A 115343-nucleotide genomic window follows, 5' to 3' on the forward strand; every position below is an offset into this window, starting at 1 on the left:
CGATCAGCTCACCGACGAGGAAGACATCCTGTCCTACCTGCCCATGGCGTGGGTGGGCGACTGCCTGTTCTCGCTGGCGCAAGCCATGGTGGCCGGCTTCACCGTCAACTGCCCCGAATCGGGCGACACGGTCATGATCGACATGCGCGAAATCGGCCCCACCTGCTACTTTGCGCCGCCGCGCGTGTTCGAGAACATGCTCACCAGCGTGATGATACGCATGGAAGACGCCAGCAGCATCAAGCGCCACATGTTCAGCCATTTCATGGACGTGGCTAAGCGCTGCGGCGCGCAGATTTTGGATGGCAAGCCAGTCTCGCTGGCGGACCGCCTCAGCTACAAGCTGGGCGAGCTGCTCGTCTACGGCCCCCTGAAAAACGTGCTGGGACTGTCGCGCGTGCGCGTCGCCTACACGGCCGGCGCCGCCATCGGCCCCGACCTGTTCCGCTTCTACCGCTCCATCGGCGTCAACCTCAAGCAATTGTACGGTTCCACCGAAACCTGCGCCTATGTATGCCTGCAACCGGACGGCAATATCAAGTTCGACAGCGTCGGCTTGCCGGCGCCGGGCGTGGAAGTCAAGCTGGCGGCCAATGGCGAAGTGCTGGTGAAGTCGCCCGCCACCATGAGCGGCTACTTCAAGCGGCCCGACGCCACCGCCGAAGTGATCGACGACGACGGCTACTTTCATACGGGCGATGCGGGCGTGTTCGACGGCGAAGGCCACCTGAAAATCATCGACCGCGCGGCCGACGTCGGCAAGATGAATTGCGGCGCCATGTTCGCGCCCAACTACATCGAAAACAAGCTCAAGTTCTTCCCCTTCATCAAGGAAGTGGTGGCCTTCGGCCATGCGCGCGACCAGGTGTGCGCCTTCATCAACATCGACATCGAAGCGGTGGGCAACTGGTCCGAACGGCGCGGCATCGCCTACTCCGGCTACACCGACCTGGCGGCGCGCGCCGAGACCTATGGCCTGATCCGCGACTGCATCGAGCAAGTCAACGCGGAACTGGCAGCCGATCCCTTGATGGACCGCACGCAAGTGCACCGCTTCCTCGTGCTGCACAAGGAACTCGACCCGGACGACGACGAGCTGACACGCACGCGCAAGGTACGCCGCAAATTCATCGCCGAAAAGTACGCGGTGCTCATTTCCGCCCTGTATGAGGGCAAGGCAACGCAATACATCGAGACCCAGGTGAAATTCGAGGATGGCCGCCTTGGCTCGACCAGCGCCGACCTGCAGATCTGGGACAGCAAAACGTACCGGCCCCAGGGCCTGGCCGCATGATGGAGCACAGCACGATGCAAATGAATGAACCCGACGCCCATTTCGGCACGGCCCGCAAAACGGGTCCCGTGATCCTCGACCTGAAGAACATCTCGCTATCGTTCGGCGGCGTGAAAGCCCTGACCGACATCTCGTTCGACGTCAAACAGCATGAAATCCGCGCCATCATCGGCCCGAACGGCGCGGGCAAAAGCTCGATGCTCAACGTGATCAATGGCGTGTACCGCCCGCAGCAGGGAGAAATCATCTACCGGGGCGAACACCGGCGCGGCATGGACTGCTACCAGGCTGCCAAGTCCGGCATCGCGCGCACCTTCCAGAACATCGCCCTGTTCAAGGGCATGACGGTGCTGGATAACATCATGACGGGGCGCAACCTGAAGATGAAGTCGAATTTTCTGCTGCAAGCCCTGTACTGGGGCCCGGCGCGGCGCGAGGAAATCGAGCACCGCAAGAAGGCCGAGGAAATCATCGACTTCCTGGAAATCCAGGCCATCCGCAAGACGCCCGTGGGGCGCCTGCCCTACGGCCTGCAAAAACGGGTGGAGCTGGGCCGCGCCCTCGTGGCGGAACCGGAAATTCTGCTGCTGGACGAACCGATGGCCGGCATGAACGTGGAAGAAAAGCAGGACATGTGCCGCTTCATCCTCGACGTCAACGACCAGCTGGGCACGACCATCGTGCTGATCGAGCATGACATGGGCGTGGTGATGGATATCTCCGACCGGGTGGTGGTGCTCGACTACGGCAAGAAGATCGGCGACGGCACGCCCGACGAGGTGCGCAGCAACCAGGATGTCATCAACGCGTATTTGGGTGTCGCGCACTAGCGCCGGACAAGGAATAACAATGAATATCAATTTTTTCTTTGAAGTGCTGATCGGCGGCCTGCTGTCGGGCGTCATGTATGCGCTGGTGGCGATCGGTTTTGTATTGATCTACAAGGCATCGGGCGTGTTCAATTTTGCGCAGGGCGCAATGGTGTTTTTCGCCGCCCTCACCTGCGTGGGCATCATGGACAAGTTCGGCCTGTCACTGTGGCTGGCCATCCCGCTGACGATGCTCACCATGATCGTGCTGGGCATGGCGATCGAACGGGTGGTCTTGCGGCCCCTCGTCAACCAGCCCGAAATCACGCTGTTCATGGCCACCATCGGCCTGACCTTTTTCATCGAAGGCCTGGCGCAGCTGATGTGGGGCTCGCAAGTGCACAAGCTGGACCTGCCCATCGAAGACGTGCCGATGCAATTCCTGATGGACCGCTTCGACATCAACATCTCGCAGTTCGACCTGATGGCGGCCGGCATCTGCGCGCTGCTGGTGATCTGCCTGGCCTTGCTGTTCTCGAAAACCAAGGTGGGCCGCGCCCTGCGCGCCGTCGCCGACGACCACCAGGCGGCACTGGCGGTCGGCATCCCGCTGCAGCGCATCTGGGCCGTGGTGTGGGGCGTGGCGGGCCTGGTGGCCATGGTGGCCGGCTTGCTGTGGGGCGCGCGCAACGGCGTGCAATTCGCCCTCACCTTCATCGCCCTGAAAGCGCTGCCCGTGCTGATCCTCGGCGGCTTTACGTCGGTGCCGGGCGCCATCGTCGGTGGCCTGATCATCGGCGCGTCGGAAAAGCTGGCCGAAGTCTATCTGGGCCCCATGGTGGGCGGCGGCATCGAAGGCTGGTTCCCGTACGTGCTGGCCCTGCTGTTCCTGCTGGTGCGTCCGGAAGGGCTGTTCGGCGAAAAGATCATCCGGCGTATCTGACGCCGCACCGCCGCCACATGATGCATACGACGCACCCATCACAAAGGACACGCCATGATTTACCGTGAAGCAGGACAATTCAAGACCAGCTACCAGGCTGACAACCAGATTTTCCCGATCAGGCAAGACCGCCTGGCACTGACGGCCACGCTCCTCGTCGCCGTCTTCCTCCTGCCGTATTTCGCCTCGCCCTACATGCTGTCGGCGATCCTGATCCCCTTCTTGATCTTCGCCCTGGCGGCACTGGGCCTGAACATCCTGACCGGTTACGCGGGCCAGCTGTCGCTGGGCACGGCCGCCTTCATGGCCGTCGGCGCGTTCGCCTCGTATAACTTCATGGCCCGCCTGCCGGGATTGCCGCTGCTCGTGTCGTTCATCCTCGGCGGCCTGTGCGCGGCCATGGTGGGCATCGCCTTCGGTCTGCCGTCACTGCGCATCCGCGGCTTTTACCTGGCCGCCTCCACCCTGGCGACGCAGTTTTTTGTCGTCTGGTGCCTGACCAAGATCCCGTATCTCACCAACTACAGCTCCTCGGGCGTGATCACGGTGCAGAAGATGACCATCCTCGGCTACCAGTTCGATACGCCGCAAAGCAAATACCTGCTGGTGCTGGCCATCGTGTCCGGCATGGCGCTGCTGGCCAAGAACATGATCCGCTCGAACGTGGGCCGCTCGTGGATGGCCGTGCGCGACATGGACATGGCGGCCGAGGTGATCGGTTTCAGATTGATGCGCACCAAGCTGCTGGCGTTTGCCGTCAGCTCGTTCTACTGCGGCGTGGCCGGCGCGCTGTATGCATACGCCTACCTGGGCACGGTGGAGCCGGAAGCGTACAACCTGGACCTGTCCTTCCGCATCCTGTTCATGATCATCATCGGCGGCGTCGGTTCGATCCTCGGTTCCTTCCTCGGCGCGGCCTTCATCGTGCTGCTGCCCGTCTTCCTGAACACCATCGCGCATGGCCTGGCATTGCCGACCAGCGTGGCCTCGAACCTGGAACTGATGGTGTTCGGCGCGCTGATCATCTTCTTCCTGATCGTCGAGCCGCACGGCCTGGCCAGGCTGTGGCAGATCGCGAAGGAAAAGTTGAGACTCTGGCCCTTCCCCCATTAAGTTTTTGCAGTCGATGTCGGTTCACTTGAATACCAAATAAAACAAGAGGAGACACACAATGAAACACATCAAATCGCTCATGCTGGCCGCCGCCATCGCCAGTGCCGCACTCACCATGGCCGGCAGCGCGCAGGCGCAGGACAAGGAGCAGTACATCGCCCTGCCATCCTACCGCGTGGGTCCCTACGCGGCCGGCGGCTCCGGTTTCTACGGCGGCATCATCGACTACTTCAACCTGGTCAACCAGGCCGGCGGCGTCAATGGCGTCAAGATCAGCTGGGAAGAATGCGAAACCGAATACAACCCCTCGCGCGGCGTGGAATGCTATGAACGCCTGAAAACCAAGCAGGGCGGCGCCACTCTGGTGGAAACCCTGTCCACGGGCGTCGCCTACGGCATCCTCGACCGCGTGGCGCAAGACAAGATCCCCATGACGATGATCGGCTACGGCCGCTCGGACGCCGCCAACGGCAAAGTCTTCCCCTACGTGTATCCGCTGATCTCCAGCTACTGGAGCCAGGCCGCCGCCATGATCAAGTACCTGGGCGACAAGGATGGCGGCATGGACAAGCTGAAGGGCAAAAAAATCGTCCACCTGTACCACGATTCGGCCTTCGGCAAGGAGCCGCTGCCCGTGCTCGAAGCGCTGTCGAAACAGTACGGCTTCGAACTGGTGAAAATTCCCGTCGCGCCGCCGGGCAGCGAACAGCAATCGCAATGGCTGCAAATCCGCCAGGCCAAGCCGGACCACGTGATCCTGTGGGGCTGGGGCGTCATGAACTCGGTCGCCATCAAAACGGCGCAGCGCAATGGCTTCCCGCGCGACAAAATGCTGGGCGTCTGGTGGGCCGGCTCCGAGGAAGACACGATTCCATCGGGCGACGCAGCCAAGGGTTACACGGCGATGACGTTCAATACGCCGGGCAACTACCCCGTGCTCGACGACATCCGCAAGAAACTCTACGCGTCCGGCAAGGGCAACCTGTCCGACCAGTCGCGCATCGGCTCCGTCTACCACATGCGCGGCGTGACGGCCGGCATCCTGTGGGTGGAAGCGATCCGCACGGCGCAGGAAAAATTCGGCAAGGGCAAACCGATCACGGGCGAACAGATGCGCTGGGGCCTGGAAAACCTGAACGTCGACGATGCGCGCCAAAAAGCAGTGGGCGCGCTGGGCATGTTCCCTACTGTGAAGACCAGCTGCGACGACCATGAAGGCTCGGGCGCCGTGAAGGTGCAGCAGTGGGATGGCAAGAAGTGGACCGCCATCACGCCGAAGTGGATCGTCGGCGACAAGGCCCTGGTGCGCAAGCTGGTCGAGGAATCCTCTGGCAAGTACGCGGAAGAGAAAAAGATCACGCCGGCGTGCATGAAGTAATGCCGTAGGCGAGAGGAACCGGACCGGCCAACGCCGGTCCCGTGTTGAACATTTTAAAGAAGCAGCCATGACCCACACTGCCACGCAAGCCCCGATCCAGGCGGAAACGCCGACGCCCTACCTGTCGGTGAACAATATCGAAGTCATCTACGACCACGTGATCCTGGTCCTGAAGGGCGTGTCGCTGCAAGTGCCGCAAGGCAAGATCGTGGCGCTGCTGGGCGCCAACGGCGCCGGCAAGTCGACCACCCTGAAAACCATCTCGACCCTGCTGCGCGGCGAACGGGGCGACGTCACCAAAGGTGAAGTCCAGTTCAAGGGCGAGCGCGTGGACCAGTTGACGCCGAATGAACTGGTGAAGCGGGGCCTGTCGCAAGTGATGGAGGGACGCCACTGTTTCGGCCACCTCACCATCGAAGAAAACCTGCTGACGGGCGCCTACACGCGCAGCCTGTCGCGCGGCGAGCTGAAAGACGCGCTGGACAAGGTGTATCACTACTTTCCGCGCCTGAAAACCCGGCGCAGCAGCCAGGCCGGTTACACCTCGGGCGGCGAACAGCAGATGTGCGCCATCGGCCGTGCGCTGATGGCCAAGCCGTCGATGATTTTACTGGATGAGCCGTCGATGGGCATCGCGCCGCAGATCGTCGAAGAGATCTTCGGCATCGTCAAGGACCTGAACCTCAAGGAAAACGTGTCTTTCCTGCTGGCCGAGCAGAACACCAACGTGGCGCTGCGCTACGCCGACTTCGGCTACATCCTGGAAAACGGCCGCGTCGTGATGGAAGGGCAAGCGCAGGAACTGGCCAGCAACGAAGACGTCAAAGAGTTTTACCTGGGCGTGTCCAGCGCCGGGCGCAAGAGCTTCCGCGACATGAAGTTCTACCGCCGCCGCAAGCGCTGGCTGGCCTGACGCAGGAGGCAAAGCATGGACCTGGAACGGGCGAAGCAAGTGTGCCGCGGCTTTCCCGGCGCGACGCAAGACATCAAATGGACGAACGTGCTGGCGTTTTGCGTCGGCGGCCGGATGTTCGCGCTGTGCGGCGCGGAAGCGCACAGCACGCGCGGCATGAGCTTCAAGGTCGATGCGGAACGCTTCCTGGAATTGACGGACCGCCCCGGCATCCGCCCGGCGCCGTACCTGGCACGGGCCAAGTGGGTGCATATCGCCAGCCCCGATGCGCTCGACGACGGGGAAATGGCGGCCCTGCTGCACCGCTCATACAGCCTGATTGTTGCCAGGTTGACGAAAAAACTGCAACGTGACATTGGAGAATCCGCAACATGACCGATACGCTCGACAGTCTGGAAGCACGCGCCCCCGAAGAGCGCGAACGCGAATTGATGGCCGGCCTGCCGCAGCTGATCGCGCGCGCACAACAGGCGCCGGGCTGGGCCCGCATCCTCGATGGCGTCAATGCAGCCGACATCACCAGCCGCGCCGCGCTGGCGCAGCTGCCCGTGACGCGCAAGTCCGACCTCAAGCAATTGCAGCACACGCAACTGCCGTTCGGCGGCTTGAACACGACGCCAAAGAACGCCCTGTCGCGCGTGTTCGTCTCGCCCGGCCCCATCTTCGATCCCGAAGGCCGCGGCCCCGACTGGTGGCGCTTCGCGCGCCCCATGTACGCAGCCGGCGTGCGCGCCGGCGGCTTGCTGCAGAACTGCTTTTCGTATCACTTCACGCCGGCCGCCTTCATGGTCGAAGGCGGCGCCGCGCGCATCGGCTGCACCGTCATCCCGGCCGGCATCGGCCAGACGGAAATGCAGGTGCAGGCGATGGTCGACCTGAAGCCCGACACGTATATCGGCACGCCGTCATTCCTGAAACTGATCATCGAGAAGGCGCGCGAAATGGGCGCCGACATCAGCAGCGTCACCAAGGCCGTGATGGGTGCGGAAGCCTTGCCCGAGTCCCTGCGCAGCTGGTTTGCGGAGAACGGCGTGCCGCACGTGTTCCAGACCTATGCCTCGGCCGACATCGGCAGCATCGCCTATGAAACGGCCAGCAATGGCAAGCTCAATCCCGGCATGGTCGTTGACGAAAACGTGCTGCTGGAAATCGTCCATCCGGGCAGCGGCATTCCCGTCGCGCCGGGCGAAGTAGGCGAAGTGGTCGTCACCGTCTTCAATGCCGACTACCCGCTGATCCGCTTCGCCACGGGAGACTTGTCCGCCGTGCTGACGAACGCGCCGGAGTCGCCGTGCGGCCGCACGAATACGCGCATCAAGGGCTGGATGGGGCGCGCGGATCAAACCACCAAGGTGCGCGCCATGTTCGTGCATCCGTCGCAGGTGCACGAGATCGCGCGCCGCCATCCGCAGATCAAAAAAGCGCGGCTGGTGGTATCGGGACGCATGGCCAACGACGAGATGACTTTGCATTGCGAAGTCGACGATCCGCTCGACACCAGCGGCACCGAAGCCATCATCGGCTCGATCCGCGAACTGACCAAGCTGCGCGGCAACGTAGTGCTGGTGGCCGTGGGCAGCCTGGCGCAAGATGGGAAAATCATCGACGACATGCGCGATTACAAATAAGGCCGATTTGCGGGATAATACCGGCATTGACCATCAGCCCCATTCATCGCCATGCAAGAGTCCATGCAAGAATTTCATCACAACCGTGCCCGTGACCTGATCAAGAACGCGGAACTGCTGTTCGACCAAGACGCCGTGCAGGCGTCGATCACGCGCATGGCCGATGTGCTCAACACGCGCTTCAACGCCGAGGATTCGAAAGAGTTCCCGCTGGTGCTGGGCGTGATGGGCGGCGCCGTCGTCTTTACGGGCAACCTGCTGCCGCAACTGAGCTTTCCGCTCGAATTCGACTACATCCACGTGAGCCGCTACGGCGACGACGACAAGGGCGGCGAAGTGGTGTGGAAAGTCATCCCCCGCTCGAATGTAGCGGGCCGCACCGTCATCGTGCTCGACGATATTCTCGACGAAGGCGAAACCCTGGCACACGTCAAGCAGCGCCTGCTGGACATGGGCGCCTCGGAAGTGATCCTGGCCGTGTTTGCCGACAAGGCCATCGGCAAGAAGAAGCCGGTTCAAGCCGACATCGTCGGCCTGGTGATCCCGAACCGCTTCGTCGTCGGCTTCGGCATGGATGCCTATGGCTACTGGCGCAACCTGCCGGGCTTGTGGGCCATCAAGCCCGAGGATTTGAAGCAGGAATAAGGATGGCTTGGATGACGCGGCATGCCGCGTCATCCCGCAGCAGCAGAGTTACAGCTTCAACCGCGCGCGCGCCGCATCGTATTCGGCTTTCAGGCGCGCCACCATCTCTTCCACGCTCGGCACGTCATCCATCAAGCCCACGCCCTGACCCGCGCCCCAGATGTCACGCCAGGCCTTGGCGCTGCCCGAGCCGAAATTCATCGCGCTCTTGTCCGCTTCGGGCAAGGCTTCCGGATCGAGTCCGGCCGCTTCGATCGATTTTTTCAGGTAATTGCCGTGCACGCCCGTAAACAGGTTCGTGTAGACGATGTCCGCCGCGCTGGAATCGACGATGGCGTCGCGGTAGCCGTCGCTGACGTTCGATTCCTTGGTCGCCAGCCAGCGCGAACCGATGTAGGCAAAGTCTGCGCCCATCGCTTGCGCGGCCAGCACGGCGTCGCCCGTGGCGATGGAACCGGACAGCGCCAGCGGACCGTCGAAGAATTTGCGCACCTCGCCCACCAGCGCGAACGGCGACAGGGTGCCCGCATGGCCGCCAGCGCCGCTGGCGACCAGAATCAAGCCATCGACACCCGCCTCCAGCGCCTTTTTCGCGTGACGGATCGAAATCACGTCATGCAGCACGATGCCACCATAGCTGTGGATGGCGTCGAGCATTTCCTTGGGCGGCGCACGCAGCGAGGAAATGATGATGGGGATCTGGTGTTTCACGCACACTTCCACGTCGTGCGCGAGGCGGTCGTTCGACTGGTGCACGATCTGGTTGACAGCGATCGGCCCGACTTTCTTGTCCGGGTTGGCGGCCTGGAAGGCGGCCAGTTCGGCCTGCAAGTCCGTCAGCCACGTGTCGAGCAATTCGGCGGGACGCGCATTCAGGGCCGGGAAGGAACCGACGATGCCGGCCTTGCACTGCGCCGCGACGAGGGCCGGGCCGCTGGCGATGAACATCGGCGAGGCGATAACGGGTAAGGAGAGGTTTTGCAACGCAACAGGCAATGCCATGGCGGACTCGCTGGAAAGTTGATCGGACGTAAAAAACACTGAACGTTGATTATAGTGCAGAAAAAGTACGATCGTGCTGAATTTATCGCACCGACGATTCAACCCTCGTTGAGCAAGTACTCACCCTCGACGCGCGCCGCTACGGCCCTCACCAGCTGCGACACGGCCCACTCGGCCAGCGCGGCCGCCTCCTGGCGCAGAAAGCGCCGGTTGGCTTCTTCGAAGATGGGCATGCCGCGCAGCAGAGCAGGTATCTCGGCGAGGGCGATGCGCTGGCGTTCCAGCAGCAGGAATTTCAGCAGCACCTTCACGGCGTTCTGCGCATTGCGCACGGGATCGGACGCCAGGTAATCGAGGCGCGAATACGCGCGCTGCAGGGCGCCGGCGGCATCCGTGAATGGCCGCCCGTGGCCTGGGATCACCACGCGCACGTCCAGGCTGGCGATCAGGTCCAGGGTGGCGCGCGCTTCCAGAAAGCCGGAGCCGCCATCGAGTTCCGGAAAGATCACGCCGAAGCCGTTTTCCCACAGAGCGTCGGCGGAAATCAGGATGCCCTCCTGGGCGCAGTAAAAAATCAGCGAGTGCGGGTCGTGGCCCGGTGCGCCCAGCGCCTGCCAGCGCATGTCGGCCAGGGTGAAGGTGTCGCCGGGCGAGACGGTGGCGTCAAAGCCGAAGCGCGGGCATTGCTGGCCCGTGGCCTGGAAGCTGAGGGCATCGATATCCCAGGCGCGCACCTTGTCCGCTTCCGATACGGGAATGGCCGTATGGCAGCCGTATTCGGCTTGCAGCAGCGCGTTGCCGCCGCAATGGTCGGAGTGCAGATGCGTATTGAACAAGCGGTCCAGCGGCCGGCCCGCCAGGCTGTGGCGCAGCAGGGCCAGGGTTTGCGGCGCATGCGTGACATAGCCGCTGTCGATCAGGGCCGTGTCGTCCCTGCCCTGGAACAGGATGTTATTCGACGACAGCCAGCCGCGTTCGAACACCTGAATGGAATCGGGGAACAGCGCTGGCGATCGCGGCATGGGCTTCCTCAGTAATCGGGCTCGAAGTCGAGCAGGGATTCGCGGCCCGGCAATTCGGCCCACACGGCGCGCTTGAAGTCGTCGTCGGCCTTGCTCCAGGCGATGATCTCGTCGAGCGTGCGCAGGCAGCCTTCGCACAAGCCGCTGCCGCGGTTCATCTTGCACAGGCTGACGCAGGGCGACGGTACCGGCGACGGCAAGGGGAGCGGAACGGCTGGCGGAGTATCGACCATCATGGAGCGGCATCGGTAAACGTGAAGGCTTTCATTATGCCGCGAAACCACGCCGGCGAGTCGGCGGCATCGCCCTGCAATGACACTGTCAACATATTTTCCGACGAAAAAATAATCAAAAATATATTATTTGAAAATTTATTTTGCGGCCCATCTCACTCTGCGGGAGCCCATCCTACAGCGTGATCAGCCCAGATCCTGCTTGACTTGAGATATTTCAGAACTATACTACCATCCATACAGATGGCAATTGGATGCCACGTGGAGTTTTTGGAGAGATATGGCCAAGCAAGACAGCAAGCCCAAAATTGGGGAATCCGAGAAAATCACGATCAACCTCGGCTTGATCGACCTGGGGCAGATCGATTTGCTGGTCCAGGAGGGATTTTATTCCAACCGCACGGATCTGATCCGTACGGCCATACGCAATCAACTCAATACGCACGCCGACGTGGTGAAACAAACCGTCGCCCGCAAAAGCCTGGTATTGGGCATGCAGCATTATTCGCGCGCCGACCTGGAAGCGATCCAGGCAGCCGGCCAGCGCCTGCAGATACAGGTGCTGGGACTGGCCAGCATCGCCAGCGACGTCTCCGTGGAACTGGCACTTGCCACCATCGAGTCGGTCTTCGTATTAGGTGCCCTGCACGCCAGCACCGTCGTCAAGACGGCGCTCGCAGGGCGAATTCACTAGCGTATTGGTTCGCGGCGATGACCCGGCCGATGCGCGGCACCGTTAAGGATGGTCATGAAACTACCTCTCAACATGTTGGCGCAGATGCGCGCCGCAACCCGCAATCTGTTGGGCAGCGGTCCCGCCGCCGCCACCGAAGCCATTCAGCAGGCGCTGTCCGCCGCCGGCCTGGCGCCGCAGGCGGCGTCCACACAGCAGCAGCCGATGCGCGATATCAATCAGCCACCTGCGCCACCACCGGCGCAACCATCTGCGGCAACGCAACCGCAAGCTGACGCCGCGCCCCCCACACCCGCGCAGGCGGCGCAGGACTTCGCGCAGGATTTCATGGCGCGCCTGGGCGTGCCGGCAGGCCTGGGCCAGCACAGCTTCGACATGCCCAGCTTCGAGCTGCCAAACTTCCACCCGTCCGGCTTCAACGCGCCGGCCGCCACGCCAGCGGAGGTACCCGCCGGCGCGCAATTCATCGACGGCGTGTACCGCAACCATGCGGGCACGCGTTCGTACAAGCTGTATATCCCCAGCAGCTATCATGGCCAAGCCATGCCGCTGATCGTGATGCTGCACGGCTGCACGCAAAATCCCGACGATTTCGCCGCCGGCACGCAAATGAATGCGCTGGCAGAAGAAAAGGAGTGTTTTGTCGTCTACCCGGCGCAGACGCAGGGCGCCAACAGTTCGCGTTGCTGGAATTGGTTCAACGCCATCGACCAGCAGCGCGACCAGGGCGAACCGTCGCTGATCGCCGGCATCGCCCGGCAAGTCATCGACGACTACCCGGTCAACGAGCGCGAAGTGTTTGTCGCCGGCCTGTCGGCGGGTGGCGCCATGGCCGTCATCGTCGGCACCCTGTACCCCGACCTGTTTGCCGCTGTCGGCGTGCATTCGGGTCTGCCCTTCGCTTCGGCGCAGGACTTGCCGTCGGCGCTGGCCGCCATGAAGGGCGGCGCCATGCCCAATGCCCAGCGCAAGGCGCCGGCGGGCGGCGTGCCCATCATCGTTTTCCACGGCGACCGCGACACCACCGTCAACCCGCGCAATGGCGATGAACTGATCGCCCAGGGCGTGCGCAGCCAGGCGGGCGGCAAGGCGGCCAAAGCCGCTTCCGTCGATGGCAGCGTGCCGAATGGCCACCGCTACACGCGCACCACGCACAGCCAGGCCGATGGCTCGCCGCTGGGCGAACACTGGGTCATCCACGGCGCCGGCCATGCCTGGTCCGGCGGCAGCGATAACGGCAGTTACACGGACGGCAAAGGGCCGGACGCCAGCCGAGAGATGCTGCGCTTCTTCAAGACCGTCAGCTGATGTTTTCGGCGAACGGCGCGATCTGCCGCTGCTTGTCGGCGATCTCGCACACGCCGTCGGCATAGCGGTTGGAGATGGCGATGAACTGGTCCTGGATCTGCAGGAAGGCGTCGACGATCTCGGCGTCGAAATGCGAACCGCGCCCCTCGACGATGATCTGCACGGCCTGCGCATGGTCCATACCCTGCTTGTAGATACGCCGGCTGATCAGGGCGTCATACACGTCGGCCAGCGCCATCAGGCGCGCTGAAATCGGGATGGCTTCGCCAGCCAGGCCTTGCGGGTAGCCGCTGCCATCCCATTTTTCATGGTGGCTGTAGGCGATCTCCTTCGCGTACTTGAGGAAATCGACTTCGATGCCCAGCTCGTGCTCGGCCGCCAGGATGGCGTCGCGCCCGAGCGTGGTATGCGTCTTCATGATGGCCATTTCGTGCGGCTCGAAACGTCCCGGCTTGAGCAGGATATGGTCGGGAATGCCCACCTTGCCGATATCGTGCAGCGGCGCCGTCTTGAACAGCAGTTCGATATTCTTGTCCGTCAAAAAATCGCGGAAACGCGGCAGGCCGCGCACTTTCTCGGCCAGCGCTTTCAGATAGTGCGAGGTGCGGCGGATATGGTTGCCCGTCTCGCTGTCGCGCGTTTCGGCCAGCGAGGCCATGGCGTGGATGGTGACGTCCTGCAGCGCCGCCACCTCCTGCACGCGGCGCTCCACCTCCGTTTCCAGGTACTGGTTCTGGTCGCGCAAGAAATCCTGCATCTGCTTCATCGCCAGCTGCGTCCTGATGCGCGCCAGCACGATGGGCGCCGAAATCGGCTTGGTGATGTAGTCGACGGCGCCCAGCGCCAGACCCAGCTGCTCGTCGGCCACTTCGCTCATGGCAGTGACAAAAATCACGGGGATGCCGGCCGTGGCGGGATCGGCCTTCAGCGCGCGGCACACATCGTAGCCGCTCATGCCCGGCATCATGATGTCGAGCAGGATCAGGTCGGGCTGGTCGCTGCCGGCGGCGATCTTCAGGGCGCGTTCGCCATTGACGGCGATCTTGGTGCGGTAATCGTCTTCCAGCACCGCGCGCAGCAGGTCGATATTGTCTGGTGTGTCGTCGACCACCAGAATGGTTGGCTTGCTTGCCGGCGCTCTCATGCCCGTCCTTCGCTCTGCATAGTTATCCTTGTCACAGTGTCAGCTCCAGCGCATCGGCTACCTCGCCCAGCTGCGCCAGCGCACCTTCGAAATCGTATTGTCCCAGCATGCGCTTCAACTGGCGCGCGTGTTCCGCCTGCCCGGCCGCGACCAGCACGGGGCCGATGCCGTCCAGGTGCTTGACGGCCTGCGCATCGTCCTGCAGCAGCAGCTGCGACAATTCGCGCAAGCCCGCTTGCAGGTGCGCCCGGTCCACCGCCGCCACTGGCGCCACCGCCGCGCCGCCCGCCTCGGCCACATGGCCGCGCGACTGCATGGCCAGCACGATCTTCGGCACCAACTCGTCGAGCGCCAGGGTGCAGGCGGCCAGCGCCTGCGGCAAGCCGTCGTGCGAACCCAGGCTGAGCAAGTGCTCGACCCGCGCGGCGCTGTCGGCCAGGCCGCCGGCGCCGATATTGCCGGCCAGGCCCTTCAGGGTATGCGCTTCGCGGATCGCCGTCTCGAGCTGGTTGTTCTCGATGGCGGCAACGATGCGCTGCATGGCGTCGAACTGGGTTTCCACAAAACGGTCCAGCAATTTTCGCATCAAAACGGCATTGCCGCCCACGCGACGCATGGCTTCCGCCATTTTCAGACCGGCGATCACGGGCAACTCCGCTTCCGGCTGCGCCACCACCGCCGTCATTGCCTGCGGCGTGGCTGGAGCGATCCAGCGTGCCAGGGTACCGAACAACTGCGCCACGTCGATCGGCTTGGCGATGAAATCGTTCATGCCGGCATCCAGGCATTTTTCCTTGTCGCCCACCATGGCATTGGCCGTCATGGCGATCACGGGCAAATTCGAATAACGGGGATCCTGGCGCAGCTTGCGCGTCGCCTGGTAACCATCCATCACCGGCATCTGGCAATCCATCAGCACGCCGTCATAGGCGTTTTCCTCGATCTTCGCCAGCGCGATGGCGCCATTGCCCGCGATGTCGACGCGGATGCCGGCGTCGTTGAGAATATGCTGCGCCACTTCCTGGTTGACTTCATTATCCTCCACCAGCAGCAGCCAGGCGCCGCGCAAGGCACGTTCGTCGTCGCGGTAGCTGCTCTGGCGCTGCGTCTTGCGGCTCTGCCCCGTCACGCCGCCAAACACGAACGATATCTGGTCGAGCAGGGTCGAGGCGCTGACCGGCTTGTTCAATACGCCGTCGAACGGCAAGTCCCGCTGGCGCGCCGCCTCCAGCAGCGCTTCGCGATGGAAGGCCGTGACCATGATGCAGGCCGGCGTCGCATCGATGCCGGCGGCATCGGCGCGGATGCCGGCCAGGGTATCGAGGCCGTTCATGCCCGGCATTTTCCAGTCCATCAGCACCAGTCCGTACCCTCGTCCCTCGGCGCGCGCCTGCGCCACGGCGCCGATGGCCAGCACGCCGCCAGACACGGCACGCGCTTCGAAGCCCAGCGCCGTCAGCATGCTGACGAAGATTTCACGCGCGCTGGGGTTGTCATCGACCACCAGCACGCGCAGGCCCTGGAATTGCTGCTGATGCTGCAGTTGCGACAGGCTGTCGCGCGGCACGGCGGCCAGGCCGAAACGGGCCGTGAAGAAGAAGGTGCTGCCCACGCCCGCTTCGCTGACCAGGTCGATCTCGCCTTCCATCATTTCCACCAGGCGCTTGCTGATGGTCAGCCCCAGGCCCGTGCCGCCATGGTGGCGCGTGGTGGAGGTGTCGGCCTGGGTAAAGGCCTGGAACAATTTGCTGCGCTGGGGCGGCGTGAGGCCGATGCCCGTGTCGCGCACATCGACGCGCAAGACAGCCGCATGTTCTTCCAGCTGCTGCAGGCGGATGCTGACGACGATCTCGCCCTTATCCGTAAACTTGATCGCGTTGTTGGTCAGGTTGATCAGCACCTGGCCCAGGCGCAGCGGGTCGCCCTGCAAGGCGTTCGGCACATTGGGGGCGATGTCGAACAGCAGTTCGAGCCCCTTGTCCTGGGCGCGCATCACGGACAGGTCGGCGATCTGTGCCAGCACGTCCTCGAGGAAGAAATCGACTTTTTCAAAGGCCATCTTGCCCGCCTCGATCTTCGAGAAATCGAGGATGTCGTCGATGATGGCCAACAGGTTCTTCGAAGCCGATTCCACCTTCTCCAGGTAATTGCGCTGGGTCGACGTGAGGTCCGTCTGCAGCGCCAGGTGGGTCATGCCAATGATGCCGTTCATCGGCGTGCGGATCTCGTGCGACATATTGGCCAGGAAGTCCGACTTCATCTTGGTCGCATCCTCGGCCACTTCGACGGCGTGGCGCAGGTCCTGCTCGACGGCCAAGCTGGTGCTCATGTCCTTGAGCGCCTGCAGCAACTCACCCGTCTCGTCGCGCGACGTCACTTCGATGACGGAACTGAGGTCGCCATTGGCCACGCGCGTGGCGATCGCCACCGCCTCGCCCAGCGGACGCGTAATCGAGCGCGCCGACCAGGCAAAGGCGAGACCGGTCAGCAGGGCTGCCAGGCCGATGCCGCCCATCAGCAGCAGCGAGGTATCGATGTCGTTGCGTATCCGGGCCGCGCTGTCGCGGATCAGTTGCTGCTGCAAGTCATCGAGCTGGCTCACGTACAGCAGCACTTTTTCCAGCACCGGCAAGGTCTGCGTCTGCATGGCCTGCTCGGCGCGGGCATCCTCGCCGCGTTCGACCAGTTCGAACATCGTCTTGAGCGACACATAGTAGTCGGCGCGCGCCAGGTGCATCTGCTCCAGCAGGCGCCGCTCCTCGGGCCGCGCATCGAGACCGTCGAGGATGCGCACCTGCTCATCGATGCCCTGCTTGATCGCCTCCAGGCGCGCCTGGTTCGCCTGGCGCAGCGCCGGCTCGTGCTGGCTCGGCAGGTTGCCGATGCGCGTGGCCGCCTCGCGCGCCAGTCCGTGGATCTTGCTGGTGGCCTTGGCGGCGACCCAGTCGCGCTGCAGGATATCGTCGGTCTCGGCGCGGATAGCATAGATGCGGCTCCCCGCCAAGACGATGACGACCAGCATCAGCACGATCAAAATGGCATAACCGGCATTGATGCGCACGCCGATGCGGATATCCCTGAAGCGCATAACTTTCCTGTAAGAAATTCTTAAAAATCGAAGTCTGAACGTATTCCCCTACAAAATGCAAGGTCTTTTGCAAAGGAAAAAGCGCGCCGATGCGCTTATCTGGCCGGCGTTGCTGCCGGAGGGGTCAAGGCGGCGATGCGCTCTTGCAGGCAGGCGGGGCACCAGCAGCCCACGGCGGTGCTGCCGGGCACGGGAACGGCCGGCGGCAGGGCCACGCACCAGCAGGGTTCCTTGGCGTCCGGATCAAGCTGGCCGCACTGGAAGGTGGCGCCGCACAGGCTGCATACGCTCATGGCTGTGTTTGAATTGGCAAGTATGTGTCCTGCCGCGCCAGGATACGACGCAGATGTAACGGGCAGTAAAAGGGCTGGCTGGGGGGCATATCGGGCCAGACTATAGGATCATCAGGGAAAATACAACAAGATCGCCCTATAATGCCTCCAAGATTTTCTTCTTCCCTGTAAAATCCCACAAATCTATTTTCCGGACTCGCCATGAATCAACTAGCTAACTTGAACCTGGACATGAATGACGACTTGACGGCGGTGTCGCCACAAATCAAGGCGCAGATTCTGGCCGAGGCCCTGCCCTACATCCGCAATTTCCATGGCAAGACCATCGTCATCAAGTACGGTGGCAATGCCATGACGGACGAACGCCTGAAGCACGGCTTCGCGCGCGACGTCATCCTGCTCAAGCTGGTCGGCATGAACCCGGTCGTGGTGCACGGCGGCGGACCGCAGATCGACAACGCGCTGAAAAAAATCGGCAAGCAAGGCACCTTCGTGCAAGGCATGCGCATCACCGATGAAGAAACCATGGAAGTGGTGGAGTGGGTGCTGGGCGGCGAAGTGCAGCAGGATATCGTCATGCTGATCAACCATTACGGCGGTCAGGCTGTGGGCCTGACGGGCAAGGATGGCGGCTTGATCCGCGCGCGCAAGATGCAGATGCCGGACCGCGAACATCCGGGCGAATTCCTCGACATCGGCTTCGTCGGCGAGATCGACGCGATCAACCCGGCCGTCGTCAAGGCGCTGCAGGACGACGCCTTCATTCCCATCATCTCGCCGATCGGTTTCGGCCAGGATGGCCAGGCCTACAACATCAACGCCGACGTGGTAGCCGGCAAGATCGCGGAAATCCTGAAAGCGGAAAAGCTGATCATGATGACCAATATCGCCGGCGTCCAGGACAAGCAGGGCAACCTGGTGACCGACCTGTCGGCGCGTGAAATCGACGAGATGTTCGCCGACGGCACGATCTCGGGCGGCATGCTGCCGAAGATCTCGTCCGCGCTCGACGCCGCCAAGTCCGGCGTGAACACGGTGCACATCATCGACGGCCGCATCGAACACTCATTATTGCTGGAAGTGTTGACCGAGCAAGCTTTTGGTACTATGATCCGTTCGCACTAAAAAAATCGCAACGCATCACAGCGAGTAGTTTGGCGGCGCAGATCACCTGGCGCCGCTTTTAATTTGCCCTTGTAGCTCAGTGGTAGAGCACTCCCTTGGTAAGGGAGAGGCCACGTGTTCGATCCACGTCAAGGGCACCAACTATATCTCCCCGCAGCTGAAAAAATGTCCATGGCGGCGTTGTACTGCCTCGCCGTACATGCGTACTGTCTTCGTCAGTACGCCTTGCCCTGAACACTTTTCCATCTGCTCTGCCGCCGTTGGGTGCGCGGCTAAGCCACCAGTTCAATACATCCGCTCGACCTTCAAGCCCTTCTGACGCAATAAATCCGGAACGCTTTTCGTTCCCACCAGATGCAGCACGCCGATGGCGGCCAGGCTGTGTTTTTCGCGCGCCAGCAACCTGGCGATGCCGTCAGCCAGGGCGGGGTTGCGGCCATCCAGCAACACCTTTTGCACGAACTGGGCGGCGAACGACGGGTCTGTCGCTGCCTTGGCGGCCAACCTGTCGAAGGCGGCCGCGTCGGCCGTGCGCCAGGCGTTGGCGATCTCGCGCGCTTCCTGGCTTTGTTCCTGGTCCTCGATCGACGCCACGCCGTCTTCCAGGAAACGGCACTGGTCGGCCGGCGACATGGCGCCGAACAGCGCCATCTGGCCTTCCATCGACTCGAGTTCCACCACGGGAATCTTGCGCGCCTTGGCCTGCTGCGACAGATAATTGTCGACGGCCAGGTCGGAGCGGTAGCCGAGCGTGGAAAACTCGCCGATGGCCAGCATGCTGGCCAGCATCCACGGCTTCATCGGCGCCACCGACTCGGCTGGAATGCCGTATTTTTGCAACAGCGGCGCCAGGCGCGGCGCCAGGGTCTGGCGGCAATCAAACGGCACTTGGCTGCCCGGCGCCTCCATGCCGTACTTCAGCACGGCGCCCAGGGCGGCGCGCGGGTCGGCGCCGGGATCGATCTCCAGCGCCAGCGCCCCGGCGCCTTCCAAGGCCTGCGTCACCGTCGGCTCGAGCGGATAAAAATCGGGCGCGCCGACGTGGATGGTACCGAACAGATACAGGGTATGGCTGGCGTCCTGCACCTTGAACAGGGCGCCCCGGTTTTGCGTCACGGGCGGCGCGTCGGCAAAGGCCGCCGGCAACGGCAGCAAGAATAATCCGCAAAACATCACTATAATCTGGCGTCGCATGGTTTTCCTGATTGTTGAATTTTTCATCTTGCTTATCATCTTGCCTAAAGACTCCTGTGCCTGTGTCCCATCTTAACCGCTCGTCGCCGGTCTGGCTGTTTGACCTCGACAACACGCTGCACAATGCCTCGCACGCCATCTTCCCCACCATCACGGCCAATATGAACACGTATATTGCCCGCGTGCTGGGCGACGGCGTGACGCCGGCCGACGACGCCATCGTCAATGCGGCGCGCGCGGCCTACTGGCGCCGCTATGGCGCCACCTTGCTGGGCATGGTCAAGCACCATCAGGTACAGGCAGCGCATTTTTTGCACGAGACGCATGCATTCGACGATTTGCGCGCCATGATACGCGCCGAGCGGGGGTTGGGGGCTTTACTCAAACGCCTGCCTGGCCGTAAAATTTTACTCACCAACGCGCCGCTGCGCTATTCGAGCGACGTGATGCGCCACCTGGGCTTGCGCCAGCATTTTTCGCAGCATATCGCCATCGAGGCGATGCATGTGCACCGCCAGCTGCGGCCCAAGCCATCGACCCTGATGCTGCGCAAACTGATGCGCAAGCACCAGATCCGCCCTGGCCGCTGCATCCTGGTGGAAGACACCCTGGCCAACCTGAAGGGTGCGAAAAAACTGGGCCTGCGCACGGCATGGGTCACGCAATACCTGAAAATGGCGGATCCGATCGGCGTGGCGAAGTTGCCCAAGGCGTTAAATCGCCCCGCTTACGTCGATGTCAAAGTAAAATCTGTCCGGCATTTGGCACGCCGCCTTCACCGTCTGCGTTGAAGGGAACTCCTGGGCTTCCGGTTGACGCCGGAAGCTGCACCGCTAGCGGCGGTGACGGACCTCCCCATCAAGGCAGCATTTTTTTTAACGACAAGAGAAAATATGGCAAGCACACCGCCGGGCCAACGCAGGCTACAAATTCTTCAGGCCCTCGCCGCAATGCTGGAGCAGCCGAAAGGCGAAAAGATCACCACTGCCGCACTGGCGGCCAGACTGGCCGTGTCGGAAGCGGCCCTGTACCGCCATTTCGCCAGCAAGGCGCAAATGTTCGAAGGGCTGATCGAATTCATCGAGTCGAGCGTTTTCGGCCTGATCAACCAGATCGCGGAAAAGCACAGCGACGGCATGACGCAAACGCGCGACATCGTCGGCATGCTGCTCAATTTCGCCATCAGCAATCCGGGCATGACGCGCGTATTGATCGGCGATGCGCTGGTCAATGAGGACGAGCGCCTGCAAGTGCGCATGAACCAGTTCTACGACCGCGTGGAACTGGCGCTCAAGCAGGCCTTGCGCGTGGCCGCCGCCGAAGGCCATGGCAAGGAAAGCGAAGTGGCGGCGCGCGCCACCCTGATCGTCGGCTTCGTCATCGGACGCTGGCACCGCTACGCCAAGAGCGGCTTCAAAATCAATCCCTCCCAGGAAGCGGCGCTGCAAATCGCCATGCTGCTAGGGTAAGTCACCGCCGCGGCTGTCCCCATGCATACCGACTGTTTCGCCCTGCTCGACGACGCCAGCACCCCAGGCGCCGGTTCGCGCCTGTACACGGGCCTGGCGGCGGTCTTGCAATGCACCGAGGGGCAGGCCTGGCCCGAGTTGCTGGAAGGCCTGCAAGACGCCTTACATCGCGGCCAGTACGCCGTCAGCGTGTGCAGCTACGAGCTGGGGGCGCATTTGCTGGCCATGCCGCCGCGCGCGGCAGGCGTCAACGCGCCGCCGCTGGCGCAAGTGCTTGTCTTCGACCATTGCACGCAGCTTTCACAGGACGAGGTGGCGCAGTGGCTGGACGCGCGTGTCCACGCCGACGCAGCGCCGGCAGGCGTGGCCGATATCCGCGCGAATGTGGATCAAGCCGAATTCACGCGCGCGCTTGACCGCATCCACGACTACATCGTGGCTGGCGACACCTACCAGGTCAACTACACGTATCGCTTGCGCTTCGACGCCTTCGGCTCGCCCCTGGCCCTGTATGCGCGGCTGCGCGCGCGTCAGCCCGTACCCTACGGCGCGCTGGTGATGCTGCCCGATGGCGGTGCCCTGCTGTCGCTGTCGCCGGAACTGTTCGTGCGCCATGCGCAAGGCGAGCTGATGGCGCGCCCCATGAAAGGCACGGCGCCGGCCGCCCCTGCCGACCAAACGGCAGAAAACGCGCGCCGCGCCAGCGCCCTGGCCAATGACCCGAAGAACCGCGCGGAAAACCTGATGATCGTCGACCTGCTGCGCAACGACATCGGCCGCATCGCCGTCACCGGCTCCGTCAAGGTCCCGGCCCTGTTCGAGGTGACGCGCTACAGCAGCGTGCTGCAAATGACCTCCACCGTGCAGGCGCGCCTGCGCGACGACGCCAGCCTGGCCGACATCTTCCAGGCCTTGTACCCGTGCGGCTCGATCACGGGCGCGCCGAAACGCCGCACCATGGAAATCATCGCCGAGCTGGAGCCGGCGCCGCGCGGCATCTATACGGGCGCCATCGGCTGGTTCGATCCTCCCGCCTCCAGCGCTACCCACGCGGTGGGCGACTTTTGCATGTCCGTGCCGATCCGCACCCTGGCCTTGCAGCCGGCTGGCCCTGACGGCATCCGGCGCGGCGAGATGGGCGTGGGTGCCGGCATCGTCCTGGACAGCGACCCGCACGAGGAATTTGCGGAGTGCCAGCTCAAGGCCCGCTTCCTGACGGGGCTGACCAACGACTTCGAACTGTTCGAGACCTTGCACGCCAGCCGCACCGGCGGCTGTCACCAGCAAGAGCGCCACCTGGCGCGCCTGGCCGCCTCCTGCGCCTATTTCGGTTTTGCCTGGAGTGACAGTGCCGCGCAGGCCGCGCTGCAGGCGGCCTGCGCGGCGCGCCCCGACGATGCCCCCTTCCGCCTGCGCCTGGCGCTGCGCCAGGATGGCCAGTGCACGACGCAAAGCGGTACACTCACCGCCCTGCCGGATACGGTAACCATCTTCCTGGCACCCGACGCCACGACTGCCGGCGACCTGTTCCTGCGTCACAAGAGCAGCGTGCGCGCACGCTACGACGCGGCCTGGCGCGCGGCCGAGGCGCGAGGCAGCTTCGACATGCTGTTCTTTAACGAACGGGGCGAACTGACGGAAGGCGGGCGCAGCAATGTCTTCGTCCGCCTCGATGGCCGCTGGCATACGCCGCCCCTGTCCTGCGGCCTGCTGCCCGGCGTGCAACGCGCCGCCATGCTGGCCGATCCCGCCTGGGACGCGCAGGAAACCATCATCACGCGGGCCATGCTGGCGCAGGCCGAAGCGATTGTCGTGTGCAATGCGTTGCGCGGGGCGATACCGGCGCAGCTGGTTACCTGATATCTACCTGCATCTCGTAACCACCATAAATCATCCGCTTGCCATCGAACGGCAGCTTGGCCGGATCCATCATCTCGGCCAGGCGCGGGTCTTTCATGACCTTGTCGTTGATTTCATCGCGCTTGGCGCGCGACGCATACACGATCCAGGAAAACACCACCACTTCGCCATCCTGCAAGTCCACCGCTTGCGGGAACGACGTCAGCTTGCCTGGCTTGACGTCGTCGCCCACGCATTCGCGAAATTCCAGCGCGCCGTACTCGCGCCAGATGGCGCCGCAACTGCGCGACATGGCCAGGTAGGCTTCGAGCTTGGCTTTCGGTACGGGCACCACAAATCCATCGACATACGCCATGATGTTCTCCTTGGTTGTGACAAACGCGAACAACCAGCTTAGGACAATGATGGCAAGACGACAAGCGCGGCATTAAAAAAAAGCAGGCGATCAAGCCTGCTTGCGTGTCGGCAACTTACAGCGCCAGCGCTTTTTCCACCGCGCCCACCAGTTTCTTGTCGTCCGGCGTCACCTTGCTGGGGAAGCTTTCCACCACTTTACCGTGACGGTCGATCAGGTATTTGTGGAAGTTCCAGGCCGGGGTCTTGCCCGTCTGCTTGATCAAGTCCACATACAGCGGATTCGGCGTGGGGCCGGAGACCACCGATTTGGCGAACATGGGAAACTTCACGCCATAGGTGTTGTAGCAGAAATCGGCGATTTCCTTGCTGTTGCCCGGCTCCTGCTTGCCGAAATCGTTCGACGGGAAGCCCAGCACCACCAGGCCCTTGCTGCCGTACTTGGCGTACAGCGCCTCGAGCCCTTCATATTGATTAGTAAAACCACAATAACTGGCCGTATTGACCACCAGCACCACCTTGCCCGCGTACTGGCACAGGTTTTGCGGCGCTTCATCCTGCAGGCGGTTGAAGGTCTGCTTGAGAATCGCGGGGCAGGCGGCCGGCGCGACGGCAGCTGTAGCGGTTTCGGCGGCATGGGCCGGCATGGCCAGACTGGCGCCGGCGGCAAGGGTGGTGAGCGCAAACAGCTGGGCAAGGGTCTTGGACATGAAGGGCACCATGGTTGAACGGAAAAAACCATTCTATGTCAAACGCCGCGCGCGCGCATGAGGGCCACAAGAACAGCAATTTCTTGAGCAACATCAACGATAGTGCAGTACTTGCCCATCGCACAGTTTTTTTACCTATGCTCGGCCTTCCTATCCCATTTCTTGCCTTGTGGAGTCGCCATGCCCTTCCCGCACCTGACCGCATTACCCACCGCCCTGCTGGCCGCCAGCCTGCTCACCCTGGCGCCAGGCGACACGCTCGCCGCCACGGCCGCCAAAGCCGCCAAACCCGCCACGGCCAGGGACGCCCCCGCCCTGCCCGGCTACCAGGCTGACCTGAGCCAGACCACCGTGTCCGGCCTGTCCTCGGGCGGCTTCATGGCGGCGCAGTTTGCCGTCGCCTACTCGGCCACGGTGGCCGGCGCCGGCATCATCGCGGGCGGCCCGTATTTCTGCTCGGGCCAGCCAGGCCGCTTCCCCTACATTCCCTACCTGACGAATGCCCTGACCACCTGCATGAATCCGGGCAGCGCGCAGGTGGCGCCGCCTGTCGCCAGCGAATTGCTGCGCGCGGCGAACGACTTCGCGCGCGCCCGCCTCATCGACGACACGGCCAACCTGAAACGCCAGCGCGTGTATCTGTTCAGCGGAACGAAAGACCAGACCGTGACGCGGCCGGTAGTGGAACAGGTGGGGAAATTCTATGCGCTGGCGGGCACGCCGGCCGAGCAGATCCGCTTCGTCGACAATGTCGGTGCAGGCCATGCCATCATCACGGACAACAACCAGGACAAGGCTTGCGACGTAACGGCGTCGCCCTTCATCAATGACTGCGACTTCGTGCAGGCGCGCGACATCCTGCAGCACCTGTATCCGGACCTGCAGCCGTCGTCGACCACCCTGACGGGCAAGTTGATATCATTCAATCAACGCAGCTTCATCCAGAGCGCGTACTCCAGCATGAACAATACGGGCTACGCCTACATCCCGAAAGCCTGCGACAGCGAAAGCTGCCGCGTGCACGTGGTCTTCCACGGCTGTTTGCAAACGACGCAAGCCATCGGCGACCGTTTCTATACCAGCACCGGCTACAACCAGGTGGCGGACGCCAACAAGATCATCGTGCTGTATCCGCAGGCCGAACCGAGCCCCGTCTACCCGTACAACCCGAAAGGCTGCTGGGATTTCTGGGGCTACACCAGCCTCAATCCGATCGACCCGGACTTCTACCGCAAGAGCGGCACGCAGATGGAAGCGGTCAAGGGCATGCTGGACCGCCTCGCCGCGCGCCGCGGCTCACGCTAGGCGACCTTAAATACCGCCCATGCAGATGTACTTGATGACCAGATAGTCCTCGATACCGTAGGTCGACCCTTCACGGCCCAGGCCCGATTGCTTGACGCCGCCGAAGGGGGCGATCTCGTTCGAGATCAAGCCCGTATTGACGCCGACCATGCCCGTTTCCAGGCCTTCGGCCACGCGCCAGATGCGGCCGATGTCGCGCGAATAGAAGTAGGCAGCCAGGCCGAATTCCGTGTTGTTGGCCAGGGCAATCACTTCATCGTCCGTCTTGAAGCGGAACAGGGGCGCCAGCGGGCCGAAGGTTTCCTCCGTGGCCACGCGCATGTCGTTCGTCACGTCGGCGATGATGGTCGGTTCGAAGAAGCCGTTGCCCAGCGCGTGGCGCTTGCCGCCAGCGAGCAGGCGGCCGCCCTTGCCCAGCGCGTCGGCCACGTGTTCTTCCACCTTGGCGACGGCCTTGGCGTCGATCAGCGGACCTTGCGTGACGCCCGCCTCGATGCCATTGCCCACCTTCAGCTTGGCCACGGCGGCCACCAGTTTGTCGGCAAACGCGTCATACACGCTGTCCTGCACATACAGACGGTTGGCGCACACGCAGGTCTGGCCGGCGTTGCGGTATTTCGAGGCGATGGCGCCTTCCACGGCCGCATCCAGGTCCGCGTCGTCGAAGACGATGAACGGCGCATTGCCACCCAGTTCCAGCGACAGTTTCTTGATCGTTGGTGCGCACTGTTCCGCCAGCAGGCGGCCCACCTGGGTCGAACCCGTAAACGTCAGCTTGCGCACGATCGGGTTCGACGTCATTTCGCCACCGATGTCTTTCGGCGCGCCCGTGACGATGCTGAACACGCCCGCAGGCACGCCAGCGCGCTCGGCCAGCACTGCCAGCGCCAGCGCGGAAAACGGCGTGGCTTCTGCCGGTTTCAGGACCATCGGGCAGCCGGCGGCCAGGGCCGGGCCGACTTTACGGGTGATCATGGCGGCGGGGAAGTTCCACGGCGTGATGGCGGCGCATACGCCGATCGGCTCCTTGGTGATGACCAGGCGGCGGTCCGGCCACGGCGACTGCAGGGTATCGCCCGCAACGCGCTTGCCTTCTTCGGCAAACCACTCGATGAACGAGGCGCCGAACTGCACTTCGCCCTTCGCTTCCGGCAAGGGCTTGCCCTGCTCGGTAGTCATGATCAGCGCCAGGTCGTCGGCGTTTTCCAGGATCAGGTCATGCCAGCGGCGCAGCACGGCCGCGCGCTCCTTGGCCGTCTTCTTGCGCCAGGCAGGCCAGGCGGCATTGGCCGCCTCGATGGCGCAGCGCGTCTCGGCGGCGCCCATCAGGGGCACCGTGCCGATATGCTCGCCCGTGGCGGGATTGCTCACATTAATCGTCTGGCCACCATCGGCATCGACCCAGGCTCCATTCACGTAAGCCTGGTGACGCAACAAGGTAGGATCTTTCAACTGCAGCATATGCATCTCCGGTCTGGTTTGAATTATCGACGAGGGATACTATGCCACAGCGCGGCAGATTTCGCAGGCGCGGCGCTGAACTGCCCCGAGCTCTACTCGACCTTGAAAGACGACAGTTTCGGGTCCGGCGCCGGGTATTCCAGCTTCATGCCCTGCAGGGTTTCCAGCAGCAGGGACGCCACCACCAGGTTGCGCTGCGTCTTGGAATTCGATGGCACCACGTACCACGGCGCGTGGTCGGCATCCGTCTCGCGGATCGCCGTTTCATAGGCGCGCTGGTAGCCATCCCACTTCTTGCGCTGGGCGATATCGTTGGGATCGAACTTCCACTGGCGGTCGGGATCATCGAGCCGCTCCTGCAGCCGTCCCCGTTGCTCGTCCTTCGAGATATGCAGGAAGACTTTCAGGATGACGGTGCCCGTTTCGCTCAGCATGCGCTCGAAATCGCGGATCTGCGCATAGCGGCGCTGGCATTCTGCCTTGTCGATCATGTCCTGCACGCGCGTGATCAGCACATCCTCGTAATGGCTGCGGTTGAAGATGGCGATCTCGCCTTTCACGGGCACATGCTGGTGCACGCGCCACAGGTAATCGTGCGCCAGTTCGATATCGGTGGGTCCCTTGAACGCCACGGCGCGAATGCCCATCGGGTTGATATTGCTGAAGATGGCCTTGACCGTGCCATCCTTGCCCGACGTATCCATGCCCTGCAAGACCAGCAGCACCTTCTTTTTGTGCTGCGCGTACAGCATGCTCTGGCACTCGGCGATCTGCGCCGTCAGGGCCACGGTTTCCTCGCGGTCCAGGGCCTTGCACTGGGCCGGCGTCAGCTTCTTGTTCGCCGCCTTGGTGGCGGCGCCCAGCAGGCGCTTGCCGGCGAAATCCTCGTTCAGGTCGAAGTCCTTCCCGGCACGAAACTGCGTGCGCGCCTTCATGCCGCCACCGCCAGCTTACGGTGCTCGATTTTTGTGCAATGGTCCATCACCACATCCAGGCCCGCCGCCCGCGCCAGTTGCGCCGCCTGCTCGTTGATGACGTCAAGTTGCAGCCACAGGCAGCCGGCCTTGACGGCAATGGCTTCCTCGGCGATGGGCAGAATATCTTCTGACTTGCGGAAGCAGTCGACGATGTCGATGCGCGCCGGCGCGACAGTCGCCGCGGCCTGCGTCAGGGTGGCGTAAGCGCGCTGCCCCAGCACATCGCGTCCGGCGAGGGCCGGATTGACGGGCAACACGCGATAGCCATGCCGCAGCAGGTAATCTGCCACTTCATGGCTGGCGCGTTCGGGCTTATCGGACATGCCGACGATGGCGATGATGCGGCTGTCTTGCAGGATGCGGGCGATGTTGGACATATTCTGGTCTATGAGGCGTGCGACATTGCCCCCTTAGCGTAGCAGATTCCCGTCCCGGTGGGAGCTAGCCAGAAGACTTAGCCGTCCGCACGGCCGCCATCTTCGCCACGAAGGCCTGCGCGCGCGCCGTCACGGCCGCGTAGTCTCCCGTGGCGCCCGGACCACTCAGACTGCTGCCGATGCCTACGGCCACGGCGCCGCTGGCAAACCATGCATGCAGGTTCTCCACCGTCACGCCGCCCGTCGGCATCAACGGCGCTTGCGGCAGGGGCGCGCGCAGGGCCTTGATGTAGGCGGGACCGAACATCTCGGCAGGGAAGACCTTGACGATGTCGGCGCCCGCCTGCAGGGCCGTGACTATCTCCGTCGGCGTCATCGCCCCCGGCATAGACAGCACCTGGTAGCGCTGACACAGCGTGATGGTCTCCACGTTCACGCCAGGCGAGATGATGAACTGGGCGCCGGCCAGGATGGCGGCGCGTGCCGTCTCCGTATCGAGCACCGTGCCCGCGCCCAGCAGCACGTCATGGCCATGGCGTTCGCGCAGGGTGCGCAGCACGCCCAGGGTATCGGGCGTGGTGAACGCCACTTCCAGCGCCGTGATGCCGCCGGCAATGCACGCCTCGGCGATCTGCACGGCCGCCTGCGCCGAAGAGGCGCGCACGATGCCGACCATGCCCCGTTCGAGGATGCCCTCGAAAACCGTGTGCTTCTGCATTTGCTCTCTCCTGTCAGGCCGGCAGGGCGCCAAAGCGCACTTCCGGCAAACCGCGCACACCCACCTGACGCGCATGAAACAATCCCCCGGCCAGCGGTTCGCTCGCCAGCTGGGCCGGGCTCAAGCTCTCCTGCGCCGTCGTGACGAACAATTCGTCGTAGTGTGGCCCGCCCAGGCTCACGCAGCTGGGCTGCGACACGGGCAAGGCTATCGCGCGCTCGACGCTGCCGTCCGGCGCGAAGCGCAAGACCCTGCCTGCTCCCCATTGCGCGCTCCACAGGTAGTCATCCGCATCGATGGTGGCGCCATCGGCGGCGCCGGGGCCCGGATCGAGCACGGCAAACACGCGCACCCGGCTGGCGTCGCCCCCCAGATAATCGTCCCAGCGGTAGATCGCCTTCTTCATCGAGTCGCAGAAGTACATGGCCGTGCCATCGACGCTGAAGCAGATGCTGTTCGAGATGGCGATCTGCGGCAGCGGCAGGCGCTCCAGGGTCAGGTCCAGGTTGAGGCGATAGAAGCTGGCGACGGCATCGCGGCACGGGCGCTCATCGAGCGTGCCGAAGACAAAGCGTCCCTGGCGGTCACAGCGGCCATCGTTCAGGCGCGTCATGGGCAGGTTCCCCTCCACCGTGTGCAAGGGCGTGACGGCCCCGCTGCGCGCGTCAAACCAGGCCAGGCGCGAAGCCAGTCCCAGCAGCAGCACGTCGTCGCAGTCCGTCAGCGCGAAGCACGCCAGGCGCTCCGGCATGGCCCACGTCTGGCGCTCGCCCGTGGCCAGCACCAGCGCATGCAGCTGGCAGCCTTCGATATTCGTCCAGAAAACGCGGCCGCTGCGTTCGCACCAGCGCACGCCCTCGCCGAGAAAATTCTGCGCATCGACCAGTAATTGGGCCTGTGTCCCCATCATTTTTCCTTTAACTATGTATAACGCATGATAAAACCGTCGCGAGCGGAAGTCAGTTGTGCCCGAGACGCGCAACTGTGCTTGAGCACAGTGAGCATCGAGGCCGCAAATGACGACGCGCAGCAGGTTTGATCGTGCGCTATCAATGTGATTCGCGCGGAACCGCCGAGCCTCGGCAACCGACGAGGAAGTCGAGGTCCGCGCCTTCATCGGCCTGCGTCACGTGCTTGATGTACATCGACTGGTAGCCGCCCTTCATGGCCGGTGGCGGCGCGCTCCATTCCGCCCGCCGGCGCACCAGCTCGGCCTCGTCGACGTCCAGGTGCAGGCGCCGTCCCGCCACGTCGAGTTCAATCATATCGCCATCGCGCACCAGGGCCAGCGGCCCGCCCACGGCCGCTTCCGGCGCCACGTGCAACACCACCGTGCCGTAGGCCGTGCCGCTCATGCGCGCATCCGAGATGCGTACCATGTCGCGCACGCCCTGCTCCAGCAGTTTCTTCGGCAATCCCATATTGCCCACCTCAGCCATGCCAGGATAGCCCTGCGGGCCGCAATTTTGCAGCACCATCACGCAGCTGGCATCGATATCGAGCGCCGGATCGTCGACGCGCCTTTTATAATGCTCGATGCTGTTGAAGACGACGGCGCGGCCACGGTGCTGCATCAGTTCCGGCGAAGCGGCGGACGGCTTGATGACGGCGCCGCGCGGGGCCAGGTTGCCATGCAGGACGGCGATGCCGCCCTCGTCCTTGAATGGCTGCGCCAGCGGCGTGATCACCTCGGGATTGAAATTTTCCGCTTCGGCCACGTTGACGGCCATGCTGGCGCCAGTGACGGTGAGCGCCTCGCCATGCAATTTGCCCAGCAAGTCGCGGATGATCACGGGCAAGCCGCCCGCATAATAAAAATCTTCCATCAGGTACTGGCCCGACGGCATCAGGTTCAGCAGGCAGGGAATGTCGCGCCCCAGGCGGTCCCAGTCGCCCAGGCGCATGTCCACGCCGATGCGCCCGGCGATGGCCAGCAGGTGGATCACGGCATTGGTCGAGCCGCCGATGGCGCCGTTGACCATGATGGCGTTTTCAAACGCTTCGCGCGTGAGGATCTGCGACAGTTTCAGGTCTTCATGCACCATGTCGACGATGCGCCGGCCCGTCAGCTGCGCCTGCAACTTGCGGCGCGCATCGACGGCGGGAATGGCCGCGTTGCCGGGCAGGGTCACGCCCAGCGCTTCGACCATGCTGGCCATGGTGGAAGCCGTGCCCATGGACATGCAGTGGCCGGCGGAGCGCGACATGCACGATTCGGCCTGCTGGAATTCGTTTGAGGTCATGCGCCCGGCGCGCACGTCTTCGGAAAACTTCCACACGTCGGTGCCGGAGCCGATCGGTTTGCCGCGGTAGTTGCCGTTCAGCATGGGGCCGCCAGACAGCACGATGGTCGGCAAATCCACGCTGGCCGCGCCCATCAGCAGGGCCGGAGTGGTCTTGTCGCAGCCCGTCAGCAGCACCACGCCGTCGATCGGGTTGGCGCGAATCGATTCCTCGACATCCATGCTGGCCAGGTTACGGAACAACATGGCCGTCGGGCGCAGGTTCGTCTCGCCCAGCGACATCACGGGGAATTCGACGGGAAAACCGCCCGCTTCAAGCACGCCGCGCTTGACCATCTCGGCCAGGTCGCGGAAATGGCCATTGCAGGGGGTCAGTTCGGACCAGGTATTACAGATGCCGATGACGGGACGGCCATCGAAGGCGTCGCTGGGATAGCCCTGGTTCTTCATCCAGCTGCGGTGAATGAAACTGTCCTTGTCGTCGCCGCCAAACCACGCTTGCGAACGCAAGGGACGCTTGTTCTTGTTGTCACTCATACTGTCTCCTGCGGGGAAATCAAGCCGCGCGCGGCGGCGATCAGCAGCGCACCGTGACCAGCCAGATTGGCTTGCTGCTGGTCGTCGACGATGATGCGCTTGCCATAAAAAAATCCGTGTTCTTCGATCAGCAGCCCGAGCGCCTGGCGCAGCATGGGCTTGCCGGTAATGACGAGCGGGGTATCGGGCCGCATCTGGATGGCGGTGCTGTTGCGCAGCGCCAGCAAATCGCCACTGAGGACGGCACCCATCAGGAAATTGGCCCGCTCGTTGCATTCGACGGAGCTGAACTGGCCCAAGGTGCGCACGCTGAAGCAGGCGCGCGCCAGCCCCGTTTTTTGCGCCGCCGCCGCGCCGGCCAGCAGCATTTTCGGCACCAGGGTCTGCGCAAAACCGCCATCGACCGATTGCTTGATCAGGGTGTGCTGCGTGATCGCCTGCAGCAGTTCGCCCGCGATGGTGGTGCTGCAGCCGAGGATGCGGCGCTGCTCGTCCACGCTGATCAGTTTGGTATGCGAGCCGGGCATGATCAAGGTTGCAGCGCCCCGCAACTGCAGGCGCTCGAGCAGCGCGACGACTTCCGTCTCTTCGCCGCGCATCATGTCCATCGCCTCGACGTTATGCAGGCCGACGGCGCCATGCTGGTTGCGCACGCCGGGAATCAGCCACAGGGGCTGCGCCAGCACGTCGGGCAATTCCACCGCCTGCATGCCTTGCGCCAGCTGCGCCAGGCCGGCAGGCGCCGGCAAATGCGGTACCTCCCGCACGCCCATGGGCGAAGTGATCATGCCAGACGCCAGCGCCAGGTCTACCTCGGATGGCGCGATGCCGGCACTGGCCAGTACGCTGGCGATGGTGTCGCGCAGCGCCTGTTTCAGCGCGCCGTTATGGCCATCGATGGCGGTATTGCGCACGCCCGTTTCCAGCTGCGCCTGGGCGACGACGGCGCCCGCGCGCCACAGCAAGGTACGCGTATTGGTAGTGCCGGCATCGATGGTGAGTATGTTCATGGGCAGGTTCGCAGCGTCGGTCAGGACAAAAATAAATGAGGGAAAAACTACCCCATGGTAGAACTGCCCCGCATATCTGACCAATCACTTATTTGACATCATTGATACCGGTTCGGATATGTCAAACGCATCGATATCCTGCACGCCCAAACGGTAGGCAAGGTTGAAGCACCTCGCCTGTCCCGGCTGCAGTTGCACGTCCTGCGCCAGCAGGGAAAAACAGCGCGCGTCGGAATACAGATGGCAGCTGTCCTGGGTGCTGGAAAAACGCAAGACCCGGCCCGACGCGGGGTCGGCAACCCGCGCTGCCTCGCGCAGCTGGCCGCTGCCCGTCCAGTAAAAGTCATGCCGGAATCCCGGCAAGTGGGCCAGCGCGGGCCAGGCCAGGCGCGAAGCGAGCGGCGCCGGCTGGCGGAAGTCGAAGGCGCTGCCCGCCACATCGTGCGGAGAACCGCCCGTGCCACCGCCAGGCCAATAGCGGTCCGCAGCCAGGCGCAGCACATGGTCGCCCACGCTGGCATGGTTGCCCTGTAGATTGAAACGGGGTGCGGCAAGCGCAAAACGGGAAACGGTATCGGATGTGGCGACACAGTCGAGGTGCAGGCTGCCGTCGTCATCAAACCGGTAGCTCAGGCGCACCGACAGGCCGTCTTGCGCCAGCTGCAACTGCAAGTGGCCGTCGTCGGGCGATGCGCACTGCCAGCCCGTGGAGGATCGCGCCGCTGGGGGCGCCGCGCCCAGCACATCGGCCAGACGGCCATAACGGTCAGGCGCCCACCAGGCCCGCACGCTGGCATCGTGCGTATCGATGGCCACGCGCATGCCGCGCGCGTTGCGCAGCAGATGCATCATGGCGCCTGCCCGGGGGCTGGCGGCGGCCGGCTGCGCTGCTGGAATTCGCGCGGCGTGCAACCGAGTTCGCGCTTGAAGACGGCATGCATGTACTGCACCGTGGTAAAACCGCAACGCACGGCCACCTCGGCCACCTGCCCCGGCCCGCGCGCGAGCAGGGTCTTGGCCGCATCGAGCTTGAAATGCAAGATTTCATCGTGCACGCTGCGCCCCAGCTCGTGGCGGAAGTGCGCTTCGAGCGAAGAGCGCGACACGCCCACGTAATCGGCCACCTGCTCCGTCTTGATACCCTGGCAGGCGTACTGGCGAATGAAGTGGCGCGCCTGCATCACCTGCGGATGCTGGAAGGGCTGGTGGCGCGTGGAAGCGAGCACGTTCAGGCCGGCCGGCGGCACCAGGATGCGCGTGCCGGACAAGCGCGCGCCGTTGAGCATCTGGTGCAGCAGATGCGCCGCCGTGCGGCCCATTTCCTCCGTGCCCTGGATCACGGAACTCAAGGGAATGCGCGTGAGCATGCGCGCCAGCGGGTCGTTGTCGATGCCGATCAGGGCGACCTGCTCCGGCACGGCGATGCCAGCGTGCATGCAGGCTTGCAGCAGCTGGCGCGCGCGTGCGTCGCTGACGGCGATGATGCCGACGGGTTTTTCCAGGCTATTGAGCCAGGCGATCTGCTGCTCCACCGCTTCGTCCCATGACGGCGCGCTGGTGGCGACGCCCCGGTACACGTCGGCATGCATGTGGTCGCGCTCCATCAAGGTGCAAAACGCCGTTTCGCGCTCCTGCGCCCAGCGGTTGACATCGGCCTCGGGCAGGCTGAAACAGGCAAAGCGGCTCAATCCCGCTTCCACCAGGTGTTCATAGGCCAGCTTGACGATCTTGAAATTATCCGTCGCCACGTACGGGATGCCGGCCGGGTAATCCTCGGCGCGCGCATACGAGCCGCCCACGGCCACCACGGGTAGGCGGCTGTGCGCCAGCGCCGCGCAGACGGCGGGATCGTCGAAATCGGCGATGATGCCGTCGCCCTGCCAGCGTTCGATGCCCGGCAGGCGGCAACGAAAATCCTCTTCCAGGAACAGGTCCCACGACACGCGCGTGGTGTTCAGGTAGGCGGCGATGCCCGCGATGATGTCGCGGTCATAGATTTTATTCCCGTTAAACAGCAGCGCGATCCGGTGCGCGGTCGGCATCTTCATGGTGTCTCCTCCCGTGCCAGATCGTTTCACGGCTAGCGGCGTCCGGCACGCGTGCTGACATCGACCCACACGGCGAGGGTGAGGATACTGCCTTTTACGATCATCTGCCAGTAGGTGTCCACGTCCAGCATGGACATGCCGTTATCCAGGCTGGCCATCACCAGCGCGCCAATCAGGGCGCCGTACACGGTGCCCGAACCGCCGCGCATCGAAGTGCCGCCGATGAAGCAGGCGGCGATGGCATCGAGTTCGCTGAAGGTGCCGGCCGACGGCGAACCGGCCGCCAAGCGGCCCGTGTTGATCAGACCCGCCAGCGCGCACATCAGGCCCATGATGCCGAAGATCCACAGCTTGACGGCTTTCACATTGATGCCGGACAGGCGCGTCGCTTCCATATTGCTGCCGACAGCGTAGATGCGGCGGCCGAATACGGTCTGGCTGGTGATGTAGCTGAACAGCCCCAGCAAGGCCAGCAGCAACAGCACGGGCAGCGGAATGCCTTCATAACCGTTCAGGGTTTGCACGAAGGCGTACAGCACGGCACCGATGACGGCCAGGCGCAAGCCGTCGGCCCAGGGCGCCGTCTGCGGCAAGCCATGCTGCGCGCGGCTGGCGCGCGCGCGCCACGTCAGGAAAGCGGCCAGCAGGAACAGGCCGATGCCCAGTACGATGCCGGGCACCGCGGGCAGGTAGCCCTGCCCCAGGTAGACCATCGGCTCGGAGACGGGCGCGATCGTGATGCCGCCTGTGATGCCCAGCAGGATGCCGCGGTACGCCAGCATGCCGCCCAGGCCGACGATGAAGGACGGGATGCCCCGGTACGCCGTCAGGTAGCCGTTGAGGAGGCCGATCACCAGGCCGCAGCCGAGTACCGCAGCCAGGTTCAAGGCCAGGGGCCAGTGCTGCGTCACGTCCAGCACGGCGGCGATGCCGCCGAGTAGCCCCAGCAGGGAGCCGATCGACAGGTCGATCTCGCCAGCGATAATCACCAGCACCATGCCGCAGGCGAGGATGCCGGTGACGGACATCTGGCGCAGCAGGTTCGACAGGTTGCGCGGCGTAAGGAAACTGCCCTCCGTCTTCCACGAAAAGAAGGCCCAGATCAGCGCCACGGCGATCAGCAGGGCCAGCATCTTGTATTGGGTGAACAGCTGTTTGATACTGTGCGGTTTCATGCTGCGGGTTCCTTGTTTGCGGTGTTGGCGGCGGGTGCCGGGCGCTGGTCCAGCGCCGCCGCCAGCACGGTTTCCTGGCTCAGGCCATCGTTGATAAAGTCGCCGCGCAGGCGGCCTTCGCCCATCACCAGCACGCGGTCGGACACGCCCAGCACTTCGGCCAGTTCCGACGAGACCATGATGATGGCCACTCCCCGGTCGGCCAGCGCCAGCATCAATTTGTAGATTTCATATTTGGCGCCCACGTCCACGCCGCGCGTGGGCTCGTCGAGAATCAGGACGCGCGGGCGCGTCAGCAGCATCTTGGCCAGCACGGCCTTTTGCTGGTTGCCGCCCGACAGGCTCGTAATGGGCAGCGACGGGCTGGCCGCCTTCAGCTCCAGCCGGGCGATCTCGCCGCGCACGGCCGTCAATTCCACCTCGCCATCGATGCGCGTGGCGCGCGCGAACTGCTCCAGAACGGCCAGGGTGATGTTCTGCCCCACGTCGAGGTCGGGCACGATGCCGTGATGCTTGCGGTCTTCCGGCACCATGGCCAGGCCCATGGCGATGGCCTTTTGCGGCGAGCGGGTATCGATTCTCCGGCCATCGAGCCACACTTCGGCCTCGCACGGCCCCTGATAGGCGCCAAACAGGGCCGAGACGAGTTCCGTGCGCCCCGCCCCCACCAGACCGGCGATGCCGAGGATTTCGCCCTTGCGCAGGGTAAATGACACATCGTCGACGCGCTTGCGCTGCGGGTTGTCGGCGTCGATGCAAGTCACATGGCGCGCCTCGAACAGCACCTCGCCAATGGCCGGCGGCTGCGCGCGCTGCGGATACAGCTGGCTCATTTCGCGGCCCACCATCTGCGCGATGATGCGCTCGACGTTCATCTGCGCCATCGGCGTGGTGGCGATATGCCTGCCGTCGCGGATGACGACGATGGTGTCGCAGATGGCCGCCACTTCATCGAGCTTGTGCGAAATGTAGATGCAGGTGACGCCCTTGGCCTTCAAGGCGCGCAGGATATCGAGCAACACGGCAATTTCCGACGCCGTCAGCGACGATGACGGCTCGTCGAGAATCAGCAGGCGCGCATTCTTGTTGAGCGCCTTGGCGATTTCCACCAGTTGCTGGTGGCCGCCGCCGTAATTCATCACGGGCTGCGCCACGTTCAATTCGGGAATTTTCAGTTCGCGCAGCAGCTCGTCGGCGCGCTTGTACATGGCCGCATAATGCATGCGCCCACCCGGCAGGGTCAGCTCGCGGCCCATGAAGATATTCTCGGCCACGGACAGCTGCGGCACCAGCATCAGCTCCTGGTGGATGATGATGATGCCCGCGTCTTCCGTGTCGCGGATCGATTGCGCGCGCAGGGGCTGGCCATCCCACAGGATGTCGCCATCCCAGGTGCCGTGCGGGTACACACCGGACAGCACTTTCATCAGGGTCGACTTGCCGGCGCCATTCTCGCCGCACAGACCGATGCATTCGCCGGCCCGCACCTGCAGGTCGATGCCGTCAAGCGCGCGGACACCGCCAAACTGTTTGACGATGCCTTTCATTTCAAGCAGATAGTCGGACATGCTCACTCTCGTTGCGGATTAACAGAAATCAGGGGTCAGTCCCGGCGGGACTGACCCCAGCTTTTAGTTGCCCAACTGAGCTTTGGTATAGAAGCCGTCGTCGACGAGAATGTTCACATTCGCCTTGGTCAGCGGCGTTGGTTTCAACAGCACCGTGCTAACTTTTTTCAAGCCGTTGTCATAGCTGGAGTTGTAGGCCGGCTTTTCATTGCGCGCCAGTTGCACGGCCAGTTTGGCCGCTTCGGCGGCAATGGTTTTCAGGGGCTTGTAGACGGTCATCGACTGCGTGCCGGCGATCACGCGTTTCACCGCCGCCAGATCGGCATCCTGGCCCGAGACAGGCACCTTGCCCGCCAGTTTTTGCGCGGCCAGAGCCTGGATGGCGCCGCCGGCCGTGCCGTCGTTCGAGGCGACGATGGCGTCGATCTTGTTGCCGTTGGCCGTCAGCGCGTTTTCCACGATGGACAGCGCTTCGGTGGCGCTCCAGTCCTTCACCCACTGCTGGCCGACGATCTTGATATCTCCCTTGTCGATAAACGGTTTAAGCACCTTCATCTGGCCTTCGCGCAGCATCTTGGCGTTGTTGTCGGTCGGCGAGCCGCCCAACAGGTAGTAATTGCCCTTCGGTTGCAGCTTGGTCACGCCTTCGGCCTGCATCTCGCCCACTTTCTCGTTGTCGAACGAGATATACGCGTCGATATCGGCGTTCAGGATCAGGCGGTCATACGACAGCACCTTGATGCCAGCCTTTTTCGCTTCCTTGACGGTGTTGTTCAATACCGTTGCGTTGAACGGCACGATCACCAGCACGTCCACGCCGCGCGAAATCAGGTTCTCGATTTGCGAAATCTGACGCTGCTCGCTGGCATCGGCCGACTGCACGAAAACCTTGGCGCCCTGCTTTTCGGCGGCGGCGATGAAGAAATCGCGGTCGCGCGTCCAGCGCTCCACGCGCAGATCGTCGATGGAGAAGCCGATCTTCGGGTTTTTCGCATCGGCCAGGGCGGCGCTGCTGCTCAATGCCAGCATGGCGGTCATGATGGCTGCACTGATGATCTTGTTCATTGTGTGTCTCCTTGTGGATTTTATTAACAACGTTTTTTCACTACGGGTGTTGCGGCTTCAAAAATCAATGGTTATGGCGTGGCAGGGTCTGTCCCACGGCGCGGTATTTCAGCGCAAGCTCCATGCAGGCGCCCGTTTCCAGCTGGCCCACGCTGGCGCGGTAGATTTCCTGCCATGGCGTGGCGCTGTCGTTGACCGGCGGCGGCAGTTCTTTGGCGCGGCGCGCCAGTTCAAACGCATCGACCAGCATGTCGCACTGGCCCCCATTCAAGTCCACGCGGACGATGTCGCCCGTGCGCAGCAGCGCCAGGCCTCCGCCCACGGCGCTTTCCGGCGACGCGTTCAAAATTGAGGGACTGTCCGAGGTGCCCGACTGGCGCCCGTCACCCAGGGTCGGCAGATTCAAAATGCCGGCCTTCAGCAAGGCGTCCGGCGGCTGCATGTTGACCACTTCGGCAGAACCGGGCCAGCCGACAGGGCCGGCGCCGCGCATGACCAGCATGCAGCTGTCGTCGATATTGAGCGCCGGGTCGTTGATGCGTGCGTGGTAATCGTTTGAACCGTCAAAGACGATGGCGCGCGCCTCGAATACGCCTTCGCTGCCGGGGCGCGACAGGTAGCGCTCGCGAAAAGCGGGCGAGATCACGCTGGTCTTCATGATGGCGAAGTCGAACAGGTTGCCTTGCAAAGCCATGAAACCGGCCTTTTCCTTCAGCGGCGCGGCAAACGGACGGATCATCTCGCGGTCCGCGCTTTCGCGACCTTGCAAGTTGGCCGCCATCGTCTGGCCCGTGACGGTCGGGCGCTCGGCGTGGAGCAAACCCGCGTTGAGCAGCTCCCACATCACGGCCGGCACGCCGCCGGCGCGGTGGAAGCGCTCTCCCAAATACTTCCCGGCCGGCTGCATGTTCAACAGCAGCGGCACGTCATAGCCGTGCGCCATCCAGTCGCTCGAATGCAATGCCACGCCTGCATGGCGCGCCATGGCCATCAGATGCGGCTGGGCGTTGGTGGAGCCGCCGATGGCCGCATTGACGATGATGGCGTCCAAAAACGCCTCGCGCGTGAGGATGCTCGACGGGCGCACGTCGTCATGTGCCATGCCGACGATGCGGCGCCCCGTTTCATAGGCGATCTGACCCCGCTCGCGGTACGGCGCGGGGATGGCCGAGCAGCCCGTCAGGGACATGCCCAGCGCCTCGGCCAGCGCATTCATGGTTGATGCCGTGCCCATGGTGTTGCAGTGGCCGGCCGACGGCGCCGAGGCGGCAGCGATCTGCAGGAATTTGTCGTTGTCGATCAAGCCGGCGGACAGCTGGCGGCGGCCTTTCCAGATGGCCGCGCCGGAACCCACCAATTCACCGTCCATCCAGCCGTCGAGCATGGGGCCGCCCGACAGCACGATGGCGGGAATGTCCACCGTGGCGGCGGCCATCAATTGCGCCGGCGTCGTCTTGTCGCAACCCGTCGTCAGCACCACGGCGTCGATCGGGTAGCCATGCAGGATTTCCACCAGGCCCAGATATGCCAGGTTGCGGTCCAGCGCGGCCGTGGGACGGCGGCAGTTTTCAAAGATCGGATGCAGCGGGAATTCCATCGGGATGCCGCCCGCGTCGCGGATGCCGTCGCGCACGCGCTGGGCCAGTTCCAGGTGGATGCGGTTGCACGGGCTGATATCGCTGCCGCTTTGCGCAATGCCGATGATGGGCCGGCCCGAACGCAGCTCCTCTGCCGTGATGCCGTAGTTCATGAAGCGCTCCAGGTACAGCGCCGTCATGTCGATATGGTCGGGATTGTCGAACCAGTCCTGCGAGCGGAAGCGCCGCGCCTGGGGTTGGGCGGGAATGCTCATGCGCCGTACCAGCCTGCGTCGACGTAGTATTCGCGTCCGGCGCACTTGGCCGCGTTGTCCGACGCGAGGAACAGCGCCAGCGCCGCCACGTCTTCCGGCTCCACGCGCGTCTGCAGGCATTGCCCCTGCAGGATCACGGCTTCCGCTTCCGGCGTATGCCACAGCCGCTCCTGGCGCGGCGTGCGCACGGCACCGGGAATGATGCAGTTGACGCGGATGCCGTCGACACCCAGGTCGCGCGCCAGGCCGCGCGTCAGGCCCTCGATGCCGGCTTTCGCCGTCATGTAGATCGACAGGCGCGCTTGCGCTAGGTGCCAGGAAATCGAGCCCAGGTTGAGGATCACGCCGCTGCCCTTGGCGCGCATGGCCGGCGCCACGGCCTGGGCGCAGAAATACTGGTGGCGCAGGTTGACGGCGATGCGCTCGTCCCAGTAGGCGGGCGTGACGTCCTGCAGCTGGTGGCGGTCGTCATTGGCCGCGTTGTTGATGAGGATATCGGTGGCGCCCGCGCTGTGTTCGATCTCGGCGAAGGTGGCCGCCAGGGCGCCCAGGTCCGTCAGGTCGCAATAGCGGAAAACGGGCGGCTGCGGCAAGTGGGCCAGTTTTTCTTCCAGTGCGTGCGATGGCGCGCTGGCGATGTCGATAAAGGTGACGTGGGCGCCCTGGCGCGCGAACGCCTCGACGATGGCCACGCCGATGCCGGTGCCACCGCCCGTGATGACGACGCGCTGACCTGCCAGGCTGGGATAAGTTGCATGCTGCATGGTGTCTCTCTTTTTAAAAAAATCGGATCAAAGCAAACCGCGACGGGCCAGGTTCTGGTACAGCGCGCGCACGCCGAACGTCCAGGGAGGGATCGCATCGCAGCGCTGCACTTCGTTGACCAGCGCGCCCAGCGCGGCGCTGGCAATCGTCACCCGGTCGCCCAGGTGGTGCGTGAAGCCGCCGCCCTGCGCGCCGCGGTCCTTCACGGGCGAGAACATGGTCCCCAGGAACAGCATGAAGCCGTCCGGATACTGGTGGTACTGGCCTGCCGTCTGGCGCACCAGGTCCAGCGGGTCGCGGCTGATCTCGCGCATGAAGCTGGCGCCTTCGAGCACAAAGCCGTCGTCCGCGCCTTCGATCAGCAGCGACACTTCCGCCTGGCGCACGGTGTCGAGCGTGAAGTGTTCGTCGAACAGGCGGATGAAGGGGCCGATGGCGCAGGAACCGTTGTTATCCTTGGCCTTGCCCAGCAAGAGGGCGCTGCGCCCTTCGATGTCGCGCAGGTTGACGTCATTGCCCAAGGTCGCCCCCAGCACCTCGCCGCGGCTGTTGACGGCCAGGACGATCTCCGGCTCCGGGTTGTTCCACGCGGACGATGGCAGCAAGCCCACCTGCGCGCCGCAACCCACCGACGACATCGGCTGCGCCTTGGTAAACACTTCCGCATCGGGGCCGATGCCCACTTCCATGTACTGCGACCAGGCGCCGCGCTGCTGCAGCTGCTGTTTCAGGCGCTGCGCCGCATCCGAGCCGGGCTTCAATGCGGACAGGTCGCCGCCCAGAGTCATTTGCAGGGCGGCGCGCAGGCTCGCCGCACGCGCCGCATCGCCACCGGCCTGTTCCTCGATCACCCGTTCGAGCAGGCTGACGGCGAAAGTCACGCCGCAGGCCTTGACAGCCTGCAGGTCGCACGGCGCCAGCAGCAATGGCTGGCTGGCCGGCGCGGCCAGCGCCTGCTCCAGCAGCGCCTGCACGGGGCCGAGGGCGATACCGGGCGCATGGCGGGCGATATCGAGCGCATCGCCGCGTTCGAACAGCTCGGCCACGGTCGCCACCGTCTGCGTGATGTCGACCACCTCGCCGCCACGCACGGCGACGACGCAGGGGCCGTCACGCCAGATGCGGCCGATGAGGAGGGCCTGCGCCAGGTCGGCAGGCAACAGGGAGGTGGGAGAAATCGGCTGCATGGCAAGCTTTCAAAAGGTCGCGACGGGATGGCTGGTCTTCAAGTTCGGACCGATTCTGCGCGCCGCCCTGTGTCGCCGCAATTACGAAAATCACCAAATTGAATGATGATTATTGGTATTGCAGCGCACCAAAAAAAGCCGCCGCCCGGCCCCCTTTCCAGCCCTGGCTACACGGCGGGAATGGGCCGCATGGCGCATTGCATCAATCCGCCTATCGATACCGTTTTGGATATCACCGATGTGAAAAAAGTGATTGGTGAGGGATGGATGGACAAACTAGTATCAGCCGTGGCCTGCAATCGGCCATCCGCACGGAGCCCGCCCATCGGGACGACGGCCCTGGCACATTCAACTATCGAAGACGGTGGAGACCTGAAATGAAAACAACAATGAAAATGCTGACCGCGAGCCTGGCGCTGGCCATCTCCGGCATGGCGGTAATGCCCATGGCAAGCGCCGCCGACAAGGGCGCGATCGGCATCTCGATGCCGACCAAGTCGTCCATGCGCTGGATCGCCGACGGCGACAACATGGTCAAGGTATTCAAGGAGCGCGGCTACAAGACGGACTTGCAGTTTGCCGACGACGATATCCCGAACCAGCTGGCGCAGGTGGAAAACATGATCACCAAGGGCGCCAAGGTGCTGGTGATCGCCGCCATCGACGGCACCACCCTGTCGAACGTGCTGCAAAAAGCGGCCGACAAGGGCATCAAGGTCATTTCGTATGACCGCCTGATCCGCGGCACGAAAAACATCGATTACTACGCCACCTTCGACAACTTTCAGGTCGGCGTGCTGCAAGCGGGCTATATCGAATCGGCGCTGAAACTCAAGGAAGGCAAGGGCCCGTTCAACATCGAGCTGTTCGGCGGCTCGGCCGATGACAACAACGCGCACTTCTTCTACAACGGCGCGCTGTCGGTGCTGAAACCCTACATCGACAGCGGCAAGCTGGTGGTGCGCTCGAAGCAGATGGGCATGGAAAAGGTCGCCACCCTGCGCTGGGACGGCGCCGTGGCGCAGGCGCGCATGGACAACCTGCTCAGCGCCTACTACGGCAATGCGAGAGTCGACGCGGTGCTGTCGCCGTATGACGGCTTGAGCATCGGCATCCTGTCCTCGCTCAAGGGCGTCGGCTACGGCACGCCGAAACAACCGTTCCCCGTCGTGACGGGCCAGGATGCGGAAATCCCGTCGGTGAAATCGATCATCCGCGGCGAACAGGCATCGACCGTGTTCAAGGACACGCGCGAACTGGCCAAGGTAACGGCCAACATGGTCGACGCGATGATGAGCGGCAAGACGCCGACCGTCAACGATACCAAGACCTATAACAACGGTATCAAGGTGGTGCCATCGTACCTGTTGAAACCGGTCACCGTCGACAAGGCGAACTGGAAGCAGGTGCTCGTCACCGGCAGCGGCTACTACACGGAAGCGCAAGTGAAGTAAGCATCGACGGTACTGAAGGCCCGGCGCTGCCGGGCCTTTCGCTTCATGCACGATCAAGAACAAGACTGCCGCACGACCGGCGCCGACCAGCGCGGCCGTGCCAGAGAGGTTATATGACGAACACTATCCTGGAAATGCGCGGGATACGCAAAACATTCCCGGGCGTCGTTGCGCTCGACAATGTCAACCTGCGGGTACGCAGTGGCGAGATCCACGCCATCGTCGGCGAAAACGGTGCCGGCAAATCCACACTGATGAAAGTGCTGAGCGGCGTCTACGGCCATGGCAGCTATACGGGCGACATCGATTACCTGGGCCAGACGCGGCACTTCCGCGGCATCAAGGACAGCGAAGAAATCGGCATCATCATCATCCACCAGGAACTGGCGCTGGTGCCCCAGCTGTCGATCGCCGAGAATATCTTCCTCGGCAACGAGCCGGCCCGCATGGGCGTCATCGACTGGGAATACGCGCAAGCGAAGACGCGCGAACTGCTGCACAAAGTCGGCCTGAAAGAGTCCCCGGACACCCTGATCACCAACCTGGGCGTGGGCAAGCAGCAGCTGATCGAAATCGCCAAGGCGCTGTGCAAGGACGTCAAGCTGCTGATCCTCGACGAGCCGACGGCCAGCCTGAACGAAAGCGACAGCGCGGCCCTGCTCGACCTGCTGCTGGGCCTGAAAGCCCAGGGCATCGCCTCGATCCTGATCTCGCACAAGCTCAATGAAATTTCGCGGGTCGCCGATGCCATCACGGTGCTGCGCGACGGGAACACGGTCGACAGCTTCGACTGCCGCGTGGAGCCCGTCAGCGAAGACCGCATCATCGAAAAAATGGTCGGGCGCGAGATGGCCGACCGCTATCCGCCGCGCACGCCCACCATCGGCGAGACCATTTTCGAAGTGCGCGACTGGCGCGTTTTCCATCCGGAGCATGCCGAGCGCCCCGTCATCAAGGGCATCAACATGCACGCCAAAAAGGGCGAGATCATCGGCATCGCCGGCCTGATGGGCTCCGGGCGCACGGAACTGGCTATGAGCCTCTTCGGGCGCGCCTACGGACAGCGCATCAGCGGCACGGTGCTGAAGAACGGCCAGGAGATCGACGTCAGCACCATCGGCAAGGCGATCGCGCACGGCCTTGCGTATGTCACGGAAGACCGCAAGGGCCTGGGCCTGATCCTCGAGGAAGACATCCAGAAGAACACCAGCCTGGCCAACCTGGACGCAATTTCGAAGCGCATGGTGATCGACGAGCAGCGTGAATTCAGCGTGGCCGAGGAGTTCCGCCGCAAGCTCAAGACCCGTTGCTCGAGCGTGGCGCAGAAAGTGGTCAACCTGTCCGGCGGCAACCAGCAAAAAGTGGTGCTGGCGAAGTGGCTGTTTTCGCGCCCCGACATCCTGATCCTCGATGAACCGAGCCGCGGGATCGACGTGGGCGCCAAGTACGAGATCTACAGCATCATCAGCGAGCTGGCCGCCGAAGGCAAATGCATCATCATGATTTCCTCGGAAATGCCGGAATTATTGGGCATGTGCGACCGGATCTATGTCATGAACGAAGGCCGCTTCGCGGCAGAACTGAGCGCAGCAGAAGCATCGCAGGAGCGCATCATGCGCGCGATCGTTACACACGGAGAAAACAATGGACAATAAATTGACAGCGGGCGCGCCAGCGGGAGCAGCGGCCGCCCCGGCAGCGAAAAGCTACGCCGGCTTCTTGAAGAACAATATGCGCGACTACGGCATGCTGCTTTCCCTGATCGTCATCATGGGCTTTTTCCAGTACATGACCGACGGCACCCTGATGCAGCCGCTGAACCTGACGAACCTGGTGCTGCAAAACAGCTACATCGTCATCATGGCGCTGGGCATGCTGATGGTCATCGTGGCCGGCCATATCGATTTGTCCGTCGGCTCGGTGGTCGGCTTCGTCGGCGCGCTGGCGGCCGTCCTGATCGTCAACTACCAGATGAATTTTGTCGCCGCCAGCATCCTCTGCCTGCTGGCCGGTGCCGTCATCGGCGGCGCGCAAGGGTATTTCGTCGCCTTCTTCAAAATCCCGTCCTTCATCGTCACCCTGGCCGGCATGCTGGTGTTCAAGGGCCTGACCCTGGCGCTGCTGGCAGGCCAGTCGGTCGGCCCCTTCCCGGAAGGCTTCCAGATGCTCAGCTCGGGCTTCCTGCCCGATCCGTTCGGCGGCGAAAACCTGCGCGGCTTTTCCCTGCTGCTGGGCGTGATCGCCGCCGCGGCGCTGATCATCACCTCGCTGCGCAGCCGCGCCAAGCAGCTGAAGCACGGCATGGAAAACGAGCCGCGCGCCTTTTTCCTGCTGAAAAACGCCATCTTCGCCGCCGTGATGGTGTATTTCAGCTACCTGCTGGCGTCGTACCGCGGCTTCCCCAACGTGCTGGCCGTGATGTCGCTGCTGATCGTCGCCTACACCTTCATCACCAACCGCACCGTGCTGGGACGCCGCGTGTATGCCGTCGGCGGCAACGAGAAGGCGGCGCGCCTGTCCGGCATCAAGACGGAACGGGTCAGCTTCTACACCTTCGTCAACATGGGCATGCTGGCGGCGCTGGCCGGCCTGATCTTCGCGGCGCGCCTGAACACGGCCACGCCGAAGGCGGGCACGGGTTTCGAACTGGACGTGATCGCCGCCTGCTTCATCGGCGGCGCCTCGGCTTCGGGCGGCGTTGGCAAGGTGATGGGGGCCGTCATCGGCGCCTTCATCATGGGCGTGATGAACAACGGCATGTCCATCATGGGCATCGGCATCGATTACCAGCAGGTGATCAAGGGCCTGGTGCTGCTGGCGGCCGTGTTCATCGACGTCATTAATAAAAATAAATGAGAAGAACAAGGAAGCACAGGTTCGAGCCTTAGGGGGCTCTGGCCGGCGTTCGCGCCGGCCTTTTTTATACAGCGGCTAAGCGCGCCGCGCGATCCCCCCACCACGCCGCCTCCTCGAACACGGAAAAGCCCGACAAATCCGCATGCGCGAACAGGATGGCACCGTCGTGCTCGCGCAAGGCCTTCAAGCCCGCGTTGCTGCGAAATCCCGGCAAGGGCGCCGCCATGGCGTGGCCGCGCACGGTGATGTCGACGCGCTCGACGCAGCTGGCAAAGTCACGTCCATACGCCGTCTTTAAATCGACGCTGGCCAGCGCCAGCAATTCCTCCGTCGTAGCCACATCTAACCACTTACGCGCTGCCTGCGGCGTGCGGTCGGACAGGGCCACGTAGGCGCTGAAGACGGTTTTCTCGGGCGGACGCACGCGGATATCCTGGTGGGTCGAGACGACGTAGCCGAGGCCCGGCTCCTGGTACACCACGTTGTCCCAACACAGGGGCGCATGCGGCAATTCGTCGGGAAAGCGTTTCAGTAAAAAATTCGCCACCAGCCACGGCGCATACGCGGGCGTATCGCGCTTCGCGTCAAAACCATAGTCGGCGATGTTGTTGACCACGCGCGCCGCCACATACAAGGGCATGGCGCAGATGGCCTTGCGCGCCTTGACCAGGTAAGTGCGCGGCTGGCCGTCGACCAGTTCCAGGCACAGCGCCTCCACGCCCTTGTCCGTCGTCTGCACGGAAACCACCGTACCCGCATGACGTTTGACACCCGACGCCTGCTCCATCGCCGTGGCCACGGGCTGCATGCCGCCCGGCCAGGTCAGCCAGGCGCCATTGCCCGCATTCGCCGCCTGGCCCCAGCGGCTGCAGTAGTAGTGCAGGCCGGCCCAGGCCGAGACCTGGTCGTAGCGCGTGCCGTAGTCGTCGCGGCAGCAGTAATTCAGATACCAGTGCAGGGTGGGCGAGGTATAGCCTTCGCGCTCCATCCACTGCTTCAAGGTGATGGTGTCGAGCGCCTGCCAGGCCGGATCCTGCGACGACTCCACGGTAGGGAAAACGAAGACACGCTTGCCATCATTGCCATGCGCCTGGCGCAGGCGCCGCACCTCGGCAAAGAAGCGCTCGTGCTGCGCCAGTTCTTCGGCGGGAACGCCTTCGGTGGGAATGAAGCCATCCTGCCAGTGGCCGTTGAACAGCAGGCGCTCTTCCGGCGCGTGCAGGATGTAGCGCTCGTCGTAATACGGCTTTTCCGCCTGCGGATCGCGCTGGATGATGCCCAGGTCGAACAGGATTTCCCGCACATGCGTCGATTCGGGCGAAGGCAGCGGCAGATAATGGCCACCTGTCGGATAGGCCAGGTCGCCGAACTGCCCACCGGCCGCGTTGCCATACGGCTGCGGGCCATCGATCATGAGGAAGTCCTTGTGTCCCAGCTTGTTCAGGCGCCAGGCCGCCGTCAGGCCGGCGATGCCGGAGCCGAGGATCGCCACGTCGGTGGTGACGGTTGCCGAAGGCGCCGGCAGCGCCGCGCGCTCGCGCATCAGCTTGCGCAAATAATGCCCCTCGCTGCGGCCCGGATACAGCACCTTCGGCGTGATCTCCTGCCAGCGCAGATACGCGGCGATGCTGCCGATGCCAGCGGCTGCCGCTGCCGTGCCGCCGGCGGTCCACAGCATGAAGGAACGGCGCTGCATCAGCGGATCACCCGGTTCCAGTCCTGCTCGAATTCATGCACAAGCGACTGGGTATTCAGGCGGTTCGGCGCCATCGGCAGCGGCTGCATATCGGGCGGGAAGATGAACATTTCGCGCGTGGTGTCCACATTCAGGTAGCGCATAGGCAGGCGGTAGCTCGTCGGCGGCACGTAGTCGAGCTGGGGCGAGGCCAGGATAAACCCCCATTCGCCGAACGAGGGCACGTAAGCGTGATACGGCCAGGTGCGCATGCCCACTTCACGCAGGGTCGAATTGATGGTCCAGTAGGCGTGCGGGGCAAAGAAGGGCGACGTCGATTGCACCACCATCAGGCCCTTGGCCGCCAGATGCTTTTTCACCAGGTCGTAGAACGGCACCGAGTACAGTTTGCCGAGCGCGAAGCTGGACGGATCGGGGAAGTCGACGATGGCCGCGTCGAACATGTCGCCGTTGTTGCGCAGCCAGACGGCGGCATCGGCATTAACGACGGTAACCCGCTTGTCCGAGAACGAATTGTTGTTCAGCTTTGCCAGTTCCGGGCGCGTGGTAAACGCGGCAGTCATGGCGGGGTCGAGGTCGACCACGGTGACGTGTTCGACCTGTGGATAACGCAGGATTTCGCGCAGGGCCAGGCCATCGCCGCCGCCCAGCACCAGCACGCGGCGCGCCCACGGCAGCGCTTCCAGCACGGGGTGCACCAGCGCCTCGTGGTAGCGGTACTCGTCGCGCGAGGAAAACTGCAGGTTGCCATTGATGTACAGCCGCGTATCGTCCTTCCAGCGCGTGATCACCAGGCGCTGGTAGGGCGTGGTGGTCGAGTACACGATCTGGTCGCCGAACAGGCCGTGCTCGCCCCAGGCCACCATGCGGTCCGACATGGCAAAGCCGGCCACCAGTACCAGCATCACGGCGCAAGCGCGCAGGAAGCGGCTCGTGAGGTTCTTCAATTCCGCGCGGAACACCCAGATCGTCCACAGGCCCACGCCCACATTGAGCATGCCGAACAGGAAGCCCGTGCGCACCAGTCCCAGGTACGGTGACAGCACCAGCGGGAACAGCAGGGAAACGGCCAGCGCGCCCAGGTAATCGAAGGTCAGTACGCGGCTGACCAGCTCGGAAAATTCCGTTTGACGCGAATTCAGGGCGCGCATCACCAGCGGCACTTCCATGCCGACCAGTGCGCCGATCAGGAACACCATCACATACAATAAGGTGCGAAATGGCGCGGCCATCCACGAAAAGGTCATGAACAGGATGGCGGCCGACAGGCCGCCGATCAAGCCCACGGCCAGTTCGATGTCGACGAAGCGCGAGAGCACGTCGTCATCGCGCACATACCTTGAAAAGTGAGCACCCACACCCATGGCAAACAAGTAGCAGCCAATGATGGTGGAAAACTGCAGGATGGAGTCGCCGAGCAGGTAGCTGGACATGGCGCCGGCGATCAGCTCATACGCGAGGCCGCAGGAGGCGACCACGAAGACGGACAAAATCAGAATCTTTTTGTTCATGGGACTTTTTTTGTTCTAATATGCGTTGACGTTATCAAATACTCATTGTGAGGAATGCCGTGCCCGCCATCCTAAACTATCTGATTCATCTTTTACTGGCCGCCGGGCTACTGATTGTATTTTTTATCATCTACACGCGCGTCACGCCGTATAACGAAGTGCTGCTGATCCGCCAGGGCAATCAGGCCGCGGCCCTGTCGCTGGGTGGCGCCATGCTGGGTTTTTCCGCCACCATCGCCTCGTCGCTGATGCACACGGCCGACTATCAGCAGTTCTTCGCCTGGGCCTTCGGCGCCATGGTGGTGCAATTGCTCGCCTATGTGGTCACCACGCGCCTGCTGCGCATGTCGAAAGACCAGATCGAATCGAACAACAGCGCCTTCGGCGGCCTGCTGGCCGCCATTTCCCTGTCGATCGGCGCCATCAACGCCGCTTGCATTTCCTGACGTTTTACCTCATTCAAGGACACCATCATGAGCCTCGGCAGCTTTATCAAGAAGCAGTTTATCGACGTACTGCAGTGGAACGAAGAGACGGAAGGCGTACTGGCCTGGCGTTTTCCCATGCAGGATTTCGAGATTCAGAACGGCGCCATCCTGAATGTGCGCGAATCGCAAGTGGCCGTCTTCGTCAATGAAGGCAAGATCGCCGACGTCTTCGGTCCCGGCACGCACAAGCTGACGACGCAGACCTTGCCGCTGCTGACCAACCTGAAAAACTGGGACAAGCTGTTCGATTCGCCGTTCAAGTCGGACGTGTATTACTTCAGCACCCGCGTGCAGACGGGCCGCAAGTGGGGCACGCCGCAGCCGATCACCATCCGCGACAAGGATTTCGACATGATCCGCGTGCGCGCCTTCGGCATGTACTCGTACCGCATCGCCGACGCCCGCACCTTCTTCACCGAGATCAGCGGCACGCGCGAAGTGTATACGCGCGACGAAGTGGAAGATCAATTGCGCGGCATTTTAATGTCGAGCATGGCCAGTTCCTTGGGCGGCGCGAATGTGCCCTTCCTCGACATGGCGGCCAACCAGGCGCTGATGGCGCAGGAGGTCAAGGATGGCCTGGCGCAGGCGTTCGCCCGCTATGGCGTGGGCCTCGATGAATTCAACGTGGCCAGCATCAGCCTGCCAGAGGAATTACAGGCGGCGCTGGACGAGCGGATCTCGGCCGGCATGAAGGGCAGCCTGGGCGCCGACAAGATGAGCGGCTACACGAAATTCCAGGTCGCCAATGCGATCCCGCTCGCGGCGCAGAACGAGGGCGGCATGGCCGGCATCGGCGCAGGTCTCGGTGCCGGGCTGTCGATCGGCCAGGTGATGGCGCAAAGCATGGGCGGTGCGCTGCAGCAGCCCGCCCCGGCACCCGCTCCGACGGCGCCACCCGCACCCGCGGAAGAACCGGTCGAGGCGCGCCTGGAAAAACTCAAGGGTTTATTGGACAAGGGACTCATTTCGCCGGCCGACTACGATGGCACCAAGGCTGAACTGCTGAAAAAACTGATCGGCTGATTAGGGCGAAATACGACTGCATGCAAACTGTTTCCTGTCCCAGCTGCGGCGCGGAAGTGCATTTCCGCTCGCACGCTTCCGTGCTCGCCGTATGCGAGTACTGCCACAGCACCATTCTCAAGGACGCCGACTCGGTCAAAGATCTCGGCAAGATGTCGGCCGTCCTCGAGGATTACTCGCCGATCCAGGTCGGCACGGCCGGCGTGCACGATGGCGTGCACTTCACCGTCGTCGGCCGCATCCAGCAGCGCTACAGCGCCGGCACATGGAACGAGTGGTATCTGCTGTTCGACGACGCCAGCACGGCCTGGCTGGGCGATTCGTCCGGCCTGTACACCCTGACGCGCGAACGCAGCACGCAAGACGCCCTGCCCGCCTTTGCCGAGCTGACGCCGGGCAGGCGCTACACGATCTGCGGCGAGCCGTACACGGCGGCCGAGATCCGCAGCGCCGAATGCATCGCCGGCCAGGGAGAATTACCGTTCAAGGTGGGCGCCGGCTGGCGCATCCAGGTGGCGGACTTCCGCAACTACGCCAGCTTTGTCACGCTCGACTACACGGATGGCCCGCAACCGGTCGTCTACCAGGGCGTGGCCGTCACCCTGGACAGTTTGAAGTGCCAGCTGCTGCGCGACGACGACGCCATCGCCAGGAGCGCCGGCAAGTACCGAGGCAAGCTCGATGCGCTCGACTGCCCGTCCTGCGGCAGCGGCATCCAGTATGTACCCGGCGCGGCGGCGCAGCTGGTCTGCCCCGCCTGCCACGCGCAGCTCGACGCCAGCGGTCCGGAAGCGCAGGTGCTGGCCATCGGCAAGCAGGTGCACGACAACGCCGACCTCACCCTAGAGCTGGGCGCCAGCGCGAAGATCAGCAATGTGGATTTCACGGTGATCGGCATGATGCGCCGCGCCGACGACGAAGGCAGCGAGTGGAACGAATACCTGCTGTATGGCGCGCGCGCCGGCTTCTTCTGGCTGGTGGAGACCGACGATGGCTGGTCGCGCTCGAACGTGCTGCCGAACTGGCCCAACTGGGCGTCATTGGACGCCGATACCTGCACGCTCGATGGTGCCACCTACCGCAAGCTGTATGACTACGGCTCGCAAGTCGTGTACGCGGCGGGCGCCTTCAACTGGAAGGTGGCCGTCGGCGACAGCACGCGCGTGTTTGAATTCGAGCAAGGGCAGACCAAACTGGCGGCAGAGCTCACCGGCGAGGAAATGACCTGGTCGCGCTCCGCGCCCGTCGCCCATGACCAGATGGCCGCCTGGTTCGGCGCCGCCTTCCATGGCGACGCCAAGGTGCAGAATATCCAGCTCAGTCATCGCGGCATCGCCAAGGTCTTCATCGTCATCGTGCTGGTCTTGAATGCGATCCCCATGTTTGTCTCGTTCTCCAGCACCCTGATGTGGAGTTTGCTGGGCTGCCTGGCGCTGTTCCTGCCGGCCGCTTTTCTCGACAAGAATGCAAAGAATCCCCCATGAGTAAATACGTGATCTACGCCCTGATGGTGACCTTCAGTGTCACCGCCGCCAACTGGGTGCGCATGTTCAAGGTAGCCGGCAGTAGCAGCGGCAGCAGCTGGAGTTCGCGCACGGGCAGCGGCGGCGGCAGCTATGGCGGCGGCTCCAGCGGCGGCAGCCACAAATAAGCATGACAGCCACACCGCATCTGCCGCTGGGCACCCATTTGCTGGCCGATCTGTCGGGCATCGCACCGGAACGCCTGCGCGATGGCGCCGCGCTCGAGCGCCTGTTGCGTGACGCGGCAGTCGCGGCCGGCGCCCAGGTGCTACACAGCCATTTCCACAGCTTTGGCGCCGGCCAGGGCGTCACGGGCGTGGTACTGCTGGCCGAATCGCACATCTCCATCCACACCTGGCCCGAATGCGGCTTTGCCGCCGTCGACATCTTCATGTGCGGCGCGGCCCGGCCGCAACTGGCGCTCGACGCCATCAAGGATGCGCTGCAGGCGGCGCACTGCCAGCTGCAATCGGTGCGGCGCGCGCCGCCCGGGCATTCCTAGCGCCGCTGGTGGATCGCGGGGGGATCGCTTACACTGTCGGCTCATATCCCAACCTTGACTCCCATGCGCCGTTCCGCCCTCCTTGCCCTGCCCCTGCTGCTGCTGGTCTCCGCCTGCAACGACTACACGGCGCCCAGCCTGTACCAGGCCACCACGCCCGAGTGCAAGACGTGGACGGAGGGTTCACGCTTCGAGCTGCCGCGCGGTATCAGCGTGTATGCCACACCGCCTGTCGCCCTGAAGGATGGCGGCACCGAGCTGGCGCTGATTTTTACTCTTCCCATCGGGACACAAGCCAGTTTTACGCGCCTGTCCTTCCTGCTGGAAGAGCCGAAACAGCCGCCCTTCGCCGAAGCCAAGGTGCTGACCATCTACCAGCGCGGCATGAACCGCAAGGCGGAAATCGTCGATGTCATCGAGCAGTTGCCCATCATGTTTTCCGCCGTCGGTTCGAGCGCCGAAACCCAGTGGCGATTGCGGCTGCAACTGCCGCGCCAGCTGCCGCAGCGTTTCGATCTGTCCATGCCCGACATGCTCGTCGGCGGCAAGCGCTACCCCGTGCGCACCTTTACCTACCGCTATTTCCCCGAGCGCAGCGCCTACGGCATGTGCAACTGAACCACGCCATCCATTGACGGCGGCGCGTGCCGCTGGCACACTGGCGTTTTCCCTCACACAACAGGAGTAGACAACATGCGCCATTCGGATACTGCCGTGCTGTCGGCTGCCTGATCACGGTCTTTCCCCGCTAAGACCCTTAGCCCGCCATTGCCCATACGCGTGATCGCGTAGCCGACTTCCCTTTCTTTCGTGCCAGTCATCGCGACTGGCGGTGCCTGCACGCGCAGGCTTCACGTCCGTACGCGGACGACAGAATTTGGAATCACGCTACCATGATCGCATTCGATTTTGCGCAACTACGCCTTATCGGGCTGCAGCAGGCCATCGCCGGCGCAGCCACCCAACTCGACTTATCTTCCCCTGCCGCACAACTGCTGCGCGTGAGCGCCGTCCACCGCGACAGCCTTCTCGTGCACGACGGCACCCGGGAACACCCGGCGCAGGTCCTGCCGCGCCTGTTGCACGAGCTGCTGGCGCAAGACACCGTCCTCACCGTCGGCGACTGGGTCGCCGCCGAACACGATGGTCACGGCGCGCTGTGGATAACGGCACACTTATCCCCAGTCACGCAAATCGCCCGGCGCGGCAACGACGGCCGGCGGCAAGTGCTCGCCAGCAATGTCGATACGGCCCTGCTGGTAATGGGACTGGACGGGGATTTCAACCCACGTCGGCTGGAACGCTATCTGGCCATCGTGCTGGCGGCCCAGGTCAGCCCCGTGGTGGTGCTGAGCAAGGCCGACGTGGCCGACGACGTGCCAGGCAAGCTGGCGCAGCTCAAACAGCGCCTGCCATCCCACGTGCCCCTGTTTGCCATCGATACGCGCCATGCGTATGACGTGGCCATCCTGGAGCCCTGGCTAGGTACTGGCCAGACCTTGGTGCTGCTCGGTTCATCGGGCGCCGGCAAGTCCAGCCTGACCAATACCCTGTCTGCGGCGCAACAGGCAACCAACGGCGTGCGCCATGGCGATGGGCGCGGACGGCATACGACGACGGCGCGCTCGCTGCACCTGTGCGCCAGCGGCGCCTGCATCATCGATACGCCGGGCTTGCGCAGCTGGCAGGCCGACGCCGATGCGCAGACCCTGGCGGCCACCTTCGACGACATCGCGGCGCTGGCGGCGACGTGCCAGTTCCGCGACTGCCAGCACGCCAGCGAACCAGGCTGCCAGGTGCGCGGCGCCGTCGATGCGGATCGGCTGCGCAATTATCACAAGCTGCTGCGCGACGCCCGGCGCGGCGAGGAGACGCCGCTCAAGCGCATCGCCGCGCGCGCCAAGTGGAAGACGATATTGAAGGCGGGGCAGGAAAGGAGCAGGCAGAAGCGCCAGGAATAGCCGTCAAAGCATAAAAAAAGGCAGCCCGAAGGCTGCCTTTCTTGTTGCTGGCTCGCTGATTACAGCTTGCGCAGCTTCTGGATCGCTGCCAGCTGCGCAATCGCGCTGGCCAGCTCGGCTTGCGCTTGCGCGTAGTCGATGCCCGAATCCTTGTTGTGGATATTTTCTTCCGCCAACTTCTTCGCTTCCAGCGCTTTCGCTTCGTCGAGGTCGTGACCGCGGATCGCGGTATCGGCCAGGACGGTCACGGTATCCGGTTGCACTTCCAGCAGGCCGCCGGCAACGAAGACGAACTCTTCTTCAGCCTGGCCGACTACCTTGATGCGGACCGCGCCCGGACGGATGCGGGTAATCAAAGGCGTGTGGCGTGGGTAGATACCCAGCTCGCCCTGTTCACCCGGCAACGCGACGAATTCTGCTTCGCCTGAAAAAATCAGTTCTTCAGCGGAAACCACGTCAACGTGAATTGTGTGTGCCATGTGTGTCCTATCGGGTTGAAGAACCCCGCCGTGTAACGGGCGGGGTTAGGCCCAGACTTAACTTAGTTAAGTTTCTTGGCTTTTTCGATTGCTTCTTCGATCGTGCCGACCATGTAGAACGCTTGTTCCGGCAGGTGATCGAGTTCGCCCGAAGCGATCATTTTGAAGCCCTTGATCGTGTCTTTGAGCGAAACGTATTTACCAGGCGCGCCGGTAAAGACTTCAGCGACGTGGAAAGGCTGCGACAGGAAACGCTGCATCTTACGTGCGCGGGCGACCAGCAGTTTGTCTTCCGGTGCCAGCTCGTCCATACCCAGAATCGCGATAATGTCGCGCAATTCCTTGTAGCGTTGCAGGGTCGTTTGCACGGCACGCGCGGTGTCATAGTGCTCTTGACCAACGATCAACGGATCCAGCTGACGCGAGGTCGAATCCAGTGGGTCCACGGCTGGGTAGATACCCAGGGAAGCGATGTCACGCGACAGCGCAACGGTCGAATCCAAGTGAGCAAACGTGGTAGCAGGCGACGGATCGGTGTAATCATCGGCTGGAACGTAGACGGCCTGGATCGAGGTGATCGAACCGGTCTTGGTCGACGTGATACGCTCTTGCAGACGGCCCATTTCTTCCGCCAGGGTCGGTTGGTAACCCACAGCCGACGGCATACGGCCCAGCAGTGCCGATACTTCGGTACCGGCCAGCGTGAAGCGGTAGATGTTGTCGACGAAGAACAGAACGTCCTTGCCTTCATCACGGAACGATTCAGCGATCGTCAGGCCGGTCAGCGCGACGCGCAGACGGTTACCTGGCGGTTCATTCATCTGACCGTAGACCATCGCCACTTTGGAGTTCTCTGGGTTTTCCAGATCGACCACTTTCGCGTCAGCCATCTCGTGGTAGAAGTCGTTACCTTCACGGGTACGCTCACCAACGCCGGCAAACACGGACACGCCGCTGTGCGCCTTGGCGATGTTGTTAATCAGTTCCATCATGTTCACGGTCTTGCCTACGCCAGCGCCGCCGAACAGACCAACTTTACCGCCTTTTGCAAACGGGCAAACCAGATCGATCACCTTGATGCCGGTTTCCAGCAGTTCTTGCGATGGCGACAGTTCGTCGTATGCAGGAGCGGTGCGGTGGATCGACGCGATCTGCTCGTGCGACACAGGGCCGCATTCGTCGATCGGGTTGCCCAGCACGTCCATGATGCGACCCAGGGTTGCTTTACCGACTGGTACCATGATTGGTTTGCCGGTGTTCTGGATCATCATGCCGCGACGCAGGCCATCGGACGAGCCGAGTGCAATGGTACGGACAATGCCGTCGCCCAACTGCTGTTGTACTTCCAGGGTCAGTTCCGAGCCTGCCATCTTCAAGGCATCAAATACCTTAGGCATCGCGTTGCGGGGAAACTCAACGTCCACCACAGCGCCGATACACTGAACGATTTTGCCATCAGCCATGTTCGTTCCTTCAATATAGTTAAATTCGTTTAAACCGCAGCCGCACCGGCGACGATTTCGGAGAGTTCTTTGGTAATCGCAGCTTGACGGGTCTTGTTGTAGATCAGCTTCAATTCGCCGATCACACTACCCGCGTTGTCGCTTGCAGCTTTCATCGCGACCATCCGTGCCGATTGCTCGGACGCCAGATTCTCCGCGACTGCCTGGTACACCAGCGCTTCTACATAGCGCTCCAGCAATTCGTCGATCACGCTTTGCGCGTCCGGCTCGTAGATGTAATCCCACGAGTGGGCGCCCTTGTCGGCGACCATCTTGTCGGCCGTCAGGGGCAGCAATTGCTCCACGACTGGTTCCTGTTTCATCGTGTTGATGAATTTGGTGTAGCACAGGTACACTGCATCGATCTTGCCTGCCTGGAACTCTTCGAGCATGACCTTGACGGGTCCGATCAGTTTGTCCAGGTGGGGCGTATCACCGGTTTGAATGGCGTGCGCAATGATCTTGACGCCGATGCGATTCAAAAAACCCAAACCCTTGTTACCGATGGCAACTGCTTCAACCCGGTTGCCAGCTGCTTCCAGCTCGCGCGACTTCGACGTCACCTGGCGCAGGATGTTGGTGTTCATGCCGCCGCACAGACCCTTGTCGGTCGTGACAACGATGAAACCCACTGCCTTCGCTTGCGTACCCTGGGCAGCTGCCAGGAACGGGTGCGTGTATTCCGGATTGGCGGTCGCCAGATTGGCGGCGATATTCCGAATCTTGTCACTGTAGGGACGGGCGGCCCGCATCCGGTCTTGCGCCTTGCGCATTTTGGACGCGGCGACCATTTCCATCGCCTTGGTGATCTTCTTCGTATTCTCTACGCTCTTGATCTTGCCTCGTATCTCTTTGCTTGATGCCATGAGTCCTTACTCCTTCTGCGCGTAGGGCGGCGCCTCACTCAAAGGTGGGCGCCGCCTGGCCGCTTAATATGCGCCGGATTTCTTGAAATCAGCAATGGCCGCCGACAGAGTTGCTTCGCTGTCTTTGTCGAGTTGCTTGGTTTCTTCGATCTTGGCCAGCAGAGCAGCTTGCTTGGTCTTCATGTAAGCGTGGACACCAGCTTCGAACGACAGCACTTGCTTGACTGGCACGTCGTCCATAAAGCCTTTGTTCACCGAGAACAGCGATACGGCCATCAGCGAGATCGACAGTGGCGAGTATTGGGCTTGCTTCAGCAATTCCGTTACGCGCGCACCGCGGTCCAGCTGCTTGCGGGTCGATTCATCCAGGTCCGAAGCGAACTGCGCAAACGCGGCCAGTTCACGGTACTGCGCCAAGTCGGTACGGATACCGCCGGACAGGTTTTTGATGACCTTGGTCTGGGCGGCGCCACCGACGCGCGATACGGAAATACCGGCGTTAATTGCAGGACGGATACCGGCGTTGAACAGCGAGGTTTCCAGGAAGATCTGACCGTCGGTAATCGAAATCACGTTGGTTGGAACGAATGCGGACACGTCGCCAGCTTGCGTTTCAATGATCGGCAATGCCGTCAGGGAACCGGTCTTGCCTTTGACGGCGCCGTCGGTGAACTTCTCGACGTAGTCGGCGTTCACGCGTGCTGCGCGTTCCAGCAGGCGGCTGTGCAGGTAGAACACGTCGCCTGGGTACGCTTCGCGACCTGGTGGACGGCGCAGCAGCAGCGAGATTTGACGGTATGCAACAGCTTGTTTGGACAGATCATCGTAGACGATCAGTGCATCTTCACCGCGGTCACGGAAGTATTCGCCCATGGCGCAACCGGAGTACGGCGAGATGTATTGCATGGCGGCCGATTCCGAAGCGGAAGCGGCGACAACGATGGTGTATTCCATCGCGCCGTGCTGTTCCAGCGAGCGCACGATGTTCTTGATCGACGAGGCTTTTTGGCCAATCGCGACGTAGATACACTTCATGCCCTGGCCTTTTTGATTGATGATCGCATCAATCGCCACAGCCGACTTGCCGGTTTGACGGTCGCCGATGATCAGTTCGCGCTGGCCGCGGCCAACTGGAACCATCGCATCGATCGACTTCAGGCCGGTTTGCATTGGTTGCGAAACGGATTCACGGGCGATCACGCCCGGGGCGATTTTTTCAATCGCGGCCGTCAGTTTGGTCTCGATGGCGCCTTTGCCGTCGATCGGCTGGCCCAGCGCGTTGACAACGCGGCCGAGCAGCTCAGGACCGACTGGCACTTCCAGAATGCGGCCGGTGCATTTCACCGTGTCGCCTTCGGAGATGTGCTCGTAGGCACCCAGAATCACGGAACCGACGGAGTCGCGTTCCAGATTCATGGCCAGGCCAAACGTGTTGCCTGGGAATTCCAGCATCTCGCCTTGCATCACGTCCGACAAACCGTGGATGCGGCAGATACCGTCGGCGACGGAAATAACCGTGCCTTGATTACGCACTTCAGCGCCGCCGTCAAGACCTTGGATCCGGCTCTTGATCAACTCGCTGATTTCAGATGGGTTGAGTTGCATACTAACTCCTAAAAGTGTTTCTCTCAGCTTGCGCGAGGGGTAAGGGTCTGTCTAAGCTGGCCTGCCGAAGCGCGTGTCTTACGACACCAGTGCAGCGTGCAGTTGCTGCAGCTTGGCGCGCACCGAGGTGTCGAGCACTTGGTCGCCAACAACCACGCGCACGCCGCCGAGCAGCGATGGATCCACTGTGACGGCAGGGTTGAGCTTACGACTGAATTTCTTTTCCAGCGTTGCGACCAGCTCGGCCGTTTGGCCTTCGCTCAGATCGAAAGCGCTCGTGATCTCGGCGTCAGCCGCACCTTCCAGGCCATTTTTCAAGGCATGGAATTGCGCGCCGATTTCCGGCAGCAGGCTGATGCGGCCATTTTCGATCAACATCGTGACGAAGTTTTTCACTTCCTCATTGAGCGGCGATTTCAACAACGACAGGATGGTGGCGGCGACGTCGCTTTCCGAAACTTTCGGATTGCGCGCGTACGCCTGTACCTCGGGGTGGCTACCGATCTGTGCCAGTTCGGACACCAGTTCGGACCACGCCGCGAGGTTGCTTGACTCCTTACCAGCTTGGGCTACGCGGAACAAAGCTTCCGCGTAGGGACGGGCGACGGTTGCGAGTTCTGCCATGATTACAGCTCGACAGCAAGACGCTGCAACATTTCGGCGTGAGCCGTAGCGTTTACTTCACGCTTCAAGATCTGCTCGGCACCCTTGACAGCCAGGTCAGCCACCTGAGCGCGCAATTGTTCGCGTGCTTTCGACAGTTGCTGTTCGGCGTCCGACTGGGCTTGCGCAATGATACGCGCAGCTTCAGCTTGTGCATTTTGCTTGATCTCTTCAGCAACCAGCTGCGCGCGCTTTTCAGCGTCCGCAACGCGTTGCGACGCTTCTTCACGTGCACTGTTCAATGCCTCTTGCGCACGCTTTTCAGCGACTGCCATCGAAGCCTGACCTTGATCGGCCGCAGCCAATCCATCCGCGATTCGTTTGGCACGCTCATCCAGCGCGTTGTTCAGCGCTGGAAATACGAACTTCATCGAGAACCAGACCAACACCGCGAAGGTGATCATCTGGCCGATGAGCGACATATTGATGTCCATACCTTTGCTCCTAACTAAAAGTTTCTCCTAGGGTTGGAGCGAATTACTGAGCAACAGCCGTCAGAGCGGACAGGAACGGGTTAGCGAACGTGTACAGCAGAGCAACACCAACGCCGATCATCGAGATAGCATCCAGCAGACCAGCGATAACGAACAGTTTGGTTTGCAGTTGTGGCATCAGTTCTGGTTGACGTGCCGAAGCTTCCAGGAATTTGCCACCCAAGATAGCGAAGCCCAGAGCGGTGCCGATTGCGGCCAGGCCGATGATGATTGCTGCTGCCAGAACGGTCATGCTTTGTACTTGTGCGATCAGAGCTTGCATAAAATTCTCCTAAATTTAAAAACGAAAGATACTAAAAAAACAAAATATAAAGTTAATGATTAATGTTTCTCAACCGCAAGGCTCAGATACACAACCGTCAACGCCATAAACACAAAAGCTTGCAAAGTTACAATCAAGATATGGAAAATTGCCCATGGACCACCCAACGCCCACTGTGCCCACCAAGGCAACAACGCGATCAAGATGAAAATCAGTTCGCCGGCATACATATTGCCGAACAGTCGCAGCGACAGGGAGATCAGTTTTGCAACCAGCTCAACCATTTGCAGCAGGAAATTGACAGGTGCCAGGGCGATCGTGCCGATCAGGCCGCTCGCATGGAACGGTGCCGTGAACAGTTCCTTGATCCAGCCGCCCAGGCCCTTGGCCTTGATCGAGAAGGCGATCACGCACAGCACGACCGACAGCGACATGGCGAAGGTGTGGTTGACGTCGGCGGTCGGCACGGCGCGCAGTTTATGCACGCCAAACCAGCTCAAAATCTTCGGCAACAGGTCAACCGGCAGGAAGTCCATCGCGTTGAGCAACCAGACCCACACAAAAATAGTGATGGCCAGCGGCGCGATGACCTTGCTTTTCGCGTGGAAGGCCCCATTAATAGTGTCATTGACGATTTCCATGACCATTTCGACGAAGTTTTGCAACTTGCCAGGGACACCAGCCGTCGCACGACGCGACGCCATATAGAAAACAGCCAGGAAAACAAAGCCCAGAATGGCCGAAATCCAGAACGTATCCAGATTGATCATGCCGTCGGCACTTCTCAGGTGGGCGAGATGGTGACTGATGTATTCTGTGGCGTTGGCCGGGGCAGCATGGCCCGCTTCAATAGCGTGTTCTGTGGTCATAATGAATTTAGATTTGTCGTTTCAGAGCTCAACAGGCCCCAAAACCAATGATTAAACAGCGAGCAATGAAAACCAGTATGCTAAGGTTGCCACCGCGAAACCCAAGATCAGCCATAACCAGGCGGCCGACTGAAACAACACCAGTGCCAATATAAACAGCACCGCTGTGATAAATATTTTCACCACTTCTGCGCGCAAATGCGCCCGGAATGCCTTGTTGGCGTCGCTAGAACCGCGAACCACCAACAGGGCATACACCAGGCTACCGATGACTGCGATAGCGCCGCCGTATGCGGCGGACCAGCCTCTGACATTGCCACCAAAAAACAGGGTGACCGTGGCAAAGCTGATAGCGATTGCTAGCTGCAATGCAACTACTTTGTAGACTGGCTTGGCAATACTTTGTTGTGAATCACTCAATTGCCAAGTTCCCAGAAAAATCTACACACGCAAAGACACGGGATTATAGTTGGCTTTGATCTATAGAGTCAAACGTTGCTGCACCGCAGCAGGGCAATTGCTGCGTGAAACTGACGCTTTACCGACTATTCGCCGCCTTTTGCACCACTATATGGCAAAGTCGCTTGTCTGGCCGCTTCCAGCCGTGTTATCAAGGAATCACGTGGTGCATCTGGAAAGCATGGCCGGATCGTCTACACCCGCATGGCCCCTGTCTTTGAGCTTGCTATTTAACCACGCAAGCGGGTCAACAAACCATCGAGCACGTCAAGATCGGCAAAATCAATCACCAATTGGCCGCGGCCCTTGTTGCCCATCTTGAACACCACGGGCGTGGCCAGCGCATCGGACAACTCTTCTTCCAGGCGCGCGATGTCGCCGGACTTTTCCTTCTGCCGCGGTTCGACCGGGTTGGCCGCTTCCTCGACCGTGCGAGTGACGAGCTTTTCCGTTTCACGCACCGACAGGCGCTTGGCCACGACCTGGTTCGCCAGGGTGATCTGGCTGGCCGCATCGACGGCCAGCAGCGCGCGCGCATGGCCCATGTCGATATCGCCAGCCATCAGCATGGTTTGCACGGGAGCAGCCAGGTTCATCAAACGCAATAGGTTCGACACGGCGCTGCGCGAGCGTCCCAGCGCAGTGGCCGCTTGCTCATGCGTAAAACTGAAGTCGGCGATCAGGCGGTGGATGCCCTGCGCCTCTTCCAGCGGATTCAAGTCTTCGCGCTGGATGTTCTCGATCAGCGCCATGGCGGCGGCGGCCAGGTCGTCCACGTCGCGCACCAGCACCGGCACTTCCGTCAGGCCAGCCAGCTGCGAGGCGCGGAAACGGCGTTCGCCGGCGATGATTTCATATTTGATAACGCCGCTCAGGGTGTCTTGCCCGATCGGCCGCACCAGGATCGGCTGCATCAGCCCCTGCGCCTTGATCGAGGCGGCCAGTTCATTCAGGGCCCCCTCGTCCATGCGCGTGCGCGGCTGGTATTTGCCGGCTTGCATTTGCGACACGGGCAAGTTCGACGGTTGATTCGTGTCCGGACCAGCAAAATCGCCGCCGCCGCCCAACAGGGCGTCGAGTCCGCGACCCAGTCCTTTTAATTTTTTCGTAGCCATGCTGTCCTAATCGTGTTTTCAGAGTAAGCGCTTACATCACAATGTGCAGGCGCTCGCCCCTTGTTTACATATGTTTGATGCGTTCGACCATCTCGGCGCCGAAGGCGATATACGCCTGGGCACCTTTCGAGCTGGGGTCGAAGGTCACGCCGGGCAAGCCGTACGATGGCGCTTCGGCCAGGCGGACATTGCGCGGGATGATGGTATTGAATACCTTGTCGCCGAAGTGCTGTTCCAGCTGCGCCGACACTTGTTGCGATAATGTCATGCGTGGATCGAACATCACGCGCAGCAAGCCGATGATCTTCAGATCCGGGTTCAGGTTGGCGTGCACCTTCTTGATGGTGTTGACCAGGTCGGACAAACCTTCCAGCGCGTAGTACTCGCACTGCATCGGGATGATCACGCCATGCGCGGCGCACAGGCCGTTCAAGGTCAGCATCGATAATGCCGGTGGGCAATCTACTAATATGAAGTCGTATTCGCCGTCCACTGCGGCCAGCGCATCCTTCAGGCGGCGTTCGCGGTTGTCCAGTTCGACCATCTCCACTTCCGCGCCGGCCAGCTCGCGGTTCGACGGCAAGACATCGAAGCGCCCCGCTTCCGAACGCTGGCGTGCCGTCTTGACATCGGATTCGCCCAGCATCACTTCATAGGTCGACGCCTTCAAGCCGGCCTTGTTGATGCCGGCGCCCATGGTCGCGTTGCCCTGCGGGTCGAGGTCGACCAGCAGCACGCGCTGGTTCAACTTGGCCAGACCGGCGGAGAGGTTGACGCTTGTTGTGGTTTTACCAACACCACCCTTTTGATTTGCTACACAAAAAATTTTGGCCATGTATCTTCTAGTTGTAAAGAGATGCAAACTTCATCGTGCGCCCCGGCATCCGGCCGAAACGATTTATATTATTTATTTCGTTTATACGATATAAATCATTTATATCGTTTATACCGTATAAACTGTTTATATGATTTATACCGTTTAATTTTCGGTTTTTAAATTCTTGCTATAAAGACCAGATGACGCTCTGCATTTAGCCCTGGCACCTGGATAGGCCGCAATTCCGTCACTTGCCAGTCTGCCGGCAGTCTCTCGCGCTCGTCTGGCGGTGCCACCCCTTTCAAGGCGATGAATTGCCCGCCCTCGGCCAGCACGTGATTCGACCAGTTGACGAAGTCGGACAGGTCTGCAAAGGCGCGCGAAGTGATCACGTCGAATTTCTGCTGCACTTCCAACTGTTCCACGCGTTTCGTGTACACGGTCACGTTGCTCAAACCCAGTTCGGCCTTCACTTGCGTCAGGAATGCCGTCTTTTTATGCACCGTGTCGATCATCGACACCTTCACATCGGGCCGCGCGATGGCCAGCACCATGCCCGGCAAGCCGCCGCCGGCGCCCACGTCGAGCACGTTTTTCGCCTGCGCGAACGCCGGCACGGCGGCCAGCGAATCGAGCACGTGCAGGGTCAGCATCTGCAGCGGATCGCGCACCGACGTCAGGTTGTACACGCTGTTCCATTTGGCCAGCAAGGCCAGGTAATCGAGCAGTTTTTCCGTCTGATCCGCGCTCAGGTCCAGCCCCAGCGCGGCGATGCCTTCATTCAAAATGGGGGCCAATGCGGCCCGGTCAAACTGCTTCATTCAACAACCTCGTCCTTTAAAGTGGTGGTCTGCGCGGCACCGAAGCCGCGCTTTTTCAGGTGAACCAGCAGCAGCGAAATCGCCGCCGGCGTCACGCCGGAAATGCGCGAAGCCTGGCCCAGGGTTTCCGGGCGCTGCTTGTCGAGTTTTTGCCGCACTTCGACGGACAGCGCGCCGATGTCCAGGTAGTTGAAACCCTCTGGCAAGGCCAGGTTTTCATAGTGTTCGTGGCGCTCGATTTCCTTGCTCTGGCGCTCGATGTAGCCCGCGTATTTGAGCTGGATTTCCACCTGCTCGCGCACGGCCGCGTCTTCCACGCCGGGGCCGGCCAGGGCCTGGCCTTCGATGCCCGTCATGCTCATCAAGGTGTCGTAGGCGACGTTCGGACGGCGCAGCAAGTCCGCCAGCGAATACTCGCGCTCGATGGCCTGGCCGACGATGCGTTCCGATTCGGCGGCCGCCAGGATGCGCGGGTTGACCCACGTGGAACGCAGGCGCTCGAGCTCGCGCGCCACCGCTTCGCGCTTCGTTTCAAACGCTTGCCACTGGGCGTCGCCCACGCAGCCCAGAGCGCGGCCGATTTCCGTCAAGCGCATGTCGGCATTGTCTTCGCGCAGGCTCAAACGGTACTCGGCGCGGCTGGTGAACATGCGGTACGGTTCCTGCACGCCCTGCGTGATCAGATCGTCGACCAGCACGCCCAGATAGGCCTCGGAGCGGCCCGGTACCCAGGCTTCCTTATCCTGCGTCAGCAAGGCCGCATTCAGGCCCGCCAGCATGCCTTGCGCGGCCGCTTCCTCGTAGCCCGTGGTACCGTTGATCTGGCCGGCGAAGAACAGGCCGGCGACGGCCTTCGTTTCCAGCGAGGCCTTCAAGCCGCGCGGGTCGAAGTAATCGTATTCGATGGCATAGCCGGGACGCAGGATGTGCGCGTTTTCCATGCCCTTCATCGATTGCACCAGAGCGATCTGCACGTCGAACGGCAAGCTCGTGGAGATGCCGTTCGGATAGAACTCATGCGTCGTCAAGCCTTCCGGCTCGAGGAAAATCTGGTGCGATTCCTTGCCCGAGAAACGGTGGATCTTGTCTTCGATCGAGGGGCAATAGCGGGGCCCCACGCCTTCGATCACGCCCGTATACATGGGGCTGCGGTCCAGGCCGGCGCGGATGATGTCGTGCGTCTGGCTATTCGTATGCGTGACCCAGCACGGCACCTGGCGCGGGTGCATGGCCGTATTGCCCATCACGGAAAACACGGGCACCGGGTCGAGGTCGCCCGGCTGCTCTTGCATCACGGAAAAGTCGATCGTGCGGCCATCGATGCGCGGCGGCGTGCCCGTTTTCAGGCGCCCCTGCGGCAGTTTCAGCTCTTTCAGGCGGGCCGACAAGGAGATGGCGGGCGGGTCGCCGGCACGGCCGGCCGAATAGTTATTCAAGCCCACGTGGATCTTGCCGTCGAGGAAGGTTCCGGCCGTCAACACGACGGCGCGCGCGAGAAACTTCAAGCCGATCTGCGTCACGGCGCCGACGACCCGGTCGCCTTCGACGATCAGATCATCGACGGCTTGCTGGAACAGCCACAGGTTAGTCTGGTTTTCCAGGCGCGTACGGATGGCGGCCTTGTACAAAATACGGTCGGCCTGGGCGCGCGTGGCGCGGACTGCCGGGCCTTTCGAGGAATTCAGGATGCGGAACTGGATGCCGGACTCGTCGGTGGCGATCGCCATCGCGCCGCCCATGGCATCGACTTCCTTGACCAGGTGGCCCTTGCCGATGCCACCGATGGAAGGGTTGCACGACATCTGGCCCAGTGTCTCAATATTATGCGTGAGCAATAGCGTCTTCTGCCCCATGCGGGCGGAAGCGAGGGCCGCCTCGGTACCGGCGTGACCACCACCGACAACGATGACGTCGAATTCTGTAGGAAATAACATGATAAATAGGTAACAGTGCAAGTAAAAATGCGGGATGAGAGCTCCGATTATAGAGTCTTTTTGCAAGCGCAACCTTGCGCAGCGCATTTTTTGCTTAATTTTTACTCAGCAGGGGCAAGCCAACGGCGATTTCTGTTTCACGTGGAACACGCAGCGTGACCAGGCAGGGGGCTGCGGTGGCGTGAAATGTTTGCTACAATTGCCGCATCGTCCGCCAACGTGACCACGCCAGTGGCCAGCGGGACGAGCATCCAGGAGGACGGCCTCCCCCATCATGGGAACACACCGGGACGGCCCGCTCTGTATAAGGAGCCGCCATGGCCTGGATACTGTTACTCATTGCCGGCTTGTTTGAAGTCGTGTGGGCATACTCGATGAAACTCTCCGAGGGTTTCACCAAACTCACTCCCTCCGTTGTTACCATCGTCATGATGATCGCCAGCTTCGGCTTGCTGTCGCTGGCCATGCGCACCCTGCCCCTGGGCACGGCCTACACCATCTGGACGGGCATCGGCGCCGTCGGCGCCTTCATCGTCGGCATCGTCTTTCTGGGCGAGCAAGTCAACACCATGCGCGTATGCGCTGCCGTCCTCATCGTGTGCGGCATCGTGCTGATGAAACTGTCGTCCAGCCACTGAGAGGAATCCCCATGCTCCTCGAAAACTATTTTCCCGTCCTCCTGTTCATTCTGATCGGCATCCTGGTCGGCATCGTGCCCATGCTGCTGGGCCGCACGCTGGGTCCGCACAAGCCGGACCCGCAAAAACTGTCGCCGTACGAATGCGGCTTCGAAGCGTTCGGCGACGCGCGCATGAAGTTCGACATCCGCTTCTACCTGGTGGCCATCCTGTTCATCCTGTTCGATATCGAGGTGATCTTCCTGATGCCGTGGGCGGCCAACGTCAATGAACTGGGCTTGCATGGCTTCTGGGCCGTCATGGGTTTCCTGGGCGTACTGACCATCGGCCTGGCCTATGAATGGAAACGCGGCGCGCTGGAGTGGGAATGAGCAAGCTGCTGTTGCTCAACCTGCTGATGGGTGCCGGACTGGCCTATGCGGCCGTGCGCGAGTATCGGCAAGATGCGCGCACGTTCCGCGTGCTGGCGGCCGTTTCCAGCCTGTCGCTGCTCGTGAGCCTGGGGTTGGCCAGTCAGCTGCAAGACTAAACGGTTCCACGTGAAACATGCGCGGCGCGGGAAAGCGGAGTAAGCTTGGCGTCTGTCCTTGCCGCCAGGAGTCTGCATGCCCGCCTTCCAGTTCCGCACCGTGCCGCACCTGATCGTTGAACCGGGCGCCGCCGCCCAGCTGGGCGCGCATATCGCCCACCACTTCCCCACCGTCCGCCGCGCCCTGCTCGTCACCGATGCAGGGTTTCTGCGGACGGGACTGGCCGATGCCCCTCTGCACAGCTTGCGGACGGCGGGCATCGACACCCATGTTTTTTCCGACGTGCAAGCCGATCCGCCCGAAGCCATCGTGCTGGCAGGCGTGGCCCAGGCCCGGATGTTTCACGTGGAACTGATTATCGGCCTCGGTGGCGGCAGCTCGCTGGACGTGGCCAAGCTGATCGCCGTGCTGGTCCCCGGCCACCAGGAACTGGCCCAACTGTACGGCATCGGCAATGTCCACGGCCAGCGCCTGCCCCTGGTGCAATTGCCGACCACGGCGGGCACGGGCTCGGAAGTGACGCACATCGCCATCGTCACCACGGGCGCCACCAGCAAGATGGGCGTGGTGGCGCCGCAACTGTATGCGGACCTGGCCATCCTCGACGCCAGCCTGACCCTGGGCTTGCCGCCCGCCGTGACGGCCGCCACCGGCATTGACGCCATGGTGCATGCGATCGAAGCGTACACCAGCCGCCTGCTGAAAAATCCCTTGTCCGACATGCTGGCCAGCCAGGCACTGTCGCTGCTGTCCGCCAATCTGCTCACGGCCTGCCGCGATGGCAGCCACTTGCCGGCGCGCCAAGCCATGCTGCTGGGCGCCATGCTGGCCGGCCAGGCGTTTGCCAACGCCCCCGTGGCCGCCGTGCACGCGCTCGCCTATCCCATCGGAGGACTGTTCCACGTGCCACATGGCTTGTCGAATGCGCTGGTGCTGCCGCACGTGCTGCGCTTTAATCTGTCCCACGCGGCGCCCCTGTACGCGCAACTGGCAGCCATCGTGCAGCCCGGCATTACGGGCAGCGACGAGGCGCGGGCGAACGCCCTGATCGACGCCATGCAGGCAATTGCCTCGGCCACGGGCATCGCCCGCACCCTGCGCGAGGTGGGCATCGCGGCCAGCGACCTGGACCGGCTGGCCGATGAAGCCATGCTGCAGACGCGCTTGCTGGGCAACAATCCCCGTCCCGTTACGCGCAGCGATGCGCGCGCCATCTATGCGGCCGCGCTGTAAGGCCATACGCTGTCAAGACATAAAAAAGCCACGCATGGCGCGTGGCTAGCCTTGCGACCACAAGCAGCCGCTAGTTGGGAATATCCACCACCGTGCCCGTCACGCTGATGACATTACCGGCCGCCGGCGTTGCCGCAATGGCCGGCACGTTGACATTCGTGATCAGGGTCGACGCATCGGCGCGCGTCACCGTGCGCACCACCTGCGATGGCGGCAAGGCTTGCTTGGCGTTCAAGTGCGCATACATGGCGTCCAGCGCGCGGTTCAGGTACACGTGCAGCGGTACGATCAGGGTCGGCAAGGCGCTGCTGAAGGAATCGAAGTGGTTCGCGTTGGTCACCTCGATATAGCGCAGGCGGCTATTCGTCCCTTCCACCGCTGCGTTCAGCCCCAGATAGGCGCGCGAGGCGTGATTGACGGGAATCAAGGTGTCGCTGCGGCCATGCACGATGAGGGCCGGCTTACCATTGAGTTTGCCCGTCGCCTGCACCTCGGCCATGCCTGCCCGCACGCGCACGCTTTGCGCGGCCAGCGTACCCTGCAAGTTGGCGTTGCTGACGGCATCGCGTCCCGTCGCCAGGCTGCGCAGGCACAGGAAGCCGTCGAGCGACTGGTCCGCCAGGCTGCTCGATGGCGAGACGCCGGCCGTGTACACCCTGGCGCCGCCCACGCTGTTCTCGTACACGACATTGCCCACGATGCCGCTCTGCGCGGCAAAGCTGACAGCCTTTTGCGCCGAAGTGAACGCGATCGGATTGCCGCTGAGATCCGTCTGCGCAAACGTGAAACCGCACACTTTATCGGTCACGGAGAATTTGCCGTAGGCATACGCATACGTGACGGCCACGAGGATATTCGTGCCCGCGTGCGCCGCCTGCAGCGGATCGGAGTCAAGCAGCCAGCCATACGCGCGCAAGCGCTGTTTCGCGTCCGCCTGCTGCGCCGCCAGGTCGGCGCCGTTCAGCAAGCCCTTGGTCACCAGCGCCGTGCAGCGTCCCGCATTGCCTGCCACGGAAGCGATGCACGGCTGATACAGGGCGGCATAGGTGGCGTAGTCGAACAGCGCGCGGCCGGGATTGGCCACCACCGCCCCGCCCTGGCGCACGCTGTAGGCAGTCGATGGCGCCGGCTGGACTTGCGGCTCGCTGGCCGCCACGCCGCCGATCAAGCCCTTGCTATCCTGTTCCGCCGCCAGCAAGGCCGAGCCGGCGCCGTTGGAAATGCTGGACGCAATCGTGATCGTGTTCTTCGGCGTCAGCCGCACGACGCGCGAACTGCCGTCGCGGGCCAGCACGCCATAGCGTTCGTTCAACACGTAATACGCCATCTCGATGGCCTGCAAGGTGACCTTGCCCCAATCCTTCTCGGGATTCTGCTGCGAATGCGCGTGCTTGAAGGCGATGCGGTTCGGGTTGGCGCCAGCCCAGGCCAGCCGGTCGGCATCGCTCAAGTCGGGCGCGAAGAGCGCGTTCTTGCCGGCGGCCACCCTGCCCGCGCGCACGCCGTTCTGCAGGTTGACGCTGTCATCTTCAAACACATACAGGCCCGTGCCGGAGCCCTTGTCGGCATACGCCACGGCGCAGCCCTTTTTCAGCCCCCATTCGCCCGAGCTGCCGATGGCGCCGTAAATGCCGCGCGAGCCGCTGGACGTGCCCGTGACGATGCAGGCATGGTCCGGGTCGAAGCTGGCCGGCACCTGCACCATCAAGGTGACATTCTTCTTGCCCGTGCCATCGTCGGCATACGCGATGTATTCGCTGCCGGCGATCAAGCCCTCGCCCGTGCCCACGTTCCCGGACGCATCCACGTTCGGTCCGTACAAGGTGCCGTAGCCGCTGTTGGCGGCAATGTCGAGCACGGCGCGGTAATTGGCGTAGATCGCATTGCGGCGCAATTCGACCGGTGTCGGCTGTTCCATATTCGCGTATGCGGGAGTCGCTCCCGCCAGCCCCGTCTTGCCCAGGCCGGCCGTCAGCAAATCATTCGTCTTGCCGTCGTAGTCGGTCCGCGTGATGGTGCCCAGGTAGCCGGGTATCTGGTTCCGTTCTTCCGGTGCATGATTGCTGCCGCAGGCTGCCAACGCCAGCAGGGTGCACAGGCTGCTCCCCGCGCGCGTGATCGTCGTTTGCATGGTGGTTCTCTCCGTTAAGGTAACAGTGGACGCACAATGAAAAACGCCGGACGATCCGTCCGGCGTTGCTTGAAAATCAGACAGCGGCTTTGGCTGGCCTGCCGCCGAAGCGCGCGATGGCTTCGCCGACGATGCCGCGCCGGAACATCAGCACGCAGATGACAAAGATCACGCCGGTCACCATGCCCACCGATTCGCCCAGGGTGCCGAACCACTCGATGCCCGTGTGCGTGGCCAGGTAGGTGCCGACATCGCCCAGCTTGTTTTCCAGCGCGATGATCAACACGGCGCCGAGGATGGGGCCGGACAAGGTGCCCATGCCGCCCACCAGTGTCATCAGCACGACCAGGCCCGACATGCCCCAGTACACGTCGGTGAGGGTTTCAAAGCCCAGCACCAGTGTCTTGGTGGCGCCGGCCAGCGCGGCCAGCGAAGCGGACAGCACGATGGCCATCAGCTTGTACTTGTTGACGTCGTAGCCCAGCGAGATGGCGCGCGGTTCGTTTTCCTTGATCGCCTTGAGCACTTGTCCGAACGGCGAGTGGATGGTGCGCACGATCAGGGCGAAGCCGGCGACAAAAATCGCCAGCACGACGTAGTACAGGACGGTGTCATTGCCCAGGTCTATCGTGCCCAGCAAGGTTCCACGTGGAACACCCTGCAAGCCATCCTCGCCCCCCGTGAACGGCAGGCGCAAGGCCAGGAAGTACACCATCTGCGCCAGCGCCAGGGTGATCATCGTAAAGTAGATGCCCTGGCGGCGGATCGCCAGGCCGCCGATCACCAGGCCCAGCAAGGCGCCCGTGGCGACGCCGGCCAGCAATCCCAGTTCCGTTGGCCAACCCCAGGTGCGCAGCGCGTAGCCGGTGACATAGCCGGCGCCGCCGAAGAAGGCCGCATGGCCGAACGACAGCAAGCCCGTGTAGCCGATCAGCAAGTTGAAAGCGCAGGCAAACAGGGCAAAGCACAGCAACTTCATCAGGAAGACGGGATAGCCGTAAAACGGGGCCGCCAACGCCAGCAGCAAGGCAATGGCGTAGCCTACATTCTTATTCATCGTGGTAGCTCCAATACATGACTGATGAGGATTACTTTTCTTTGCCGAACAGGCCGGCGGGACGCAGCAGCAGCACGATGACCATCACCACGAACACCACGGTGGCCGAGCCTTCCGGGTAGAACACGCGGGTCAGGCCCTCGATCACGCCCAGGCCCAGGCCCGTCAGGATGGAACCCATGATGGAACCCATGCCGCCGATCACCACCACGGCAAACACGACGATGATCAGGTTCGAGCCCATCAGCGGCGAGACCTGGATGATGGGCGCCGCCAGCACGCCGGCGAAACCGGCCAGCGCCACACCGAAGCCGAACGTCAACGTCACCATCAGCGGCACGTTAATGCCGAATGCTTCCACCAGTTTCGGGTTTTCCGTGCCGGCCCGCAGGTAAGCGCCCAGCTTGGTTTTTTCGATGACGAACCAGGTCGCCAGGCAGACGGAGAGCGAGGCGATGACCACCCAGGCGCGGTAGTTCGGCAGGATCATGAAACCCAGGTCCGTCGCGCCGGCCAGCGCTTCGGGCACGGCATACGGCTGGCCCGAGACGCCGTAGAAGGAACGGAACACGCCTTCCATGATCAGGGTAATGCCGAAGGTCAGCAGCAAGCCATACAGGTGGTCGAGTTTATACAGCCAGCGCAGCATGGTCTTTTCGATCAGGATGCCGACCAGGCCGACGAGGATAGGGGCGATGACCAGCATGGCCCAGTAATTGATGTCGAAATAGCTGAGGCCCATCCAGGCCAGGAAGGCGCCCATCATGTACATGGCGCCGTGCGAGAAATTAATCACATTAAGCAAGCCGAAGATGACGGCCAGACCGAGGGACAACATGGCATAGAACGAGCCGTTGACGAGACCCAGCAGCAGCTGGCTCATCATCGCTTGTATTGGAACGCCGAAAATTTCCATGGCATCACAGTATAAAAAGCACCGCCGGGTAGCGGTGTGGTATCAAGGGAAACGCGCCACCGCAAACGGGAGCGGCGGCGCAAGGCGAACCCTGCGAACGAAGCGTGCAGGACAGAGCGCCCGCGCAGCGGCGGGCACCCTGTAGAGATTGCTACAGCGTTACTTCCACAGCGAACACTTCGACTCGGCCTTGGTCACATACGCTTGCGCGCCGGGCACGGTGGCGACCACCTTGTAGTAATCCCATGGGTACTTCGACTCGGATGGTTTCTTGACTTCCATCAAATACATATCGTGCACCATGCGGCCATCGGGACGCACTTCGCCATTCTGGGTAAACATGTCGTTGATCTTGGTCTTCTTCAGGTAAGCCATGACCTTTTCCGTGTCGTCCGTGCCCAGCGCCTTGACGGCTTTCAGGTAGTTCGCCGCGGCCGAATAGTCGGCCGCCTGCAGCATCGACGGCTCCTTCTTCATCTTGGCGAAATAGCGTTTCGACCAGGCGCGCGTCTCCGCATTCAAGTCCCAGTACCAGCCGTCCGTCAGGTACATGCCCTGCGTCAGGTTCAAGCCCAGCGAATGGATGTCATTGATGAAGATCAGCAAGCCGGCCAGCTTCATCGATTTCGTCAGGCCAAACTCGTTGGCCGCCTTGATGCTGTTGATGGCGTCGCCACCGGCATTGGCCAGACCGAGGATTTGCGGTTTTGCCGCTTGCGCCTGCAGCAGGAAGGACGAGAAATCGGAAGCGCCCAGCGGATGCTTGACGCTGCCGAGCACCTTGCCGCCGGCCGCCTTGACGACCTCGGCTGTGTCTTTTTCCAGCGAATGGCCAAACGCATAATCGGCCGTCATGAAATACCAGTTCTTGCCGCCCTGCTTGACGATGGTGCCGCCCGTGCCGCGCGCCAGCGCCACCGTGTCATACGCGTAATGCACGGTGTACGGCGTGCATTCCTCATTCGTCAGGCGCGACGAGCCGGCGCCGATGGCGATGAAAATTTTCTTCTTTTCCGCCGCCACCTTGGCCATGGCCAGGCTGGCGCCGGAATTGGTGCCGCCGATCAGCATGTCGACGCCCTGCTGGTCGAACCATTCGCGCGCCTTCGAAGCGGCGATGTCAGCCTTGTTTTGATGGTCGGCGGAAATGAATTCCACCTTTTTACCGGCCAGCACCACGCCGGCATCGGCGATCGCCATCTTGATGGCTTCCGCGCCACCGAGGCCGTCGACGTCGGAATACACGCCCGACATATCGGAAATAAAACCGATCTTGATGGTGTCGCCCGATACCTGGGCGTGCGCGGCGCTGGACAAGCCCAGGGCGCAAAGAGTGGCGGTGGCAATGGCGATAGCGTTACGTTTCATAGTGTCTCCGTTGGGATTATTGTTTGCTATTCAGTCGATTGCTGGACGATGACGAGTACAACAGACTACATGGGGACTACACGCCAAGCAGCTCGGTCAATACCGGCATCTTGGCCTCCAGTTCGGATGCAGCAAAAGTCTCGACGATCTGACCGTGCTCCATCACATAAAACCGGTCCGCCAGCGGCGCGGCAAACCGGAAATTCTGTTCCACCATGACGATGGTGTAACCCTTCGCCTTCAGGGTGGTGATCATGCGCGCCAAGCCTTGCACGATGACGGGCGCCAGGCCTTCGGAAATTTCATCGAGCAGCAGCAAACGCGCGCCCGTGCGCAGGATGCGCGCCACGGCCAGCATCTGCTGTTCCCCACCCGACAGGCGCGTGCCCTGGCTGTGGCGGCGCTCCTGCAAGTTCGGGAACATGGCGTAGATTTCCTCCACCGACATGCCCTTCTCGCCGCTGGCCAGGGTCGGCGGCAGCAACAGGTTTTCCTCCGTCGACAGCGAGGAAAAAATGCCGCGCTCTTCAGGACAATACCCGATGCCCAAGTGGGCGATTTTGTGCGTGGCCAAACCTATCGCTTCGACGCCGTTGACCTTGATCGAGCCCGTGCGCGCACCCGTCAGCCCCATGATGGCGCGCAAGGTGGTGGTGCGGCCGGCGCCGTTGCGGCCCAACAAGGTCACCACCTCGCCCTGCTCCACTTTCAGGTTCACGTCGTGCAGGATGTGCGATTCGCCATACCAGGTGTGCAGTTGTGCAATTTCCAGCGCGGGTGCGCTGCCATTCGCTCGTGTCGCCATCAATGCGCCCCTTCCAGTTCCGCGTGGGTGGTGCCCATGTACGCTTCCATCACTTGCGGATTGCGCGACACTTCGGCGTAACTGCCTTCGGCCAGCATGGCGCCGCGCTGCAAGACAGAAATCTTGTCGCAGATGCCGGAAACCACGTTCATATTGTGTTCCACCATCAAAATCGTGCGGCCAGCCGACACTTTTTTGATCAGTTCCGTCACGCGGTGCACGTCTTCATGGCCCATGCCTTGCGTCGGTTCGTCGAGCAGCATCATTTCCGGCTCCATCGCCAGGGTGGTGGCAATTTCCAGCGCCCGCTTGCGGCCGTACGGCATGTCGACCGTGATGGTGTCGGCAAACTCCGTCAGGTCGACCTCGGCCAGCAAGGCCATGGCGCGGTCGTTGAGCTGATTCAATGCCCGTTCGCTTTGCCAGAAGTGGAACGAGGTGCCGAGCTGGCGCTGCAAGCCGATGCGCACATTTTGCAGCACGGATAAATGCGGGAAGACGGCGGAAATCTGGAAGGAACGGATCACGCCCATGCGCGCGATCTGGGCCGGTTTGGCGGCCGTGATATCTTTCCCATTGAACAGGATCTGTCCGGAAGTGGGGACCAGGAATTTGGTGAGCAAGTTGAAACACGTGGTCTTGCCGGCGCCGTTCGGACCGATCAAGGCGTGGATATGGCCCCGCTCTACCTTCAGGTTCACGTCGCTCACAGCGGTGAATCCCTTGAATTCCTTGGTCAAATTTCTTGTTTCCAAGATTACGTTTGACATCGTGTCTCCTAGTTGTACTTTTTGTACTACTTAGTCATTTTTATAATACACAACTTAAATTTAACGCACAATACAGTATAACTACGGGGATTTTTCGCCGGCCCGAATGGCGCAAACTCGCACGCTTGCCCGGCTATTTCCAGGCCGCGTGTATCATTTGCGCCGCTTTTTCCGCGATCATCACGGTGGGCGAGTTCGTATTACCAGAAGTAATGTACGGCATGATCGAGGCATCGACGACGCGCAAACCGGCTACGCCGAGCACGCGCAGCTGGCTGTCGACCACGCTCAAGGGATCGCTGGCCAGGCCCATGCGGCAGGTACCGACCGGGTGAAAGATGGTGGTGCCGATCTGGCTGGCCGCCTGCGCCAGTTCTTCCTGGCTCTGGAATTGCACGCCGGGCTTGTATTCCTGTGGCGCAAACTTACTTAACGCCGGCGCGGCAGCGATGGCCCGCGTCAGGCGCAAGGCGTCGGCCGCCACGGCGCGGTCTTGCTCGGTACTCAGGTAATTGGGCACGATCTTCGGCGCCGCATAACTGTCCCCCGACGCGATATGCACGTGGCCGCGCGAGGTGGGGCGCAGATTGCACACGCTGGCCGTAAACGCGGGAAAAGAGTGCAACGGTTCGCCGAATTTATCCAGCGACAAGGGTTGCACATGGTATTGCAGGTTCGGCGTGGCTTGCTGCGGATCGGACTTGGCAAACGCTCCCAGCTGCGACGGCGCCATCGACATGGGCCCGCTCTGGAACAGCGCATATTGCAAGCCGATCTGCATTTTTCCCACGATATTGCTGGCCATCACATTCAAGGTTTTCACGCCCTGCACCTTGTAAACCATACGCAGTTGCAAGTGATCCTGCAAATTGCCACCCACGCCAGCCGCATCGAGCACCGGCACAATCCCATGCTGCTGCAGCAAGGCGGCCGGGCCGATGCCGGACAATTGCAGCAATTGCGGCGAACCGATGGCGCCCGCCGTCAGCAGGGTTTCCCGCCGGGCCGTCGCCTGCCACTGCGTGCCGCCGCCCGTAAACACGATGCCCGCGCAGCGCGGTCCCGCTTCCGTCGTTTCCAGCAACAGACGTTCCACGTGGCAACCCGTCATGATGGTCAGGTTCGGGCGGCGCGATGCCGGTTTCAAGAACGCTTTCGAGGTATTCCAGCGGATGCCGCGGCGCTGGTTGACGTCGAAATATGCGCTGCCGCTATTGTCGCCGCCATTGAAATCGCTGGTTTTCGGGATGCCGACCTGCTGCGCCGCATCGCGGAATGCATTCAGGATATCCCAGGACAGGCGCTGTTTTTCCACGCGCCACTCGCCGCCCACGCCGTGGTTTTCCGAGGCGCCGCCGTAGTAATCCTCGCTTTGTTTAAAGAGCGGCAAGACCTTGTCCCAGCGCCAGGAAGCGTCGTCCGTCAGGTCGGCCCAGTGGTCGTAATCGCCGGCCTGGCCGCGCATGTAGATCATGCCGTTGATGGAAGAGCTGCCGCCCAGCACTTTTCCGCGTGGATAGATCAGGCTGCGCCCGCCCAGGCCCGCATCCGCCTGCGTGGAATACAGCCAGTCCGTGCGGGGATTGCCGATGCAATGCAGATAGCCGACGGGGATGTGGATCCACACGTAATCGTCCTTGCCGCCCGCTTCCACGAGCAAAACGTTGGCGTCCTTGTCCCGCGTGAGCCGGTTGGCCAGCACGCAACCTGCCGTGCCGCCGCCCACGATGATGTAGTCGTATTCGCCTGCCGATTCCAATGAAGCTCCTTTCGGTATGCCATCAAGCTGTCGCGCGGCGTGTCTCCCCGCCGCGTCCCTGTACCAGAGTCTGTCTTTCTTCATGCATGCATGGCTGCTGAGCCGCCTTGAGATTACCACCAGTGCCGGGCCAGGGCGACATTAATCGTGGCCCGCGATACGGCCGAGCGTCACGGCAAGCTCAAAAACAGGGTCGCCAAGCTGTGGATAACCGTATGGATATCCACAGGTACTATATGTGCGTAAACGAAAATTTTTTTGGACGCCTTTTTTTTATCCCAAAACCATCCCCGGCAGATACAACCCTTACTCAGCGTTTATCCGTACGCCAAGCGATTGTTTACAAGGATAAATCCGGACTTATCCACAGAAGATGCCGCCGTTAACTACTATTACTATTCTTGTATACGAACTTGTTAAGGTAAACCCGACAACGCACGCTTTGCTTGTCCTTCGCCTTCGAGAACGTTGACAAGCCTCTCTTCAAAAAAACAGACGCGCCTCTTTGACTGACAAAAAAAAATCCAGCCAACAACTGAGCAACGAAAACCGGCACGGCCGGCATCACGCGCACAGCATTGCCAAACCGTTTTGCAAAATGGAAACGTCAACAGGCTTGAGCAGGCAGCGTGCCAGCAAGCGGTTCGATGTAGAAAAGAGGGGGAATTTGAGACGATTGTGGATAAGTCACTTGATATCCACAGGATGACTTGTGAGTAAACACGAAGTTATGCGCAGGCCCGCATTTTATACAATTTTGCTCCTCGCGTGATACAGCGATTATGCACGCTTTATTTTGCGCGTAAACGATTGATCCTGTTGAAAAAAAGCGACTTATCCACAGAAAAAAACGCGTTTACTATTACTACTATTTTTATATATAGATCTATTGTAAACCGACAAAAAAAGCGGAAGTCCGGGGATATTTCCAAAAAGCATGCAAAAACCGCCAAAAAAAAAGCCAACGGCGACATCGCGAGCCACTGCCAAACCGTCTTCCAGGAATCACCTGGATGCCAAGGTTCATGAAAGAACAACGCGCGTGGTTGCTCAACCAGGATTGCCAGGCAAGGATCAAGGCAAACGAAACACGTCAAACATGCCACTACAGCAAGAAAATCCGTGATTTTTGCTTGCTGCTGTGGATAAGTGCCTGCATATCCACAGGATGAGATGTGGGAAAAGTCGATCTTTGTCCACAGCCCGATTTTTATCCCAAACAAGTCCTCCGTAGATACAATGCTTGTGCGCCTACTTTTTTGTGCGCCAAGTCGATGATTTTTATACGGTATACCGACTTATCCACAAAAAAATGGCCGTTTACTATCACTACTATTTTTATGTATACATCTTTATTTAAAACACAGAGACAAACGCGAACGGTGGAAAAGTCACCGAAATAGCTGTTTTCACCCTGTAAACCGTTTGGCAATCCAAAAAACCTGTAAAAACAGCATGAATTCACACAAAAAAATGCGTTTAGGCATCATCAGTGCCTTGCACGAAGAACAGCAGGGGCTGGTAGAAGCCATGCAAGGCCCCCAGAGGCGTTCGCACGGCATGCGCGACTACACCCTGGGAACCCTGTGGAATATCGACGCTGTGTGCGTCCTGTCGCGTCTGGGCAAGGTTGCCGCGGCCATGACAGCTTCTATCCTTGTGGAAAAGTACGGAGTTACCCACATCGTCTTCACCGGCGTGGCCGGCAGTGGGGATAAACACGTGAAAGTCGGCGATATCGTCGTGGCCGAAGCGCTGTTGCAGCATGATATGGATGCCCGTCCCTTGTTTCCCCGCTTCGAAGTGCCGCTGACGGGACTGCAGCGCTTTGCCACGGACCTGCAACTGAGTACGCAACTGGCTGCCGCCGCGGAAGATTTCCTGCGTGACGATGTGTCCAGCGTGCTCAAGGCGGCGGATATTGCGCAATTCAGCCTGCAGCACGCGCAAGTGCACCGCGGCCTGATCGCCAGCGGCGACCAGTTCATCAGCAGCGCCGCGCATGTGAACCAGCTGAAAGAAGATATCCCCGACCTGCTGGCCGTCGAAATGGAAGGCGCCGCCGTGGCGCAAGTGTGTTTTGAACTGGGCGTGCCGTTTACCGTCATGCGCACCATTTCCGACAACGCCAACGAAGAGGCGGCCGTCGACTTCATGCGTTTCGTGCAAACCGTCGCTTCGCCGTACGCGTTGACGGTGATCCAGCAGCTGTGCCAGCGCCTGGCTAACTGATTTTTCAGCTAGCGTGCATAAAAAAAGGGCAGAACCACTGGTTCCGCCCTTCTTATTTCAAAACAAAAGAATCTGAAAAATGTTCAGGGCCAGGCGCCTTGCCGCAGGCAGTACGAATGTACGGCCAGGCAAGGCAACAACGCCATGGACTTTTTCTCAGGTTCCTTTAGACGCTGAGCATCATCAGACTGGCGTTACCGCCAGCCGCCGTCGTATTCACGCACAGCGCCCGCTCAGCGACCAGGCGCCACAGGGGGATGACACCCTCTGGCGTGGTGGCGATGGTGCCCACCAGGGCCCCTTCCCGTGCCGCCAGCAGCGGTTTGAGCTGGCCATCGAGGCAAGGCTCGATCATGGCGATCTGGAAATCATGCTTGACGGACTCCAGGCTGCTGACGACCTGGATGCGGTCCTTCAGCGCGGCCGGCAAGTCGCCGGGGATCAGATCCGGCGTTTGCGCCAGCACGAGGGCCTGGTTACCGGTGGCCAGCACGGCTGCCAGCTGGTTCATCAGCGTGCCGGACGTTGCTGCCGCGCACAGAATCGTGCCGCGCGCGGCAAAACTCAGGGTATTGCGCTCGCCCGTCGGGCCTGGCAAGACGGTGGTGCTGCCCAACAAGGTGGTGCGCGCATAGTCCTGCGCCAGTTGCTGCACCTGGTCGTGGCCATGCATCTTCGCCCACACGGTGAGCGCATCCAGGGCCGGCGGCGCCTGGCGCTGGTGCTGCGCACCGGCCGGCGCATTGCGCTGCAAGCGTTTCAGGTACAGGGGGCCGCCTGCCTTGGGGCCGGTGCCGGACTTGCCCTCGCCGCCGAACGGTTGCACGCCGACGACGGCGCCGACGATGTTGCGGTTCACATAAATATTGCCCACGTGCGCGCGCTTGGTAATGAAGTCGATGGTTTCATCGATGCGCGTATGGATGCCCAGGGTCAAGCCGTAACCGCTGTCATTGATCGATTGCACCAGTTGCGGCAGTTCGGACCGCTTGTAGCGGATCACGTGCAGCACGGGGCCGAAGACTTCCTGCGTCAATTGCGCCAGTGACTTGATTTCCAGCACGGTCGGGGCGACAAACGTGCCTTTGACGGTCGGCAAATCGAGCGAATAATGGTCGATGGCCATGGTTTTCATCTTGTTGATGTGCGCCAGCAAGTTACCTTGCGCTTCCGCATCGATGACGGGACCGATATCCGTGGCCAGGCGGTCAGGATTGCCAACGCGCAATTCCTGCATCGCGCCTTTCAGCATGTGGATGGTCTTGTCGGCGATTTCCGTTTGCAGGAACAGCACGCGCAAGGCCGAGCAGCGCTGGCCGGCGCTGTCGAAAGCGGACGACATCACGTCTTGCACCACTTGCTCCGGCAAGGCGGACGAATCGACGATCAAGGCATTCTGGCCACCCGTTTCGGCGATCAGGGGAATATCGATGCCTTCGGCCACGGCACGCGCGGTCAGGTTGCGGTTGATCAATTGCGCCACTTCCGTCGAGCCCGTGAAAATCACGCCTTTGACGCGCGTGTCATTGCACAGGCCGGCGCCGACGATCTCGCCGCTGCCGGGCAAGAATTGCAGCGCGCCGCGCGGCACGCCCGCCGCATGCAGCAATTGCACGGCGCGGTGGGCGATCAGCGGCGTTTGCTCGGCCGGCTTGGCCAGCACCACGTTGCCCGCCGCCAGGGCGGCGGCCAACTGGCCCGTAAAGATGGCCAATGGGAAATTCCACGGGCTGATGCAGGTAACGGGTCCCAGCGCCAGGGTATTCGGCGCGTGTGCCACCTGCGCCGCGTAGTAACGCAGGAAGTCGACGGCTTCGCGGATTTCCGCGATCGCGTTCGGCAGGGACTTGCCCGCTTCGCGCACGGCCAGGGCCATCAGCTCGATATGGTGTTCCTCGAACAGGTCGGCCGCACGCAGTAACGCTTGCGCACGGAGCGACGGTTCCGTGGTTTGCCAATCCATGGCGAAGGCGCTGGCGCTGGCCAGGGCCGTTTCCACGTCGGCCTGACCGGCTTCCATGACCTTGCCCACGACGTCGTCGTGCTGGGCCGGGTTGTGCAGCATGTGCGTGGGGCCGTTCAGGCTGACGGCGCCATCGATCAGCGGCGCCGCCTGCCACGTCTGCTGCTGCGCCAAGCCCGTGGCCAGGGTGCGCAAAGTGTCTTCATTCGACAGGTCCAGGCCGGCCGAGTTCCTGCGTTCGCTGCCAAACATGTCCAGCGGCAATGGAATCGACGGGTGCGGCAAGCCGCCCTGCAGGCGCGCCTGTTCCAGCGGATCGCGGATCAGGCTATCGATGGCCACGCTTTCGTCGACGATCTGGTTGACGAAGGACGAGTTGGCGCCGTTTTCCAGCAGGCGGCGCACCAGGTAGGCCAGCAGGGTTTCATGCGAGCCGACAGGGGCGTAGATGCGGCACGGCTTGTCGAGGTTGTCGGGGCCGACGACCTGGTCGTACAGGGTCTCGCCCATGCCGTGCAGGCACTGGAATTCGTAGTCGGTGATGCCGTCGCGTTTCGCCCACGTGTAGATGGTCGACAGGGTTTGCGCGTTGTGCGTGGCAAACTGTGGATAGATCAGGCTGCTGGCTGCCAGCAGTTTTTGCGCACACACGAGGTAAGAGACGTCCGTGTAGACCTTGCGCGTGTAGACGGGATAGCCTTCCTGGCCGTCGACTTGCGCGCGCTTGACTTCCGCATCCCAATACGCGCCCTTCACCAGGCGCACCATGAACTTGCGGCCGCTGCGGCGCGCCAGGTCGATCAGGAAATCGATGGCAAACGGGCAACGCTTCTGGTACGCCTGCACCACGTAGCCGATGCCGTCGAAGCCGGCCAAATCTGTATCAAAGGCCAGTGCTTCCATCAGGTCGAGCGACAGTTCCAGGCGGTCCGTCTCTTCCGCATCGATGTTGAAGCCGATGTTGTACTGTTTGGCCAGCAACAGCAGTGCTTTGACTTTCGGCAACAATTCTTCCAGGACTCTGGCGCGCTGGGCGCGGCTGTAGCGCGCGTGCAGGGCCGACAGTTTCACGGAAATGCCGGGGCCGTTGCGGATGCCGCGGCCGTTCGAGGCCTTGCCGATGGCATGGATCGCCGTCTCGTACGAGGCGTAGTAGTTGGCCGCGTCCTGCTGCGTCAGGGCCGCCTCGCCCAGCATGTCGTACGAGTAGCGGTAGCCGCGCGTTTCGTTGTCGCGGCTGTTCTTCAACGCTTCCTCGATGGTCTGGCCCGTCACGAACTGGTTGCCCAGCATGCGCATGGCCAGGTCGACGCCCTTGCGGATCAGCGGTTCGCCGCCTTTGGCGATGAGCTTGGTCATGGCCGAACCGAGGCCCGATTCGCTGCTGGTACTGACCAGTTTGCCCGTGATCAGCAAGCCCCAGGTGGCCGCGTTGACGAACAGCGACGGTGATTCGCCCAGATGTTTCTTCCAGTCGCCCTTGCTGATTTTGTCGGCGATCAGACGGTCGGCCGTTTGACTGTCGGGTATACGCAACAGCGCTTCAGCCAGACACATCAATGCAACACCCTCTTCCGACGATAGCGAGAACTCGTGCATCAGTGCATCGACGCCGGAGGCGCGTGTGCGTTTTTGGCGCACGTTCGAGACCAGGCGGTGCGCCAGGGCTTGCCCTTCGGCTATCGTTTCGGTGCTGCTGGGGCGGACTTGTTGCAACAGCCACTGCACGGCGGAAACCTCATCGCGCCTATAGGCGGCGGTGACGGCGGCGCGTTGTGGTGTCGCTTCGGGCAGGATTTCTGCCTGGAACGCAGCAAAAGGAATCGGGGTAAAAGCCGAGGGGCCTGCAGGGTGCATAAGTGCTCTTTACAAGGAAAAGGGGACGAAAACTGACGTAATTCTTGCTCTTTTTTTGGTGCAAAAAAATACAGAAAGTCGGACGTTAAGATGATTCGATTGTAAAGGGGATTCTTATGGATTAATTCTGGTAATACAGGGGACTAGCAATAGATAGTTTTTGATGCGACAATTTAACCAAATAATATTAATTTGGGGGTGATGGTAATGCTGGACAAGATCAGTAAGAAAATCTTGATGGAATTGCAGAGCGATGGACGCATCAGCAATGTGGAGCTGGCCGCGCGCGTGAACCTGTCGCCGGCCGCCTGCCTGGAGCGCGTGCGCAAGTTGCACGAATCCGGTTACATCATGGGCTATACGGCCCAGTTGAACCCGCAGCTGCTCGACGTGTCGCTGCTGGTGTTCATCGAAGTGGTGCTCGATCGCACGACACCGGAAGTGTTCGACGCCTTCAAGCATAGCGTACAAATCATTCCAGAGGTACTGGAATGTCACATGGTGGCCGGTGGTTTCGATTACCTGGTCAAGGCGCGCGTCAAGGACATGGCCGCCTACCGTGAATTCCTGGGCAAGACGCTGTTGCAGAAAGGTGTGCGGGAAACCCACACTTATGCCGTCATGGAAGAGGTCAAAAACACGACCAAATTGCCAATTAAGTGACCCTGGTGTAGCCGCCCCACTTTTCTGATTGAGCTATCGGAACAAATGTTGTAGGGTAGAACTACAATTCTGCTATCCGGTAGCCGCCTGAAACGCCGCGCAGACGGTCACTTCAGGGTGCAAAGTGGGCAATCGTGCCCACCGGCATACGGTTACGGCACGTCCCCGCGGGGGCGTGACGGGTTCGCGCAGCGGGGGACAAATGAAGCAGTTGCAGCATCAGCTGGTGCGTTTCTTTGTATTCACGATCCTGGCCATGGCCGTCGCCTGTTGCCTGGCCTATCTGTTGTTGCTCTCGGGCGGCGACCATCCCTATCTGATTGCCTGCGTGGCCGCCGCCATCGGCGCCGCGCTGCTGGCGTTTGCCGGCCGTCCGCGCGGCGAGCCGGGCTTGCACCAGTTCGCCGACACGGTGGGCAACGCCATCGATGCCATCATGATCGGCGCGGCGGAAACCTCGTATTTTGTCGATTCCGTCAAACAGAAGGTGGAACTCGATGTCCGCACGGCCAGCGACATTGCCGACAGCTCCGTACAAAATGCCGCGATGACGGAAAAGATCGCCGCCAATGCGGAACGGGCCGCCAAGGTAGCCGCCGGCGTGCGCGTGGAAAGCGTGGCGGCGCGCGCCGAAGTGGACCAGGGCTTGCAGCGCATCAATAACGCACGCGAGGAAGCGCAAGGCGCTTCCAGCAACATGCTGAGCTTGCAGGAAAAATCCAAACGCATCACGGGCTTTACGGAAGCCATTTCCGATATTTCCGCGCGCACCAACTTGCTGGCGCTGAACGCCGCCATCGAGGCGGCGCGCGCCGGCGAACACGGGCGCGGTTTTGCCGTGGTGGCAGGGGAAGTGCGGCAATTGGCGCAGCGCACCAAGGAAGCCTCCGATGAAATCAGTGTGATGGTGCGCGAAATCAATGAACAGTCGGAAAAAGCCGCACGCGGCATGAGTTCGCTGGCGGCCGGCGTCACGGAAGCGGCGCGTAATGTGCAAAGCGTGCACGCCTCGCTCAGCCATATCGAGCAGTCATCGGGCGAGTCCGAGGACGAGATCGGGCAAATCGCTCGCGCCTCGCGCGAACACGTCGAGACGACGCAAGTGATCGCCGACGCCATCGGGCAAATCCGCGACAGCATGCTGTCGACGAATGCCGAATTGCCGCGCGCCACGCAATCGGCCATGGCCCTGGCCGAGCGGGCCGAAGTGATCGCCGGCGCCCTGGGCGAATCGAGCGTGGCCACGCCGCACGACGAGATCCGCGAGGCGGCCCAGCGCGCCGCGCGCGACGTGGGCAAACTCTTCGAGCAAGCGATCGCCTCGGGGCGCATCACGCGCGACGCCCTGTTCGACCGCCATTACCGCCCCATCCCGAATACCGATCCGCCCAAGCACAACACGAAATTCGACGCGTTCACGGACAAGGTGCTGCCCGACTTGCAAGAAGGCGTGCTGGCGGCATTGCCCCACCTGGCGTATGCGGGCGCCGTCGACAACAATGGATATTTTCCAACGCACAACAAGAAGTTTTCCCAGCCGCTGACGGGCGATTACGCCACCGATATCGTGAATAACCGCACCAAGCGCATCTTCAGCGACCGCACGGGCAAGCGTTGCGGCAGCAACACCAAGGCGTTCCTGTTGCAGACCTATAAACGCGACACGGGCGAGGTCATGCACGATTTGTCCGTGCCCATCCACGTCGAGGGCAAGCACTGGGGCGGTTTTAGAATCGGTTACCGCTCCAGTAACCACGCATAAAAAAAACGCCTGATGAGATATCAGGCGTTTTTTTTGTCCTGTCGCAAGTCTTACTCGACGTGCGGCTTGGGCGCCACGCCACCGCCGGCCGCCGTGGCCGTGCGCAGGGTGGGCGTGTTCATGCTTTCCAGGTGATTGCGCAGCCATTTGTGGGCGGGGCTGCGGGCGTCGCGCTCGTGCCACAGCATGTCCAGGTGGACGGCTGGCAAGGTCAACGGCAAATCCTTGTACAGCAGCGATTCCGTCATGCCCGTCGAGGCGATCAAATGGCGCGGCAAGACCGTGATCAGGTCGGAATTGGCGACGACCCGCCCAGCGGTAAAGAACTGGTTGACCGTCAACAAGATGCGCCGTTCGCGGTGGATCTGCGACAGCGCCTCGTCGATCAAGCCATGCGCGCGGCCGGAAAAGCTCACCAATAAATGGTTGGCCGCACAGTAGTTATCCAGGGTCAATTCCTTGTCGGCCAGCGGATGGCCGCGCCGCATCACGCACACATACTTGCCGGAATACAGGCGCTCGTGACGGATGGGCGAACCCGTTTCGCTGGACAATTGCGCCGCCACGCCGGGAAAGAAGCCCACGGCCAGGTCGATGTCGCCGCGCAGCAGCATGGGACGCGGTTCGCGCGTGGTCAGCGGCATCATGCGTACGTTGACGCCGGGCGCTTCCCGTTCGATCGAGCGCATCAGCGAAGGTAGCCAGAACGCGGCCGTCGCATCGGCCATGGCCATGCGGAACGTGGCATGCGTTTTCGATACGTCGAAGGTTTCCGGCGTGACAGCCGCTTCCAGGCTGGCCAGGGCCGAGCGCACGGATGGCCACAGCGCTTCGGCGCGGGGCGTGGGTTTCACGCCATAGGCCGTGCGGATCAGCAATTCGTCACCGAGGCTCTCGCGCAGGCGTTTGATGGCGTTCGATACCGCCGGCTGCGTCATCGCCAGGTGGCCGGCTGCGCGCGTCAGGTTTTGTTCCGTCATGACGGCGTCGAAAACACGCAGCAAGTTCAGATCCAGCGTCAGAAAACTCATGGAAAGCCCAAGATAAAAGTTGAATTGATTACTTAAGAGTGTAAACCGCGCCGGGCACGAATATTTTCACTCGTAAAAAAATATTACAGTTTTCCATTCACGATTCATATAATTGGTATCAAGAAATGGAATTAGATTTATATGTTGCACTGCACTATAGTACTGTCAAATTCTATAATGCACTGGAACACTATGTCTACCTTCGCCTCCGCCCTGTACGCAGTATCCGCACCCGTGCTGGAGATTTCCCTGCTGAACGCCCTGCAACTCGTGCTGGTGATCGTCGCCGTGGGCGCCTTCGCCCTGCTGTTCAAGCCTTTGCTGGTGGGGATCGCCCGCGCCATGATGCTGGTGGTGCGTCCCAAGCTGAGCCGCGAAGAGCGCCTGGCGCGCCAGCAGATGCGCGAAGCGCAAGCCTTGAAACGCACGCTTGGCAAGATGGATGGCGTGTCGCCAAGCAATGCCGCCGAATTGCGCGCCCTGTCGACGCGTGCCTGAGCGAGTAACTGTTGCAGAATGACAAGCCGGCCTGCGCCGGCTTTTTTTACGCTTGCCGCCAGCTGATTACGCCATGTCGCCCAGCAAATGCGCGCGCAACATGGTGTCGGCCGGATGGGCACCTATCCAGATTTTCAGCAGCGCATTATAGAAAGCCAGGTCCGGCACCGTGTCGCCCACCTGCTTGCCGTTCAGCTTGCACAACGTTCCCTCTTCCGGCAGCCAGTCCACGGTGAGAATGTCGCCCTTTTTCAGGCCGGGCACCATTTCGAACATGGCGCCGAACTGCATCGTTTGGCTCAGCAGGCGCGTGCGGTCGGCCTGGTCGGAACTGCGCTTCAAGCCTTGCATGAAGGCTTGCCCCAGCTCGTCGGAAGTGATGTCGCGCAGCATGACGATTTCCAGGCGGCGAGGCCCGGGCAGCGCCAGGATGTCGGCCAGCTGGGTTTTCTTTTCCGGCAGGTACAGCGCGATCGTGTACACCTTGAAGATGACCTTGTAGCGCACGCCGGCGCCGTTGAGTTTTAATTCGCGGCTGGCCAGCTGCACCGTGTCGTCCAGCTTGACGCCGCCCACCTCGACGGCGAGCGCTGGTCGTGCCACGGCGGCGCACAGGCTGGCGCATAGGCAGGCGGTGGCCAGGGAGCGGCCCAAACGGGATGTGCTTATTTGCATCTTCTACCTCCGTGGAAACCATGGGCTGTGGATAAGTCAGCACACAGTGTAGAACAGTTGGCAGAAGCTGGCGCCACGCAGACGTGGCCCGGAAGTGGCGCGGGAGAAAAGCTCAGGCTTTGGCGGCGGGCAGTTCCGCCTGCAGGCGTTCGTACTTGGCCATCAATTGCTCCGGGCTTTCGCGCCAGGCGGGATTGAAGGGGATGCAGCTGACGGGGCACACTTGCTGGCATTGCGGCTCGTCAAAGTGGCCCACGCATTCGGTGCACTTGTTGGGATCGATTTCGTAGATTTCCGCGCCCATGTAGATCGCGTCATTCGGGCACTCGGGCTCGCAAATGTCGCAATTGATGCATTCGTCGGTGATCAGTAATGCCATGATTTCACTCTTACTTATTGCGATGAGGCAGCGTTGGCGGCAATCTTGTTTTGCAGCCAGCGGTTCACCGAGGGGAAGACAAACTTGGAGACGTCGCCGCCCAGCGCCGCGATTTCGCGCACGATGGTGCCCGAAATGAACTGGTACTGGTCGGATGGCGTCAGGAACATGGTTTCGACATCGGGCAGCAGGTAGCGGTTCATGCCCGCCATCTGGAATTCGTACTCGAAGTCGGAGACGGCGCGCAAGCCGCGCACGATGACCCGCGCTTCATGCTTGCGCACGAAATCCTTGAGCAGGCCGGAAAAGCTTTCCACTTGCACATTCGGATAGTGGCCGAGCACTTCGTTGGCGATTTCCAGGCGTTCGTCGAGCGAGAAAAACGGTTGCTTGTTCTTGCTGTCGGCCACACCGACGATCAGCTTGTCAAACAGACCCGATGCGCGGCGCACCAAATCTTCATGACCGCGCGTGAGCGGATCGAATGTTCCTGGATAAACGGCTACAACCATTGCGGCTCCCTGACGATGCACCAATATAGACGCGCATTATGCCTGAAATTGGTGACCACCTTGGTGTTGCGCCTCGGGCCAGGGAGCCTTTTTGCCTCATTTATAGGCAGATTCAGGCAGTAGCCGGAACTTTGTTGTAAGTTAGCAAATGATAATAAACGGTGCCCGCCTTGTCGGCGCGGATGACTTCCCACGGCGCCATCCACTCCGGTTTTTCCAGGGCGCTGGTGTCATCGAAGACGAGCGGCAAGCCCGATTCCGCATATACCATGCCGCCTTCCTTGAGCAGGTTGGCGCACAGCGGCAACACTTTCGCCAGGAAATCCTGCTGGTAGGGCGGATCGAGGAAGATCAGGTCGAAACGCTGGCCGCGCGATGCCAGGCATTGCGCCGTCAGCAAGGCGTCGCCGCGCAGCAGCTGGACATTGTCGGCGCGCAATTTCGTCTTGTTTTCTTCCAGCTGGCGGATCACGGGCGTATGGGTGTCGACCATGGTGACGGCGGCGGCGCCGCGGCTGGCCGCCTCGAAGCCCAGTGCGCCGCTGCCGGCGAACAGGTCCAGCACCTGGGCATTGGCCCAGTCGCCGTCGCGCAAGTGGTTGATCCAGTTAAACACGGTTTCGCGCACGCGGTCCGGTGTCGGGCGCAAGCCCAGTGCCTGCAAAACAGGCAGCACGGAGCGCTTCCACTGGCCGCCGATGATGCGCACCTGGTTCGGTGGCGGCGCGTGGTGGACGGGGACTTTGGCGGGTTTCTTAATTTTCTTTTGCATGGGCATTTAAAACACCTAACAAAACCTACTGCGCGTCGCGATTTGCGGCCTGCGATGCTCACTGTGCATTCGCACAGCTGCGCTTCTTAGCCACAACTCACTGCCGCTCGCTACGGTTTTGTTAGGCGTTTCATTTCTTCAATTTGATGGCGGCCACTATAGCATATGGCCCCCTCGCCCCTGCTGGCGCTGCCGCTCTATTTGGGTTGCGTGGCCAGGGAATTGAAATCGTCGATCCAGCCCTGCATGCGCTTGACGGCATGGGCCTTTTGCGCCGGCGTGGCGATCTTGATCACCGTCATGACCATCTGCGCCGTGCTGCTTTCGTAGGCATCGAAGAAGGTCTTGCGCTCGGAATGCTCGAGGCGCTCGAAACTGTCCTTGATCAGGGTCGTGATCAAGCCCACGGTGGCTTCCTTGCCGAGTTTTTCCTGGTGAACTTTCTTGACCAGGCTCAACACATTCTGTTGGCGCCGCATGCGTTCGTCGAGCCAGATCTCGTTGTTCAGCGGACGCGCGTCGGACGCCTTGCGGATGAGGGCTTCCTGCTCGCTGCTGAAGCTGCCGAACCACAGTTCGAATTGCTCCATGGCTTTCTTGTAGCGCAGTTTCTGGCGCTTCTCCTGGTCGCCGCTCAGGTATTTCTTGCGGTAATCCTCATTGTTCGACTTGAACTTCTTTTCCATCTGCGCGATCTGCTCGGGCTTGAGCGAGCGCGCCAGGTCGGCCAGCTCGGGCGCTGCCTTCAGCAACAGCGCCTGGGTGCGCTGCTTGATCTCGCTGTAATCCGCCAGCAGGTCCGCCTGCGTGGCATTGCCTTGCAACTGCTTCTGGCCCGTGCGCAGGATTTCCACGTAATCCTTCAATTGCGTCTTGCGGTGCCAGTCGAACAGCTTGTCGATATCGTCGCGCACCCAGCCCTTCTGGTCGCGGTCCAGGTCGACATACGCGTTCAGCCACCAGTACAGCACGGTATCGCCATTGTTGTAGGCCAGGCGCAAGCCGCTGCAACCGGCCATGACGACGAGCAGGATGGCCAGTAAGGCATACGTCAAGCGGCTGGAAGACGTGGAAGACGGGGCCTGCGTGTTAAACTTTTTCATATTCTTAACTTATAAAAGACGGTCTATGAACGTTGTCATTCTCGCTGCCGGTATGGGCAAACGCATGCAGTCGGCACTGCCCAAGGTATTGCACCCGTTGGCGGGCAAGCCGCTGTTGTCGCACGTCATCGACACGGCGCGCGGCCTGGCGCCGTCCCGATTATGCGTGATTTACGGGCATGGGGGCGCAGCGGTGTTGAAGTTGCTCGACGGCTACAAGGTGAACCATGGCGTGCAGATCGACGCCGCCGAGCAGGCGCAGCAGCTGGGCACGGGCCATGCCGTCCAGCAAGCGCTGCCTTTGCTGGATGACAGCGTGCCGACCCTGATCCTGTACGGCGACGTGCCGCTGACCAGCGCCGCTTCCCTGCAGCAACTGGTGCAGGCGGCCGGCAAGGACAAGCTGGCGATCCTGACCGTGGAACAGGACGATCCGTTTGGTCTGGGCCGCATCGTGCGCGACAACGGCGCCATCGTGCGCATCGTCGAGGAAAAGGATGCGACGCCCGCCGAGCGCGCCATCCGCGAGATCAACAGCGGCATCATGGTCGCGCCCACCGTGCAGCTCAAGCAATGGCTGTCGGCCTTGTCGAATGACAATGCCCAAGGGGAATACTATCTGACCGATATCGTCGCCCAGGCCGTCGCCGATGGCGTGGCCGTCACCTCGGCCCACCCGGCCGCCGTGTGGGAAGTGGCGGGCGTCAACAGCAAGGTGCAGCTGGCGCAATTGGAACGCATCCACCAGAACAATATCGCGCAAGCGCTGCTGGAACGGGGCGTGACCCTGCTCGATCCGGCGCGCATCGACGTGCGCGGCGAACTCATTTGCGGCCGCGATGTCACCATCGACGTGGGCTGCGTGTTCGAAGGCAGAGTCGAACTGGGCGACGGCGTGCGCGTGGGCGCCAACAACGTCTTCATCAACGCCACGGTGGCCGCTGGCGCACACATCAAGCCCTTCTGCCATATCGAGGACGCCATCGTCGGCGCCGCTTCCATCATCGGCCCCTATGCGCGCCTGCGCCCGGGCACGGTCCTGGCGGAAGACGTGCACATCGGTAACTTCGTCGAAGTGAAAAACAGCCAGATCGCCGCGCACAGCAAGGCCAACCACCTGGCCTACATCGGCGACGCCACCATCGGCTCGAAGGTCAACATCGGCGCCGGCACGATCACCTGCAACTACGATGGCGTGAACAAGTTCCGCACGGTCATCGAAGACGACGCCTTCATCGGCAGCGACAGCCAGCTGATCGCGCCCGTCACCGTCGGCAAGGGCGCCACCCTGGGCGCGGGCACGACCTTGTCGAAAGATGCACCGGCCGGCAAGCTGACCGTGTCGCGCGCGCGCCAGGTGACCATCGACGGCTGGACGCGTCCCGTGAAAATCAAGAAGTAAGCGGCGCAGTCAGCCCTTGCACACAGGCAGGCCGCATGGCCTGCCTTTTTTGTATGTGGATAACTCTGTGGGCAAGCCGCTGCACAAGTGGGGCATAAGCCTGTGTGCAAGCCTGCGTATAAGCTGTTGGCAAGTTTTTCAATCTGGCCCGCCATGCGCGTGTCGCTGCCTTTTCCGCTGATTCCAGCGGCTTGCCAGCGATGGAATCGCCTTTTCCTGCGGATTGTGGATAACTCTGTGTGTAAGCCTGCGGATAAGCGCTGGATAGCGTGGGTACAAGTGGGGATAACTGCAGTTTTGCCACCTGCTTTCCACATATTGCTGTGGGTAAGCCTGTGGAAAAACCGTGCACAGACGGTGGATAGCTGGTGGGTAAGTCTTGCGTTGGATCAAGCAACAGCCGAAAGTCGGGCTTCCGGCTGTTGCCGCCGCATCAGAAGCGGCGATTGAGTTCGACCCACAGGCGGGCCGAACTGCGCGCCGCCAGCAGGACGGGCGTGCCGCCGATGGGCTTGGCGACGTATGCGCGGGCATTCCACTGCTGCCCGCCCGCCCAGTTCACGCCCAGTCCGGCGCCGTGCAGGCGCGCGCTGTTCGGGCCCGGCGTCCAGCGCTGCTGGTTCACCGTCACGCGCGCGCTGTCGACGAAGGCCACGGCTTGCCATTGTCCCTCGTCGCTGGCGCTCAGTTCATGCCGCCATTCGGCGCTGCCGAAATAGCCGAGGTCGCCAGCTGCCGCGCCCACGTCATACGCGCGCACCGTGTACGGGCCTCCCACGCTCATCTTTTCGGAGGAATCGAGATTGCTGTCCGCCCACTGTCCCGCGAAGGCCAGGTACACGGCGTTGCGCTGGTCCAGGTTTTGCAGGCGCGACAGGTTGACGTTCCATTTCGCAAAATTGCCATGGCTGCGGGCGCTGAAGGCATCGTTCAGGCGCGTCAGCGGGTCGCTGATGTCGAGCTTGCCAGCCGTCGCGGCCACGCTCCAGCTGGTGATGGCGCCAGCCAGGGCCGCATCGCGCACGTCGCCACCGAGGGTGGCGCTCAGGTTGTCCAGGCGGCGGTCGCTGCGCATGGCGCTGGCGTCGATGCGGTCGCGCAAGTGCACCTGGTCATACTGCAGCTGGATCGACATGTTCGCATCGCGGCTGCGCAGCAGCGGATGGCGCAGCCAGGCACTGGCAACCTGAGCCGTGCCATGTGCGTGCAGCGGGCGCATGGCGCCTTCCAGGCGGTAGCGCAGGGCGGACATGGCCACCCCGGCGCGCGTGCCGGCGCCGTTCAGCAGCAGGTCATAGCCGAGACGCGCATACGACATGCCCGTGCCCGAGCTGAGCACGCTGGCGCTGGCCACGTCGCCCTGATGCAGCGGGTTGTACAGGTACACGGTGGCGCCAAGGCGGGCGCGGCCCGTGTAGCGGTTGCCATTGTTGTCGAGGAAGGCAGCGCCAGCCATGCGCGGGCCGGACCAGGCATCGACCAGCAGGTCGGAGCCGCCCACTTCGGCGCCGGGCGTGAGCGTGGCCGTGATGGCGACATTCGGTATGTCGGACAGCAACAGCAAGCTGCGGTCGAGTTCCGCCTGGCCGATGGTCTGGCCCGTTTGCAGCGGCGCCAGGGTGGCGTTCAGCAAGGCGTCGCTGACGTCGCTGCGGTTGTTGATGCCCACCTTGCCGTAGCGCGCCTCGAGCACGTCGATGCGCACGATGCCCTGGCGGATGGTCTGGGCGGGCACGATGGCGCGCGCCAGCGGATAGCCATGGGCGCGGTAGTAACTGGTGATGCGGGCCGCCAGTTCTCCCAGTTGCTCCAGGGACAAGGTCGTGCCATGGGCGTTGGCGACGAGCGCCTGCAAGGTGGCCGTATCGAACGCGCTGTTGCCGGCGATATCGATCTGCGTGACGAGAAAGGGCGCGCTGGCGGGCAGCGGCGCGCCCTCTTTCTGTTCGATGCGCAGCGCCGGCGCGCCGGGAGCCGTATTGGCGGGCGTGGCCGGCTGCAACTGGCGCAGGATAGCGCCCGCATCGGGCACGACCGGGGTGGTTTGTGCTACGGCGCATGGCGCAAAGGCCAGCAGCAGCAGGGACAGCAACGGTTGTTGCATCAGGTGTCGCGGAGTCAAGGAATGAGTCATGGTGTTATTGATTTACGTTAAGCATGTTGGCGGGCAGCTTGACGCCGCCCAGGACGACTTGCAGGGCCGGGCCGCGGCTGCCGATCTGCATGCTGGTGTTTGGCAAGGCATTGCTGGCGGCAGCCGTGCCGGCCGGGGCATCCGTCTGCGTGACGGTGATGGTGGGTGCGGCGGCCAGCGTGCCGGGACGCGTGTCGGCAAAGCTGCCCAGCACTTGCGCCTGCAGTTGCACCACGGCTGCCTGGGCCGGTGGTGGCAGGCTGGCCGGCGGCGGCAGGGTTGCCGACGTCAAGGTCAGCGCGCCGGCATTGCCCTCGGCTTGCACGAAGGCATAGTCGGTCGAGGCCAGGCCGCTGCCCGTGATGGCGTAGTTGCCAGCCGGACTGCCGGCCGTGGCCGGGCTGGTCCAGGCCACGGTACCGCTGGTGGCGTCCGCCAGGGTGTCGCCGCCCAGCAAGCCGCTGACCTTGCCGCTCAAGCCTTCCGGCGTGCGGCCACCCGTCAGGCTGGTGGCCGTGGCCGTGTACAGCAAACTGGCCTTGGCGATATCGGCCGTGATGTTGCCCGGTTGCACGAGTGCATAGTTGCCCGCATCCGCATCCGCACCCTGCAAGGTAAAGCCGTCGACGATGACGGTTTTGCCTGTTCCGGCGTGCTTGTCGGCAAAGCGGGCAGTGCCGCCCGCCACGCTCAATTGGTCGTCGCCCAGCGCCTGCACCTTGGCCTTGCCTGTCAAAGTGGCACCCGTGGTGGCGTCATACACTTTATTGGCCGCACCCACGCCGCTCACGCTGACAGTAGCTTTACTGATGTCGGCCGTGATGTTGTTCGGCTGCACCAGCACATAGTTGGCCGCATCGGCGCCTTGCAAGGCAAAGCCGCTCAGGGTGACGGTCTTGCCCATGCCCGCGTTCTTGTCGGCAAAGCGGGCCACGCCGCCGGTCACGCTCAACTGGTCGCCGCCCAGCGCCTGCACGCTGGCCTTGCCCGTCAGGGTGGCGCCCGTGGTGGCGTCATACACTTTGTTTGCCGCAGACACGCCGGCGACGACCACGCTGGCCTTGCCGATGTCGGCCGTGATGTTGTTCGGCTGCACCAGCACATAGTTGGCCGCATCCGCACCCTGCAGGCTGTAGCCATCGACGATGACGGCCTTGCCTTTGCCTGCGTTCTTGTCGGCAAAGCGGGCCACGCCGCCGGCCACGCTCAACTGGTCGCCGCCCAGCGCCTGCACCTTGGCCTTGCCCGTCAGGATGACGCCGGTGGTAGCGTCATACACCTTGTTTGCCGCACCCACGCCGGCGACGACCACGCTGGCCTTGCCGATGTCGGCCGTGACGTTGTTCGGCTGCACCAGCACATAGTTGGCCGCATCCACGCCCTGCAAGGTAAAACCGCTCAGGGTGACGGCCTTGCCCATGCCGGCGTTCTTGTCGGCAAAACGGGCGGTGCCTCCGCTTACGTTCAGCTGGTCGTCGCCCAGCGCCTGCACGCTGGCCTTGCCCGTCAAGGTGGCGTCCGTGCTGGCGTCATAGACTTTATTGGCCGCCCCCACGCCCTGCACATTCAGCGTGGCGCGGTTGACGGTGGCGCTGTGCCTGCCGCCTTCCAAGGTGTAGTTGCTGGCCTGGCCCGTGCTGCCGTCAGCCAGCGTCAGCGTGCCGTTGGCCATGGTCTTTTTTCCACCCGCGTTTTTGTTGTCGAGGATACCGTTACCCGACAGCAACAGGCTCTCGCCTTGCACCAGGCCGTTCAGTGTCAGCAGACCGGCCGCCATGCTGGCGCTGCCGTCATAGGTGCGCGTGCCGTTCAGGCTGATGACGGCCCGGTTGATCGTCAGGGCGCCCGCCTGCAGGTCGATGTCATACCCTTGTTGGCCGGAATACAGGTAGGTGCCGGCGGCGTTGTAGAGACCGGCATCGCGGATGGCGCCGTACAGGCTGTTGCTTGAGGAAAAGACTTGCCCGGAGTCGGCAGCGCCAGCGACCGAGTAACGGGCATTGGACAGGCCCCCCGCATAGCTTTGGCCATCGTAAGTCTTGCTGACCGCATCCGAGGTGACGGTCAAGGCGGTCAGGAAGCTGCGCAGCAACGGCGCCGTCTGGCCTTCATAGATGCGCCAGATGGCGCCGCTGCCGGCGTTCGTGGCCATATCCCAGCCATCGAAACTCGATTTCGAGTGCAGTTGCGCATCGCTCAAGGCGTGCACGTTCGTTTGCGCGCCGCCACCGCTGCCAATGCCCGAGACGCCGTCAGTACTGGTCCAGAAGCTGTTGTTTACCTGGCTGAAGTTGGTGCCGATCAACGCGCCCTTGCTGGTCTCGCCCTTGACCATGCCCGTCGCGTACGTGTTTTCGACGATACCGCTCATGTTGAGGCCGATCAAGCCGCCCACGGACGTGCTGCCGCTGACGGCGCCGCTGGCGTAGCTGTTGTTGATATTGCCGTCGTTCGTGCCGAGCAAGCCGCCAACGGACTCGCGGCCATTGACCGTTGCGCTACTGTAGCTATTGGAAATGAGGCCCCTGCCGTAGCCTGCCAGGGCGCCGACGTGGATGACGCCGCTGATGCTGCCGCCCAGTAAGCCGATATTGCTGATGACGGAGGAGCTATCCGCATAGCCGAACAAGCCGACGATATCGAAGTCGGACGCGATGGTCAGTCCGCTGATGGTATGGCTCTGGCCGTTCAAGCTGCCGGTGAAGATATTTTCTATGCCGCCGCCCAGGCCGTTTGCCATGCCGACAGGAATGAATCCATTCTTGCCCCAGACGCCCTTGCCGCCCGCCGTGGCGCTGGCATCGATGTTGGCGCCCAGCACATAGCTGCCATTGAGTGCCATGGACATCAATTGCAGCTGGTGCGCATTGTAGATCGTTGTGGAATACTCGGATGCCAGCATGGGATAGGTCCCGCCTTCGCCATGGCCGGCATTATTCAAGTTGCCGTCCACGTTGACCAGCACCCAGTTATTGCCCTGCGCGCCAGGCGTGGTGGTGAAATTGAATCCCGTAAAACTGCTGGCCGTGCGCATCTGCGTGTCCGTCAGGCCGGTGCCGCCCTTGGAGGTCGCCTGGCCCGTACCGTCGATGGACCAGAAGCTATTGCTGATTTGCTGGGGTGCGCTGTTGCTGCCGATCAAACCGCCGAAGTTGGTGCCGCCGTCGGCGATGAGCAGGCGCCCCGCCGCGTAGCTGGTATTGACGGATCCCGCTCCCGAATTGGTGCCCACCAGGCCGCCGATCTCGGTCTTGCCCGCCACGCTGCCCGTGGCATAGCTGTTGCTGATCGTTCCCTGGTTGATGCCGACCAGGCCGCCGCTCTGGGTATTGCTGCTGACGGCGCCCGAGGCGTAGCTGTTGACGATGGTGCCGCTGTTGCGCGCCACCAGGCCGCCGCTGATGAAGCCGTCGGCGATGACGTCGAGCGCCGCATAGCTATTCTTGATCGTGCCCTTGTTGTCGCCCACCAGCCCACCGGCGTAATAGTGGGTCTTGATGCGGCCGCCATTCAAGCCCACATTCTGGATCAGGGCATCCTTGGTGGTAATGGAAAACAAGCCGCTGCCGCCGCCGGACCCGGACATCATGCTGAGCTGATTGATGGAATGGCCGAGGCCGTCGAAGATGCCGCCAAAGGCCGCATCCCTGCCCAGCGGCACGAAGCCCGCGTCCCACCAATTGGGGTTCCAGGCGGCCGAGGCGGTGGCCGAGGCGTCGATGTCGGCGCCGAGCACAAAATTGCCGTTCAGTTTGCCATTGATCCCTTGCAAGTCGGTGCCCGTGACACTGCGGTAAGCGCCCAGCTGGGTAATCACCGTGTAGCCGGTACGTGCGCCATCGGCGCCCAGTTTGGTGCTGAAGTTTTGCCCGGCGGGCAAACTCACCTGCGCGCCGTTACCCAGCTGATATACGGCCGTGTTGCCGGCAGCGGCGGCGCCCTGGCCGTATTCCAGCGCCAGGCTGGCCGTGCCGGAACCGTTCAGGTTGGCGTTGATATTGATGTTGCGCTGCGCATTCAAGGTCAGTTCATTGGCCGACCAGCTGACCTGGTCGTTGACGTGCACGTCGCCGGCCGTGCCGTGGCTGCCTTGCGTGCTCTGGATCACGACATTGCCGTTGCGCAAATTGGCCGTCAGGGCGGCGCCGCTGATGTCGCCGCCGCTGGCGGCGATGGTGAAGTCGACGGGGTCGATCAGCCAGGTGCCGGCGCGGCCCTGGGCAGCGGCCGTGCTGATGCGCACGTCGTTGCCGATCTTCACGTGGGCGGCGCTCGTTTCGATGAAGCCGCCATTGCCGCCCGCGGGGGCGCTGGCGTCCAGGGTGCCGCTCACATGGGTGGTGCCGGCGGTCATGCCGCCGAGCAAGACGATGCTGCCATCGCGCTGTTCCACGCTGCGCGCCTCGATGACGCCCGTGTGGTTGACGACGCTGGCCAGCAGCGAATCGCGGGCGCCTGCGCTCATCAGCACCTGGCCGCCATCGGCGCGGATCAGGCCACCGTTCTCGGCCAGGTTGTTCAGGGTGCTTTGCTCGATGCGCAGTTGCAGCAGGCGCGCGCCGTCAAAGCTCAGGGTGGCGGCGCTGCCGGCACCCAGGGCGACCGTGCCCAGGCGGGCCGAGATGGCGCCCTGGTTGCTCACTTGCCGGCCCAGCAGGGCGACATAGCCGCCATCGGCTGCGCGCAGCGTGCCTTCGTTGACGACCTTGCCAATGCCTTGGCCGCCGAACGCGTGTTTCGAACCGCCCAGGCTGGCGCTGTCGACGTCGAGCGTCGAAGCCACCAGGCCGCCCACGTTGACTTGTGCGCCGCGGCCGAACAGCACGCCGTTCGGATTGATCAGGTACACCTGGCCATTCGCGTTGACTCTGCCGAGGATCTGCGTGCCGTTGCTGTCGAAGATGCGGTTGACGGCCAGTGCGCTGGCCGAGGGCTGGACGAAGTTGACGGTTTCCTTGGCGCCCACGTTAAAACTGTTCCAGTTCAGCGCGGCCTGCGCGCTGCCCTGATGGATGGTGGTGGTGCCGCCTTGCTGGCTGATGCTGGCCGTGCCGCTCACCACCTGCCCACCCGTGGGCGCGGCCTGTGCCGGCCCTCCCAGCGCCAGCGCCGTCATGGCGGCCGCTGCCGCGGCCAGTTTGCGGCGGCTGCCCTTGCCGCGTCCGCGCGACGTTTCCGCGACGGCGACCCAGGCGTTCAAGACGTGGCTCCAGACGAGGCGGTAGATGTGGTTCAACGATCCGTGACGATGCATGCGATGTCCTTGTTGATTTGAATAGGGAGACGCCCGCGCGCCTGCGGACCTGGCCGGGCTGGCGCGAGCGGGAAATGGGGAAAGAACGGGTCAGGAAAGCGGCGCGAACAAGGAGAGGCCGGTGAGGTGGCTGGCGAGTTGGTTGCGGTGCATGTTTTCCCTGTGCTGTGCGTGGACGGCGTCCGTTGCGGCTTTTGTTGCTTTTTTAAATACAATCGTTATAAAAAGCTACAAAGATTTCTGAACGGAAAGATATCAGAACGGGGAAATTTAAAATTGAGCAAACCTGAGCGATTCCCGACTGATTTAGTCGGGAATACGCGCGGTCGTCAGACGGGCAGGCGCAAGGCGAAGCTGATGGTGCCGTTGTTGCCGGCGCTGGCCAGTATTACCTGGCCGCCGTGCAATTCGGCGATGCGCTGCACCAGGTACAGGCCCAGGCCGGCGCCAGGCTTGTGCTGGGCGATGCGGCCCCGGAAGTATTTCTGGAACAGGCGCGGGATTTCATCGGCGGGCAGCGGCTCGCCTTCGTTGCTGACGGCGATCTGCACGCGGCCGTCCTCGAGCGTGCCGGCCTGCACGCGGATCGCCAGGGCTTGCGGCGCGTGCCGGTCTGCATTGCTGAGCAAGTTGCGCAGCGCCACGCGCAGCAGGCTGGCGTCCACCACGGCGCTGGCGGGCAGCGCCTGTACGCTCGCTTCGATGCGGCCCGGTGGCCATTCGGCCAGCACGGCCGTCAGCAGCGCGGGCAAGTCGCATGGCAGGGGCCGGAAGGTTGCCGCGCTCGTTTCCATGCGGTCGGCGCTCAGGTATTCATCCACCAGCGCCGTCATGCGGCCGCTCGCTTCGCGCAGGTTCTGGCAGCGCTGCAGGGTTTTTTCCCGCGGCGCGTCCGTGTTGCGGGCAATTTGCTGGGCCGTGGTATTGATGATGGCCAAAGGCGTGTGGAATTCATGCGACACCATGGCAACGAAATCCTGCTGCTCTTCGCGGGTGCGGGTTTCCACTTCCAGCGCGGCGCGCAATTCGCCTTCGAGCACGGCGCGCCGGCCGATTTCCTGCCGCAGCGCCACGGTGCGCAGCGCCACCTGCTCTTCCAGCCGTTCATTCAGGGCGCGCACGGCACTGACGGCCTCCGCCTGTGCGCGGTCCTTGGCGCGGCGCAATTCGGCGTAGCGGCGGTTGAGGCGCAGGCTCATCAGCATCATGTGCACGAAGGCGCCCAGGGTGGCCGCATGGTTGGTCCAGAAGTTCGGCGGCACGATGGCCATATTGCGCAGGAAACTGATCACCACGCCCGCGTAAAAGATGCCGAAGATAAACAGGAAAGCGTGCGCCGGACGATGCCCGCGCAGCGCCAGCCAGCTGGCCAGGGCGATGAACAGCACGATCAATGGCAAGGCCGTCATTTGCACGACGAGCACGCCAGCCGCATAGTCGCCGTGCAGCACCAGCAGCGCCCCGCACAGCGCGGCAGCGGCCGTCAAACCCACCACGACGCGGCTGAAACGGGGATACAGGGCGGGCAGTTCCAGTTGCAATGTGGAAAAACGCGCGCCGACGGCGATGGACATCGCCATCGACACGCCCAGCATGGGATCGGACAGCCAGTTCGGCATGGTGAAGATTTGCTGGGGAATGGCGATCGTCAGCGCTTCCGTCGTGGCATTCGTCAGCACGTACAGCAGATACCAGCCGCTGTGGGCTTCGCGCGTCATGCGCCAGAAAAAGATATGGAACAGGATCAAGAGCAAATAACTGCCGAACTGCAAGCCGTAATACAGGTATTCGCGGCGCGAGGCGTTGTCGAAGGCATCGCTGGGCAGCAAGGTCAGCTCCGTCGACATGGCTTTTTTGCTGTGCAGGCGCACCAGCCAGCGCTGCGGCGTATCGGCTTGCAGGCGCAGCGGAAACACCACCTGGCGCGCATCGATGGGCCAGTTGCCGCGCGCCACGTCGGCGCCCGCTTCCTGCAAGACCCAGTGGCCTGCCGCGTCCCAGCGGTACAGCCGCACGTCGTCAAGCACGGCGTTGCTGAAACGCACGACCCATTCATCGGGGGAGGCTGCCGCGCGCGTCACGTCCAGGCGCAGCCAGACGGCGTCCTGCGTGTAACCGGCGCTGACGGCGCCGGGCAAGGTGCGCCAGCCTGGCGCCGCCAATGCCGCATCGGGCCCCAGCCGGCCCGTGGCATCGCGCAGCATCTGCAGGTGGCCGCTGGCGGACACGGGCTGCCCGCTGGCCGGCAGCAGCAGCGGCGCAGGCGCGGCAGCTGCAGGTGCAGCATGGGGGAACAGGGCGGTGAATAACAGGCAAAGGGCGAGCAGGATTTTCATGGCGAGGCAGCTTACCACGGCCAGCATGGGAGTCAGAAAGACAACTTCCCGGCCCCACGGCGATCGGTTATCCTTGCGCCATGTTGAACCTCATCCTGCTTGAAGACGAAGCCGTGCTGCGCCACGAGTTGACCGAATTTCTCGGCGATTGCGGCTACCGCGTCAGCGCCGTGGCCGACCTGGCCGCCTTCCACGCCTGCTACGCGCCGGCCGTGCACCGCATTGCCATCATCGACCTGGGCTTGCCCGATGGCGAAGGCATGGTGCTGGTGCGCGCCTTGCGCGCGCAGGGGCAGCCCATCGGCATCGTCGTGTTTACGGCGCGCGGGGCCACGCAGGACAAGGTCAACGGACTGGGCGGTGGTGCCGACTATTACCTGCCGAAGAGCGCCGACCTCGATGAGCTGGCCGCCACCCTGGGCGCGCTGGCGCGGCGCCTGGGTGCGCCGCCTGCCGACGCGCCGCCGCCTTCCACGGCCTGGGTGCTGGAACTGGGACCGCGCCGCCTCTTGCCGCCAGGCTGCGGCGCCATTGCGCTATCGCAACAGGACGTCACCGTGCTGCACGTGCTGATGGCCGAGCCGGAACGCATCGTCAGCCGCCAGCAGATCGTGCAATCGCTGGGCGAGGATTTTCTCACCTACGACCAGCGCCGCCTGGACACCCAGATCAGCCGCTTGCGCCGCAAGGCCGAACAGGCGGCGGGCCTGGCCTTGCCCATCAATACCGCCCGCAACGCCGGCTACCGCTTCTATGCCGAAGCGGAAGTGCGCCCCTGAGTTTTCCCGTCTGCCGCCGCGGACGGGCTGTGGATAAGCCTGTCGATAACTGGACTCGTAACTTGTTGGCAAGCTGTGTGCAGCCGGTGCACAAGTCAAGCTGGCAGTAGCTTGTCTACTCTTTGCATGTTGGTGCGGTACCGTCGCGGGCCGCCTGACGCTGCTTCCCCGCGCATCCCTTGCTCTGCTGCCATGGCTTGCCCGCGTCATGCTTGTGCATAAGCCTGTGGGCAAGTGCGGCATAAGCGGTGGAAAAGCACCGTATAAGTGTGTGGGCAAGCGGTGTGCAAGCGGTGGATAAATGAAAGTAAAAATCACACGGCGATGCGCGTCTCGAATTTGCTGCGGAACGTGGAAAAATAGCTTTTCACGTTGCGCACATTCGCGTGCGCGGCAAACAGGCGGTGCGCCAGCGCGTGATACGCGGGCATATCGGCCACCTGCACCATCAGCACGAAGTCGGGCCCGGGCGAGACGCGGTAGCATTGCAGCACAGCCGCTTCCTGCGCCACGAGCTGCTCGAATTCCGCCATGCGCTCCGCCGCCTGCACGTCGAGCGTGATTTCCACGATGGCCGTCAGGCGCGCGCCCACGAGTTGCGGCGCGACGATGGCCACTTGCCGTTCGATGACGCCGCTTTCCCGCAAATGCTTGACCCGCCGCAAACAGGTGGGCGCCGAAACGTGCACCGCTTGCGCCAGCTCACTGTTGGTTTGCGATGCATCAATTTGCAAGGCGTTCAGGATGCGACGATCGATCTCGTCGAGGGTAATGTTGCTATCGCTCATGGTTTTGATGAATTGGAAAATAAATCGATTCTAAATGAAATAATATTTCATCACAAAATGGTTGTGAAATATTCAGTCAAAAATGTACAGATTTAGAAAGCATATTTCATTCACTCTGCATTAGCATGCTTGCATTGATTAAATTTTAGACAGAGGTTTCCATGTGCGGCATCGTCGGCGCGGTAGCGCAACGTAATATCACTCCCATCCTGCTCGAAGGCTTGAAGCGCCTGGAATACCGCGGCTACGATTCCTGCGGCATCGCCCTGCACGCGGATGGCCGTTTGCAGCGTTCGCGCTCCACCTCGCGCGTGGCCGAGCTGGAAAAGCAGATCGCCGAAGAAGGCTTGAGCGGTTTCACGGGCATCGCCCACACGCGCTGGGCCACGCATGGCGCCCCTGTCTCCTTCAATGCCCACCCGCACTTCTCTCCGACGGAAGAGAACGCCCGCGTGGCGCTGGTGCACAACGGCATCATCGAAAACCACGACGAACTGCGCGCCGAACTGACGGCCTTGGGTTACGTCTTCCAGAGCCAGACGGATACGGAAGTGATCGCCCACCTGGTCGAGCACATGTACAACGGCGATTTGTTTGAAACCGTGCAGCAGGCCGTGAAACGCCTGGACGGCGCGTATGCGATCGCCGTCTTTTGCCGCGACGAGCCGCACCGCGTGGTCGCCGCGCGCCAGGGCTCGCCCCTGATCGTCGGCCTGGGCAATGGTGAAAACTTTGTTGCCTCCGACGCCATGGCGCTGGCCGGCACGACGGACCAGATCATTTACCTGGAAGAAGGCGACGTGGTCGACCTGCAACTGTCGCGCTGCTGGATCGTCGACGTCGATGGCAAGCCCGTCGAGCGCGAAGTGAAGACCGTGCATGCCCACACGGGCGCGGCCGAGCTGGGCCCGTACCGTCACTACATGCAAAAGGAAATTTTTGAACAGCCGCGCGCCATCGGCGACACGCTCGAAGGCGTGACAGGCATCATGCCGGAACTGTTCGGCGACGACGCCTATAAAATCTTCAAGCAGATCGACCGCGTGCTGATCCTCGCCTGCGGCACCAGCTCGTATGCGGGCATGACGGCCAAGTACTGGATCGAAGCCATCGCCAAGGTGCCCGTCAGCGTGGAAGTGGCCAGCGAATACCGCTACCGCGACAGCGTGCCGCACCCGAACACGCTGGTGGTGACGATTTCGCAAAGCGGCGAAACGGCCGACACCCTGGCCGCCCTGAAACATGCGCGCAGCCTGGGCATGCAGCACACCTTGACCATCTGCAACGTGGCCACCAGCGCCATGGTGCGCGAATGCGCGCTGGCCTACATCACGCGCGCCGGCGTGGAAGTGGGCGTGGCCTCGACCAAGGCGTTTACGACGCAGCTGGCCGGCCTGTTCCTGCTGACCCTGTGCCTGGCGCAAGTCAATGGCCGCTTGAGCGAAGAACAGGAAGCGGCGCACCTGAAAGCCATGCGTCACCTGCCCGTCGCCATCGCCTCCGTGCTGGCGCTGGAGCCGCAAATCATCGCCTGGTCGGAAGAATTCGCCCGCAAGGAAAACGCCCTCTTCCTGGGCCGCGGCATGCATTACCCGATCGCCCTGGAAGGCGCCTTGAAGCTGAAGGAAATTTCGTATATCCACGCCGAAGCGTATCCGGCCGGCGAGCTGAAACACGGCCCGCTGGCCCTGGTGACGAATGAAATGCCGGTCGTCACCATCGCGCCGAACGACGCCCTGATCGAAAAGCTGAAATCGAACATGCAGGAAGTGCGCGCCCGCGGCGGCCAGCTGTACGTCTTCGCCGACGTCGATTCGCGCATCAGCTCCGGCGAAGGCTTGCACGTGATCCGCCTGCCCGAGCACTACGGCGATTTGTCGCCGATCCTGCACGTGGTCGCGCTGCAATTGCTGGCCTACCACACGGCCCTGGCGCGCGGCACGGATGTGGACAAGCCACGCAATCTGGCCAAATCGGTGACGGTGGAGTAAGCAGGACGGATGGCGCCTGTCGCTGGCGAGGCGCTCGTCAGCCAGGAGCCGGGTTGGCGCGGGAACGGTACTGCTCGATCCACTTGACGGACTGTGCGATGCCGCCGAAGGGAAAGAAATGCAGGCTGACCTCGCCGTGTGCCGCTGTCAGCCCGGCGGCCAGGCGTTCGACAAACAGGTCCGGCCCCGCCGTGCCGAACAGCTTGCCGATGGACACGCCGTACTTGGACCACATCGAGGCGCATGCACTGACGCCGCACACTGCGGCATAACGGGCCAGCACCGCGATGCTGGCGGGACCCGGCACGCCTACGCGCACGGGATGCTCAATGCCCCGTTCGCGCAGCGCTTTGAGCCACGTCAACACGATATCGGCATCAAACGCAAACTGCGTGACGATCAAGGGCGTCATGCCGCGCTGCGCGATGCTGCGGCACTTGCGTTCGAGCACATCCCACTGCTCGGCTGTGCTCATGACCGGATGGCCTTCCGGATGACCACCCACGCCGATCACCTTCATGCCTGCGCGCTCGAACACGCCTGTGTCGATCAGCGCGGCACTGTCGGAAAACGGCCCCATCGCGGTGGATGGATCGCCGGCGATCACGAAGCAGCGCTCGACGCCCGCTTCGGCGACGGCGCGCTGGATGAATGACTCAAACCCGGCGAACGAGGCAATACGGCGCGCGGACAGGTGCGGCATGGGTTCAAAGCCGAGCGTGCGCACGGTGTGGGCCGCGGCCAGCCGCGCGGCGTTGTCCTCGCGTGGCAGGTAGGGAATGGCAATGGTGGACGCGGGCGCTATCCGCGGCGCCGCCGCGCTCAACGCCGGCATGTCCTTGGCACTGACTTCCAGGGAATAGGCGTGCGTGATGTTGCCGGCGGACCCGAGCTGAGCGGGATGCATCAAGAGATGACCCATGGCGTCGCTGCGGTCACTGCGCACTGGCGCTGGCAGGCTGGCGCGCCAGTGCGATGAAGGCGCGCACGTAGTCGATGGCGGTGTCCGTCTCGCGTGCTCCCAGGAAAATCTGCTTGGCGATGCCGCGCTCGCCCAGCCGCACAGGCACCACGTCCATCTTGGCTGCGTACTCCTCGACCAGCCAGCGCGGCAGGGCGGCCACGCCGCGGCCGCTGGCTACCATTTGCAGCATGATGTCGGTGGTTTCGATGGCTTTGTGGCGCTTGGGCGTGACACCGGCCGGCAAGAGGAACTGGTTATAGATATCCAGGCGTTCGATGTCCACGGGGTAGCTGATCAGCACTTCCTGCGTCAGTTGCTGAGGCTGCACATAGGCCGCCGCCGCCAGCGCATGGCCCTTGGCCACGACGAGCACCTGCTCGTAGTCGAACACGGGTTCGAACGTCAGTCCCGGCTTGTACAGCGGATCGGGCGTGACGAGCAAGTCGATCTCGTAGCCGAAGAGCGCGCCGATTCCGCCGAACTGGAACTTCTGTTTGACGTCCACATCCACGTCGGGCCATGCGGCCAGATACGGCGACACCACCTTCAGCAGCCACTGGTAGCAAGGGTGGCATTCCATGCCGATGCGCAGCGCGCCGCGCTCGCCCTGCGCGAACTGGCCCAGGCGTTCTTCGGCCAGGTCCAGTTGCGGCAGCACCCGGTTCGCCACCGCCAGCAGATACTGGCCGGCTTGCGTCAGGCGCAGGTTGCGCCCTTCGCGCAGCCAGACGTCGGTGCCCAGTTGCTGCTCCAGCTTCTTCATGCTGTGGCTCAGGGCCGACTGGGTCAGGTGCAGCACGCCTGCGGCGGCCGTCAGCGACCCCTGTTTCTCGACCTGCTGGACGATGCTGAGGTGGATGCGTTCAAGCATTGAGATGAGCCATGTTCATGGATGTATGAAATAAGACCATTATACTTCATCGATTCCCGCCGCTATCATCGATCCCCTTGTTGCCTGCACTTTTACGGCCCTGGCGCATCCATCCACATGAAAGCAAACATGACACGTCCACTTCGTTTAGTCGCGGTTTCCGGCGGGCTGCAACGCCCTTCCAAGGCGGCCGCCCTGGCAGAGCACCTGATGGACCTGATCGCCGAGGAAGTGCTGTGCGAACAACGCCTGGTCGAACTGGGCCAGCTCGCACCCCAGCTGGCCGGCGCGGTCTGGCGCTCCCACCTGCCCGAGACGGTGGAACGCGACCTTGTTGCCGTCGAGCAAGCCGACATCCTGGTGGTGACCACGCCCGTCTACCGCGGCTCCTACACGGGACTGTTCAAGCATTTCTTCGACTTCATTCATCAGGATGCCCTGATCGACAAGCCCGTCCTGCTGGCGGCGACCGGCGGCAGCGAGCGCCATGCCCTGATGATCGACCACCAGTTGCGTCCGCTGTTCAGCTTTTTCCAGACGCGCACATTGCCGCTGGGCGTGTATGCCACCGACAAGGATTTCGTCGACTACCGCGTGCAGGACGAGGCCCTGATCCAGCGGGCCGCGCTGGCCGTGCAACGGGCATTGCCATTGATCGCATTGACGCGCCATGCGAGCCCGGTCACCGCTGAAGAGGTGGTCGCAGCCTGATACGCATCGCCACGGTCACCAAGCTATTACCCCATTCATTCTTTCGCAGAATTCAGGACACCAGATCACCATGAGCAAAGATTTTGCATTCAGCATCAAAAGCATTATTTTCGATGAAAACTATCATCCATCGGACAATACCCGCCTGACGACCAACTTTGCCAATTTGGCCAGGGGAACGAGCCGCCAGGAGAACCTGCGCAACACCCTGAAAATGATCGACAGCCGCTTCAACAGCCTGGCGCATTGGGATAACCCGAAGGCGGACCGCTACGCTGTCGAGCTTGAAATCATTTCCGTCGAATTGAATATTGATGTCAAAGGCGGCAATATCCCCTTGATCGAGATATTAAAGCCGACCATCATCGACAAAAAAACCGGCGAACGCATCGCCGGCATTGCAGGAAATAACTTCTCCTCTTACGTCCGCGATTACGACTTCAGCGTGTTGCTGCCAGAGCACAACAACAATCAATCTGCATTCAGCGCACCGGAGGATTTCGGCGATTTTCATGGCAAGCTGTTCAAGCACTTTGTCAGGTCAAATACTTACAAGGAACACTTCAACAAGGCGCCCGTCATCTGCATCAGCGCCTCGAGCAGCAAGACCTACCTGCGCACTGAAAATCAGCACCCCATCCTGGGCGTCGAGTATCAACAAAATGAATTTTCCTCGACGGATGAATATTTCGAAAAAATGGGGATGCAAGTTCGCTATTTCATGCCGACAAACAGTGCCGCCCCCCTGGCTTTCTATTTTATCGGCGACCTGCTGGGCGACTACAGCAATCTTGAGCTGATCGGCACCATCAGCACGATGGAAACGTTTCAAAAGATTTATCGGCCCGAAATCTACAATGCCAATTCAGCGGCGGGAAAAGTTTATCAGCCTAGCCTGAAGAATCAGGATTATTCGCTGACGCAAATTGTCTATGACCGCGAAGAGCGCAGCCAGCTGGCCGTCAAGCAGGGAAAATATACGGAAGAGCATTTCATCAAGCCGTACAAGCATATTCTGGAACAATGGGCTGCCAATTACGCTCTCTGATCAATCAAATACACGACATCAATCATCATGAAAAAATTATTGCCTACTTCAACTGCCGGCAGCTTGCCCAAACCTTCTTGGCTGGCGCAGCCTGAAAAGCTGTGGTCGCCCTGGAAATTACAGGACGAGGAATTAATCGAAGGCAAACAGGATGCCTTGCGTTTGTCGCTGCAGGAGCAACAGCAGGCGGGCATCGATATCGTCAGTGATGGCGAGCAGACGCGTCAGCATTTTGTCACCACGTTTATCGAGCATCTGAGCGGCGTCGATTTTGACAAACGCGAGACCGTCAGAATCCGCGACCGCTACGATGCGAGCGTGCCGACCGTCGTTGGCGCCGTGAGCCGCCCGAAACCGGTGTTTGTCGACGACGCCAGGTTTTTACGCCAGCAAACCACGCAGCCGATCAAATGGGCGCTGCCAGGCCCGATGACGATGATCGATACGCTGTATGACAGCCACTACAAGAGCCGCGAAAAACTGGCCTGGGAATTTGCCAAGATCCTCAATCAGGAAGCCAGGGAACTGGAGGCGGCCGGCGTCGACATCATCCAGTTTGACGAACCGGCATTCAATGTTTTCTTTGATGAGGTCAATGACTGGGGGATTGCCACCCTGGAGCGGGCGATCGAAGGGCTCAAATGCGAAACGGCCGTGCATATTTGCTATGGCTACGGCATCAAGGCCAATACGGACTGGAAAAATACGCTGGGCTCCGAATGGCGTCAATATGAGGAATCGTTCCCCAAGCTGCAGCAATCGAATATAGACATCATCTCGCTGGAATGCCACAACTCGCGTGTTCCCATCGATCTGATTGAACTCATCCGCGGTAAAAAAGTGATGGTCGGCGCCATCGACGTGGCAAACAATGCCATTGAAACGCCGGAAGAAGTGGCCGACACCCTGCGCAAGGCGCTGCGGTTTGTCGATGCCGACAAACTCTACCCGAGCACCAACTGCGGCATGGCGCCCTTGTCGCGCCGCGTAGCCAGAGGCAAGCTCAATGCGCTCAGTGCCGGCGCGGAGATCATCCGCAGAGAACTCTCGGCCTAGCCGCACCGTGTCAAACTGGATTGTTGATTGACATGGATCAGGTCACGTAACAGGAAGCAGCCCATGCTGCATGACGCCACAGGCGCCGAGAGGCACCTGTGGCGTTGCTGTCTTAGAACTCTTCCCAGTCGGATGACGCCGTTGCTGCCGGTGCAGCTTTTTTGGCGGCCGGCACGCGCAGGGCGACGGCTTGCTGGCGCGGTACGGTTGTCGCGGCGATTGCCGGCTTGCTTGCCGGTGCGCCGGCTTCCAGCTTGAAGGCGCTCACCACCTGCGCCAGGGTAGCCGCCTGCTCCTGCATGGCCGCCGCCGCGGCCGCCGATTCTTCCACCAGGGCCGCGTTTTGCTGGGTGACGTTGTCCATCTCGCTGATGGCCTGGTTGATTTGCTCGATGCCGGCCGTCTGTTCCGCGCTGGCGGACGTGATTTCTTCCATGATGTCGGTGACGCGGCGCACGCTGTCGACCAGGTCGCTCATGGTGTCGCCCGCTTGGTGCACGAGCTCGCTGCCGGCCGCCACGGTTTGGGTCGAGTCGTCGATCAGGGTCTTGATTTCCTTGGCCGCGGCGGCCGAGCGGTGCGCCAGGCTGCGCACTTCCGTGGCCACGACGGCAAAGCCGCGGCCCTGTTCGCCCGCGCGCGCCGCTTCCACGGCCGCGTTCAAGGCCAGAATGTTGGTCTGGAAGGCGATGCCGTCGATGACGCCGATGATGTCGGCGATCTTGTTCGACGAGGCATCGATTTGCCGCATGGTCGCCACCACTTGCGCGATGACGGCGCCGCCGCGCTGCGCCACGCCGGAAGCCGTGTCGGCCAGCACGTGCGCCTGGCGCGCATTGTCGGCATTCTGCTTGACGGTCGAGGTCAGCTCTTCCATCGACGACGCCGTCTCTTCCAGCGAGCTGGCTTGCTGCTCCGTGCGCGCAGACAGGTCCAGGCTGCCCGCTGCCACTTCGGACGAGGCCGAGGCGATCGTTTCCGTGCCGACGCGCACCGTGCCCACCGTTTGCGCCAGGTTGTCGTTCATGCGCTTGAGCGCCTGCAACAGTTGCCCCATTTCATCGCTCGATTGCACGGTGATCTGGCTGCGCAAATCGCCAGCGGCCACCGTGTTGGCCACCTGCAGCGCCGTGGTGACGGGGCCGGTGATCGAGCGCGTGATGCCATACGCCAACGCCGCCGCGATGGCTAGCGCCGCCAGCGACATGCCGATCAGCAAGGTACGCGTGTTGGCATAGGTGGCATTCGCGTTGTCGCCCGCCGTGTTGGCCAGGGTATTTTGCAAGCTGATCTGTTCAGCAATCAACTGTTTATAGACGAGCAATACGGGACGCAGCTGGCCGTACAGGTAGGCGCTGCTGTCGTCCGGCGTGCCGTTACGGATCAGTTCAAGCAAGGCTTCCTGCCCCTGCGCGTAGCGGGTGTTGGCGTCGTTCATCTTGGCCAGCAACGCGCGCTCTCGGTCGGAATCGAGCATGCGGGCGAGCTTGCCGAGATTGCCGGCCGCCGCCTGGCGCGCGGCCAGGATGGCGTCCGTTTGCTTGCGCTGGTCGGCCGGATCGGCGCTGAGCATCATATTGCGCAGCGCGATGGCGATGTCGTTGATGTTGGCCGACACGCTGTTGGCGAGCTCGATCTTCGGCATGCTGTCATGCACGATATGGCCGGTGCCCTGGTTGATCTTGCCCAGCATGGCGATGCCCAGGCAAGAGATGATGATCAGCATGGCGCCGATGGCGCCAAAGCCTGTGGCGAGGCGTGTGCCGATGGTCAGGTTGGATAAAAACTTCATGGCTGTCTCAATACGGAGGGAATGGTGAAAAGGTCGGCGGCGTGCAGATGGGTGCCGCGCCGCCAAGCGGACGACGATCCTAGACCTTTTTGAATGACATTTCCATAGGGCAATATGCCTAGTCGCGCCTGGAGGCACACGCCAGTTCCGCTGATCCTGTGGCTTGCCCGCGTTTTCAGCTATATTGGCAGGCACCTGCCGGGCAGCACGCCATGACCGGCGCTGCTGCCAATCCGGCCGTTTTTCTCATTTCCAGCCATAGGTCCGCATGACTTCTTTCCGTCTCCGTTTCTTCCCCTTCCTGTTGGCCTTGCTGCTGGCGTGCTCGCTATCCGCGCCGCCCGCCTGGTCGCAGCCCGTCGATGACGCCGCCACGGCCGACCAGCGTCTCGATGGCTTGCGCAAGCAGATCACCGGTATCCAGAAGGCGCTCGATGGCGAGGCTGAGCTCGATGATGCGACCCTGTCGCAGATGCGCGCCGATGCGCTGGCGGCCAGCACCGAAGCGGACAAGGTGGCCGACGCGCTCGCGCCGACATTGTCGAGCGTGCAGGCGCGGCTGGCCGAGCTGGGCAAGCCGGCGGCGGGGGTAAAAGATGCACCCGACGTGGCGGCGCAGCGCAGCCAGCTGGACCGCACCAGCAGCGCGCTCGATGCGCAGGTGAAACTGGCGCGCTTGCTGGCCGTGGAAGCGACGCAGGCGTCGGAGCAAGTGTCGACCGTGCGCCGCGCGCAGCTGCAGGCGCGCCTGGGCGAACGCACGGCGTCGATTTTGGCTGGTTCTTTCTGGAAACAGCTGCATGCGGAATTGCCGCAGAACTTGCAGCGCCTGCGGGCGCTGGAGCTGGAGTTGGCGAACGCGGCCAGCGCCACGCCATGGTCGGCCTGGGGCGGCTTGCTGGCCGCCATCGTGGCCGTGATCGGCGCCAGCGTCTGGGCTTCGCGCTACTTGCTGGTGGTGACGGCCACGCGCGTGCCGCATGGCCGCTTGCGCCGCTCCTTGCATGCGCTGGCCGTGCTGGTGCTGGCGCTGGCCACGCCGGGACTGGTGGCGGAATTGCTGGCCATGGGCTTGCGCTGGGAGGGCGGCCTGTCGGACAAAACCTCGACTTTTCTCAGCAGCTTGATCGGCATCATCTGTTTTGCCGGTTTTACGGCGGGACTGGGCCATGCGCTGCTGTCGCCACGGCGCGTGTCGTGGCGTTTGCTGCCCCTGCCCGACGCGCTGGCGCACCGCATGCGCAATTTCCCATCGATGTTTTCCTTCATCGTCGTGCTCGTGTGGGCGACGGAACGGGTCACCATCGTCATCAATGCGGGCCTGTCGACGGCCGTGGCCGTCAACTGCATCGTCGCCCTGGTGATGAGCACGACTATCGCCTACGGCTTGATGCGCGCCGAGCGCTGCTGGCGCCAGTTGCGCGAGGCCGATCCCGCCACCCTGGTCACGCCGCTGTGGCTGCGCTGCGTCACGGTGCTGCTGTGGCTGGCGCTGGCGTCCAGCGTCATCAGCTTGCTGGTCGGCTATGTGGCGTTCGGCAGCTTTGTCGCCAAGCAAATCGCCTGGGTCATCGTGGTGCTGTGCAGCACCTATCTGCTGACGGTGCTGGTCGACGATATCTGCATGCTGCTGGCTTCCACCCCGCCGCCGCCGGATGTGGCCAACCCCGTGCTGGCCACGCCCAAGGCGCGCGACCAGGCGGCCGTGCTGCTGTCGGGCATAGGCCGCGCCATCGTCGTGCTGCTGGCCCTGATGCTGCTGCTGGCGCCGTTCGGCGAAGGGCCGGGCGAGCTGTTCCAGCGGGTCGGCAAGCTGCAGGATGGCCTGGCCATCGGCGAGGTGGCGATCCGCCCTGCCGCGCTGATCCAGGCTCTGCTGGTGCTGCTCGCCGGTTTTGTTGCGCTGGGCCTGTTCAAGCGCTGGCTGCAAAACAGTTATTTGCCGACCACCAACCTTGATTCCGGCATGCAAGTGTCGTTCATCACGCTGTTTGGCTACATCGGCGGCGTGCTGGCCGTGGCGCTGGCCCTGTCGGCCGCCGGCATCGGCCTGGAACGCATCGCGTGGGTGGCGTCGGCCTTGTCGGTGGGTATCGGTTTTGGCTTGCAGGCGGTGGTGCAGAACTTCGTCTCCGGCCTGATTTTATTGGCCG

Annotated in this window: 102 protein-coding genes and 1 tRNA gene (2 of these 103 only partly in view); 43 read left to right on the plus strand and 60 right to left on the minus strand. The window is 62.3% G+C overall.

Going from position 1 to position 115343, the window contains the following annotated elements:
- The 9 genes from NCG91_RS09975 to NCG91_RS10015 form a co-directional block, all read left to right on the plus strand.
- Positions 1-1294, plus strand: the 3' portion of a protein-coding gene (locus tag NCG91_RS09975; protein WP_251349534.1) for an AMP-binding protein. The gene continues 638 nt to the left of window position 1, outside the view; only the last 1294 of its 1932 coding nucleotides appear in the window; its start codon lies beyond the left edge, outside the window; its stop codon occupies positions 1292-1294.
- Between the two features lie 14 nt (positions 1295-1308).
- Complete coding sequence (locus NCG91_RS09980; RefSeq protein ID WP_251349535.1) at positions 1309-2124, plus strand: ABC transporter ATP-binding protein; 816 nt, start codon at positions 1309-1311, stop codon at positions 2122-2124.
- Between the two features lie 25 nt (positions 2125-2149).
- Complete coding sequence (locus NCG91_RS09985; protein ID WP_198521486.1) at positions 2150-3046, plus strand: branched-chain amino acid ABC transporter permease; 897 nt, start codon at positions 2150-2152, stop codon at positions 3044-3046.
- Between the two features lie 54 nt (positions 3047-3100).
- On the plus strand, positions 3101-4159 hold the full coding sequence (locus NCG91_RS09990) for a branched-chain amino acid ABC transporter permease (RefSeq protein WP_251349536.1): 1059 nt from the start codon (positions 3101-3103) through the stop codon (positions 4157-4159).
- A gap of 58 nt (positions 4160-4217) precedes the next feature.
- Positions 4218-5537, plus strand: coding sequence for an ABC transporter substrate-binding protein (locus NCG91_RS09995; protein ID WP_251349537.1), 1320 nt, complete (start codon positions 4218-4220; stop codon positions 5535-5537).
- 67 nt (positions 5538-5604) lie between these two features.
- A complete protein-coding gene (locus NCG91_RS10000; protein WP_251349538.1) occupies positions 5605-6450 on the plus strand; it encodes an ABC transporter ATP-binding protein in 846 nt (281 codons plus the stop codon).
- 15 nt (positions 6451-6465) lie between these two features.
- Positions 6466-6825, plus strand: coding sequence for an MmcQ/YjbR family DNA-binding protein (locus NCG91_RS10005; protein WP_251349539.1), 360 nt, complete (start codon positions 6466-6468; stop codon positions 6823-6825).
- On the plus strand, positions 6822-8078 hold the full coding sequence (locus tag NCG91_RS10010) for a phenylacetate--CoA ligase family protein (protein WP_251349540.1): 1257 nt from the start codon (positions 6822-6824) through the stop codon (positions 8076-8078). The genes NCG91_RS10005 and NCG91_RS10010 overlap by 4 nt, the downstream gene beginning before the upstream one ends.
- A 63-nt stretch (positions 8079-8141) precedes the next feature.
- Positions 8142-8723, plus strand: a complete 582-nt coding sequence (locus NCG91_RS10015) for a hypoxanthine-guanine phosphoribosyltransferase (RefSeq protein ID WP_099377742.1) — start codon at positions 8142-8144, stop codon at positions 8721-8723.
- Between the two features lie 48 nt (positions 8724-8771).
- Here the strand turns inward: NCG91_RS10015 and NCG91_RS10020 are convergent, their stop codons facing one another.
- The 3 genes from NCG91_RS10020 to NCG91_RS10030 form a co-directional block, all read right to left on the minus strand.
- Complete coding sequence (locus NCG91_RS10020) at positions 8772-9725, minus strand: NAD(P)H-dependent flavin oxidoreductase (protein ID WP_099665909.1); 954 nt, start codon at positions 9723-9725, stop codon at positions 8772-8774.
- Between the two features lie 98 nt (positions 9726-9823).
- Positions 9824-10747 (minus strand): MBL fold metallo-hydrolase, encoded by a 924-nt coding sequence (locus NCG91_RS10025; protein ID WP_251349541.1) that lies wholly within the window; start codon positions 10745-10747, stop codon positions 9824-9826.
- 8 nt (positions 10748-10755) lie between these two features.
- Positions 10756-10983 carry a DUF1289 domain-containing protein gene (locus NCG91_RS10030; protein WP_319633285.1) on the minus strand — a complete coding sequence of 76 codons (228 nt, stop codon included), beginning with the start codon at positions 10981-10983 and terminating at the stop codon, positions 10756-10758.
- Between the two features lie 277 nt (positions 10984-11260).
- Here NCG91_RS10030 and NCG91_RS10035 point away from each other — a divergent pair, with 277 nt between their 5' ends.
- A complete protein-coding gene (locus NCG91_RS10035; RefSeq protein ID WP_251349542.1) occupies positions 11261-11674 on the plus strand; it encodes a CopG family transcriptional regulator in 414 nt (137 codons plus the stop codon).
- 54 nt (positions 11675-11728) lie between these two features.
- Entirely contained in the window at positions 11729-12982 is a 1254-nt protein-coding gene (locus NCG91_RS10040) for an extracellular catalytic domain type 1 short-chain-length polyhydroxyalkanoate depolymerase (RefSeq protein WP_251349543.1), read from the plus strand.
- Here NCG91_RS10040 and NCG91_RS10045 read toward each other — a convergent pair.
- From NCG91_RS10045 to NCG91_RS10055, 3 genes are all read right to left on the minus strand, one after another.
- A complete protein-coding gene (locus NCG91_RS10045; protein ID WP_251349544.1) occupies positions 12975-14126 on the minus strand; it encodes a response regulator in 1152 nt (383 codons plus the stop codon). The genes NCG91_RS10040 and NCG91_RS10045 overlap by 8 nt on opposite strands.
- A gap of 31 nt (positions 14127-14157) precedes the next feature.
- A complete protein-coding gene (locus tag NCG91_RS10050) occupies positions 14158-17214 on the minus strand; it encodes a response regulator (RefSeq protein WP_251349545.1) in 3057 nt (1018 codons plus the stop codon).
- A 95-nt stretch (positions 17215-17309) separates the two neighbouring features.
- Complete coding sequence (locus NCG91_RS10055; RefSeq protein WP_099665916.1) at positions 17310-17507, minus strand: cysteine-rich CWC family protein; 198 nt, start codon at positions 17505-17507, stop codon at positions 17310-17312.
- Between the two features lie 231 nt (positions 17508-17738).
- Between NCG91_RS10055 and argB the strand changes: the two genes are divergently transcribed.
- Complete coding sequence (gene argB, locus NCG91_RS10060) at positions 17739-18632, plus strand: acetylglutamate kinase (protein WP_010393729.1); 894 nt, start codon at positions 17739-17741, stop codon at positions 18630-18632.
- Between the two features lie 65 nt (positions 18633-18697).
- Positions 18698-18772, plus strand: a tRNA-Thr gene (locus NCG91_RS10065).
- Between the two features lie 145 nt (positions 18773-18917).
- Here the strand turns inward: NCG91_RS10065 and NCG91_RS10070 are convergent.
- Positions 18918-19787, minus strand: coding sequence for a TraB/GumN family protein (locus NCG91_RS10070; protein WP_251349546.1), 870 nt, complete (start codon positions 19785-19787; stop codon positions 18918-18920).
- 95 nt (positions 19788-19882) lie between these two features.
- Here NCG91_RS10070 and NCG91_RS10075 point away from each other — a divergent pair, with 95 nt between their 5' ends.
- From NCG91_RS10075 to pabB, 3 genes are all read left to right on the plus strand, one after another.
- Positions 19883-20617 carry a pyrimidine 5'-nucleotidase gene (locus tag NCG91_RS10075; RefSeq protein WP_077398423.1) on the plus strand — a complete coding sequence of 245 codons (735 nt, stop codon included), beginning with the start codon at positions 19883-19885 and terminating at the stop codon, positions 20615-20617.
- A 102-nt stretch (positions 20618-20719) separates the two neighbouring features.
- Entirely contained in the window at positions 20720-21295 is a 576-nt protein-coding gene (slmA, locus tag NCG91_RS10080; RefSeq protein ID WP_099665918.1) for a nucleoid occlusion factor SlmA, read from the plus strand.
- A 21-nt stretch (positions 21296-21316) separates the two neighbouring features.
- A complete protein-coding gene (pabB, locus tag NCG91_RS10085) occupies positions 21317-23155 on the plus strand; it encodes an aminodeoxychorismate synthase component I (protein ID WP_251349547.1) in 1839 nt (612 codons plus the stop codon).
- Here pabB and NCG91_RS10090 read toward each other — a convergent pair.
- Positions 23148-23510 (minus strand): DUF1428 domain-containing protein, encoded by a 363-nt coding sequence (locus NCG91_RS10090; RefSeq protein WP_251349549.1) that lies wholly within the window; start codon positions 23508-23510, stop codon positions 23148-23150. The two genes, pabB and NCG91_RS10090, sit on opposite strands and share 8 nt — an antisense overlap.
- Before the next feature lie 115 nt (positions 23511-23625).
- On the minus strand, positions 23626-24219 hold the full coding sequence (locus NCG91_RS10095; protein WP_251349550.1) for a glutathione peroxidase: 594 nt from the start codon (positions 24217-24219) through the stop codon (positions 23626-23628).
- Between the two features lie 180 nt (positions 24220-24399).
- On the opposite strand from NCG91_RS10095, the gene NCG91_RS10100 reads away from it, so the two are divergent.
- Complete coding sequence (locus NCG91_RS10100; RefSeq protein WP_251349552.1) at positions 24400-25524, plus strand: extracellular catalytic domain type 2 short-chain-length polyhydroxyalkanoate depolymerase; 1125 nt, start codon at positions 24400-24402, stop codon at positions 25522-25524.
- Between the two features lie 6 nt (positions 25525-25530).
- Here NCG91_RS10100 and gabD read toward each other — a convergent pair whose 3' ends face one another.
- From gabD to NCG91_RS10175, 15 genes are all read right to left on the minus strand, one after another.
- Complete coding sequence (gabD, locus tag NCG91_RS10105) at positions 25531-26985, minus strand: NADP-dependent succinate-semialdehyde dehydrogenase (RefSeq protein WP_251349554.1); 1455 nt, start codon at positions 26983-26985, stop codon at positions 25531-25533.
- 92 nt (positions 26986-27077) lie between these two features.
- On the minus strand, positions 27078-27920 hold the full coding sequence (locus tag NCG91_RS10110) for a PPK2 family polyphosphate kinase (RefSeq protein ID WP_251349555.1): 843 nt from the start codon (positions 27918-27920) through the stop codon (positions 27078-27080).
- Complete coding sequence (locus NCG91_RS10115; RefSeq protein WP_251349556.1) at positions 27917-28339, minus strand: CoA-binding protein; 423 nt, start codon at positions 28337-28339, stop codon at positions 27917-27919. The genes NCG91_RS10110 and NCG91_RS10115 overlap by 4 nt, the downstream gene beginning before the upstream one ends.
- A 64-nt stretch (positions 28340-28403) precedes the next feature.
- Positions 28404-29057 (minus strand): bifunctional 2-keto-4-hydroxyglutarate aldolase/2-keto-3-deoxy-6-phosphogluconate aldolase, encoded by a 654-nt coding sequence (locus tag NCG91_RS10120; protein WP_251349557.1) that lies wholly within the window; start codon positions 29055-29057, stop codon positions 28404-28406.
- Between the two features lie 13 nt (positions 29058-29070).
- Positions 29071-29964, minus strand: coding sequence for an SMP-30/gluconolactonase/LRE family protein (locus tag NCG91_RS10125; RefSeq protein WP_251349558.1), 894 nt, complete (start codon positions 29962-29964; stop codon positions 29071-29073).
- A 142-nt stretch (positions 29965-30106) separates the two neighbouring features.
- On the minus strand, positions 30107-31837 hold the full coding sequence (gene araD, locus NCG91_RS10130) for an L-arabinonate dehydratase (RefSeq protein WP_251349560.1): 1731 nt from the start codon (positions 31835-31837) through the stop codon (positions 30107-30109).
- Positions 31834-32847: a 2-dehydro-3-deoxygalactonokinase gene (locus NCG91_RS10135; RefSeq protein ID WP_251349562.1), complete on the minus strand. Its 1014-nt coding sequence runs from the start codon at positions 32845-32847 to the stop codon at positions 31834-31836. Before NCG91_RS10135 ends, araD begins: the two co-directional genes overlap by 4 nt.
- An 84-nt stretch (positions 32848-32931) precedes the next feature.
- Positions 32932-33699 carry an aldose epimerase family protein gene (locus NCG91_RS10140; RefSeq protein WP_251349564.1) on the minus strand — a complete coding sequence of 256 codons (768 nt, stop codon included), beginning with the start codon at positions 33697-33699 and terminating at the stop codon, positions 32932-32934.
- The gene (locus NCG91_RS10145) at positions 33696-34895 is read right to left on the minus strand and encodes a XylR family transcriptional regulator (protein ID WP_099665929.1); all 1200 of its coding nucleotides are present in this window, start codon (positions 34893-34895) and stop codon (positions 33696-33698) included. Before NCG91_RS10145 ends, NCG91_RS10140 begins: the two co-directional genes overlap by 4 nt.
- Before the next feature lie 32 nt (positions 34896-34927).
- Complete coding sequence (locus NCG91_RS10150; protein ID WP_034783811.1) at positions 34928-36070, minus strand: sugar ABC transporter permease; 1143 nt, start codon at positions 36068-36070, stop codon at positions 34928-34930.
- On the minus strand, positions 36067-37638 hold the full coding sequence (gene xylG / locus NCG91_RS10155) for a D-xylose ABC transporter ATP-binding protein (protein ID WP_251349565.1): 1572 nt from the start codon (positions 37636-37638) through the stop codon (positions 36067-36069). Before xylG ends, NCG91_RS10150 begins: the two co-directional genes overlap by 4 nt.
- 63 nt (positions 37639-37701) lie before the next feature.
- Complete coding sequence (gene xylF / locus NCG91_RS10160; protein ID WP_099377905.1) at positions 37702-38676, minus strand: D-xylose ABC transporter substrate-binding protein; 975 nt, start codon at positions 38674-38676, stop codon at positions 37702-37704.
- Between the two features lie 91 nt (positions 38677-38767).
- A complete protein-coding gene (locus tag NCG91_RS10165; RefSeq protein ID WP_251349566.1) occupies positions 38768-40555 on the minus strand; it encodes an IlvD/Edd family dehydratase in 1788 nt (595 codons plus the stop codon).
- Positions 40552-41319, minus strand: coding sequence for a D-xylose 1-dehydrogenase (gene xylB / locus NCG91_RS10170; protein ID WP_251349568.1), 768 nt, complete (start codon positions 41317-41319; stop codon positions 40552-40554). The genes NCG91_RS10165 and xylB overlap by 4 nt, the downstream gene beginning before the upstream one ends.
- 27 nt (positions 41320-41346) lie before the next feature.
- On the minus strand, positions 41347-42507 hold the full coding sequence (locus NCG91_RS10175; protein ID WP_251349570.1) for a fumarylacetoacetate hydrolase family protein: 1161 nt from the start codon (positions 42505-42507) through the stop codon (positions 41347-41349).
- 102 nt (positions 42508-42609) lie between these two features.
- On the opposite strand from NCG91_RS10175, the gene NCG91_RS10180 reads away from it, so the two are divergent.
- From NCG91_RS10180 to mmsB, 4 genes are all read left to right on the plus strand, one after another.
- Positions 42610-42888: a hypothetical protein gene (locus NCG91_RS10180; RefSeq protein WP_251349571.1), complete on the plus strand. Its 279-nt coding sequence runs from the start codon at positions 42610-42612 to the stop codon at positions 42886-42888.
- Positions 42889-42938: 50 nt separating this feature from the next.
- On the plus strand, positions 42939-43961 hold the full coding sequence (chvE, locus tag NCG91_RS10185; protein WP_251349719.1) for a multiple monosaccharide ABC transporter substrate-binding protein: 1023 nt from the start codon (positions 42939-42941) through the stop codon (positions 43959-43961).
- Positions 43962-44074: 113 nt separating this feature from the next.
- Positions 44075-45616 (plus strand): multiple monosaccharide ABC transporter ATP-binding protein, encoded by a 1542-nt coding sequence (mmsA, locus tag NCG91_RS10190; protein WP_251349572.1) that lies wholly within the window; start codon positions 44075-44077, stop codon positions 45614-45616.
- Positions 45606-46817: a multiple monosaccharide ABC transporter permease gene (gene mmsB, locus NCG91_RS10195; protein ID WP_251349573.1), complete on the plus strand. Its 1212-nt coding sequence runs from the start codon at positions 45606-45608 to the stop codon at positions 46815-46817. The genes mmsA and mmsB overlap by 11 nt, the downstream gene beginning before the upstream one ends.
- A 64-nt stretch (positions 46818-46881) precedes the next feature.
- Here the strand turns inward: mmsB and NCG91_RS10200 are convergent, their stop codons facing one another.
- Together NCG91_RS10200 and NCG91_RS10205 are read right to left on the minus strand one after the other, a co-directional pair.
- Positions 46882-48513, minus strand: coding sequence for an NAD(P)-binding protein (locus tag NCG91_RS10200; protein WP_251349574.1), 1632 nt, complete (start codon positions 48511-48513; stop codon positions 46882-46884).
- Positions 48513-50024, minus strand: a complete 1512-nt coding sequence (locus NCG91_RS10205; RefSeq protein ID WP_251349575.1) for a polyamine aminopropyltransferase — start codon at positions 50022-50024, stop codon at positions 48513-48515. Before NCG91_RS10205 ends, NCG91_RS10200 begins: the two co-directional genes overlap by 1 nt.
- Positions 50025-50083: 59 nt before the next feature.
- Here NCG91_RS10205 and NCG91_RS10210 point away from each other — a divergent pair, with 59 nt between their 5' ends.
- The 7 genes from NCG91_RS10210 to rsgA all read left to right on the plus strand — a co-directional run bounded on the left by NCG91_RS10210 (position 50084) and on the right by rsgA (position 55524).
- On the plus strand, positions 50084-50470 hold the full coding sequence (locus tag NCG91_RS10210) for a DUF350 domain-containing protein (protein WP_034783828.1): 387 nt from the start codon (positions 50084-50086) through the stop codon (positions 50468-50470).
- Between the two features lie 27 nt (positions 50471-50497).
- Positions 50498-51538, plus strand: a complete 1041-nt coding sequence (locus tag NCG91_RS10215) for an SPFH domain-containing protein (protein WP_251349576.1) — start codon at positions 50498-50500, stop codon at positions 51536-51538.
- A gap of 20 nt (positions 51539-51558) precedes the next feature.
- On the plus strand, positions 51559-53022 hold the full coding sequence (locus NCG91_RS10220) for a DUF4178 domain-containing protein (protein ID WP_251349577.1): 1464 nt from the start codon (positions 51559-51561) through the stop codon (positions 53020-53022).
- Entirely contained in the window at positions 53019-53189 is a 171-nt protein-coding gene (locus NCG91_RS10225; RefSeq protein ID WP_157814714.1) for a hypothetical protein, read from the plus strand. Before NCG91_RS10220 ends, NCG91_RS10225 begins: the two co-directional genes overlap by 4 nt.
- A gap of 2 nt (positions 53190-53191) precedes the next feature.
- Entirely contained in the window at positions 53192-53563 is a 372-nt protein-coding gene (gene speD, locus NCG91_RS10230; protein ID WP_251349578.1) for an adenosylmethionine decarboxylase, read from the plus strand.
- 63 nt (positions 53564-53626) lie between these two features.
- Entirely contained in the window at positions 53627-54181 is a 555-nt protein-coding gene (locus tag NCG91_RS10235; RefSeq protein WP_251349581.1) for a hypothetical protein, read from the plus strand.
- 275 nt (positions 54182-54456) lie between these two features.
- A complete protein-coding gene (rsgA, locus tag NCG91_RS10240) occupies positions 54457-55524 on the plus strand; it encodes a ribosome small subunit-dependent GTPase A (RefSeq protein ID WP_251349582.1) in 1068 nt (355 codons plus the stop codon).
- Between the two features lie 59 nt (positions 55525-55583).
- On the opposite strand, the gene NCG91_RS10245 is transcribed toward rsgA, so the two are convergent.
- The 13 genes from NCG91_RS10245 to mnmG form a co-directional block, all read right to left on the minus strand.
- Positions 55584-56003, minus strand: a complete 420-nt coding sequence (locus NCG91_RS10245) for a F0F1 ATP synthase subunit epsilon (RefSeq protein ID WP_077398374.1) — start codon at positions 56001-56003, stop codon at positions 55584-55586.
- 62 nt (positions 56004-56065) lie between these two features.
- A complete protein-coding gene (atpD, locus tag NCG91_RS10250) occupies positions 56066-57466 on the minus strand; it encodes a F0F1 ATP synthase subunit beta (protein ID WP_034752705.1) in 1401 nt (466 codons plus the stop codon).
- A gap of 29 nt (positions 57467-57495) precedes the next feature.
- Entirely contained in the window at positions 57496-58371 is an 876-nt protein-coding gene (atpG, locus tag NCG91_RS10255) for a F0F1 ATP synthase subunit gamma (RefSeq protein WP_034783836.1), read from the minus strand.
- A 63-nt stretch (positions 58372-58434) separates the two neighbouring features.
- Positions 58435-59976 carry a F0F1 ATP synthase subunit alpha gene (gene atpA / locus NCG91_RS10260; protein ID WP_034752701.1) on the minus strand — a complete coding sequence of 514 codons (1542 nt, stop codon included), beginning with the start codon at positions 59974-59976 and terminating at the stop codon, positions 58435-58437.
- A gap of 78 nt (positions 59977-60054) precedes the next feature.
- The gene (locus NCG91_RS10265; protein ID WP_034752699.1) at positions 60055-60600 is read right to left on the minus strand and encodes a F0F1 ATP synthase subunit delta; all 546 of its coding nucleotides are present in this window, start codon (positions 60598-60600) and stop codon (positions 60055-60057) included.
- 2 nt (positions 60601-60602) lie between these two features.
- Positions 60603-61073 carry a F0F1 ATP synthase subunit B gene (locus NCG91_RS10270; RefSeq protein ID WP_034752697.1) on the minus strand — a complete coding sequence of 157 codons (471 nt, stop codon included), beginning with the start codon at positions 61071-61073 and terminating at the stop codon, positions 60603-60605.
- Between the two features lie 43 nt (positions 61074-61116).
- Positions 61117-61395, minus strand: a complete 279-nt coding sequence (atpE, locus tag NCG91_RS10275) for a F0F1 ATP synthase subunit C (protein WP_034752695.1) — start codon at positions 61393-61395, stop codon at positions 61117-61119.
- A gap of 59 nt (positions 61396-61454) precedes the next feature.
- Positions 61455-62264, minus strand: a complete 810-nt coding sequence (atpB, locus tag NCG91_RS10280; RefSeq protein ID WP_046681851.1) for a F0F1 ATP synthase subunit A — start codon at positions 62262-62264, stop codon at positions 61455-61457.
- Positions 62265-62315: 51 nt separating this feature from the next.
- A complete protein-coding gene (locus NCG91_RS10285) occupies positions 62316-62684 on the minus strand; it encodes an ATP synthase subunit I (protein ID WP_035823464.1) in 369 nt (122 codons plus the stop codon).
- A gap of 269 nt (positions 62685-62953) precedes the next feature.
- Positions 62954-63838 carry a ParB/RepB/Spo0J family partition protein gene (locus tag NCG91_RS10290; RefSeq protein WP_251349583.1) on the minus strand — a complete coding sequence of 295 codons (885 nt, stop codon included), beginning with the start codon at positions 63836-63838 and terminating at the stop codon, positions 62954-62956.
- A gap of 64 nt (positions 63839-63902) precedes the next feature.
- Entirely contained in the window at positions 63903-64673 is a 771-nt protein-coding gene (locus tag NCG91_RS10295) for a ParA family protein (RefSeq protein WP_251349584.1), read from the minus strand.
- 158 nt (positions 64674-64831) lie between these two features.
- The gene (rsmG, locus tag NCG91_RS10300; protein WP_251349585.1) at positions 64832-65476 is read right to left on the minus strand and encodes a 16S rRNA (guanine(527)-N(7))-methyltransferase RsmG; all 645 of its coding nucleotides are present in this window, start codon (positions 65474-65476) and stop codon (positions 64832-64834) included.
- Positions 65473-67410: a tRNA uridine-5-carboxymethylaminomethyl(34) synthesis enzyme MnmG gene (gene mnmG, locus NCG91_RS10305; RefSeq protein WP_251349586.1), complete on the minus strand. Its 1938-nt coding sequence runs from the start codon at positions 67408-67410 to the stop codon at positions 65473-65475. The genes rsmG and mnmG overlap by 4 nt, the downstream gene beginning before the upstream one ends.
- 317 nt (positions 67411-67727) lie before the next feature.
- On the opposite strand from mnmG, the gene sugE reads away from it, so the two are divergent.
- The 4 genes from sugE (at position 67728) to NCG91_RS10325 (ending at position 69811) form a co-directional block, all read left to right on the plus strand.
- Positions 67728-68048 (plus strand): quaternary ammonium compound efflux SMR transporter SugE, encoded by a 321-nt coding sequence (sugE, locus tag NCG91_RS10310; protein ID WP_251349590.1) that lies wholly within the window; start codon positions 67728-67730, stop codon positions 68046-68048.
- 11 nt (positions 68049-68059) lie between these two features.
- Positions 68060-68419 (plus strand): NADH-quinone oxidoreductase subunit A, encoded by a 360-nt coding sequence (locus NCG91_RS10315; RefSeq protein WP_099665948.1) that lies wholly within the window; start codon positions 68060-68062, stop codon positions 68417-68419.
- Positions 68416-68577, plus strand: coding sequence for a hypothetical protein (locus tag NCG91_RS10320; protein WP_180278653.1), 162 nt, complete (start codon positions 68416-68418; stop codon positions 68575-68577). The genes NCG91_RS10315 and NCG91_RS10320 overlap by 4 nt, the downstream gene beginning before the upstream one ends.
- 76 nt (positions 68578-68653) lie before the next feature.
- A complete protein-coding gene (locus NCG91_RS10325) occupies positions 68654-69811 on the plus strand; it encodes an iron-containing alcohol dehydrogenase (RefSeq protein WP_251349592.1) in 1158 nt (385 codons plus the stop codon).
- Positions 69812-69881: 70 nt separating this feature from the next.
- Here NCG91_RS10325 and NCG91_RS10330 read toward each other — a convergent pair whose 3' ends face one another.
- From NCG91_RS10330 to NCG91_RS10360, 7 genes are all read right to left on the minus strand, one after another.
- A complete protein-coding gene (locus NCG91_RS10330) occupies positions 69882-71942 on the minus strand; it encodes a 3-hydroxybutyrate oligomer hydrolase family protein (protein ID WP_251349593.1) in 2061 nt (686 codons plus the stop codon).
- A gap of 76 nt (positions 71943-72018) precedes the next feature.
- Positions 72019-72999 (minus strand): branched-chain amino acid ABC transporter permease, encoded by a 981-nt coding sequence (locus NCG91_RS10335; RefSeq protein ID WP_035823444.1) that lies wholly within the window; start codon positions 72997-72999, stop codon positions 72019-72021.
- A 31-nt stretch (positions 73000-73030) separates the two neighbouring features.
- Positions 73031-73915, minus strand: a complete 885-nt coding sequence (locus tag NCG91_RS10340) for a branched-chain amino acid ABC transporter permease (RefSeq protein ID WP_034752662.1) — start codon at positions 73913-73915, stop codon at positions 73031-73033.
- A gap of 159 nt (positions 73916-74074) precedes the next feature.
- Positions 74075-75283, minus strand: a complete 1209-nt coding sequence (locus tag NCG91_RS10345; RefSeq protein ID WP_099665952.1) for an ABC transporter substrate-binding protein — start codon at positions 75281-75283, stop codon at positions 74075-74077.
- 76 nt (positions 75284-75359) lie between these two features.
- Positions 75360-76088: an ABC transporter ATP-binding protein gene (locus NCG91_RS10350; RefSeq protein ID WP_077398364.1), complete on the minus strand. Its 729-nt coding sequence runs from the start codon at positions 76086-76088 to the stop codon at positions 75360-75362.
- Entirely contained in the window at positions 76088-76858 is a 771-nt protein-coding gene (locus tag NCG91_RS10355) for an ABC transporter ATP-binding protein (protein ID WP_251349594.1), read from the minus strand. Before NCG91_RS10355 ends, NCG91_RS10350 begins: the two co-directional genes overlap by 1 nt.
- Before the next feature lie 133 nt (positions 76859-76991).
- On the minus strand, positions 76992-78617 hold the full coding sequence (locus tag NCG91_RS10360; RefSeq protein ID WP_251349595.1) for a GMC family oxidoreductase: 1626 nt from the start codon (positions 78615-78617) through the stop codon (positions 76992-76994).
- Positions 78618-80072: 1455 nt separating this feature from the next.
- Between NCG91_RS10360 and NCG91_RS10365 the strand changes: the two genes are divergently transcribed.
- The gene (locus NCG91_RS10365) at positions 80073-80849 is read left to right on the plus strand and encodes a 5'-methylthioadenosine/adenosylhomocysteine nucleosidase (protein ID WP_251349596.1); all 777 of its coding nucleotides are present in this window, start codon (positions 80073-80075) and stop codon (positions 80847-80849) included.
- Between the two features lie 166 nt (positions 80850-81015).
- On the opposite strand, the gene putA is transcribed toward NCG91_RS10365, so the two are convergent.
- On the minus strand, positions 81016-84669 hold the full coding sequence (gene putA / locus NCG91_RS10370) for a trifunctional transcriptional regulator/proline dehydrogenase/L-glutamate gamma-semialdehyde dehydrogenase (RefSeq protein WP_251349597.1): 3654 nt from the start codon (positions 84667-84669) through the stop codon (positions 81016-81018).
- Positions 84670-84876: 207 nt separating this feature from the next.
- Here putA and NCG91_RS10375 point away from each other — a divergent pair, with 207 nt between their 5' ends.
- Both NCG91_RS10375 and NCG91_RS10380 read left to right on the plus strand, forming a co-directional pair.
- A complete protein-coding gene (locus tag NCG91_RS10375) occupies positions 84877-85332 on the plus strand; it encodes an Lrp/AsnC ligand binding domain-containing protein (protein WP_010393827.1) in 456 nt (151 codons plus the stop codon).
- 202 nt (positions 85333-85534) lie between these two features.
- Positions 85535-87094 (plus strand): methyl-accepting chemotaxis protein, encoded by a 1560-nt coding sequence (locus tag NCG91_RS10380; protein WP_251349598.1) that lies wholly within the window; start codon positions 85535-85537, stop codon positions 87092-87094.
- A gap of 50 nt (positions 87095-87144) precedes the next feature.
- On the opposite strand, the gene NCG91_RS10385 is transcribed toward NCG91_RS10380, so the two are convergent.
- Complete coding sequence (locus NCG91_RS10385) at positions 87145-88125, minus strand: LysR family transcriptional regulator (protein WP_034783859.1); 981 nt, start codon at positions 88123-88125, stop codon at positions 87145-87147.
- A gap of 192 nt (positions 88126-88317) precedes the next feature.
- Between NCG91_RS10385 and NCG91_RS10390 the strand changes: the two genes are divergently transcribed.
- A complete protein-coding gene (locus tag NCG91_RS10390; RefSeq protein ID WP_034752641.1) occupies positions 88318-88623 on the plus strand; it encodes a hypothetical protein in 306 nt (101 codons plus the stop codon).
- A 66-nt stretch (positions 88624-88689) separates the two neighbouring features.
- Here the strand turns inward: NCG91_RS10390 and NCG91_RS10395 are convergent, their stop codons facing one another.
- From NCG91_RS10395 to NCG91_RS10415, 5 genes are all read right to left on the minus strand, one after another.
- Positions 88690-89298 carry a chalcone isomerase family protein gene (locus NCG91_RS10395; RefSeq protein ID WP_251349599.1) on the minus strand — a complete coding sequence of 203 codons (609 nt, stop codon included), beginning with the start codon at positions 89296-89298 and terminating at the stop codon, positions 88690-88692.
- A gap of 112 nt (positions 89299-89410) precedes the next feature.
- Positions 89411-89677, minus strand: a complete 267-nt coding sequence (locus tag NCG91_RS10400) for a YfhL family 4Fe-4S dicluster ferredoxin (RefSeq protein ID WP_077398358.1) — start codon at positions 89675-89677, stop codon at positions 89411-89413.
- Positions 89678-89691: 14 nt separating this feature from the next.
- Complete coding sequence (coaD, locus tag NCG91_RS10405; protein ID WP_034752633.1) at positions 89692-90189, minus strand: pantetheine-phosphate adenylyltransferase; 498 nt, start codon at positions 90187-90189, stop codon at positions 89692-89694.
- 112 nt (positions 90190-90301) lie between these two features.
- A complete protein-coding gene (gene rsmD, locus NCG91_RS10410; RefSeq protein ID WP_251349600.1) occupies positions 90302-90961 on the minus strand; it encodes a 16S rRNA (guanine(966)-N(2))-methyltransferase RsmD in 660 nt (219 codons plus the stop codon).
- 197 nt (positions 90962-91158) lie between these two features.
- Complete coding sequence (locus NCG91_RS10415) at positions 91159-92064, minus strand: DUF6279 family lipoprotein (protein ID WP_251349601.1); 906 nt, start codon at positions 92062-92064, stop codon at positions 91159-91161.
- A gap of 25 nt (positions 92065-92089) precedes the next feature.
- On the opposite strand from NCG91_RS10415, the gene glmU reads away from it, so the two are divergent.
- On the plus strand, positions 92090-93466 hold the full coding sequence (glmU, locus tag NCG91_RS10420) for a bifunctional UDP-N-acetylglucosamine diphosphorylase/glucosamine-1-phosphate N-acetyltransferase GlmU (RefSeq protein ID WP_099665959.1): 1377 nt from the start codon (positions 92090-92092) through the stop codon (positions 93464-93466).
- Positions 93467-93899: 433 nt separating this feature from the next.
- On the opposite strand, the gene NCG91_RS10425 is transcribed toward glmU, so the two are convergent.
- The 3 genes from NCG91_RS10425 to NCG91_RS10435 all read right to left on the minus strand — a co-directional run bounded on the left by NCG91_RS10425 (position 93900) and on the right by NCG91_RS10435 (position 103190).
- Positions 93900-95570, minus strand: a complete 1671-nt coding sequence (locus tag NCG91_RS10425; protein ID WP_251349602.1) for a ShlB/FhaC/HecB family hemolysin secretion/activation protein — start codon at positions 95568-95570, stop codon at positions 93900-93902.
- 34 nt (positions 95571-95604) lie between these two features.
- Positions 95605-100854: a YDG domain-containing protein gene (locus NCG91_RS10430; protein ID WP_251349603.1), complete on the minus strand. Its 5250-nt coding sequence runs from the start codon at positions 100852-100854 to the stop codon at positions 95605-95607.
- A gap of 329 nt (positions 100855-101183) precedes the next feature.
- Positions 101184-103190 carry a sensor histidine kinase gene (locus tag NCG91_RS10435; protein WP_251349604.1) on the minus strand — a complete coding sequence of 669 codons (2007 nt, stop codon included), beginning with the start codon at positions 103188-103190 and terminating at the stop codon, positions 101184-101186.
- A gap of 80 nt (positions 103191-103270) precedes the next feature.
- Between NCG91_RS10435 and NCG91_RS10440 the strand changes: the two genes are divergently transcribed.
- Positions 103271-103969: a response regulator transcription factor gene (locus NCG91_RS10440; protein ID WP_099665963.1), complete on the plus strand. Its 699-nt coding sequence runs from the start codon at positions 103271-103273 to the stop codon at positions 103967-103969.
- A gap of 314 nt (positions 103970-104283) precedes the next feature.
- Here NCG91_RS10440 and NCG91_RS10445 read toward each other — a convergent pair whose 3' ends face one another.
- On the minus strand, positions 104284-104757 hold the full coding sequence (locus NCG91_RS10445) for an Lrp/AsnC family transcriptional regulator (protein WP_099665964.1): 474 nt from the start codon (positions 104755-104757) through the stop codon (positions 104284-104286).
- A gap of 161 nt (positions 104758-104918) precedes the next feature.
- On the opposite strand from NCG91_RS10445, the gene glmS reads away from it, so the two are divergent.
- Positions 104919-106748, plus strand: a complete 1830-nt coding sequence (gene glmS / locus NCG91_RS10450; protein ID WP_077398351.1) for a glutamine--fructose-6-phosphate transaminase (isomerizing) — start codon at positions 104919-104921, stop codon at positions 106746-106748.
- A 37-nt stretch (positions 106749-106785) separates the two neighbouring features.
- On the opposite strand, the gene NCG91_RS10455 is transcribed toward glmS, so the two are convergent.
- Together NCG91_RS10455 and NCG91_RS10460 are read right to left on the minus strand one after the other, a co-directional pair.
- Positions 106786-107670, minus strand: a complete 885-nt coding sequence (locus NCG91_RS10455; RefSeq protein ID WP_251349605.1) for a methylenetetrahydrofolate reductase — start codon at positions 107668-107670, stop codon at positions 106786-106788.
- A 13-nt stretch (positions 107671-107683) separates the two neighbouring features.
- Complete coding sequence (locus NCG91_RS10460; RefSeq protein ID WP_251349607.1) at positions 107684-108583, minus strand: LysR family transcriptional regulator; 900 nt, start codon at positions 108581-108583, stop codon at positions 107684-107686.
- A 129-nt stretch (positions 108584-108712) separates the two neighbouring features.
- On the opposite strand from NCG91_RS10460, the gene msuE reads away from it, so the two are divergent.
- The 3 genes from msuE to NCG91_RS10475 all read left to right on the plus strand — a co-directional run bounded on the left by msuE (position 108713) and on the right by NCG91_RS10475 (position 111398).
- Positions 108713-109294, plus strand: a complete 582-nt coding sequence (msuE, locus tag NCG91_RS10465; RefSeq protein ID WP_251349608.1) for an FMN reductase — start codon at positions 108713-108715, stop codon at positions 109292-109294.
- Between the two features lie 70 nt (positions 109295-109364).
- Positions 109365-110342, plus strand: a complete 978-nt coding sequence (locus tag NCG91_RS10470; RefSeq protein ID WP_251349612.1) for a DUF1852 domain-containing protein — start codon at positions 109365-109367, stop codon at positions 110340-110342.
- A gap of 27 nt (positions 110343-110369) precedes the next feature.
- On the plus strand, positions 110370-111398 hold the full coding sequence (locus tag NCG91_RS10475; RefSeq protein ID WP_099665969.1) for a methionine synthase: 1029 nt from the start codon (positions 110370-110372) through the stop codon (positions 111396-111398).
- A gap of 112 nt (positions 111399-111510) precedes the next feature.
- On the opposite strand, the gene NCG91_RS28010 is transcribed toward NCG91_RS10475, so the two are convergent.
- Positions 111511-113190: a methyl-accepting chemotaxis protein gene (locus tag NCG91_RS28010; RefSeq protein WP_285817093.1), complete on the minus strand. Its 1680-nt coding sequence runs from the start codon at positions 113188-113190 to the stop codon at positions 111511-111513.
- A 268-nt stretch (positions 113191-113458) separates the two neighbouring features.
- Between NCG91_RS28010 and NCG91_RS10490 the strand changes: the two genes are divergently transcribed.
- On the plus strand, positions 113459-115343 hold the 5' portion of the coding sequence (locus NCG91_RS10490; protein ID WP_251349613.1) for a DUF3772 domain-containing protein. The gene runs 545 nt beyond the window's last position; 1885 of the gene's 2430 nt are visible here — the first part of the coding sequence; it begins with the start codon at positions 113459-113461; the stop codon falls past the right edge of the window.

Origin of the sequence: Janthinobacterium kumbetense, from assembly GCF_023703445.1 — a bacterium.
Lineage (GTDB): Bacteria > Pseudomonadota > Gammaproteobacteria > Burkholderiales > Burkholderiaceae_D > Janthinobacterium > Janthinobacterium kumbetense.

Excerpts from the sequence above, each read along its gene's own strand:
- NCG91_RS09990 (WP_251349536.1), top strand. The coding sequence starts at position 3,101 with ATGATTTACCGTGAAGCAGGACAATTCAAGACCAGCTACCAGGCTGAC.
- NCG91_RS10320 (WP_180278653.1), top strand. The coding sequence starts at position 68,416 with ATGAGCAAGCTGCTGTTGCTCAACCTGCTGATGGGTGCCGGACTGGCC.
- NCG91_RS10355 (WP_251349594.1), bottom strand. The coding sequence starts at position 76,858 with ATGTCAAACGTAATCTTGGAAACAAGAAATTTGACCAAGGAATTCAAG.
- rsmG (WP_251349585.1), bottom strand. The coding sequence starts at position 65,476 with ATGAAGCAGTTTGACCGGGCCGCATTGGCCCCCATTTTGAATGAAGGC.
- NCG91_RS10340 (WP_034752662.1), bottom strand. The coding sequence starts at position 73,915 with ATGGAAATTTTCGGCGTTCCAATACAAGCGATGATGAGCCAGCTGCTG.
- araD (WP_251349560.1), bottom strand. The coding sequence starts at position 31,837 with ATGAGTGACAACAAGAACAAGCGTCCCTTGCGTTCGCAAGCGTGGTTT.
- NCG91_RS10385 (WP_034783859.1), bottom strand. The coding sequence starts at position 88,125 with ATGAGTTTTCTGACGCTGGATCTGAACTTGCTGCGTGTTTTCGACGCC.
- NCG91_RS10475 (WP_099665969.1), top strand. The coding sequence starts at position 110,370 with ATGAAAAAATTATTGCCTACTTCAACTGCCGGCAGCTTGCCCAAACCT.
- NCG91_RS10050 (WP_251349545.1), bottom strand. The coding sequence starts at position 17,214 with ATGCGCTTCAGGGATATCCGCATCGGCGTGCGCATCAATGCCGGTTAT.
- NCG91_RS10055 (WP_099665916.1), bottom strand. The coding sequence starts at position 17,507 with ATGAGCGTATGCAGCCTGTGCGGCGCCACCTTCCAGTGCGGCCAGCTT.
- sugE (WP_251349590.1), top strand. The coding sequence starts at position 67,728 with ATGGCCTGGATACTGTTACTCATTGCCGGCTTGTTTGAAGTCGTGTGG.
- NCG91_RS09995 (WP_251349537.1), top strand. The coding sequence starts at position 4,218 with ATGAAACACATCAAATCGCTCATGCTGGCCGCCGCCATCGCCAGTGCC.
- NCG91_RS10335 (WP_035823444.1), bottom strand. The coding sequence starts at position 72,999 with ATGAATAAGAATGTAGGCTACGCCATTGCCTTGCTGCTGGCGTTGGCG.
- NCG91_RS10295 (WP_251349584.1), bottom strand. The coding sequence starts at position 64,673 with ATGGCCAAAATTTTTTGTGTAGCAAATCAAAAGGGTGGTGTTGGTAAA.
- NCG91_RS10095 (WP_251349550.1), bottom strand. The coding sequence starts at position 24,219 with ATGTCCAAGACCCTTGCCCAGCTGTTTGCGCTCACCACCCTTGCCGCC.
- NCG91_RS10000 (WP_251349538.1), top strand. The coding sequence starts at position 5,605 with ATGACCCACACTGCCACGCAAGCCCCGATCCAGGCGGAAACGCCGACG.
- atpD (WP_034752705.1), bottom strand. The coding sequence starts at position 57,466 with ATGGCTGATGGCAAAATCGTTCAGTGTATCGGCGCTGTGGTGGACGTT.
- NCG91_RS10200 (WP_251349574.1), bottom strand. The coding sequence starts at position 48,513 with ATGCAGCGCCGTTCCTTCATGCTGTGGACCGCCGGCGGCACGGCAGCG.
- NCG91_RS10145 (WP_099665929.1), bottom strand. The coding sequence starts at position 34,895 with ATGAAGATGCCGACCGCGCACCGGATCGCGCTGCTGTTTAACGGGAAT.
- NCG91_RS10115 (WP_251349556.1), bottom strand. The coding sequence starts at position 28,339 with ATGTCCAACATCGCCCGCATCCTGCAAGACAGCCGCATCATCGCCATC.
- NCG91_RS10330 (WP_251349593.1), bottom strand. The coding sequence starts at position 71,942 with ATGCAAACGACGATCACGCGCGCGGGGAGCAGCCTGTGCACCCTGCTG.
- xylG (WP_251349565.1), bottom strand. The coding sequence starts at position 37,638 with ATGTCCGACTATCTGCTTGAAATGAAAGGCATCGTCAAACAGTTTGGC.
- chvE (WP_251349719.1), top strand. The coding sequence starts at position 42,939 with ATGGCGGTAATGCCCATGGCAAGCGCCGCCGACAAGGGCGCGATCGGC.
- xylB (WP_251349568.1), bottom strand. The coding sequence starts at position 41,319 with ATGCAGCATGCAACTTATCCCAGCCTGGCAGGTCAGCGCGTCGTCATC.
- NCG91_RS10180 (WP_251349571.1), top strand. The coding sequence starts at position 42,610 with ATGATGATTATTGGTATTGCAGCGCACCAAAAAAAGCCGCCGCCCGGC.
- slmA (WP_099665918.1), top strand. The coding sequence starts at position 20,720 with ATGGCAAGCACACCGCCGGGCCAACGCAGGCTACAAATTCTTCAGGCC.
- pabB (WP_251349547.1), top strand. The coding sequence starts at position 21,317 with ATGCATACCGACTGTTTCGCCCTGCTCGACGACGCCAGCACCCCAGGC.
- mnmG (WP_251349586.1), bottom strand. The coding sequence starts at position 67,410 with ATGTTATTTCCTACAGAATTCGACGTCATCGTTGTCGGTGGTGGTCAC.
- NCG91_RS10215 (WP_251349576.1), top strand. The coding sequence starts at position 50,498 with ATGAGCCTCGGCAGCTTTATCAAGAAGCAGTTTATCGACGTACTGCAG.
- NCG91_RS10435 (WP_251349604.1), bottom strand. The coding sequence starts at position 103,190 with ATGAAAATCCTGCTCGCCCTTTGCCTGTTATTCACCGCCCTGTTCCCC.
- putA (WP_251349597.1), bottom strand. The coding sequence starts at position 84,669 with ATGCACCCTGCAGGCCCCTCGGCTTTTACCCCGATTCCTTTTGCTGCG.
- NCG91_RS10430 (WP_251349603.1), bottom strand. The coding sequence starts at position 100,854 with ATGCATCGTCACGGATCGTTGAACCACATCTACCGCCTCGTCTGGAGC.
- NCG91_RS10140 (WP_251349564.1), bottom strand. The coding sequence starts at position 33,699 with ATGATGCATCTGCTGCGCAACGCGCGCGGCATGCGCGTGGCCATCGAT.
- NCG91_RS10110 (WP_251349555.1), bottom strand. The coding sequence starts at position 27,920 with ATGAAGGCGCGCACGCAGTTTCGTGCCGGGAAGGACTTCGACCTGAAC.
- NCG91_RS10425 (WP_251349602.1), bottom strand. The coding sequence starts at position 95,570 with ATGCAACAACCGTTGCTGTCCCTGCTGCTGCTGGCCTTTGCGCCATGC.
- NCG91_RS10415 (WP_251349601.1), bottom strand. The coding sequence starts at position 92,064 with ATGAAAAAGTTTAACACGCAGGCCCCGTCTTCCACGTCTTCCAGCCGC.
- NCG91_RS10445 (WP_099665964.1), bottom strand. The coding sequence starts at position 104,757 with ATGAGCGATAGCAACATTACCCTCGACGAGATCGATCGTCGCATCCTG.
- gabD (WP_251349554.1), bottom strand. The coding sequence starts at position 26,985 with ATGCTGCAGTTGAAAGATCCTACCTTGTTGCGTCACCAGGCTTACGTG.
- NCG91_RS10440 (WP_099665963.1), top strand. The coding sequence starts at position 103,271 with ATGTTGAACCTCATCCTGCTTGAAGACGAAGCCGTGCTGCGCCACGAG.
- mmsB (WP_251349573.1), top strand. The coding sequence starts at position 45,606 with ATGGACAATAAATTGACAGCGGGCGCGCCAGCGGGAGCAGCGGCCGCC.
- NCG91_RS10380 (WP_251349598.1), top strand. The coding sequence starts at position 85,535 with ATGAAGCAGTTGCAGCATCAGCTGGTGCGTTTCTTTGTATTCACGATC.
- NCG91_RS10010 (WP_251349540.1), top strand. The coding sequence starts at position 6,822 with ATGACCGATACGCTCGACAGTCTGGAAGCACGCGCCCCCGAAGAGCGC.
- NCG91_RS10025 (WP_251349541.1), bottom strand. The coding sequence starts at position 10,747 with ATGCCGCGATCGCCAGCGCTGTTCCCCGATTCCATTCAGGTGTTCGAA.
- NCG91_RS10245 (WP_077398374.1), bottom strand. The coding sequence starts at position 56,003 with ATGGCACACACAATTCACGTTGACGTGGTTTCCGCTGAAGAACTGATT.
- NCG91_RS10020 (WP_099665909.1), bottom strand. The coding sequence starts at position 9,725 with ATGGCATTGCCTGTTGCGTTGCAAAACCTCTCCTTACCCGTTATCGCC.
- NCG91_RS28010 (WP_285817093.1), bottom strand. The coding sequence starts at position 113,190 with ATGAAGTTTTTATCCAACCTGACCATCGGCACACGCCTCGCCACAGGC.
- NCG91_RS10015 (WP_099377742.1), top strand. The coding sequence starts at position 8,142 with ATGCAAGAATTTCATCACAACCGTGCCCGTGACCTGATCAAGAACGCG.
- NCG91_RS10120 (WP_251349557.1), bottom strand. The coding sequence starts at position 29,057 with ATGCAGAAGCACACGGTTTTCGAGGGCATCCTCGAACGGGGCATGGTC.
- NCG91_RS10290 (WP_251349583.1), bottom strand. The coding sequence starts at position 63,838 with ATGGCTACGAAAAAATTAAAAGGACTGGGTCGCGGACTCGACGCCCTG.
- NCG91_RS10390 (WP_034752641.1), top strand. The coding sequence starts at position 88,318 with ATGTCTACCTTCGCCTCCGCCCTGTACGCAGTATCCGCACCCGTGCTG.
- NCG91_RS10005 (WP_251349539.1), top strand. The coding sequence starts at position 6,466 with ATGGACCTGGAACGGGCGAAGCAAGTGTGCCGCGGCTTTCCCGGCGCG.
- atpE (WP_034752695.1), bottom strand. The coding sequence starts at position 61,395 with ATGCAAGCTCTGATCGCACAAGTACAAAGCATGACCGTTCTGGCAGCA.
- NCG91_RS10040 (WP_251349543.1), top strand. The coding sequence starts at position 11,729 with ATGAAACTACCTCTCAACATGTTGGCGCAGATGCGCGCCGCAACCCGC.
- glmS (WP_077398351.1), top strand. The coding sequence starts at position 104,919 with ATGTGCGGCATCGTCGGCGCGGTAGCGCAACGTAATATCACTCCCATC.
- NCG91_RS10125 (WP_251349558.1), bottom strand. The coding sequence starts at position 29,964 with ATGGGGACACAGGCCCAATTACTGGTCGATGCGCAGAATTTTCTCGGC.
- NCG91_RS10220 (WP_251349577.1), top strand. The coding sequence starts at position 51,559 with ATGCAAACTGTTTCCTGTCCCAGCTGCGGCGCGGAAGTGCATTTCCGC.
- NCG91_RS09980 (WP_251349535.1), top strand. The coding sequence starts at position 1,309 with ATGCAAATGAATGAACCCGACGCCCATTTCGGCACGGCCCGCAAAACG.
- NCG91_RS10090 (WP_251349549.1), bottom strand. The coding sequence starts at position 23,510 with ATGGCGTATGTCGATGGATTTGTGGTGCCCGTACCGAAAGCCAAGCTC.
- NCG91_RS10035 (WP_251349542.1), top strand. The coding sequence starts at position 11,261 with ATGGCCAAGCAAGACAGCAAGCCCAAAATTGGGGAATCCGAGAAAATC.
- NCG91_RS10350 (WP_077398364.1), bottom strand. The coding sequence starts at position 76,088 with ATGGCGACACGAGCGAATGGCAGCGCACCCGCGCTGGAAATTGCACAA.
- argB (WP_010393729.1), top strand. The coding sequence starts at position 17,739 with ATGAATGACGACTTGACGGCGGTGTCGCCACAAATCAAGGCGCAGATT.
- glmU (WP_099665959.1), top strand. The coding sequence starts at position 92,090 with ATGAACGTTGTCATTCTCGCTGCCGGTATGGGCAAACGCATGCAGTCG.
- NCG91_RS10175 (WP_251349570.1), bottom strand. The coding sequence starts at position 42,507 with ATGCAGCCGATTTCTCCCACCTCCCTGTTGCCTGCCGACCTGGCGCAG.
- NCG91_RS10030 (WP_319633285.1), bottom strand. The coding sequence starts at position 10,983 with ATGATGGTCGATACTCCGCCAGCCGTTCCGCTCCCCTTGCCGTCGCCG.
- NCG91_RS10235 (WP_251349581.1), top strand. The coding sequence starts at position 53,627 with ATGCGCCGTTCCGCCCTCCTTGCCCTGCCCCTGCTGCTGCTGGTCTCC.
- NCG91_RS10400 (WP_077398358.1), bottom strand. The coding sequence starts at position 89,677 with ATGGCATTACTGATCACCGACGAATGCATCAATTGCGACATTTGCGAG.
- NCG91_RS10365 (WP_251349596.1), top strand. The coding sequence starts at position 80,073 with ATGAATTCACACAAAAAAATGCGTTTAGGCATCATCAGTGCCTTGCAC.
- coaD (WP_034752633.1), bottom strand. The coding sequence starts at position 90,189 with ATGGTTGTAGCCGTTTATCCAGGAACATTCGATCCGCTCACGCGCGGT.
- speD (WP_251349578.1), top strand. The coding sequence starts at position 53,192 with ATGACAGCCACACCGCATCTGCCGCTGGGCACCCATTTGCTGGCCGAT.
- NCG91_RS10375 (WP_010393827.1), top strand. The coding sequence starts at position 84,877 with ATGCTGGACAAGATCAGTAAGAAAATCTTGATGGAATTGCAGAGCGAT.
- atpA (WP_034752701.1), bottom strand. The coding sequence starts at position 59,976 with ATGCAACTCAACCCATCTGAAATCAGCGAGTTGATCAAGAGCCGGATC.
- NCG91_RS10470 (WP_251349612.1), top strand. The coding sequence starts at position 109,365 with ATGAGCAAAGATTTTGCATTCAGCATCAAAAGCATTATTTTCGATGAA.
- msuE (WP_251349608.1), top strand. The coding sequence starts at position 108,713 with ATGACACGTCCACTTCGTTTAGTCGCGGTTTCCGGCGGGCTGCAACGC.
- NCG91_RS10325 (WP_251349592.1), top strand. The coding sequence starts at position 68,654 with ATGCCCGCCTTCCAGTTCCGCACCGTGCCGCACCTGATCGTTGAACCG.
- rsgA (WP_251349582.1), top strand. The coding sequence starts at position 54,457 with ATGATCGCATTCGATTTTGCGCAACTACGCCTTATCGGGCTGCAGCAG.
- NCG91_RS10455 (WP_251349605.1), bottom strand. The coding sequence starts at position 107,670 with ATGGGTCATCTCTTGATGCATCCCGCTCAGCTCGGGTCCGCCGGCAAC.
- NCG91_RS10165 (WP_251349566.1), bottom strand. The coding sequence starts at position 40,555 with ATGAGCATTCCCGCCCAACCCCAGGCGCGGCGCTTCCGCTCGCAGGAC.
- rsmD (WP_251349600.1), bottom strand. The coding sequence starts at position 90,961 with ATGCAAAAGAAAATTAAGAAACCCGCCAAAGTCCCCGTCCACCACGCG.
- NCG91_RS10265 (WP_034752699.1), bottom strand. The coding sequence starts at position 60,600 with ATGGCAGAACTCGCAACCGTCGCCCGTCCCTACGCGGAAGCTTTGTTC.
- NCG91_RS10135 (WP_251349562.1), bottom strand. The coding sequence starts at position 32,847 with ATGAACATACTCACCATCGATGCCGGCACTACCAATACGCGTACCTTG.
- NCG91_RS10205 (WP_251349575.1), bottom strand. The coding sequence starts at position 50,024 with ATGAACAAAAAGATTCTGATTTTGTCCGTCTTCGTGGTCGCCTCCTGC.
- NCG91_RS10150 (WP_034783811.1), bottom strand. The coding sequence starts at position 36,070 with ATGAAACCGCACAGTATCAAACAGCTGTTCACCCAATACAAGATGCTG.
- NCG91_RS10395 (WP_251349599.1), bottom strand. The coding sequence starts at position 89,298 with ATGCAAATAAGCACATCCCGTTTGGGCCGCTCCCTGGCCACCGCCTGC.
- xylF (WP_099377905.1), bottom strand. The coding sequence starts at position 38,676 with ATGACCGCCATGCTGGCATTGAGCAGCAGCGCCGCCCTGGCCGATGCG.
- NCG91_RS10225 (WP_157814714.1), top strand. The coding sequence starts at position 53,019 with ATGAGTAAATACGTGATCTACGCCCTGATGGTGACCTTCAGTGTCACC.
- NCG91_RS10315 (WP_099665948.1), top strand. The coding sequence starts at position 68,060 with ATGCTCCTCGAAAACTATTTTCCCGTCCTCCTGTTCATTCTGATCGGC.
- NCG91_RS10045 (WP_251349544.1), bottom strand. The coding sequence starts at position 14,126 with ATGAGAGCGCCGGCAAGCAAGCCAACCATTCTGGTGGTCGACGACACA.
- NCG91_RS10100 (WP_251349552.1), top strand. The coding sequence starts at position 24,400 with ATGCCCTTCCCGCACCTGACCGCATTACCCACCGCCCTGCTGGCCGCC.
- atpG (WP_034783836.1), bottom strand. The coding sequence starts at position 58,371 with ATGGCATCAAGCAAAGAGATACGAGGCAAGATCAAGAGCGTAGAGAAT.
- NCG91_RS10345 (WP_099665952.1), bottom strand. The coding sequence starts at position 75,283 with ATGAAACGTAACGCTATCGCCATTGCCACCGCCACTCTTTGCGCCCTG.
- NCG91_RS10270 (WP_034752697.1), bottom strand. The coding sequence starts at position 61,073 with ATGGACATCAATATGTCGCTCATCGGCCAGATGATCACCTTCGCGGTG.
- atpB (WP_046681851.1), bottom strand. The coding sequence starts at position 62,264 with ATGACCACAGAACACGCTATTGAAGCGGGCCATGCTGCCCCGGCCAAC.
- mmsA (WP_251349572.1), top strand. The coding sequence starts at position 44,075 with ATGACGAACACTATCCTGGAAATGCGCGGGATACGCAAAACATTCCCG.
- NCG91_RS10460 (WP_251349607.1), bottom strand. The coding sequence starts at position 108,583 with ATGCTTGAACGCATCCACCTCAGCATCGTCCAGCAGGTCGAGAAACAG.